This is a genomic window from Streptomyces sp. I05A-00742 (assembly GCF_013055795.1).
GTDB lineage: Bacteria > Actinomycetota > Actinomycetes > Streptomycetales > Streptomycetaceae > Streptomyces.
On record NZ_JABETO010000005.1, the window covers coordinates 169,325 to 281,886 of the forward strand.

The following is a 112,562-nucleotide window of genomic DNA, read 5'->3' on the forward strand; positions in this document are numbered from 1 at the left end:
TGCAACAGCGGGCGGGGCCTCCGGAACGGGCCCGGGGGCGGGGGCGGCGGCCGGGCGGCGGCGGGCCGCGGGAGCGGAAGTCGAACTACCGCCCTGACGTAGGCCAGAATGACCACTGTGCCTTTCCTGTTGCTGATCGAGGACGACGAAGCCATCCGTACGGCCCTTGAGTTCTCCCTGTCCCGCCAGGGTCACCGCGTGGTGACCGCGGCGACGGGCGAGGACGGCCTGAAGATGCTGCGCGAGCAGCGGCCGGACCTGATCGTGCTGGACGTGATGCTGCCGGGGATCGACGGCTTCGAGGTGTGCCGCCGCATCCGCCGCACCGATCAGCTGCCGATCATCCTGCTCACCGCCCGCAACGACGACATCGACGTGGTGGTCGGCCTGGAGTCGGGCGCGGACGACTATGTGGTCAAGCCGGTGCAGGGCCGGGTGCTGGACGCCCGGATCCGCGCGGTGCTGCGCCGCGGCGAGCGGGAGTCGAACGACTCGGCGACGTTCGGGTCGCTGGTGATCGACCGCTCGGCGATGACGGTCACCAAGAACGGGGAGGACCTCCAGCTGACCCCGACCGAGCTGCGGCTGCTGCTGGAGCTGAGCCGCCGCCCGGGTCAGGCGCTGTCCCGCCAGCAGCTGCTGCGGCTGGTCTGGGAGCACGACTACCTGGGCGACTCACGGCTGGTGGACGCGTGCGTGCAGCGGCTGCGGGCCAAGGTCGAGGACGTGCCGTCCTCCCCCACCCTGATCCGTACCGTCCGCGGGGTCGGCTACCGCCTTGACTCGCCGCAGTGATCCGGCGGGGCCCGGCGGCTCGGGAACCCGGCACCCCAGGGACATGGACAGAGAGAGCGCAGTGACGGAAGAGCCCGGTCGGGCCGGAGGCCGGCCCGCGGCCGGGAACCTCATGAAGGTCAGCATGCGGTGGATCAGCCTGCGGCTGCGGCTGATGCTCGTCTTCGCCCTGGTGGCGCTGGCGGCGGCCGTGTCCGCGTCGGCGATCGCCTACTGGCTGAACCGCGACGCGGTCCTCACGCGGACCCAGAACGCGGCGCTGGACGACTTCCGCAAGTCGCTCCAGGACAACACGGGCTCGCTCCCGCTGTCGCCGACCTGCCCCGAACTCCAGGACGCCGCCGACCGGATGGCGGGGACCTCGCAGAAGTACGCGGTCCTGCTGATCGGGAAGGTCAAGGGCGGCGGCAACTGCGCGGCGCCCTCCGACCGTGACCTGTTCACGCTGGACACGGTGCCGAAGACGCTGGTCACCGCGGTGAACCGGGAGCGCAGGGTCGACGAGTCGAACCCGTACCCGTACCACCTGTACTGGCAGCGGATCACCCTGGACGGCAAGCCGTACCTGGTGGGCGGCGCCAAGGTGATCGGCGGCGGCCCCACGGGCTATCTGCTGAAGTCGCTGGAGAACGAGCGCGCGGACCTCAACTCGCTGGCCTGGTCGCTGGGGATCGCCACCGGTCTGGCCCTGATCGGCTCGGCCCTGCTGGCGCAGGCGGCGGCCTCGACGGTGCTGCGGCCCGTGCAGCGGCTCGGCGAGGCGGCGAGCCGGCTGGGCGAGGGCAAGCTGGACACCCGGCTCCAGGTCTCGGGCACGGACGAGCTGGCGGAGCTGTCGCGGACGTTCAACCGGGCCGCGGCGTCGCTGGAGCAGCGGGTGGAGGAGCTGAGCACGCGGGAGGCGGCGAGCCGGCGGTTCGTCGCCGACATGTCGCATGAACTGCGCACCCCGCTGACCGCGATCACGGCGGTGACGGAGGTGCTGGAGGACGAGGCGGACTCCCTCGACCCGATGATCGCGCCCGCGGTGCAGCTCGTGGTGAGCGAGACCCGGCGGCTGAACGACCTGGTGGAGAATCTGATGGAGGTCACCCGCTTCGACGCGGGCACGGCCCGGCTCGTCCTGGACGACGTGGACGTCGCCGATCAGGTCACCGCCTGCATCGATGCCCGCGCCTGGCTGGACGCCGTCGAGCTGGACGCCGAGCGCGGCATCATGGCGCGGCTCGACCCGCGCCGTCTGGACGTCATCCTGGCGAACCTGATCGGCAACGCGCTCAAGCACGGCGGTTCGCCGGTGCGGGTGCGGGTGCGGCCGGTCGACGACGAGCTGATCATCGAGGTCCGTGACCACGGCCCGGGCATCCCCGAGGACGTGCTGCCGCACGTCTTCGACCGCTTCTACAAGGCCAGCGCCTCGCGCCCGCGCTCCGAGGGCAGCGGTCTGGGCCTGTCGATCGCACTGGAGAACGCCCACATCCACGGCGGGGAGATCACGGCCGCCAACTCGCCCGAGGGCGGGGCGGTCTTCACGCTGACCCTGCCGCGAGACGTGTCCGCGCCGGGCGCCGGGGACGGTGAGACCGACGGGGATGATGTGACGGACGGGCCGGAGGAGAGCGGCACGGACGGCAAGAGCAGCAGGTTCGGCAAGGCGAGCAGGGCAGGCAAGTCCGCCAAGCCCGCCAAGAGTGACGGCAAGGGCAGGAAGCGGGACGGCAAGGGCGACCAGGACGGCAAGGACGGCCGCGGCACGGCTCAAGGGGGCGCGAAGTGAGGCGCACCGCGCGGAAGGCCGCGCTCACCGCCGTACTGTGCGCTCTGGCAGCCGGCTGCGGGATCCGGGGCACCGCCGTCCCCGTCGACGCGGGCAGCGCGCCCTCGCGGGCCTCGTGCCTGTCGCGCCCGGGCACGGCGGCCACGCCCCCGGCGGGCGGCAACGCCGTGACCGTCCAACTGGTCTGCGCCTCCCAGCTGATCCCGGTGGTCCGGCAGCGTCCGGCCTCCGGCCCCGAGCGGGCGGTGGACGCGGCCCGCGCGCTCCTCGACGAGCTGCGCCGTCAGCCCTCGTCGGCCGAGGAGTCCGCGGGGTTCTCCACCGAGGTGCCCCAGCGGCTGACCATCGCGGGACCGCGCAGGGACGACCCGGCCGGGACCCTCCGGCTGAGCACCCCGCCGGACGAGCTCCCCCAACTCGGCCTGGCCCAGCTCGTCTGCACCCTCGCGGGCACCGCGGCGGCCGACGGCCGGCGCGCGGTGCTGCTCGGCGGACCCGGCGGGGAGCCGCCCCGGAGCTATCCGTGCACGGACGACACCCGGGCCCACCCCGAGAACCTCCGCGGCAGCTGACGCTCCCCCTCCCGAGCCCGCGCCGGGGCCGCACGTCCACGGTCGGAACCGCGCGCCCCGCGCACCGCGTCCTGTGGGGCGTGCAGCGTCATGGTTCCGGCGGTACGCCCGCCCTCCGACACCGCTACCGCGTCGCGGGCTGCGTGCTCCTCGCCGCCCACCTGGTCGTGGTGGGCTGGCTGGCCATGCGCCCCCTGACCGCCCCCTGGGTCTCCGCCGCGCACCTGGAGCCGTTCGCCACGCTCCGCGCCGACCTGGCGCTCGGCCCCTGGGACGCGACGCGGGCGATCGGCGCGGGGGTGCTCCCCTTCGCGCCGCTGGGGGTGCTGCTGCCGTGGGCGGGGGGACGGCTGGACGCGTCGCCCCTGGGGTCCCTGGCCCGGACGGTCTTCACCAGCGCCATGCTCTCCCTGGTCCTCCAGGTGGTCCGCGGCGGTGTGGTCGGCCAGGTCCTTGATCTGGACGCGCTGCTGCTCAACGTCTCGGGGGTGACCGTCACGCACCTGGCCGTGGTCCCCGCGGCGCGGGCCCGGCTGCGCCGCCGGGCCGGGCGGACGGCCCCGGTCCGCCCTTCCTCGGCCCGCCGTGACGAGGTCTCCCCTCAGGGTCAGACCCCGACGATCCCCAGGGTCGGAGTCGCCCCCTGGAGTGACGCCCTGCCGGGCGCCCGGTCCTAGCGTGGAGTCATCGGGAATCGCTCCCGGCCCCGGGCCCTCCGCCCGGAGCGCCCTCTGACGCGAGGAGTCGCCGCCATGTCCGCTGCCCTGGTCCGTCCCCGTGACCACAGGATGATCGCCGGAGTCTGCGCCGGGCTGGCGCGGCGGTTCGGCACGTCGCGCACCACGATGCGCGTGATCTTCCTGGTGTCGTGCCTGCTGCCCGGCCCCCAGTTCCTGCTCTACCTGGCGCTGTGGCTGCTGCTGCCCTCCGAGGGCGGCCGTCGTCCGGCCGAGTCCTGGTGAACCCGGTCCTGGTGATCCGCGTCCTGATGAGCCGAGTCCTGGTGATCCTGATCCGCGCCGGGACGACGGCGGCCGCGCACCCCTGACGCGGGGTGCGCGGCCGGTGCCGTGACGAGGGGTGCGGGCTCAGCGCCCGGCCAGGTTGGGGGTCGAGAGGCCCTTCGGCAGGGCGCCGGCCGGGACGAGGCCGAGGAGGCCGCCGTTGCCCTTGTTGTCCGCCGGGGTGGCCTGCGCGGTCGCGGCGGCCTTCGTGGCCGGGGACTTGGGGGCCGGGGTGGGGAACAGCGCCTTGTCGACGGCCGCGGTCGTGGCCTTCATGGCGGTCGAGCCCAGCGCGCGGTTGGCGGCACTGATCAGCGGTCCGCCCGGGAGCAGCGGGGCGGCCTCCTCGATGGGAAGGCTGTGGCTGGTGCCGGCGGCCAGGTTGGTGACCCTCTCCAGCGGGCCGGCGGGAGCCGCGGCCGACGCGGTGCCCGCCGTGGAGACGGCGATGGCAGCGCCGAGGACGGCGGCACCGATGGTCTTGATGGTTCCCTGCTTCATCTGAAATCTGTCCTCGTGACGGTGGAGGGTAATTTCCGGGAGGCTTTGCAACCTGTCACGAGAACGACGGGCCCGCAATGAATGACACGGCCGGGGCATTTGAATTCCCGGCCGTGCCAGTCGTATTCAGGGACGATTGACCGTCAGTCGTACCGCCCGGGGGATGCGCAGGTCAGACCGGGGTCGGACCGGCCGCGTCGGTCCTAGCGGAACAGCCACTCGGACTTCAGCTCGGCATAGCCCGGCTTGATGACGTCGTTGATCATGGCAAGTCGTTCGTCAAATGGAATGAAGGCGGACTTCATCGCGTTGACGGTGAACCACTGCATGTCGTCGAGTGTGTAGCCGAAAGCCTTGACCAGGTGCTCGAATTCGCGGCTCATGCTCGTTCCGCTCATCAGACGATTGTCGGTGTTCACCGTCGCCCGGAAATGCAGTTTGCGGAGCAGGCCGATCGGGTGCTCCTCGTAGGAGGTGGCCGCGGCGGTCTGGAGGTTCGAGGTGGGGCACATCTCCAGGGGGATGCGCTTGTCCCGGACGTACGAGGCGAGGCGGCCGAGCTTGACACTGCCGTCCTCGGCGACCTCGATGTCGTCGATGATGCGCACGCCGTGGCCGAGCCGGTCGGCGCCGCACCACTGGAGCGCCTGCCAGATGGAGGGGAGGCCGAACGCCTCACCGGCGTGGATGGTGAAGTGGTTGTTCTCGCGCTTGAGGTACTCGAAGGCGTCGAGGTGGCGGGTGGGAGGGAAGCCGGCCTCGGCGCCCGCGATGTCGAAGCCGACGACGCCGGAGTCGCGGTAGCGGTTGGCGAGTTCGGCGATCTCCAGGGCGCGGGCGGCGTGCCGCATGGCGGTCAGCAGGGCGCCGACGCGGATGCGGTGACCGGCCTCCTTGGCCCGTCGCTCGCCCTCGCGGAAGCCCTCGTTGACGGCCTCGACGACCTCTTCGAGGGAGAGTCCGGCCTCCAGGTGCTGCTCGGGGGCGTAGCGGATCTCGGCGTAGACGACGCCGTCGGCGGCGAGGTCCTCGGCGCACTCGGCGGCGACCCGGACCAGGGCCTCGCGGGTCTGCATGACGGCGCAGGTGTGGGCGAAGGTCTCCAGGTAGCGCTCCAGCGACCCGGAGTCGGCGGCCTCGCGGAACCAGACGCCCAGCTTGTCGGGGTCGGTCTCGGGGAGGCGGTCGTATCCGGCCTCCCGGGCCAGGTCGACGACCGTACCGGGGCGCAGGCCGCCGTCCAGGTGGTCGTGGAGCAGCACCTTGGGGGCGCGCCGGATCTGTTCGGGGGTCGGGAGGGTGGTGGTCTCGCTCGTCATTTCGGCACTCTAGCCCCTACGCGCGTAGATGCACCCGAACGATACGGAACGGTGACCCGTCGGCGGGGTGGACACCACGCGTCGTTCTGCCATCGTTGTCTGCCATGGTTCAGCAAGCGCTGCCGCAACCGGATCCCTTGGGGTCAAAGGGGTCAGACGAACTGCGTGGATCAGTGAGGCCTGTGAGGCTCAAGGGGCCACGGCGCCGGAAACCCTCCGTGCCCGAGCTCGGCAAGCCGTTCGGCGCGGGCCGCCCCGGGGAGCCCGTCAACGGGGTGGCGCTCCTGCTGCCCGGCGGCCCGGCCGCCGGACACCGCCGCCCGCCGCCCCGCACCCCGGCCGTCCAGGGGCGGCTGGCCCGCCGGCTGACGCGCGCGGGGGGCGCCGACGGGCTGGCCACCCATGTGGTGCGCTACCGCCACCGGGGCTGGAACGGCACGGCGGCCCACCCGGTGGACGACGCGCTGTGGGCGGCGGACGAGGTGGTGCGGCGCTACGGCGATGTGCCGGTCTGCCTGGTCGGTACGGACATGGGCGGCCGGGCCGCCCTGCGGGCCGCGGGCCATCCGGCCGTGACCTGCGTGGTGGCGATCGCCCCATGGCTCCCCGACCCCGAGTCCGTCCTCGACCCCGACCCGGTGCGGCAGCTGGCCGGCCGCCGGGTCCTGCTGGTGCACGGCACCAATGACGAGCACACCGACCCCGACCTCTCCTACCGGCTGGCCGAACGGGCCAAGAAGATCAACCGGGATGTGTGCCGGTTCGAAGTCCACTCCGACGGGCACGGGTTGCGCCAGCACCGGACGGAAGTCCTCGCGCTGACCGCCGACTTCGTCCGCGGCTCGCTCTTCGGGCACCCCTGCGCCCGGCCGCTGGCCGATGCCCTCGCCGCGCCTCCCCCGCTGGGCCTGCGGATGCCGCTGGCCTGCGGTTTCGGCGAGACGCTGGGCCACTGAGCGGGTGCCGGGGCCGTCAGCGGTGCAGCAGCAACTGGCCCCGGCGGGAGAGCAGGAAGCGCTTGAACGCCGCCACGGGCGGGGTGTCGGGGTGGCCGTCCAGCCAGGCCACGCCGATCTCGCGGACCGCGCGCGGCGCCGTGACGGTCAGCTCCACGACGCCCGGGCGCGGCACCGCGGGCGGCGGGAGCAGGGCCACGCCGAGGCCGGCGGCCACCAGGCCGCGCAGCGTCTCGGGGTCCTCACCCTCGAAGGCGATCTTCGGGCTGAACCCGGCCTCGGCGCACAGGGCGTCGGTGATCCGGCGGAGTCCGTAGCCCGGTTCGAGGGTGACGAACAGCTCGGTCGCGGCCTCGGCGAGGCGGATCCGCTTCCGGACGGCGAGCGGGTGGTCGTCGGGGACGACCAGCCGCAGCTTCTGCTCGTCGAGGCGGCGGGCGACGAGGTCGGGCGCGTCCGGCACCGGTGAGGTGAGGCAGAGGTCGAGGTCGCCGTCGCGGAGCCGCTCGATCATGGCCTCGCCGTAGTTCTGGACGAGTTGGAAGCGGACGCGGGGGTGGTCGGCCCGGAAGGCACGGATGAGTTCGGGTACGGTCTCGGAGCCCATGGTGTGCAGGAAGCCGAACGCCACCTTGCCGGCGGCGGGGTCGGCGTCCGCCCGTACGGACTCGGCGGCGCGGTCCACCTCGCCGAGCGCCCGCTCGACCGTGGCGAGGAACGTGCGGCCCGCGGCGGTGAGCGAGACCGTGCGGCCGTGCCGGGCGAACAGGGCGACGCCGAGGTCGTGTTCGAGCCGGGCCATGGAGCGGCTGAGCGTGGACTGCGGCATCCCCAGCCGCTGGGCGGCGCGGGTGACGTGCTCGTACCGGGCGACGGCGACGAACTGGGCGAGGCGCGGAGTGAGCGTCACCGCCCAGGAGTCGGCCTCGACGTCCGCGCTCGGAGCGGGCCCCGCGGCTGTCGCCTGGGTGACGGGCGTCAAGGACGCGCCAGTAACGGCGATGTCTTTTCTGTTGCGTGCCGGTGACAGAGGCGGCCCTGACCTGCGTTCATGCATCACGGGATGGATTATGGCAAGTCTGTGCATTGGACGCATCAAATGCAGCGTGCATACGGTTTGTGCATGCCTCCTGCCGATACCGGGGCATCCGCCGTCATCGTGCGCGCGGGTGCCTCTCCCTCGTCGTCTCCCGTCTCCCTCTCCTCCTCCTCCGACGACTCCCGGATCGCGCCCGGTGACCCCGGCTACCGCCGGATGAGCTTCGCCCTCTTCGCGGCGGGCGTCGCCACCTTCGCGCTCCTCTACTCCACCCAGGCCCTGCTTCCCGCGATCTCCGACGGCCTCGGGGTGACGGCGGACCAGGCCAGTTGGACGGTCTCCGGCGCGACCGGCGGTCTCGCCCTCGCCGTCGTCCCGCTCAGCGCCCTCTCCGAACGGTTCGGACGGCGGGCCATGATGACCGCCGCCCTGTGTGTCGCGGCGCTGCTGGGTCTGCTGGTGCCCTTCGCCCCGGACCTCGGCTGGCTGACCGGGCTGCGCGTGGCCCAGGGTGTCGCACTGGCGGGCGTGCCGGCCTCGGCCATGGCCTATCTGGCGGAGGAGGTCCGTCCGAAGGCCCTGGTGGGCGCGGTCGGGCTGTTCGTGGCGGGCAACGCGATCGGCGGTATGACCGGGCGCATCCTCGCCGGCTGGGTGGCCCAGGCATGGGACTGGCGCGCGGGGCTGGCCTCCGTCGGCGTCCTCGCGGTCGTGTGCGCGGTGGTGTTCCGGCTGCTGATCCCCAAGGCCCGGCACTTCTCCCCCGGTTCGGTCGCCCCGCGCGACCTCGCCCGTACGGTCGGCCGCCATCTGTCCGACCCGCTGCTCGTCCGGCTGTACCTGATCGGTGCGCTGTTCATGACCGTCTTCGGCGCGGTCTACACCGTCATCGGCTACCGCCTCGCCGCCGCCCCCTTCTCCCTGCCCCAGGGGCTCGTCGGCTCCGTCTTCCTCGTCTACCTCGTCGGCACCCTCTCCTCCGCCGCCGCGGGCAGGCTCGTCGGCCGCCTCGGCCGGCGCGGCGCCCTCTACCTGGCGATGAGCACCACGACGCTCGGCCTGCTCCTCACCCTCGCCTCGTCGCTGACCGCCGTCCTCCTCGGTCTCGTCCTCATCACCGCCGGCTTCTTCGCCGGCCACGCCGTCGCCTCGTCCTCCGTCAGCCGCGCGGCCACGACGGGCCGGGCGCAGGCGTCCGCGCTGTACCAGACCGCGTACTACCTCGGCAGTTCGGTGGGCGGCACGGTGGGGGCGCTCGCGTTCCGGGCGGGGGGCTGGGACGGGGTGATCGTCCTCGGGCTCGTGGCCATGGTGGGGGCGGCGTCGATCACGCTGTACGCGACGCGCAAGGCGCTCGTGGAGCGCCGGGTGTCCGTGCGGGCTTGAGCCCGCTGGGGCGGGGGCGAGCCCCCGCACCCCCAGAGCCGCCTGCGGCGCGCGTCCTCAATCGCCGGACGGGCTGACTTCAGCCCGTCCGGCGATTGAGGACAAGCGGCGAAGCCGCTTTCACGGGGTCCGGGGCAGAGCCCCGGGAAACGGTGAAAGGGCGGGACCGGGGCACCCCCACCCCCGCAAGACTCAGGCGATGCGATCCAGCACGATCGGATTCGGCGTGAAGTCCGTCCCGGCCGGGGAGATCTCGACGCCCCCGTCGAGAGCCGCGAGGGCGTAGTCGAACTTCTCCGGGGTGTCGGTGTGCAGCGTGAGCAGCGGCTGACCAGCCGTCACCGTGTCACCGGGCTTGGCGTGCATCTCGATGCCGGCCCCGGCCTGCACGGGGTCCTCCTTGCGGGCGCGCCCGGCGCCGAGGCGCCAGGCCGAGACGCCGACGGCGTAGGCGTCGAGCGCCGTCAGGACGCCGGACGAGGCAGCGGTGACGACGTGCTGCTCGCGGGCGACCGGGAGGGTCGCGTCCGGGTCGCCGCCCTGGGCGAGGATCATGCGGCGCCAGTGGTCCATGGCGGAGCCGTCGGCCAGCGCCTTGGCCGGGTCCGCGTCGGGCAGGCCGGCGGCGGCGAGCATCTCGCGGGCGAGGGCGAGGGTGAGCTCGACGACGTCCGCGGGGCCGCCGCCGGCCAGGACCTCGACGGACTCGCGGACTTCGAGGGCGTTGCCGGCGGTGAGACCGAGCGGGGTGGACATGTCGGTGAGGAGGGCGACGGTCCTGACGCCGTGGTCGGTGCCGAGGCCGACCATCGTGGAGGCCAGCTCGCGGGCGTCCTCGATGTTCTTCATAAAGGCGCCGGAGCCGACCTTGACGTCGAGGACGAGCGAGCCGGTGCCCTCGGCGATCTTCTTGGACATGATCGAGGAGGCGATCAGCGGGATGGCCTCGACGGTGCCGGTGACGTCGCGCAGCGCGTAGAGCTTCTTGTCGGCGGGGGCCAGGCCGTCACCGGCGGCGCAGATGACGGAGCCGACGTTCCGCAGGACGTCCATCATCTCGTCGTTGGAGAGCAGCGCCCGCCAGCCGGGGATGGACTCCAGCTTGTCGAGGGTGCCACCGGTGTGGCCGAGGCCGCGGCCGGACAGCTGCGGGACGGCCGCGCCGCAGGCGGCGACCAGCGGGGCGAGCGGCAGCGTGATCTTGTCGCCGACGCCGCCGGTGGAGTGCTTGTCCGCGGTGGGAACGGGCAGGGAGGAGAAGTCCATGCGCTCACCGCTCGCGATCATCGCGGCCGTCCAGCGGGCGATCTCCGCACGGTCCATGCCGTTGAGCAGGATCGCCATGGCGAGCGAGGACATCTGCTCGTCGGCGACGGCGCCCCGGGTGTAGGCGTCGATGATCCAGTCGATCTGCTCGTCGGTCAGGCGGCCGCGGTCGCGCTTGGTGCGGATGACGGAGATGGCGTCCAAGAGACTTGCCTTTCTTATCGTTCGAGGTCGGCGGGGCCGAAGGCGTCGGGGAGGAGCTCGGCGAGCGGGCGGATGCCCGCGGCCGTGTCCACTGCCAGCTCCGGTCCGCCGTGCTCCCACAGCAGCTGACGGCAGCGCCCGCACGGCATGAGGATGTCGCCGTTGCGGTCGCAGCACGTGAAGGCGGTCAGCCTGCCGCCGCCGGAGGAGAACAAGGCGGAGATCAGGCCGCACTCGGCGCACAGGGCGACGCCGTAGGCGGCGTTCTCCACATTGCAGCCGGTGACCACGCGGCCGTCGTCGACGACGGCCGCGGCACCGACGGGAAAGCCGGAGTACGGGGCGTAGGCCCGGGACATGGCGTCCCGGGCCTGCGCGCGCAGATCCTCCCAGTGAACGGGAGAGGTCACTTTCCTTGACCCTTTCGGTAGGGTTTGCCGTCAGCTTTCGGCATTCGCAGCCGTTGTGCAAACAGGGACAGCACAAGCAGCGTGACCACGTACGGAGTGGCGTCCACGAACTCCAGCGGCACGACGTCCGTCAGCAGGAACCAGACGAACAGGGCCACGGCCACGACCGCGGCGACGACCGACGCCTTGAGCTGTCCGCCCCGGAGCCGCCAGACCGCGAAGCCCGCCAGCAGCACCGCGATCAGCAGCAGCAGCGCGTGGACGGTCGGACCGCCGGAGCGCAGCTGGAGGCTGTCCATGAAGCCGAACAGTCCGGCGCTCATCGCGACGCCGCCCGGCCGCCAGTTGCCGGAGATCATCGTGGCGAGACCGATGTAGCCGCGGCCGCCGGTCTGGCCGTCGGAGTACATATGGGTGCCGATGGCCAGGAACGCGCCGCCGAGGCCGGCGAGGGCGCCGGAGACGACCACCGCCGCGTACTTGTACGTGTAGACGTTGACGCCGAGCGACTCGGCGGCCACCGGGCTCTCGCCGCAGGAGCGCAGACGCAGGCCGAAGGCGGAGCGCCACAGCACGAAGAACGTGCCGATGAAGAGCACCACCGTGACGAGCGTCAGCCAGGACACGTTGGTGACCACGCCGCGCAGCATGCCGGCGACGTCGGAGACGAAGAACCAGTGGTGCTTCTCGACCGAGTGCAGCCAGTCGCCCACGCCCGGGACGGAGAAGTTGCCCATGTTCTCCATGACGGGCGACTGCTTGTCGTTGCCGCCCTTCTGCTGGGCCTCGCTGCCCTCCGCGCCGAACCACAGCTTGGCGAAGTACTGGGTGATGCCCAGGGCCAGGATGTTCATGGCCACACCGGAGATGATGTGGTCGACGTTGAAGGTGACGGTGGCGATCGCGTGCAGCAGGCCGCCGAGCGCGCCGCCGACGATGCCGGCGGCGGCCGCGGCCCAGGGGCCGTACTGCCAGCCCATCCAGCCGGCGGAGAAGGCGCCCAGCATCATCATGCCTTCGAGGCCGATGTTGACGACGCCCGCCCGCTCGGACCAGAGGCCGCCGAGGCCGGCGAGGCCGATCGGCACCGCGGCGGCGAGGGCCGCGCTGAACTGGCCCGAGCCGGTCAGGTCGTCGGCGCCGGTGATCGCCCGCAGGGCGGAGACCAGGATCAGCGCGCCGGCGACGATCAGCATGATGACGGGGTAGGAGAGCTTCCGCTTCCCGCCGTCGCCCTTGTTCCTGCCGCTCAGCCGTTCGGCGAGCCCGGAGGTGAAGGTGGTACTCACGCGGAAACCTCCGCCTTGTCGCTCTTGCGGGCCTGGGCGGCGAGCTCCTCGCCGACCTTGCGCTGCTGGGTCTTGAGGCCGTAGCGCCGCACGATCTCGTAGGCGATGACGACGCAGAGGACGATGACGCCCTGGATCACGCCGACGATCTCCTGGGCGTAGCCCTCGAACTCGAGCTGGGTGCCGGTGCGGTCCAGGAAGCCCCAGAGCAGGGCGCCGAGCGCCATGCCGATGGGGTGGTTGCGGCCGAGCAGGGCGATCGCGATACCGGTGAAGCCGATGCCCGTGGGGAAGTCGGTGCCGTAGTTGTACGAGACGCCGAGCAGGGTCGGCATACCGACGAGGCCGGCCACCGCGCCGGAGAGCAGCATCGAGGTGACGATCATGCGCTTGACGCTGACGCCGCTGGCCTGCGCGGCCGACTCCGACCGGCCGACGGTGCGCAGATCGAAGCCGAAGCGGGTGCGGCCCAGGATGAACCAGTAGGCCAGGCCCGCGACGGCCGCGACGATCACGAAGCCGTAGATCGGCTTGGGCGTGGTCGGGATCTCGAAGAAGTGCGCCGAGTCCGGCAGGTAGGGCGTGTGGAGCAGGTTGCCCTCCTTCTTCGCCAGCCGGCCGTCCTGGAGGAAGTAGCCGATCACCGAGGCGCCGATGGCGTTCAGCATGATGGTGCTGATCACCTCGTTGACACCGCGGGTGGTCTTCAGCAGACCCGCGATGCCCGCCCAGATCGCGCCGACCGCCATCGCCACGATGATGATGATCGGGATCTGGATGATGCCCGGCAGGGTGAGCGCACCGCCGACCGCGGCGGCGAAGAAGGCCGCGATGCGGTACTGGCCGTCGACGCCGATGTTGAAGAGGTTCATCCGGAAGCCGATGGCGACGGCCAGCGCGGACAGGTAGTACGGGGTGGCCTTGTTGATGATCCAGACCTGGCTGTCGCTCTTCGAGCCGAAGTCGACCATCACCTGGTAGGCGTGGAACGGGTCCTTGCCGGTGGCCGCGATGATGATCGAGGTGATCGCGATGGCCGCCAGGATCGCCAGCACGGGGGCGGCGACGGCCAGGATGACCTTGTCCTTGTCGAACTTCTTCACTTGGTGTCGCCTCCTTCCGCGCCGTCGCCGTCGCTGTCGTTCGTGCCGTCCGCCGGGGCGGGCGGCTCTTCGGGGGTCTCGGGGTTCTCGGCGTGTTCGAGGTGCCCGGTCGCGGCGCCGGTCATGGCCGAGCCCAACTCCTCCGGGGTGATGGTGGCGGGGTCGGCGTCGGCGACCAGGCGGCCGCGGAACATCACCCGCAGGGTGTCGGAGAGCCCGATGAGCTCGTCCAGGTCGGCAGAGATCAGCAGCACCGCGAGTCCCTCGCGGCGCGCCTCACGGATCTGGTCCCAGATCTGCGCCTGCGCGCCGACGTCCACACCGCGGGTGGGGTGGGCGGCGATGAGCAGCTTCGGCTTGTGGCTCATCTCGCGGCCGACGATCAGCTTCTGCTGGTTGCCGCCGGAGAGCGAGGCCGCGGTGACCTCGATGCCGGGGGTACGGACGTCGAACTCGCGGACGATGCGCTCGGTGTCGGCGCGCGCAGCCTTGTTGTCGAGGAAGGCGCCCTTGCTGTTGGGCTTCTCCGTGACGTGGCCCAGGATGCGGTTCTCCCACAGCGGGGCTTCCAGCAGCAGGCCGTGGCGGTGCCGGTCCTCGGGGATGTAGCCCATGCCGCTCTCACGCCGCTTGCGGGTCGGCGTGTGGGTGATCTCGGTGCCGTCGAGGGTGACGGTGCCCCGGTCCGGGTCGCGCATGCCCATGACGGCCTCGACCAGCTCGGCCTGGCCGTTGCCCTCCACGCCCGCGAGGCCCAGGACCTCGCCCTTGTGGATGGTGAACGCGATGCCGTCGAGCACGGTCCGGACCACGCCGTCGGAGTCGGTGGCCGACAGGTGCAGGCCGTCGACGGTGAGCATCGGCGTGTCGGTGACCGTGGACTCGCGGGTCTCCGGCGAGGGCAGCTCCTCGCCGACCATCAGCTCGGCGAGCTGCTTGGGCGTGGTCTCGCTGGGGACCGCGGTGCCGACGGTGGTGCCGCGGCGGATGACGGTGATGTCGTCCGCGACGGAGAGCACCTCGCCGAGCTTGTGCGAGATGAAGATGACGGTCAGACCCTCGGACTTGAGCTCGCGCAGGTTGTCGAAGAGCGCGTCGACCTCCTGCGGGACCAGGACGGCCGTCGGCTCGTCCAGGATGAGCGTGCGCGCACCCCGGTAGAGGACCTTGAGGATCTCCACGCGCTGCCGGTCGGCGACGCCGAGGTCCTCGACGAGGACGTCGGGGCGGACGCCGAGGCCGTACGCGTCGGAGATCTCCTTGATCTTCGCCCGGGCCCTGCCTCCGATGCCGTACAGCTTCTCGGCGCCCAGGACGACGTTCTCCAGGACGGTGAGGTTGTCGGCGAGCATGAAGTGCTGGTGCACCATGCCGATGCCGCGCGCGATGGCGTCGGCGGGGCTGTGCAGGGTGACCTGCTCGCCGTCGAGGGTGATCGTGCCCTCGTCCGGCTTCTGCATGCCGTAGAGGATCTTCATCAGGGTGGACTTGCCGGCGCCGTTCTCGCCGCAGAGGGCGTGGACGGTGCCGCGGCGGACCGTGAGGCAGATGTCGTGGTTGGCCACGACGCCGGGGAACCGCTTGGTGATGCCTTGCAGTTCCACGGCAGGGACGGTGCCGCTGCTGGACTCTTTGCTGGACGCTTTGATGGCGCACTCTCCTCGGGGAAAGGGAGCGGGGGTGACACCGGGGTGTCCACCGGGTGGGGGCACGGTGGCGTTCCGGCCGGGCGGGGGCGACGCTACACGCGTCAACGGGACGCTACGCGCGTAGCGTTGGCGCGTATGTGCGGGCCCGGCGAGGGTGTTCCCCCGCCGGGCCCGCACAGCCGGACGGCCGACCGGAGCCGGCCGTCAGGTCACGGCTGGGACTTGACCTTGATCTGACCGTCCGCGATCTTCTTCTTCGCGGCGTCGACCTTGTCCTTGATGTCGTCGATGAAACCGCCCGAGGTCACCAGCGAGACGCCGCCGTCCTTGAGCAGGTAGGTCTTCTTGCCGGTGAGCGGCTTGCCGTCCTTGACGCTCTTGGCCAGGTCGAAGACGGCCACGTCCACGTTCTTCACCACCGAGGTGAGGATGTGGTCCTTGTACTGCGCCAGACCCGGGAGCTGGTACTGGTCGGAGTCCACACCGATCGCCCAGGCGCCCTTCTGGCCCGCGACGGACTCGATGGAGCCGTTGCCGGAGAGGCCGGCCGCCGTGTAGATCACGTCGATGCCGCTGTCGAGCATGCCCTTGGCCGCGACCTTGGCCGCGGCCGGGTCGTTGAAGCCCTTGTCGTTGTTCGGGTACAGGTACCGCGACTCGACCGTGGCCTTGGGGTCGGTCTCCTTGACGCCCTGCTCGAAGCCCGCCTGGAACTTCTGGATGAGGGCGTTGTTCACACCGCCGATGAAGCCGACCTTGTGGGACTTGGACTTCAGGGCGGCGGCGACGCCCGCGAGGTAGGAGCCCTCGTGCTCGCCGAAGGTGATGCTCGCGACATTCTTGCCCTGGGCATCCGAGTCCACCACGGCGAAGGTGGTGTCGGGGTGGTCCTTGGCAACCTTCTCGATGGACTTCTGGTAGTTGAAGCCAACGCCGATGACAGGGTTGTACCCGGCCTCGGCCAGCGAGTTCAGCCGCTGCTCGCGCTCGGCCTCCGTCTCGCCGTTCTTGGCCGTCATGAGGCGGGGCTCGAGACCCAGCTCCTCCTTGGCCTTGTCGGCGCCGCGCGCGGCGGACTCGTTGAAGGAGTGGTCGTCACGGCCGCCGACGTCGAAGGCGAGACCGAGACCCTTGTCCTTCTTGTTGCCCGACTCGGTCGAGGACTCGCCACAGGCGGTGAGGGTGAATGCGAGAGCCGCGGTGGCAATGCCCGCGACAGTGATCGTGGATACCCGGCGCACGAGGGCCCCTTCACTCGAAGCGCCTCCATTGGCGCTGGTTCGAGGGGATCGTAACGCGCGTAGATGGCCTGAAAAGGGCTGGTCCCAAGCCGTTATCGGATCGTCGCGTACCGAACTCGACCACCAAACCTACATTTGGTTGCGATCAAGCAAAGCGGCGGCGGTGAACAGCTCCACTCCCACCTGGATGGCCCCCTCGTCCACGTCGAAATCGCCGCGGTGCAGGTCACGGCGTGTCGTGTCCCCCACCGGGTGAACGCCGAGCCGGGCCATCGCGCCCGGGACCCGCTCCAGATACCAGGAGAAATCCTCCCCGCCGAGGCTCTGCTCGGTGTCCTCCACGGCCCCCGCCCCGCACCGCGCCGTCATGGCCCGGCCCAGCAGCCCGGCGATCTCCCGGTCGTTGACGACCGGAGGCACCCCCCGGATGTAGTTGATCTGCGACTTGGCGCGGTGCATCGTCGCCACCTCGTCGACGGCGGCGTGCACCAGGTCCGGGGCGTCCCGCCAGGCGTCGATGTCCAGGCAGCGGACCGTGCCGGAGAGCTCCGCGTGCTGCGGGATGACGTTGGCCGTGTGCCCGGCCTCCAGCCGCCCCCAGGTGACGGCCAGGCCCGCCCGGGTGTCCACCCGCCGGGAGAGCAGCGCGGGGACCTCCGTGGCCACCTTGGCCGCGGCGGTCACCAGGTCCGTGCTGAGGTGCGGGCGGGCGGTGTGGCCGCCTGGGCCGTCCAGCGCGATCTCCAGCTTGTCGCAGGCGGAGGTGATGGCTCCGGTCCGCAGGCCGATCCGGCCGACCTCGACCTTGGGGTCGCAGTGCACCGCGACGATCCGCCCGACGCCGTCCAGGGCGCCGCTCTCGATCGCGTCGAGGGCACCGCCGGGCAGCACCTCCTCGGCGGCCTGGAAGATCAGCCGGACCGGGTGCGGCAGCAGCCCCTCCTCGGCCAGCGCCGCGAGGACCAGACCGGTGCCGAGGACGACGGTGGTGTGCACGTCGTGGCCGCAGGCGTGGGCGGTACTGGGGACCGTCGAGCGGTACGGGACCTGCTTGGTGTCCGGGATGGGGAGCGCGTCGAGGTCGGCGCGGAACGCCAGGACCGGCCGGCGCGCGGCCCCCGGGCGGGACCGCCCGATGTCACAGATCAACCCGGTGCCGGAGTCGAGCGTACGGGGGCGGAGCCCGGCCTTCTCCAGTCTGGCCCTGACCGCCGCGGTGGTACGGAACTCGCGGTGCCCCAGCTCGGGGTGCATGTGCAAGTCCCGGCGGAAGGCGATGAGTTCGGCGCGGAGCTCGGGGGTCATACGGCCCGGCAGCTCTCCGGCCAGATCGCCTTCAAGATCGTCAACAGGGGTTTCGGGTGCGGCTTCGCAGGGCATCAGTTGATTCACCCTTTGAAGAGTAGAGCCCTGCACGGGGCAACTGCCCTCCGATCAAGAAAAGTTCAGCCGCATGGATGGGTTGCCAGGGGGGTATGACCCGTATTTACGGCGTACCTTTGCGAGACACTGTCATGTCGTACGCGCCGGGGCGGACATTCGCGGTAGGCGGCGTACGTCGCGTGCGCTCCCGGTCACCCGGGAGAGGAAGCCCTGCGCCCGGGGCGAGGCGCGTTCGGTGAGCCAGGAGGGGTCGATGTCGCAGACGGCGACGGTGACGCCGGTGCCGGCGAGCGCGAGCGGGAGGGTGTGCACGACGGTGGACGGGAAGCTCAGCACCGTACGCCCTATGGGGCCGCGCCGGGCGATCAGCTCCAGGGGCAGCTCGGGGCGGACGACTTCCAGGCCGAGCCGTCCGGCTATGAGGCGCAGCTTGTCGGTGTCCTCGCGGCGGTGGGCGAAGTACCGGGTGGCGCCGTGGGCGTCCGCCAGCGCCGCGACGGCCTCCAGGTAGCGCTCCGGTTCCACGACGCCCGTCTCGACCAGGGAGGTTCCGACGAGGTCCGCGCTCCGGGTGATGCGGGGCGGGCCGAACGCGGCGCGGGTCCAGGCGAAGGCGTTGGCGGTGACGGTCACTCCTGGGGGCGGTTCGACCGGCATCGCGGTGAACAACTCCACACTCCGGCGGTTGTTCGGTGTGAGCATCCGGCGCGCCGAAGCGGACACCGGCGCGAAGACGATGTCACGCGCCCCCAAACCACCCCGCCCGCCCCGCTGTCGGTGCCAGCGCACGAACCGTTCGCCGCGCGCGAGTTGGACGGCGAACTCCATGGTGGCCGTCCCGTCGTCCACGACGACCAGCTCCCTGGCCCGGGTGAGGGTGAGCAGGAGCTGCACGTAGCGCGAGAAGGGGTCCCCGATGACGACGCGGCGCGCGGCCCGCAGCGGCCCGGCGAGGCCGCCGACGGTCTGCACCGGAGCCCCGGCCCCGCCGCGCGCCTCCTCCCAGCGCAGCCGGTACCCCTGGTCGCGGGCCAGCTCGGCCATGCGGCGCAGCTGACCGCGGGTCATGGGGTCGTGCGGGGCGAGCACGACGATCACCGTGTCGGAGGGATCGGTGCGCGGGGTGGCGGCGAGGTCCGCGGCGCGGCGGTCCGTCTGGCGGGGCAGGCCGTCGCGCAGCGGGGCGGGCGCGGCGGCCGGGGGCGCGTCCCGGCCGGCGTGCGCCCACTCCAGGACGTTGAGGAGCTGGACGGGGCTCTCGACGAAGGCCAGGGTGTCGGCCGGGCCCATGGCGGGCTCGGGCCCGGGCCCGGGTGCGCCGGGGTCGCCGGCGGGTTCGCTCATCGGCCGGTGCCCGTCAGACCGCGGCCGGTTCGCGGTCGCCGCCCCGGGCGACGACACCGGTGACCCGGCGGAGTTTGCGCATGGGGGCCAGCTCGCTCTCGTAGACCCGCTTCACCCCGTCACCCAGGGCCTCCTCGACCACCCGGATGTCGCGCACCAGCCGCTGGAGGCCGCCGGGTTCGACGGAGGCGGCCTGGTCGGAGCCCCACATGGCGCGGTCGAGGGTGATGTGCCGCTCGACGAAGGCGGCGCCGAGGGCGACGGCGGCCAGGGTGGTCTGGAGGCCGGTCTCGTGGCCGGAGTAGCCGATGGGGATGTTGGGGTACTCGGCCTGGAGGGTGTGGATGACCCGGAGGTTGAGTTCGGCGGCCCGGGCCGGATAGGTGGAAGTGGCGTGGCAGAGCACGATGTTCTCGCTGCCCAGCACCTCCACGGCGTGCCGGATCTGCTTCGGGGTGGACATCCCGGTGGAGAGCACGACCGTGCGGCCGGTGGCGCGCAGGGTGCGCAGGAGTTCGTCGTCGGTGAGCGAGGCGGAGGCGACCTTGTGGGCCGGCAGGTCGAACTTCTCCAGGAAGGCCACGGACTCGACGTCCCAGGGCGAGGCGAACCAGGCGATGCCGCGCTCCCGGCAGTGTTCGTCGATCCTGCGGTATTCGTCCTCCCCGAACTCCACCCGGTGGCGGTAGTCGATGTACGTCATCCGGCCCCAGGGGGTGTCCCGTTCGAGTTCCCATTGACTGCGCGGAGTGCAGACCTCCGGGGTGCGCTTCTGGAACTTCACCGCATCGCACCCCGCGTCCGCGGCGGCGTCGACGAGGGCGAGGGCCTTGTCGAGGTCGCCATTGTGGTTGATGCCGATCTCGCCGGTGATGTAGACGGGGTGGCCGGGACCTACGGGGCGGTCGCCGAGGTGACGGGTGCGGGCGGCAGCGCCGGTGGGCGTCATGGGAGCGGTTTCCTTCGTGTGGGGACAGTGGGTGCGGAATCGGGGAGGACGGTGGGTGCGGGAGCGGGGAGTCAGAGCTCGGGGCCCAGGAGCCGGCCCGCGATCTCGCGGACGGCGCCCGCGCCGCCGGGCGCCCGGGTCACGGCGCGCGCGGCGGCCCGTACGGCGGCGTGGGCGTCCGCGACGGCCACGGGCCAGCCGACGAGCCGGAGGCAGGGGAGGTCGTTGACGTCGTTCCCGGCGTAGAGCACGCGCTCGGGGGCGATGCCCTGTTCGGCGCACCATTCCTTGAGCGCGGCGTCCTTGTGGTCGGTCCCGTGGACGACGGGCACCCGCAGCTTGCGGGCGCGGGCGGCGACGACCCCGTTGACCTCCGTGGAGAGGATCAGCACCGCCAGCCCGGCGCGGCGCAGGGCGGCGACGCCGAGGCCGTCGCCCCGGTGGACGGCCACGAACTCGCGGCCGTCGGCGTCGACGAGGACGCGGTCGTCGGTCTGTGTGCCGTCGAAGTCGAGGACGACGGCGTCGATGTCGTCCCGCCCGGGGAAGGCGTCCGGTCCGGAGGGGTCCAGGGGCGCATCGGCGTCGAGCAGGGGCGCGAGGGAGCGGGCGCGCGCCAGGTCGGCCGGGTCGTCGATCTCCAGGACCCGGGCGGGGTCGGTGCGGACGGGCTCGACGCGGCCGAAGAAGCGGTGCCGTGCGGTCCGGAAGCCGTCGGCGCGCATGGCGTAGGCGGCGCCGGTCTCCAGGAGGTCCTGGGGCCGGTCCTGGCGGCGCGGCCGGTGGGACGCGTCGTGGTTGACGCCGTGGGCGGCGGACGCGGGCGACGGCGCGTCCCGCCAGAGGAAGCCGTGGAAGGGGGCCACGGTCAGCGCGCTGTCCGCGCCCCGGGTCACGGCGGCGGCGACGCCGTCGATGTCCCCGGCGGTCACGAACGGGCTGGTGCACTGCACGAGCAGGACGGTGTCCACCGTCCGTCCTGACGTCGTCTCGTACGCGTCCAGGGCGTGCAGCACCGCCGATTCGCTGGTCGCCGCGTCCCCGGCGAGGGCCGGGGGTCGTTCGACGACGCCGGCGCCCGCCGCGCGGGCCGCGGCGGCGACGGCGGGGTCGTCGGTCGAGACGACCACGTCGGTGACGAGCGCGGCGGCCCGGCAGGCACGGACCGCGCGGGCGACGAGCGGTATGCCGCCGACGGGGGCCAGGTTCTTGCCGGGCACCCCCTTGGACCCGCCGCGGGCGGGGACGACGGCGAGGACGGAGGGCATGGGGTACTCCTCGGGTTCGGGTGCTCCGGCCGCGGTGTGCGGCGCGGTGCGCCGGCGGCGGTCCGTCGGGCTCACAGCTCCCCCATCCGCCGGATGACGGGCGCCACCCGCTGGACGCCGTGCCGGTAGGCGCCGCGGGCCGCCCCCCGCAGGGCGTCGCGTCCCGCGCGGCGCAGGGGACCGGCCTCGCGCGGTGGCGCGGCGCGGCCGGGCAGCGGGCGGCCGTGCGGGTCGAAGCCGTACCGGGCGAGGACGGCGGGCAGATAACCGGGCGCCGTCCGGGGGGTGTAGTACGGGCTCAGGGGCGGCAGTCCGGCATGCGCGACGAGGTCCGCGATCCGCCGCCGCGCCGGGGCGAACGCCTCCTCGTACGGCCGGTCGGCGGCCCCTCCCCCGACACCCTGGCGGGCCAGCCACTCCGGCTCGGCCTTCGGCAGGTGCCCGGCATCGAGCTGGTCCCAGGAGGCGAGGCAGCCGGATCCCAGGAAGTGGTGGTTGCCGAGCTGTTCGCGGACGCCGAGGTCGGTGAGGACGGCGGTGGGGACCGCCCGGTGCAGCGCCTCCAGGGCGGCCGTCGAGCTGACGGTGACCAGGAGGTCGGTGCGGTCGAGGACCGCGCCCATGTTGCCGTACACCAGGCGGCAGTTGGCGGGCAGACCGCCGGGCAGGCGGGTGGCCAGCCGCTGGTACGGGAGTTCCTCGATGTGCGTGGTGTGCTCACCGGGCCTGCTGCGCAGCTTGACCAGGACGTCGCGGCCGGGGTGCAGCCGGGCGTGGCGTGCGGCCCGTCCGAGCAGGTACAGCCGGTCCGCGCGGCTCCCCGGCACGGAGGGCTGGGCCGCGAACACCACGGTGTACGGGCGCGCTTCGCGTTCGGCGGGTGCGTACGGACGTCCGCCGAGGAAGGGCAGGGCGCACTCGGTGACGCTGCCGGCCGGGGCGCCGACCCCCTCGTACACCGCCCGGAACCGGTCGGCGTCGTGGCGGGAGTTGGCGAGGACGACGTCCGCGCCGTGGCGCAACAGCAGCCCGTCGGCGAGCTTTTCGTAGACGACGCCGACGTAGCCGGTGACGACGACCGGGCGCGCGGCGGTGTCCGCCCAGGCGTGGGCGAGTCCGTGCAGCAGGGCCTGGACGGCACCGCCGACGCAGGCGAGCAGGACGACGTCGTACGGAGGACGTCCGGCCGTAGCGGTGAACTCGGCGGCCGTCACCTCGCGCAACGCGTCGGCCCGCACCCCGACTTCGGTGAGCTGGCGGGGGGTGGGAGTGGCCCGCCCGCGGAGCAGGAAGCCGTCCAGGCGGGCGCCGGGCGCGAGCCGGTGCGCGGTGAGCGCTCCCCATTTCCACCGGGTGTCGGAGTCCGCGAGCACGGCGACGCGCGGCGGGGATTCGGTACGTGAAGGCGCTGAGGGCACGGCACCGACGATAGGAATTGATTCGGTTTGGCTGACCAACGCGAGTTCAACACTCGGTAAACAGCGCGCCGACGCCCGGCGAAGCGGTTGACGCGCGCACCCGGTTCATCATTCCGCCGCACTTCGTTCATCTTCGCTTATGGCCCCGGCAAGAACGAATGCCGGGCCGTCACCTAACGTGACGCGGGTGGTCAAGCTCTCCGTCATCGTGCCGTTCTTCAATGTGCAGACCTATGCCCCTGACACGCTGCGCAGTCTGAATGCGAACACCCGCGAGGATTTCGAATTCATTCTCGTCGACGATTGTTCGACCGATGGGACACCGGCCCTCCTGGACCGTGCGGAACGCGAGATTCCGGGGGTGGTGGTGGCGCGTCACGAGCGGAACGGCGGCCTGGCCACCGCCCGCAACACCGGGCTGGACGCCGCGCGCGGCGAATACCTCACCTTCCTCGACGGCGACGACTGGCTGGCACCGGGCTACTACACGCGATTGGTGCAGGTCATCGAGGAGCTGGGGGTGGACTTCGTCCGGACCGACCATGTGCGGTGCACGGGCCGGAACCGCACCCTCCACCGGGTGCCGGACGGGCGGCGCGGGGTGGTCCTCGACCCGCGCGACGCCATACTTCCCGCGGACCGCTCCACCTCCGTCGACTACCCGTACGCCTGGGCCGGCGTCTACCACCGGCGGCTGCTGGACGACGGGCTGCTGCATTTCCGGCACGGGCTGCGCACCGCCGAGGACCGGCCCTGGATCTGGCGGCTGCACCGCGAGGCCCGGAGTTTCGCGATCTCCGGCCTGCTCGGCGTCTTCTACCGGCGGGGAGTCGCCTCGTCGCTCACCCAGATCGGCGACGTACGGCAGCTCGATTTCATCCGGGCATTCGACCAGGTACTCGAAGAAACACGCCGGGACCGCGATGCCGACGCCCTGCTCCCGAAAGCCGTGCGCACCTATTGCGCGATCATTTCCCACCACCTCGGTTCCCTCGAACGCTTTGAACCCGACGTCGCCCGCGCCCTGCGTTCGATGAGTGCCGCCGCCATGAAACGGATGCCCCCCGGATTGCTGAACGACGCCCTGAACGCGATGGACGCCGACCGGGCGACCCGGCTGCGCAGGCTGCGCCGCCGGCCCGTCCGCGCGGCCCGGACGGGGGTGCCGGTCTGATGCCCGGCCACCCGCGCACCGTCCAGATCTTCCTCGCCTCGACCCTCTACGGCGCCGCGACGCTCGCCGCCGCCCTCGACGCCGGCCTCTTCCCCCCGGCCGGCCGCCGGCTGCTGCTCGTCACCAACAACGCGGCCGTCCCCGAGACCACCCCCGGCCCCGACCTGGCCCCCGGCTTCGACCGGCTGCGCACCCGCTTCGACGGCGTGCTCTCCTGGAACGGGACGATCAGCCCGCACCACCCCGGCGGCTGGTCCCCGCGCCCCGACGACGTCCCGCTGTGGGAGCGGCACCTGAGGCTGCTGTGGGACCTGGGCACCGACGACGTGACGCTCGTCCTCGAATCCCTCCAGGTCGACCCCGCCCTCGCGGTGGCCCGGACCTTCCCCGACGCGCCCCTGGACGTCTACGCGGACGGGCTGATGAGCTACGGCCCCACCCGCAGCAAGCTCGATCCGCTGGTCGGCACCCGGGTGCGCCGGCTGCTCCACCTCGACCTCGTCCCGGGCCTGCGGCCGCTCCTGCTGCGGGAGTTCGGCGTCCGCACCGAGACCGTCCCCGGCGAGGTCTTCACCAAGGTGCTGGCCGAACTGGCCGACGCCACCCCGCTGCCGCCCGCCCCCGAGGAGGCGGCGCTGCTGCTCGGCCAGTACCTCGCGGCGCTGGACATCCTCACGCCCGAGGAGGAGGAGCGGCTGCACGTCCGCATGCTGCGGGGCGCTGCCGCGCGCGGCCACCGCGAGGTCGTCTTCAAGCCCCACCCGACGGCCCCCGCCCGCTGGTCGCGGATGCTGGAGGACGAGGCCGACCGGCTCGGCGTCCACCTCACCGTCCTCGACACCCCCGCCCTCGCGGAGGTGGTCTACCAGCGGCTGCGGCCCGCCCTGGTGGCCGGCTGCTTCTCGACCGCCCTGATCACCGCCGGCGCCTTCTACGGCCTCCCCGCCGCCCGCACCGGCACGGACCTGCTGCTGGACCGGCTCTCCCCGTACCAGAACAGCAACCGCGTCCCCGTCACGATCGTCGACGCACTGCTGCCCTCCCTGGAGGACGGCGGCGCGCCCGGCGACCCGGCGGAACTCACCGGGCTCGTCCAGGCCGTGGGCTATGCGATGCAGCCGCAGCTCCACCCCGATCTGCGCCCGGCGGCCGAGCGGTATCTGACGCGACGTCTCAACTCCCGTACGCGCCGGTACTTCAAGCGCCGTCGGCTGACCGTCCTCGGCCTGCCGGGCGCCCTCCCGGCCCGGCTTGGCTTCCTGCCGCGCAACCCCGCCGTGCGCCGGATGGCCCGCAGGGCGCGGGCGGTGCAGCGACGGCTGAGGAGGAGGGCGGGGTGACCCAGCCCGTCCGGCGTTTGAGGACAACCGCGCGGAGCGCGGTTTCGGGGGTGCGGGGGCCGACCCCCGCAAGAAACGGTGAAATGGGGGTACCCCCTCTGGGGGAGGGGCAGGGGCACCCCTCACCCCGTCCCCGTGGACGCCTCCCCGCCCTCGACGCCCTCCGCCTGATCGCCGCCCTGATGGTCGCCCTCTACCACTACGGCGGCCGCGGCGGCGAGATAACCAAGGCGTGGGGATCGTCCCCACGCCACCAGTTCCCCCACCTCTCCACCGCGTTCGCCTATGGCTGCCTCGGCGTCCAACTCTTCTTCGTCATCAGCGGATTCGTCATCTGCATGAGCGGCTGGGGCCGCTCCCTGCGCGCCTTCACCGCCTCCCGCGCCGCCCGCCTCTACCCGGCCTACTGGGTGGCGGTCCTGCTGGTCACCGCCGTCTTCGCGCTGCCGTGGGTGCGGTACGCGCCGGTCTCCACCAGCGACGCCCTGGTCAACCTGACCATGCTCCAGCAACCGGTGGGCGCCGAGCGGGTGCTCGGGGTGTGCTGGACGCTCTGGGTGGAGCTGCGGTTCTACGCCCTCTTCGCACTCTTCGTCGTCCTGCCGGGGGCGACGCGGCACCGGGTGGTCCTCTTCTGCGCGGTGTGGACGCTCGCGTCGGTGCTCACCACGGCCGCGCACGCGGAGGCACTGGGCGTGCTGGTGATGCCGGAGCACTCGTCGTTCTTCATCGGCGGCATCGGTTTGTACCTCGTCCACCGGTACGGGCACTCACTGACGGCCTGGGGCATCGTCGCGATCAGCTTCCTGATCGGCCAGCACTACGCGGTGGCGGGACTGTGGCACCCGCCGGGGCCGCAGCACTTCTCGTACCGCTCCCAGGCCGTCATCATCGCCGTGCTCGCCGTCGGTTACGCGGCGGTCGCGGTGATCGCGACGGGCGGTGCCCGGCGGCTGTCCTGGCGGTGGCTGTCGTTCGCGGGCGCGCTGACGTACCCCTTCTACCTGGTCCACGAACACCTGGGGTGGGTCGTGGTGGAGGTGTTGCACCGGAGGCTGGGGATTCCGTCCTACGCCGTGCTCGGACTGACGGTGCTGCTGATGCTGGGCCTGGCGTGGCTGCTGCACGTGGGGGTGGAGCGGCGGTTGACGCCCCTGCTGCGGAGAGGACTCGACCCCGGCCCTACGGGCGACCGGCCGCCCGCCACGTCGCCTCGATCCCCGTGATGATCGCGGCCAGCCCCGCCTCGAACCCGGCGTCCGGGTCGCCGAAGAGCTCCGCCCCGGCGGCGGCGGTGACGGGGAAGTCCGCCAGGCGCTCGGTGCGTTCGTCGAGGTCGATCCCCTTGACGCCCTGGTCGGGATACCCGGCCGCCGACTGCTCCTCGATGACGTAGCCGATCGTGAAGCAGTACGAGGTGTAGAACGCGCGGGCCGCGGCGCGGGGCGTGAAGCCGGCCCGCACGAGGGAGGCGAGGTACCGCTCCATCGGGACGGCGTACGAGGTGTCGGTGAAGCGGGTGCCGCTGTAGACCTTCGCCCCGTCGCGGTAGGAGAGCAGCACGCGGCGCAGTGCGCGGTGGCTGCCGGCCAGCGTCTCCTGCCACGTCGCGTCTTCGGTCTTCCCCGCCTCCTCCATGGCGGTCATCCGGCGCAGCATCTCCGTGGCCATGGCGTCGAGCAGGTCCTGCTTGTTCTTGAAGTGCCAGTAGAGCGCCGGCGCCTGGACGTCGAGCTCCTTGCCGATGCGGCGCAGCGTCAGCCCGTCCAGGCCGACGTCGTTCAGCACCTCCAGGGCGGTGCTCACCACTTGCTCACGATCCAGTCGACTTCCCACCTTGACAGCTTAACGCCGTTCAGCTGATCCTTAACACTGTTAAATTGAACGCCGTTAAGGGAGGAAGTTCCCTATGTCCGTCATGCCTTCTTCCGGCTCGGCCCTCGAAGCCGGGGTGCTCGTCGTCGGAGCCGGACCGACCGGCCTGGTCCTGGCCTGCGACCTCGCCCGGCAGGGCGTTCCGTTCCGGCTGGTCGACGCGGCGCCGCAGGGCTTCGCCGGGTCACGCGGCAAGGGCCTCCAGCCGCGCACGCTGGAGATCCTCGAAGACCTCGGCGTCGCCGGCCGCGCCCTGGCGTCCGGCGCGCCCCTGCCGCTCATGAGCTCCTGGCGGGACGGGGAGATGACCGCCGAGTGGGACATGATCACCCGCACCGGGCCGACGCCCGACGCGCCCTACGGCGAGCCGCTGATGCTGCCGCAGTGGCGCACCCAGGAGATCCTGCGGGAACGGCTCCGGGAGCTGGGCGGCCGGGTCGAGTTCGGCACCCGGCTGACCGCCGTGACGCAGGACGCCGACGGGGTGACGGCCCGGCTGGAGACCGCGGACGGCCCGGCGGCCGAGGTGCGGGCCGCCTGGCTCGTCGCCTCCGACGGCGGGCGCAGCACCGTGCGGTCCCTGCTGGGCACCCCGTTCACCGGCCACACCGTCGACCCCGATCCGATGCTGGTCGCCGATGTGCGGCTGGAGGGCCTGCCGCGCACGCACTGGCACACCTGGCGCGACCACCCGTCGGGCATGCTGGCGCTGTGCCCGCTCTCCGCGACGGACGCCTTCCAGCTCATCGCCGGCTTCGCGGCCGGGGAGCCCGACCCGTCGCCGGACGCCGTACGGGCGCTGATCGCGGAACGGACCGGGCTGACGGCCGGGGCGGTGGACTGGTCCTCGGTCTTCCGGGCCCGGGCGGCCATGGCCGAGCGGTTCCGCGAGGGCCGGGTGTTCCTCGCCGGGGACGCGGCGCACGTGCACTCCCCCGCCGGCGCCCAGGGGCTCAACACCGGCGTCCAGGACGCGTACAACCTCGGCTGGAAGCTGGGCCACGTCCTGCGGCACGGCGCGCCGGACGCGCTCCTCGACTCGTACCAGGCCGAGCGGCTGCCCGTCGCGGCCGAGGTGCTGGGGTTCAGCACCCGCATCCACCGGGGCACCGGCCAGGCGGGGTCGAAGCTGATGGGCCACCGGGGCCGGGAGGCCCACCAGCTCGACCTGCACTACCGGACCGGCCCCCTCAGCCGCGAGACCCGCACCGGCCTGCCCGAGGGCGCGCTGCGGGCGGGCGACCGGGCGCCGGACGCCCCTTGCGCGACGGACGGCGGGCAGCCGGTCCGCCTGTTCGACCTCTTCCGCGGGACGCACTTCACGCTGCTCGCGACGGGGTCCGCGGCGGACGCCCTGGAGGACGCGGCGGAGACGGCCGGGCCGCCGGTGCGGGCGCCGCGGGTGACCGACACCGAGGGGCACGTGGAACGCGCTTACGGCGACGGGCTGTTCGTGGTCCGGCCGGACGGGTACGTGGGGCTGGCGACGGAGGACGTCGCGGAGGTGCGGGAGTACGTGGCGGGGTTCGGGAAGGGGTGAACGGGGGCGCCCTTTGCCCTCCCGGCTCCGCCGCTCCTAGACCACCAGCGACAGCAGCATCACAAACCCCAGCCCCACCACTGAGATGATCGTCTCCATCACCGACCAGGTCTTGATCGTCTGCCCGACGTCCAGGCCGAAGTACTCCTTCACCATCCAGAAGCCCGCGTCGTTCACATGGCTGAAGAACAGCGAGCCGGCGCCGACGGACAGGACGAGGAGGGCGGTGTGCCCGGTGCTCATATCGGCGGCGAGGGGGGCCACCAGCCCGGCGGCCGAGATGGTCGCCACGGTGGCGGACCCGGTCGCGAGCCGGATGCCGACCGCGATCAGCCAGGCCAGGAGCAGGGCGGAGACCGACCAGTCCTTGGAGAAGTCGAGGATCATCCGGCCGACGCCGACGTCGATCAGCGTCTGCTTGAACCCGCCGCCCGCGCCGACGATCAGCAGGATCCCGGCGATCGGCACGAGGGACTTCTCGACGGTCCCGGCCAGCCGGTCGCGGCCGAAGCCCGCGGCCCGGCCGAGGGTCACCATGCCGACGAGGACGGCGGCGAGCAGCGCGATCAGCGGCGAGCCGATGACGTCCGCGACCCGCTGGACATGGTCCTTCGGGTCGTCCACGACGACGTCGACGAGCGCCTTGACCAGCATCAGCACCACCGGCAGCAGGACGGTGGCCACGGTGACGCCGAAGCCGGGACGGCGTTCCAGGTCCTCGGACGGACGCTGGGGCACCAGCTTCTCGGGCGGCGCGACGTCGACCCAGCGGGCGGCGAAGCGGGAGAACAGCGGCCCGGCGATCACGGCGGTCGGCACGGCGATCAGCACACCGAGCGCCAGGGTCACCCCGAGGTCGGCCCCGATGGCGTCGATCGCGGCCAGCGGCCCGGGGTGCGGCGGGACGAGACCGTGCATCACGGAGAGCCCGGCCAGGGCGGGGATGCCGATGCGCATCAGTGAGTGCCCGCCGCGCTTGGCCACCAGCAGCACCACGGGGATCAGCAGCACGATCCCCACCTCGAAGAACAGCGGCAGACCGATGACGCCCGCGATGAGGACGACGGCCCAGGGCATCCCCCGGCCGCCCGCGCGGGCCAGGATCGTGTCCACGATCTGGTCGGCGCCGCCGGAGTCGGCCAGCAGCTTGCCGAGTATCGCGCCGAGGGCGATGAGGACGCCGACCCCGGCGACCGTCGACCCCAGACCGGTGCTGAAACTCGCGATCGCCTTGTCCAGCGGGGCTCCCGCGGCGGCGCCCAGGACCAGCGACCCGATCGTCAGGGCCAGGAAGGCGTGCAGCTTGAGGCGGGTGATGAGGAGGACGATGACGGCGATGCCGGCGAGGACGGCGATGCCCAGCTGTGCGTGGCCCGCCGAGGTGATCGGTTCGGCGGGGGCCGCGGCCAGCATCTCGACGCTGAGAGTGCTCACGGGGCTTCCTTGGGGTGGGTCGGGGCGCGGCGGGGCCGCGGAAGGGGGAAGAGCGGGGGGGCGCGCCGGGTCAGAGCCGGAGCAGTGCGGCGGTGGCCCGGTCGGCGATGACAGCCGCCTCGGGCGCGACGTCCACGGCGACGCCCGCCTCGTCCGCGTCGAGCGGTTCGAGGGTCGCGAACTGCGAGTCGAGGAGCCTGGTCGTCATGAAGTGCCCCTTGCGGGCGGCCATCCGGCCGGCGATCAGCTCGCGGTCCCCGGTGAGGTGCAGGAAGACGACGCCGGGCGCGGCGGCCCGGAGCCGGTCGCGGTACGCGCGCTTGAGCGCGGAGCAGCTGACCACCCCGCCGCGGCCGGACCGGTCGCGCGCCCACTCGCCGATCGCGTCGAGCCAGGGGGCCCGGTCGGCGTCGTCCAGCGGTACGCCGGACGACATCTTCGCGATGTTGGCGGGCGGGTGGAAGTCGTCGCCCTCGGCGTAGGGGACGCCGAGCGCGGCCGCCACCAGGGGGCCCACCGTGGTCTTGCCCGTACCGGCGACGCCCATCACCACGACGACCGGGGGGACGGCCGGGGGCGTGGGGGCGTCGGACGCCCCGTCACCGGGGACGGCTCCGCTGTCGGCGGCGGTCATGTGCACCTCACTGTCTCCCGGCGTCTTCCTCGGCGCCGGGCTGCCGTCCACTGAAACCCATGAAGTACGACGTATTCAAGCCTCTGTGACCCAAACGTCATACTTAATCTCCCTCGCCCCGGCCCCGTACGCTGATCCCATGGCAAACCAGGGGCAGGGACTGCACGCGCGTGTGCTGGAGTCCCTTGGGCCCGCGATCACGGCGGGCGCATACCCGCCGGGGAGCGTGCTGCGCACGGACGAGCTGGAGGAGCGCTTCGAGGTCTCGCGCACGGTGATCCGCGAGGTGATACGCGTCCTGGAGTCCATGCACCTGGTCAGCTCGCGGCGCCGCGTCGGCGTGACCGTGCTGCCGACGGAGGAGTGGAACGTCTACGACCCGCAGGTCATCCGCTGGCGGCTGGCCGGCCCGGACCGCCCCCGCCAGCTGCGGTCGCTGACCGTCCTGCGCTCGGCGGTGGAACCCGTCGCGGCGGGCCTCGCCGCCCGCCTGGCGACCCCGGAGCAGTGCGCCGAACTCACCGAGCACGCGCTCGGTATGGTCGCCACCTCACGGGGCCAGCAACTGGACGCCTACCTGCTGCACGACATCGCGTTCCACCGCGTGGTCCTGCGCGCCTCGGGCAACGAGATGTTCGCCCGCCTCGGCGACGTCGTCGCCGAGGTCCTCAGCGGCCGCACCCGGCACCAGGTGATGTTCACCGATCCCGACCCGGCGGCGGTGACGCTCCATGTGCAGGTCGCCGAGGCCGTCCGGCTCCACGACGCGGAGCGCGCGGAGGCCCTGACGCGGGAGATCGCGACGGGGGCGATGGCCGAACTGGACATCCTGGTGCCCTAGAACGGTCGTCGAGGCGGCGGCGCGAACGGTCGTCGAAGCGGCGGCGCGGGGCCCCGGCACTGCCGGGCAGCGGCGCCGCCGCCGACGTCACCCTCCGTCCGCGCCGCTCCACCCCGCCTTGCGGCCGACGAACCGGACGAGGGAGCGCGCGGCCCCCCACAGGATGAGCACCAGGCCGGCGACGGGGAGGGCGAGCAACAGGATCTGGAGGCAGGCCGACGTCATGCCGAGGACCTGGTTGCCGGACGCGCCCGCGTTCTCGATCAGCAGCCGGGCCTGCTGCCAGTCGGACACCAGCAGTTGCGGCAGATTGAGGACAAGGATGCCGAGCTGGAGCAGGAGGACGGGAATCAGGAACAGCACCCAGAACGCCACCACGATCTGGGGCCACCGCTTGAGGGCCTTGAGCCGGTCGTCCTTCGGGCGTCGGAGCACGACGCGCCGGAGAATGGGCCCGATGTATTTGAAGAGATCGGGAATGCCGATCAGGTCGGCGACGATGTAATAGCCGTCGAACCGCAGTGTGGGAAGCAGCTGTTGGACGATTTCCAGGTTGACGGAGAGGATCGCCACCAGGAGGGGCTGGAATCCCGTCGCGACGTACAGCCCCAGCAGACCGAGGACGAACAGCGCGTTGAAGTAGACGCCGCCCAGGTCGGCCCGGATGCGTCCGGCCCGGCCCAGCCGGTAGGAATTGGTGATGTCGGTGTAGAAGGCCGGCCAGACGAGATAGATGCCGCATCCCATGGCTCCGGGCCGCACACCTCCGTACCGGCATGCCGCGCCGTGGCCCCATTCATGGAAGACGCACGAGGCGATGGCCAGGAAGACCACGAACAGAATGCTGCCCGGGGAGGAAAGCACCGCCTGCAGCGCGATTCCGGTCTCCTGGGTCGTCCACAGCCATGCCTCGCCCACGACGAAGGCGCAGACCGAGAAAAGAATCAGAAGCGGGTGGAACAGCCACGCGAAGAGTCCGGAGACGAACCAGGTGATGTGCTCCGGCAGCACCGCGAGCCGGAACCGGAAGGCGAGGAAAGGGTCGTTCCTGCGGGCCGGCGGGGGCGGGGAGCCGTCGCTGTAGGTGGTGAGGGAGAGGGGGGCGAGTTTCTGGTCGATGAGGTAGGCGATGTGCTCCTCGGTGAACTGCCGTCCCGTTTCCCGGCTCAGCTCGGCGGCGACCCGCGCCATGACGGGTTCGTCCTTCCGCACGCTCTTCGGCGCGCCGTCCGGCCGGGGCCCGTCCCGGCGTTCCCCGCTCGGCCCGTTCGCCCCGTCCAGAGCCCGCACGACCTGGTACAGCAGGCCGGGGAGCCGCACCAGCTGTCCGTCGGGGCGGCAGACCAGCTGGGGCGGGTCGCGGTAGCCGGACCCCTCGAACTCGCCGACGAGCTCGATGCCGGTCACCAGCCGGGGCTGCCCGACCGCCCGGGCGTCCGGGGCCGGTCCCTGTCCCGGCGTCGGACGCTCTCCTGGCGTCGGACGCTGTCCCGGTGTCGTTCCCTGTCCCGGTGTCGGCCCGGCCTCGCCGGCGCCCGGAGCGAAGGGCAGGGTCATGGACGCTCTCCGTGAAGTGGCGGGCCTTCGGGGGCGGACGGGCTGTGGTGGCGGGTGGCGCGGCACAGCGGGGAAGGACCGAGGGCTCGCGGCCCTTCCCCACCGAGCGGGTGCGGTGTTCCGCTACCGGGTCGGTGACGCGTACCGGTACCGGATCAGTGGCGCGTGCGGGTCAGTGGCTCGAAATGGCCGCGGGGGTGCAGGTCAGGCTGCTGGTCGGGTTCTGGGAACCCAGTCCGAGCGAGCCGAAGAGGCCCGGGGTCCCCGGCCGGTCGATGGACTGGCAGGCCGAGAGGGCCGTGGTGCCGTGGTCGCCCGGGGCGACGACGTTCCCGCCCGCGTTCGCCGCCGAGCTGCTGGCGGCGCTGCCGGCACCGGCACCGCCGTCGCCGGGGCCGAACGGGGTGGCCATGATGCCCATGACGGTGCGCTCGGGCAGCACTTCGCCCGTGACCCCGGCGAGTTCCTCGAAGCTGATGACGTTGTCCATTCCATTCCCTTTCTCTGGACGTGCTGCGGACGTGCTGCGACGTTCTGGGATGTGCTGGATGCCCTCGGACGTTCCGGGCGCCCTGAATACGCCCTGGAATATCCGCACTCGCTGGGCTTCCGCACCCGGCCGCCGACCGACGGAGCCGGGCGCGCCATCCCCGGCCGGACGTCCACCGGGGATGAGTCCTTGGATTTCTCTGCGTGGCCGCGGTCATGGCAGGGAAAATGGGCACACCGGATCGCCGCACCGCGTGCCATGACGCTGCCGACGGCAGGGGAAAGAGCCTTCTCTTCGCTACGTGGTCGCTACGCAGTCGCTACGTGATCAGATACGCGGTCGGTGAGGAGGAACGGCAATCAATGAGTGGTCATTCCGGCGGGAATACACGTAATGGTGTGGCCAGGAGTACTGGGCGCCAGCCCCAGCGCCGCCAGGAGACCGGGGCTTCCGGCGTCCTGTCTGTATTGGCAGGCGTACATGACGGTCGTCCCGTGATCCGACCGCACCAGCATGGGATACAACGACTGATCCGGGTTCGCCGCGGCAAGGGTGGACAGCACGGTCCGCGGCGGGAGTTCCTCACCGCGGAGTCCGGCGAGCTCTTGTATGGTCACGGCGGTTCTCATCGTCATTCCCTCCCTCTGGACGGCACCCTCACGTCCGGCACCGCCACGGACCGCCCGGCACGCGTGGCCCACTTCGGACTCGCCATCCCCCAGGAGGCTAGCGCCGGATACGTGTCCAGGGCAGGGCATCACTCGACGTCTCACTCGTACGGGGAATCGCGGCATGTCGGGCGAAATCCTGGGCAATAATGGTGACTTGCGGGGGTAGCTCCCTCTTGTCATTGCCTGTACCAAGTGCAAAAACCTTCCGCCACAACAGCGTTCGGGCTCACACTCGGAACGGGCCAGGTGAACGCCCGCTACGCCGCGGCCTCGTCGACGTTCCCGATCCCCTCGGGCCGGCGTTCGAACCACCGTTCGGCGTCCTCCAGTTGCGCCGCGAGGGAGACGAGCAGCGGCTCGCCGTCCGACGGGCCCAGCAGCTGCGAGCCGAGCGGCAGCCCGTCCGCAGTGAACCCCGCGGGCACGTTCATGGCGGGCCAGCCCAGGACGTTCCACGGCCAGGCGTACGGGCACGCCGTGATCATCACCGAGTTCGTCTCCCGGCCGGAGAGCCCGTCCAGCGCGCCGACGGGCAGCGGCGGCGCGGCCGTGGTGGGCGTGAGCAGCACGTCGTACCGGCCGAACAGCTCGCCCATCCTGCTCCTCAGCGGGCCTTCCGCCGCGCGCGCCGCACGCAGCACCGCGCCCCCGAACAGCAGTCCGCCGCGCGCGTTGAGATGCGTCCGCCCGTCCAGCAGCCGGCGCTCGGGGACCCGGCGGGCCCACTCGCGCACCCCGGACATCGACCGCGGCACGAAGGTCAGGCCCACCGGGCCGAACCGGGGCTCCTCGGCGACCACTTCGTGGCCCAGTGCCTCCAGCCGCCGGGCCGTCCGGAGGGTCGCCGCCCGCACCTCCGGATGGAGGCGGTGGTGGACCGCCGCGAACGCCGGCCGCAGCGACAGGGCGATCCGCAGCCGCCGCGGGGGCCGCGCCAGGGCGGCCACGAGGTCGACCGCGGCCGGCCGGTGCAGGTCGCCGGTGTGCGAACCGCTCACGGCGGCCAGCAGCAGCGCCGCGTCCGTGACCGTGCGCGCCAGCACCCCGCCGCACGTCAGCCCCCGGAACGCCTCGCGCTCCGGCCACGCGGAGATCCGTCCCCGCTGGGGCTTGATGCCCACCAGGTGCGTCCAGGCGGCCGGGATGCGCACCGACCCGGCGCCGTCCGAGCCCAGCGCCGCCGGCACGATCCCGGCGGCGACGGCCGCCGCCGAGCCGCCGGACGAGCCGCCGGGCGTACGGGCCGTGTTCCACGGGTTCCGGGTCACGCCGAACGCCGGTCCCTCGGTCACCGGCCACTGCCCCAGCTCGGGCGTGTTGGTCTTCCCGACGATCACCGCCCCGGCGGCGCGGAGCCTGCGCACGGCCTCGCTGTCGGTCCGTTTCGCCGGGAAGTCACCGGGGCATCCGAAGGCGGTCGGCAGTCCGGCCACGTCCATGTCGTCCTTGACCGCCAGGGGCACTCCGAGCAGCGTTCCCCGCTCCCCCGCCCGCAGCCGCCGGTCGGCCTCGTCGGCGTCCCGCAGGGCGTCCCCGTCCCGTACCCACCGGAAGGCGTTCAGCGTCCCCTGCGTCGCGTCGATCCGCCGCAGGGCCTCCTGGGCCAGCCCCCGCGCGGAGACCCGGCCTTCGCCCAGCTCCCGTGCCATCCGGACGAGCTCGCTCGCCCGCTCCCCGGTCATGGACTCCACCATCGGAACCCCCTTCACCACACGGCCGCACTCACGGTAGGCACGGACCCGGCCGGAGCACGAGCCCGCGGGGGCGGAGAGATGCGCCACATCGGGCCCCGGCGGCTCCCCTGGTGACCGCGCCTTCCAAAATCCCTCGCCCCGTCGCCCACTTCACCGATACGTTGCATAGCCCACCTACCACTCCTTCCCCTCGGACCACCACCATGACCAGCCGCCCCGACCTCCCCACCACGACCCTCTGGCGCCCCACCGGGCCCCAAGAGCTCGCCCTGGTCGAGGAGCTGGAGTGGCGCGCCTGGCCTCCCCGTCTCCCCGAGCAGCCGATCTTCTACCCGGTGCTCAACGAGGACTACGCGATCAGGATCGCCCGCGACTGGAACGTCCGGTTCGACGGCGTCGGCCACGTCACCCGCTTCGAGGTCGACACGGAATTCCTCACCCGCTATCCGGTCCGGCAAGCGGGCGGCAGCACCATCCTCGAACTGTGGGTACCGGCCGGGGAACTCGACGAACTCAACGCCCACATCGTCGGTCCCATCGAAGTCGTCCACACCTTTCGCGGCGCATGACGCGCATTCACCGCGCCGAGGGCGCCGTCGTCGGGTCGGCCGTGGGTGACGCGCTGGGCGCCCCCTTCGAATTCGGCCCGGCCGGGATGTTCTCCGCCCGCTTTCCCGGGGGCTCCCGGACGGCGGACCTGTGCGCGGGCGGAGGCTGGGACGCCGGGGAGGCCACCGACGACACGCAAATGGCCGTTCTGGTCGCCGAATCGCTTCTCGAACGGGGCCGGCTCGACCTCCCCGACGTCTTCGGCCGATTTCAGCGCTGGGCCCGCTCCGAGCCCAAGGACATCGGGCTCCAGACCGAGGACGTTCTCACCAACGGCAAGCCGTGGGACGAGGCCGCCGCCGCTCATCGCGCCGTGAACCTCCGGGCCGCGGGAAACGGTGCGCTGATGCGTGCCACACCGTCCGCCGTGTGGTTCGCGCGCTCGGGGCGGGCGGCCACCATGGACGGCGCCCGGCGCATCGCCGCTCTCACGCACGGTGATCCCGCCGCGGGTGAAGGCACGGCAGTCTTCCATGAATTGATACGGGTCGCGCTCTCGGGAGGCGACCCTCTCGGCGCCCTTCCCGGCATTCTGGAGGCCGTCGACCCGATGCACCGGCCACGTTATGCCGCCGTACTCGCACCCGGCTGGCAGCCCGGTGACGCGACCGAGTTCAACGGTGCCGTGTGGCCCTGCCTCGGCTCCGCTGTCTGGGCCCTGCGGACCACTTCGTCCTTCGCCGACGCCGTGTGCGCGGCCGTCGACCTGGGCGGGGACACGGACACCGTCGCGGCGGTGACCGGCGGGCTCGCCGGGGCCGTGTACGGGGTCGGTGCGATACCCGCGCGCTGGACCGAACGCCTGCACGTCCCGCTGCCGGGTTCCGGCGGCCGGATCCTGGATGCGGACGACCTTCTCGCGCTGGCACGGTGTCTCGACGACGGCCCGAACGGGGTTCGTCCGTAAGGGGAACAGAGCCGCGCTGACGTGCTCTTCCGCACTGTTGTCCCCCACAAGTGCGGGGCCGGGTCGAACAGTTACCCGAGGGGTACCCCCCTCTCGATTCGGGGGGTTTCCCCGATGTCCCCGCGGGCGCCGATCGACAACTCTGGTCCGTATGACACCTCGTGCCCGCTCGGGCCTCCTCGTCGCCCTGTCCGTCTCCGCCGTCGCCGCCACCCTTTCCGCCGCGCCCGCCCAGGCCGCCGCGTCATCCGTTCCGGAACTCCGCTGGAAACCCTGCGCCCAGGAGGGCGGGCCGGCCGGGCAGGAGTGTGCCGAGCTCTCCGTGCCGCTCGACTACCGGGATCCGGACGGGCCGCGGACGCGGCTCGGGGTGTCGCGGGTGCTCAGTGACCGGCCCGAGGCCAGGCGGGGCACGCTGATCGTCATCGCCGGGGGGCCCGGCAGCTCGGGGGTGCAGCGGCTCGCGTCGAAGGGGAAGGCGCTGCAGAGGGAGATGCGGGGTGCGTACGACCTCGTCACGCTGGACCCGCGGGGTCTCGGCGCGGGCGAGCGCACCGGGTGCGGGCTGAGCGACGAGGACCGGGACCTCGTCAACCTCCGGCCGTGGCCAGGGGCCGACGGTGACATCTCGGACAGCGTGCGCCGCGCCCGGCGCATCGCCGACGCCTGCGCCCGCAACGGCGGTCCACTGCTGCGCAGCATGAGCACGGCCAACGAGGTGCGCGACATCGACAGCTTCCGGAAGGCGCTGGGCGAGGAGAAGCTGTCCGCCTGGGGCATGTCGTACGGCACCTACGTCGCCGCGCAGTACGCGCAGAAGTTCCCCGGCCGCACCGACCGTTGGGTGCTCGACAGCAGCGGCGACCCCGATCCGAAGCGGGTGGCGCGCGGCTGGTCGGCGAACATGGCGCGCGGCATGGAGGAGCGGTTCCCCGACTTCGCCCGGTGGGCCGCCGACCCCGCCCGGGAGAAGGACGGCCCGGAGGGCGAGGGCGGGATCCGTCTGGCGCGGCGCCCCGAGGACGTACGGCCGATGGTCCTCGCCCTGGCGGAGCGGCTGGACCGTCACCCGAAGCCGACCACCACGCCGGGCAAGCCGCTGACCGGCAACCGGCTGCGGCAGGCGCTGCAGATGGCGATGTGGGGCGACGCGGCCTTCCCCGACACCGCGCGGCTGGTCAAGACGGCCCGTGCGCCGCGCTCGACGCCGGTCCTGCCGCCCGCGCTGGCCAATCCCGTGCCCGAGCACGAGGCGGCCGTGACAGTCGGCACCGTGTGCAACGACGTCCGGTGGCCGCGTTCCATACCGGCGGTCGCCCGCGCCGTGGCGGCCGACCGGGCCCGGTACCCGCTGACCGCGGGCATGCCGGTCGGTGTCTTCCCCTGCGCCTTCTGGAAGTCGGCCCCCGCCGACGAGCCCGCCCGGATCACCTCCGACGGGCCGTCGAACATCCTGATGATCCAGAACCGGCGGGATCCCTCGACACCGTACTTCGGCGGGCTGAAGATGAGGGAGGCGCTGGGGCAGCGGGCCCGGCTGATATCGGTGGACCGCGGCGGCCACGGTGTGTACCTGGGCAACGGGAACGCGTGCGGGGACCGGAAGGTCACCGACTTCCTCGTCACCGGACAGCGGCCCGGAGAGGATGTGGCCTGCCCCCGGTAGTCACGCCGGGGCCGGCGCGGGCAGTCGTCCGGTCCGCTCCCGCCCTGACCCGCCCCGCCCGCCCCGGGGGTCAGAACAGCTGCCCCTGACCCTCCATCGGTGGCTCCTCCGGGTCGAACAGCCGGGGCTCGGTCGCCAGGAGGGGCGCCGAGCGGCGTGAGCCGGGACAGGAGATGAACTCGAAGGAGATCCGCCGGCCGGGCGGGTCGTGGCGGGCGTAGCGGCCGCCCACGACGGCGATCTCGCGGGAGCAGACGGGGCAGGTGCGGCGGGGTGCGGACATCGGTCCAGTGTCGCAAATCCACCGGTCGGGGAGGGGGCGGTCAGAAACTCTCGGTGGGCACGTGGGAGCCCCAGACCTCGCGGAGCGCCCCGCAGACCTCGCCCACCGTGGCGCGGGCGCGCAGGGCCTCCTTCATCGGGGGGAGGACGTTCTCCGTCGTCCCGGAGGCGGCCTTCCGCAGCCGGGCGAGGGCGGTGTCCACCGCTCGCGGGTCGCGGGCCGCGCGCAGTGCGGCGAGGCGTTCGCACTGGCGGGCCTCGATGGCGGGGTCGACGCGGAGGGGTTCGTACGGCTCCTCCTCGTCGAGCCGGAAGCGGTTGACGCCGACGACCACGCGCTCGCCGTCGTCCGTCTCCCGGGCGATGCGGTAGGCGTTGCGCTCGATCTCCTCCTTCTGGAAGCCGCGCTCGATGGCGGCCACCGCGCCGCCCATGTCCTCGACGCGGTCCATGAGGTCGAGGGCGGCCCGTTCCAGGTCGTCGGTGAGGGATTCCACGGCGTACGAGCCGGCGAACGGGTCGACGGTCGCGGTCACGTCCGTCTCGTGGGCCAGGACCTGTTGGGTGCGCAGGGCGAGGCGGGCGGCCTTGTCGGTGGGGAGGGCGATGGCCTCGTCGTAGGAGTTGGTGTGCAGGGACTGGGTGCCGCCGAGCACGGCGGCGAGGGCCTGCACGGTCACCCGCACCAGGTTGATCTCGGGCTGTTGCGCGGTGAGTTGGACTCCGGCCGTCTGGGTGTGGAAGCGCAGCGTCTGCGACCGGGGGTTGCGGGCGCCGAACCGGTCGCGCATCACTCCGGCCCAGATCCGGCGGGCGGCACGGAATTTGGCGATCTCTTCGAGGAGGGTGGTCCGGGAGACGAAGAAGAAGGAGAGCCGGGGGGCGAAGTCGTCGACCTCCATCCCCGCGGCGACGGCGGTGCGGACGTACTCGATGCCGTTCGTGAGTGTGAAGGCGATCTCCTGCGCGGGTGAGGCCCCGGCCTCGGCCATGTGGTAGCCGGAGATGGAGATGGTGTTCCACTTGGGGATCTCGGTACTGCAGTAGCGGAAGATGTCGGAGGTGAGGCGGAGGGTCGGGGCGGGCGGGAAGATATACGTGCCCCGCGCGATGTACTCCTTGAGGACGTCGTTCTGGACGGTGCCGGTCAGCCGGGCGGCGGGGATGCCCTGTTCCTCGCCGACGATCTGGTACATGAGCAGCAGCAGGGCGGCCGGCGCGTTGATGGTCATCGAGGTGGAGACCTGGTCCAGGGGGATGCCGTCGAAGAGGACGCGCATGTCCTCGACGGAGTCCACCGCGACGCCCACCTTGCCGACCTCGCCGTGGGCGGCGGGCGCGTCCGAGTCGTGGCCCATCTGGGTGGGCAGGTCGAAGGCGACGGAGAGGCCGTGGCCGCCGTGGACGATGAGCTGCCGGTAGCGGGCGTTGGACTCGGTGGCGGTGCCGAAGCCGGCGTACTGCCGCATGGTCCAGGGCCGCCCGGTGTACATGGTCGGGTGGGCGCCGCGGGTGAAGGGGTACGCGCCGGGCTCGCCGAGCCTGGCGCCGGGGTCCCAGCCGTCGAGGGCCGCGGGCCCGTAGACCGGCTGGACGCCGAGGCCCGACTCGGTGGTCCTGGTGGCTTCCGGCTGCTGCTCCTGCTCCTGTGCCATGGGCTGACGCCTCCCGCTGCCCTCGTTCCGGGAACCGGACTGTAGCGACGGCCGGGCGGCACTGTCAGGGGACGCGCAGGCCCGGTCGCGCACCGGGGGCACGGTGGGAAGCGCGGGCAGGGCCGGGGGGACGTACCCCGCCCGCGCTGTGCGCGGAGCCTGCGGCATGGGGGGAACTGCGGCTCCCGCGCGGCCGATGACCAGTCGGCCCACTTCCTACAGCGTCACGGTGCCGGAAAGCGTCACACCCGCTGTCGCACCGGGCGTTCCGGCCGAGGCCGGGCCCGGTGTCGTACCCGGACCTCCCGGATGCCGGCGGCCCACGACCGGTGGGGTCGACGCGGGGCGTCCGTGCGCCCGGTCGTCCCTGCCCCGCCCGTCGTCCTCGTCCTCGTCGCGGTCACCGTCCTCGCCCCGGCCGCCTCCGTCGCCATGACCGTCGCCTCCGCCGTGGCCGCCGGGCCGCCCGCCCCCGCCGTGGCCGCCGGGCCGCCCGTGCCCGCCGTCGTCGTCCTCGCTGCCGTCGTCCCCGTCCTCGTCCTCGCCGCTCTCGTCCTCGTCCTCGTCACTCTCGCCACCGTCACCGCCCCCGCCCCCGTGCTCGTGGTCACGCACGAGCCGGGTGCAGAGGGCACGCACGCCGGACGGGCCGCCGGCGTGGCGTTCGAGGGTGCGTACGGCGTCCTCGTCGGCCTGCTCCCGCCACTTCCCCTGTGCGAGGTAGTCGCGGCACATCCCGACGGCCCACACGAGGTCCCCGTCGGACTCCCCGTGGTACGGGGACGCCGTCTCCTCCCCGGAGTCGTCACCGGCGCCGGACGAGGCCGAAGGGCCGCCGCCCGGGCGGGACTTACCGGCGCCGGGCGGCGTACCGGGGCCGGTGGTGGCGGGCGGGGACGGGTGCGCGCCCGGGCCGTCCCCGGTGCGGCCGTCGCCCGTGCGCCCGTCGCGGGGGCGGCCGGACGGGCCGCCGAAGGGGCTGGGGCCGTTGGCGCCCGGGCCGCTGCCGCTGACCGTTCCCGCCCGGTCGCCGACCGCCGCCGGTTCATGGCCCGCGCCGTCGAAGGGGGCGGGCAGGACGACGACGCCGGAGGCGACGGCGACGCCGCTCAGCGCGCACGCGGCCAGGGCCGCCACCAGGGCGGCTCTGACAGGGCGGCGCGGCAGGGACCGCGGCCCGGACCGTCCACGCCGTCCGTCCTTTCCCCCCGGTCCGCCCCGCACGTCTCCCCCGCCAGGGGTGCCAGGACGACCGGGCACCCGCTCCTCCGCCGTCCCGGCGGCGGCCGGGCCGTCCACCACGGACCCCTGCGGCACCTCCCCCGGCGGCCCGGCGGACGGGGACGGGACGACGTCCGCCGCCTTCAATTCCTCGCCCGCCGAAGCCCGTTCGCCCGCCCGGGAGCCGGCGGTGCGCGCCGCGCGGAAGGCGGCGAGGGCCGCGTCCTCGCCCGGAAGGGGGCGGTCGGGCGCCGGCGAGGGGGCGGCGAGGCCGTGCAGCACGGCCAGCACGGCGTCCACCCGCCGGGGGTCGGGGCCCCGGCCGGTGCCGGGCCGCGCGGCGCCGGTTTCCGGTGCGCAGGCGGCGCAGGAGGCGAGCGCCGTGCCGTCCAACCGGTCGTCGTGGTCCAACCAGTCGTGCTCGTGGTCGTCCGCCATCACATGTCCTTCTGCGTCCGCGCACGCAATCGCGTCACACCGCGAGAAGTACCCGTGCCGGTGGGTGACCTGCGCTGTCCGGGGATGCTGTCCAGCCCCGGCTGCCCGTTCACCCCGGTCCCTCCGGTCGTGCCCGTTCCTGTCATCAGTTCGGCGAGCCTGCGCAGCCCGCGGTGTGCCGCCGTGCGCACGGCGCCGGGGCGTTTGCCCAGGACGTCCGCGGCGGTCGCGGCGTCGAGGCCGACGACCACGCGGAGGACGACGGCCTCGGCCTGGTCCTGCGGGAGCCGGGCGATGAGCGCGAGCGCGCGCCCCGTGCCCAGCGCCTCCAGGGCCTCCCCCGCGGTGTCCGCGTCCCCGGCGCGCCCGGCCAGTTCGCTGTCGTCGCCGCCGATCACCGGGCGGCGGCCGCGCATCCGTATGTGGTCGAGCGCACGGTTGCGGGCGATGCGCGCCGCCCAGCCGCGGAAGCGGTCCGCGTCCCCCGTGAACCGGTCGATGTCGCGCGCTATCTGGAGCCATGCCTCGGACGCCACGTCCTCCGCGTCGGTGTCGCCGACGAGCGTCCGTACATACCCCAGCAGCCGGGGCTGGACGGACCGGTAGACGGCGCGGAAGGCCGTCTCGTCCCCGCCCTGCGCCGCGCGCACCGCGACGGTCAGCTCAGCGTCATCCCCCTGCACACCCACATCCTGCACCACTTGCAGAACTCTTGAATCAGTAACTCGCAGGTCCACCGTTGTAAGGGTTCGGCGCGGGACCCCCGGCACCGTGTTGCGGACCGTACGGCGCCCCGTACGAAGGACCGTACGGCCCGGCCGGCGGTACGGGCAACGGGCCCTGCCCGGAAGGCGGATACGGCGCGTACGGCCCCGGGGCCTGATACCCTCCGGGCGCCGCGAAGGGACCAGGAGCCGCGTAGGGTCCGGGCGCCGCGTAAGGACCGGGGTACGGCGCGGCATACGGGCCGGGGGCCGGAGGAGCGTCGTACACCAGGCCGTCCAGGGCACGTTCTTCCTGCATCCTTGTCAACTGCCGTACCACCAGCAGCGCGAGGGCACCCGCGGCAGCACACATCAGATAACCGAAGGCGCTCATTCCGGCGAACAGTTTCAACTGCCGGACATCGTCCTCCCAGTCGCCGAACCGCCCCTGCCGGAGGTGGCGGCGCATCATCGCCTCCGCCGTCGCGTAGCCGAACGCGCCCATGGCACTGAGGGCGCCGGCCACCAGCCCGCACACCCACCACGCGTTCAACAGCCCCTTGCGCACGCCCTGCGGACCGGCGGGCGCGGAGGCGCGGTAGATGTCGTTGGCGATCTGCTTGGGGAACCAGAGGTTGGCCACGGGCGTGAACCACGCGCCCGCCGCCCAGCCGCTCCCGAAGCGGTGCGTGCCGGGCGCGAGCACCTCGGCGTTGAGCCGCGCCCGCCGGAACCAGACCGCCCACAACACGAGCGTGCCCAGCCCCAGCACGGCCGCCACCAGCGAGACGGAGGCGTAGAACGTGTCCGCGTCGTTCGCCCGGTCCGCCGTCGCGTCCGAGAGGTCGGCCGCCCCCTCGTCCAGGACGTCGCCGAGTACGCCGCGCTGCTGGAACCGGGCCGCCGCGAGCAGCAGCACGGCCAGCAGGCTCAGCGTCAGGAGGGCGGTGAGCGAGACCCGCACCCCGCGCCGCAGATCCATGCCGGCGAGCGGGACGGCCCCGGACGGCGGCCCCGACGGCGGCCCGGAGGCGCCCGGGTACGCAGGACCGCCCGTGAACGGCGGCGCGCCCGGCTGCCAGGCCCCGGGCGGCGCCGCGGGCATGGGCGGCACCGGCGGCGGCCCCTGCGGCGGGCGAGGAGGCGCGGCCGGAGCCGCCGCCGCTTCCTGCTGCCGGTCCCCGCACGCCGCGCAACGGCCGTCCGGGCCCACGGCGTTGGCGCGGCATCGACCGCACGGATACATCTCTTCGGACCCCCACAGAACGCCGGACGGACACCGGCCGGAACAGTCCGGAACCGGTCNCGCACGCCGCGCAACGGCCGTCCGGGCCCACGGCGTTGGCGCGGCATCGACCGCACGGATACATCTCTTCGGACCCCCACAGAACGCCGGACGGACACCGGCCGGAACAGTCCGGAACCGGTCGGAACACTGTCTCAGGACACCGGTCCGGCCGGCGGGCCGACCCCGGCGGACCGTCAGGTACGCACCGGGCGGCGCGGCCCCCGCACGTTACGGGCACGGAACCGGTCCCGTCCAGAAGTACGCCCGCCGGCGGCCCTCGCGCGCGGTGTGACGAATTCCCGCCCTCCGGCGCTGAAGGAAGTGCGTGCCTCACCAGGGTTCGCAGCGGATGGCGGCCGTGGCCTCTCCTGTGGGGGGTGGCGGCCCCGGCCGTCGTCCGTCCTCCGGGCCGGGACCGGTCCCGCCCTCGATGCCGAGGCGGGCGAGCAGGTCACGGAAGAGGTTCTCCACCCGCGGCACCGGCTCCGCGGCCAGTACGGCGGCGAGTTCGGCCGCGTCGGCCGCGTACCCGGCCTCGGCGGCCCACGCGGAGCAGTGGGCGGCGGCGGAGCGGGGATCGGGGAAGAGTTCGTCGAGGGCCAGACCGGTCTCGGCCATGTAGGCCGCGAGCGCCCTGCGCCCCAGACACGCCGACCAGGGGGCTCCTCCGGGCCCGGCGCCGCTGACGACCGCGCAGTCGCTCTCCATCACCGACGCGGCCAGGGCCGGGGCGCCCGTCTCGTCCGCGAGGGCGCGGACCAGCGCGTCGAGGTCGCCGAGTTCGGGCTGGTGCGGGTGGAGCCACAGCTGCCACCCGCCGTGGAAGGCCCGGGCGGGCCGCAGGTGGCAACGGCTCCCCCGCAGGACCGGGCACTCGGCGAGTGCCCGGTCACGACGGCCGACGAGTAAGTAACCCCAATAGCCCATCGCGCACTCCTCTTCTCGCCCCGGCCCGTACGGCCCGGCTTCGGGAGGTACAGCGCGACGGCCGCCCGGAGTGTCACACCACGGGCGCGGTCACTCGTCCTCGGTGATGTCCTTGACCGAGATCGTGAGGTCGTTGGTCACCGTGAAGAACGGCCGCAGCCGCACCCCGTCCCGGTCCGCCGCCGGGAAGGTGTCGATGCCCTTGCGGTCCGCGAAGTCCCCGGTCAGCCGGCCGAGGCGGATCGGCGCGGCCCCGGCGCCGGGACGCACCGACAGGTCCCACAGGTCCTGCTCGGCCCCCCGGCGCCGCCACAGGGGCCCGTGCGGGATCCGGCCCGTGCCGCCCTCCAGGGGCGCGCGGACGTCACCGGCCTCGCCGTCGCCGCCGCGCAGCCGGGCGATGAGCTCGGCGCCGTCGCGGAGTTCGGTGCCGTGGGCGGCCACGGTGAGGGTGACGGCGTCGTCGTCCATCCGGACCTCGGTGGCCTCGGCGTGCTCGGCCCGCAGCCAGGTGCGGACGGCGAGGAAGCCGTCGCTGGTCCCGTACGGGACCCAGGAGACGACCCCGGCCGGGCCTGCCGCGAGCTCCAGCCCGAGCAGCGCCTTCTGCTCGACGAGGACGGCGGTCAGCCGGCGGCGGGACTTGTCGCCCTTGCGCTCGGCGTACGTGTCCCAGCGGCCCTCCGGCAGCGTGTGCCCCGCGCGCTCGACCCGCGCCTCGGCCCAGGCGGCACCGGCGCGCCGCTGGAGGGGGACGCGGACGGACTCCTTGCCCTTGCTGCCGCGGTGGCGGAGCAGCAGGTGGGTGTCGTCGGCGGTGAGCTGGTCGGCACGCAGCCGGAAGAGGAGGGAGCCGTCGGCCCCGACGGCGCAGCGCGCCTCGGGGTGGGCGGCCTCGGCGGACGAGGAGGCCGCGGGGGCGCTCTGCTGCTTGCGGCCGCCGCCGAAGAGGCCGCGGAGGAGGCCGCCCTTCTTCTTCTCGGCCGTGGAGCCGGGGCGCAGCTCCTCGAAGAGCTCTTCGTAGCGCCGGGCGATGGCCTCGGGCTCGTACCGGTGGGCGGCGGCGCGGGCCGCCGCGCCCAGCCGGGAGCGGAGTCCGGCGTCGCCGGTGATCTTGAGGAGGGCTTCGGCGTAGGCGTCGACGCTGCCCGCCTCGTCCTGGGGGGCGAGCGGGACGAGGACGCCGTCGGTGCCGTCGGTGAGGATCTCGCGCGGCCCGTAGGGGCAGTCGGTGGCGATGACGGGCAGGCCGGCGTGCATGGCCTCGACGATCGTCATGCCGAAGGACTCGGCGTCGGAGGCGACGGCGGCCACGGCGCCCTTGGCCCACTCGGTCTCGATGGGCGAGCGGGCTCCCATGAGGGTGATCCGCTCGTAGAGGCCGAGTTCCTCGATCTGGCGGCGCAGCTTGGCCTTGGACGTGCCGCGTCCGTAGATGCGCAGCTGCCAGTCGGGGCGCTCGTCGGCGATCTTCGCGAAGGCGTTGATGAGCCGGTCGTAGCGTTTGACGCCGACGAGCCGGCCGGCCGAGACGATGATCTTCGAGGTGCCGTCGGAGGGTTCGGCGTCCGGGGCCGGGACCGCGTTGGGGACGGACAGCACCTGGGCGCGGCGGTCGGCGGGCAGGGCCTCGCGGTAGTGCCCGGCGTCGGCCTCGGAGACGGTGACGAAGGCGTCGAGCGCGGCGATCGCCGGGTCCATGACGGCGTGCAGCTCGGGGACATGGGCCTCGTGGGTGAGGTGTTCCTGGCCCAGCCGCAGATAGCGGTCGCCGCCGTACCGCGCGAGGTAGCCGATGAGCTTGGGGCGGGTGGCGATGACGACGTCCGCGTCGGTGGCCGCGAGGTGGGCGGCGACGCGCTGGTCGGTGAGGGCCGTGGCGGCCATCCGGCCGTTGTCGATCCGCTCGTCCCGGAAGATCTCGCTGGGCCGGCCGTTGAGCGGCGTCCCGTACTCGTCGCCCTCGGTGCCCTCGCGCAGGTCGACCAGCGGGGTCAGGCGCACGCGCGGGTCGATCGTGAGCTCGGGTTCGTCCACGGGGCGGTTGACGCTGATGATGCGGACCTCGTGCCGGTCGGCGAGGGCCGTGGCGAGGTTGACGGTAGAACGGATGGTTCCGCCGATGCCGTACGCATTGTGCAGCAGGAATTCGATCTTCATCGGGCCCTCGTTCAGGTGCGATGGGCGCGCGGGCGCGCACTTCCGCCGTGGACAGCTGCGCCGCGCACCGGCCGGTGCCTTCCGGATGGACAACGACCGGGCGCCGCGCATGGTTCAACCCCGGAGGCTAGCCCGCTTTGGGGACGCGTGGGGAGCGCCGGTTCCCATGGCCCGGCAAACCGGTCAAAAGGCTGTTCGGTACGGGCGTTCAGCCGCCGCGCACCTTGCTGTGCAGCGCGGTGAACTCCTGCCACGGAAGCTGCGGCGGGCGGGGGTCCCACAGCCGCTGCGACACGGCGGCCAGCGGCAGCCGGATTCCGTTTGCCACCTGGTCGGGGGTCTGGGCGTCGGGGTGGTCGCACCAGACGGCGAACCGGCCGCCCGGCACCCGGTCGGGCCCGGCCGAGCCCGCCGCCACCGGGGTGGTCCCGCGCAGCACGGAGGGTGACCAGTCGCGGTAGATGAGCTCGCCGGTGGGGTAGCGGAACTCGTTCGGTTCCCCCAGCACGTAGTAGAGGTACTGGTCGTTGAGGTTGACGACCGTACGTCCCTCGTTCAGGTATTCCTGCGGCTCCCTGGCCCCGAGCTCGCGGCCCGTCCAGTATTCGACCTCGATGCCCTGGTCCGCGGCGACGAGACCGCCGCGGAAGAAGCCGTCGTTCCACGCCTTCGGCTTCTTGCCGAGGGAGCGCACGACCGCGGCCCGGTCGTTGAGCCAGGCGGCGGCCAGGTCCTGCACCCGGCCCTGCGAACCGTAGCGCTGCCGGGCCAGCTGGGCGAGGTGGGGGTAGGAGCCCTGCGGGTCCCTGGCCATCAGGGCCCGGTACTCGTCGCTGCCGAGGTGCCAGTACGGGCCGGGGAAGAGGGGGGTGAACTCGCGCAGCAGGTCGTCCACGATGCGGGCCGCGCCCGGCAGGGAGACGTCGACGGCGCCCCGGGACGCGACGCCGGTGGCGTCCCTCAGCTGGAGGTCGGGGTGGGCCTTGAGGACGGCGCCGAGGTGGCCCGGCGAGTCGATCTCGGGGATCACGGTGATGTGCAGCGACCCGGCGAGGGCGACGATGCGCCGGACCTCGTCCTTGGTGAGGTGCTCCGGCGAGACGATCTCCGGGTGGGTGGAGCTCTCGATGCGGAAGCCCTGGTCGTCGGAGAAGTGCAGGCCGAGCTGGTTGAGCTTGAGGTCGGCCATCTCGCGCAGCCGGGCCTCGATCCACTCGGCGGTGAAGTGCTTGCGGGCGATGTCGAGGTGCAGCCCGCGCTGGGACCGGTCGGGCGCGTCGGACACGACGCCCTCCGGGAGCCCGCCGCCGGAGCGGACGGCCTGGACGACGGTGCGGGTCCCGTAGAAGGCGCCGGCCTCGGCGGGCGCGGTGACCAGCACCCTGCCCTCCCGGGTGGTCAGCTCGTAGCTCTCGGGGCCGCCGCGCTGGCCGGGGCGGAGGGCCAGTTCGATGTCGCCGGCGCGGGCGGGCCCGGGGGCGATGGTGATCCTCAGCTCACCGGCCAGCAGCCGCGCCTCGTCGGCGAGCGGTCCCGCCGGGTCGGTGACGACGCGTGCGCCGGGCGTCGGCCGCCAGCCCGGGCCGCCGCGGGCGGTGAAGGAGCGGACGGCCGGTACGGTGCGCGGAATCCCGGTGACGGGAGACGCCGGGGTGACGGCGGGAGGCGCCGGCGCCTGGGTGGAGCGCGCGTCGTCCCGGGCGCTGCTCGGGTCGGACGGCGCGGATCCGCCGTCGTGGGCGCAGCCGGCCACCGTCAGGGCGGCGAGAAGCGCGAGGGGGACGGCGACCGCGACACCGACGGCGCCGACCGGGCCCCTCCGTCGGGCGGAACGGGTGATTCTGACAGGCAGTCCCATGGAGCAAAACCTCCCAATTGCGGAAAAGATAGTTCTTTCCACTACCGACACCCTCGAATGCCCGCCCGAAAACTCTCCCTTATGGGTGAATTTCCGACCGTCAACCGGGGCCATTCGGCTATCACTCGGCCCCCATGCGGCTCACGCGCGCCGCCACCGACCCGTACATGCCAGTTTGATCACACCTGCCTGACCCCGCGCGACCGAACCGACAAGGCGTCGCTACGATGGCCAGGGCCGGTGGACCGTACCCGGCCGGGCCCGACCGACAGTGCAGTCTTCCTTGGGTAGAAGCTGGCGGCAGCCCCCGATCCCCGCTCCCGGAGGGTTTTCCGTGCCGGCTGGAACGCTGTACCGCGGCCGGGAAGGCATGTGGTCGTGGGTGGCTCACCGAGTCACCGGCGTCCTCATTTTCTTCTTCCTGTTCGTGCACGTCCTGGACACCGCTCTCGTCCGCGTCTCCCCGGAGGCGTACGACGACGTCGTCGCGACGTACAAGACACCCGTCGTCAACGTGATGGAGTACGGCCTCGTCGCCGCCATCCTCTTCCACGCGCTCAACGGCCTCCGCGTCATCGCGGTGGACTTCTGGTCCAAGGGCCCGCGGTACCAGAAGCAGATGCTGTGGACCGTCGTCGGCGTCTGGGTCGTACTGATGGCCGGCGCCTTCTACCCCGTGCTCAGCCACACGCTGCACACGCTGTTCGGGAGCTGACGCTAGACATGTCCGCTGAAACCACCCCCGCGTCCGCCGAGGGCGTCTCGCTCTACGACGTCGACAACCCGGCCCCGGTCATCGAGGCGCCGCGCAAGCGCACCAAGAAGACGCCGAAGTCGACGCGCACCAACTTCGAGCTGTACGGCTGGCTGTTCATGCGGCTGTCCGGCATCGTGCTGGTCGTCCTGGTCCTGGGCCACCTCCTGATCCAGCTGGTGCTGGACGGCGGTGTCACCAAGATCGGCTTCGCCTTCGTGGCCGGCCGCTGGGCCTCGCCGTTCTGGCAGGCGTGGGACCTGATCATGCTGTGGCTCGCGATGCTGCACGGCGCCAACGGCCTGCGCACGGTCATCAACGACTACGCGGAGCGGGACAACACCCGCTTCTGGCTGAAGATGCTGCTGTACACCGCCACGGTGTTCACCGTCCTGCTGGGCACGCTGGTGATCTTCACCTTCGACCCGAACATCCGCTAGAGCCGGGGCTGACGCGACCATGAAGATCCACAAGTACGACACCGTCATCGTCGGCGCCGGTGGCGCCGGCATGCGCGCGGCCATCGAGTCGACGAAGCGCAGCCGCACCGCGGTGCTCACCAAGCTGTACCCCACCCGCTCCCACACCGGCGCCGCCCAGGGCGGCATGGCCGCCGCCCTCGCGAACGTCGAGGAGGACAACTGGGAGTGGCACACCTTCGACACGGTCAAGGGCGGTGACTACCTGGTCGACCAGGACGCCGCGGAGATCCTGGCGAAGGAGGCCATCGACGCGGTCCTCGACCTGGAGAAGATGGGCCTGCCGTTCAACCGCACCCCGGACGGCACCATCGACCAGCGCCGCTTCGGCGGTCACTCGCGCAACCACGGCGAGGCCCCGGTCCGCCGGTCCTGCTACGCCGCGGACCGCACCGGCCACATGATCCTCCAGACGCTGTACCAGAACTGCGTCAAGGAGGGCGTGGAGTTCTTCAACGAGTTCTACGTCCTCGACCAGCTGATCGCCGAGGTGGACGGCGTCAAGAAGTCCGCCGGTGTGGTCGCCTACGAGCTGGCCACCGGCGAGATCCACGTCTTCCAGGCCAAGTCGGTCATCTACGCCTCCGGCGGCACCGGCAAGTTCTTCAAGGTGACCTCCAACGCGCACACCCTGACCGGTGACGGCCAGGCCGCCTGCTACCGGCGCGGTCTGCCGCTGGAGGACATGGAGTTCTTCCAGTTCCACCCGACCGGCATCTGGCGCATGGGCATCCTGCTGACGGAGGGCGCCCGCGGTGAGGGCGGCATCCTCCGCAACAAGGACGGCGAGCGCTTCATGGAGAAGTACGCGCCGGTCATGAAGGACCTCGCGTCCCGTGACGTCGTCTCCCGCTCCATCTACACGGAGATCCGCGAGGGCCGCGGCTGCGGCCCCGAGGGCGACCACGTCTACCTGGACCTCACCCACCTGCCGCCGGAGCAGCTGGACGCCAAGCTGCCGGACATCACCGAGTTCGCGCGCACCTACCTCGGCATCGAGCCCTACACGGACCCGATCCCGATCCAGCCCACCGCGCACTACGCCATGGGCGGCATCCCGACCAACGTCGAGGGCGAGGTGCTGGCCGACAACGACACCGTCGTGCCGGGCCTGTACGCCGCCGGCGAGGTCGCCTGCGTCTCCGTGCACGGCGCCAACCGCCTGGGCACCAACTCGCTGCTGGACATCAACGTCTTCGGCCGCCGCGCGGGCATCGCCGCCGCGGAGTACGCGCAGAAGGCGGACTACGTCGAGCTGCCGGAGAACCCGGCCGAGCTGGTCCGGGAGCAGGTCGAGCGGCTGCGGAACTCCACGGGCAGCGAGCGGGTCGCCGAGATCCGCAAGGAGCTGCAGGAGACCATGGACGCCAACGTCATGGTCTTCCGCACCGAGCAGACCATCAAGACGGCCGTCGAGAAGATCGCCGAACTCCGCAAGCGCTACAGGAACGTGTCCGTCCAGGACAAGGGCAAGCGCTTCAACACCGACCTGCTGGAGGCCATCGAGCTGGGCAACCTGCTCGACCTGGCCGAGGTCATGGCGGTCTCCGCGCTCGCGCGCAAGGAGTCCCGCGGCGGTCACTACCGCGAGGACTACCCCAACCGCGACGACGTCAACTTCATGCGCCACACCATGGCGTACCGCGAGGTCGACGCGGACGGAAGGGACTCGATCCGCCTCGACTACAAGCCGGTCGTGCAGACCCGCTACCAGCCCATGGAGCGTAAGTACTGATGAGCACCGCGATCGAAGACAAGGTGGAGGCGGCGAGCAAGGCCTCCCCCTACATCACGGTCACCTTCCGCGTCCGCCGGTTCAACCCGGAGGTCTCCGCCGAGGCGACCTGGCAGGACTTCGAGGTCGAGATCGACCCGAAGGAGCGTGTGCTCGACGCCCTGCACAAGATCAAGTGGGATCTGGACGGTTCGCTGACCTTCCGCCGGTCCTGCGCGCACGGCATCTGCGGCTCCGACGCGATGCGCATCAACGGCCGTAACCGGCTGGCGTGCAAGACCCTGATCAAGGACATCAACCCGGCCAAGCCGATCACTGTGGAGCCCATCAAGGGCCTCACGGTCCTCAAGGACCTCGTGGTCGACATGGAGCCGTTCTTCCAGGCGTACCGGGACGTCATGCCGTTCCTGATCACCAAGGGCAACGAGCCGACGCGCGAGCGCCTGCAGTCCGCCGAGGACCGCGAGCGCTTCGACGACACCACCAAGTGCATCCTGTGCGCCGCGTGCACGTCCTCGTGCCCGGTGTTCTGGAACGACGGCCAGTACTTCGGCCCGGCGGCGATCGTCAACGCGCACCGCTTCATCTTCGACTCGCGCGACGAGGCGGGTGAGCAGCGTCTGGAGATCCTCAACGACAAGGACGGCGTCTGGCGCTGCCGGACGACCTTCAACTGCACCGATGCCTGCCCGCGCGGCATCGAGGTGACGAAGGCGATCCAGGAGGTCAAGCGGGCGCTGATCACGCGCCGCTTCTGATCCCACGCGATCACCGAAGGGCCCCGCTCCTCGTGGAGCGGGGCCCTTCCGCGTTCATCCCGGCTGTTCCAGCTCCGCGATCGTCTCCTTCAGCCAGGCGAGTTCGGTCCGGGAGGTGGCCCGGGCGATGGTGAGGACGCCCCGCCGGAACGGGTCGTCCACGTCGTCGGCGCCGAGCGGCCGGTCCCCGTCGTAGAAGAAGCTGCTGGGCTCGCTGAGGAACGTGAGCCGTCTGCGGAGGACCTGGGCCTGGGCGTGCCGGTCGGGCAGGTGGCGCAGGAAGGCGAGCAGGGTGAACCAGCGGTTCTCGTCGGTGATGAACGGGTCCTCGGGCCGGCGCAGCCGTTCCAGGAACTCCCGCCGGCCGGTCCCGGTCAGGCTCAGCACATGGCGTGGCGCCGCCGCCGCGCCCGGCTGCGACTCGCGGACGAGCAGCCCGGCGCCCTCCATGCGTTTGATCGCCGGGTACAGCGTGCCGTGGCTGATCGCCTTGACGTGCCCGGTGAGACGGGCGATGCGGGTGCGCAGCTCATAGCCGTGGAGGGGCTCCTCGTGGAGAAACCCCAGGACGGCGAGATCCAACAGGCTTGACATGAACAGACAGCATAAGCCTAGACTCCGAGATAGGTCGGATCGACACATGTCGTTCCGACTCAATCAAGAGAGGGAGTCAGCCGTTGTCCGCCTCGTCCACCACCCCGCTCCACCGGGCCGCCGCACCACCGGCCTCAGCACCCCCGGCGGGCGCCCCCGTCGCGGCCCTCGCCGCCCTCGCGCTCTCGGTCTTCGCGCTCTGCTCGGCCGAGTTCGCCCTCGTCGGCCTGTTGCTCGACGTCGCGGGGGACCTGCATGTCTCCGTGGCGAGCGCCGGGCAGCTGCTCAGCGCGTACGCCGTCGCGGTCGCCGTCGGCGGTCCGGTCGTCACGGTCCTGACCGCGCGCGTGGCGCCGAGGACGCTGGCACTGGCCCTGCTGGCCGTCTTCGCCGCCGCCAATGTCCTCGGCGCCCTCGCCCCCTCGTTCCCGCTGCTCATGGCCGCGCGGACGCTGGGGGCCCTGACGCACAGCACCTTCGCGGCGATCTGCGTCGTCATCGCCGTCCGGCTCGCCCCGCCCGGGCGCCGGGCGTCCGCCATCGCCTGGGTCTCCGGCGGTCTTGGCCTGGCCACCGTGCTCGGCGGGCCGATCGGCACCGCGATCGGCCAGCAGTGGGGCTGGCGGGCGACGTTCTGGTGCGTGACGGGCGCGGCGGTGCTGGGATTCCTGGCCCTGCTCGTCCTCGTGCCGCGCACGGTCACCCGGGAGGCGGGCGGCTCGCTGCGCGCCGAGGCCGGTGTCCTGAAGCGCCCCCAGGTGCTCTGCGCGCTGGCCGTCACCGCCGTCTCCCAGGCGGGCTGGTTCCTGCTCTACAGCTATGTCTCACCGCTGCTGCGGGAGGCGACGGGGTTCGGCGCGACCGCCACGACCGCGCTGCTGTTCGTCTTCGGCCTGGGCGGTTTCGCGGGCAACGCCGTCGGCGGGCGGTTCGCGGACCGGTCGCTGCGCGGCACGCTGGTGACGGCGCTGGCGCTGCTCGCCGGGGCACTGGTCCTGATCGGCGTGGTGGCCCACAGCAAGGCGCTGGTCCCGGTGGCGATCCTGCTGATCGGCTTCGCCTCCGGCGCCCTGGTCCCGCCGCTCCAGTCCTGGGTGCTCGGCGCGGCGGGCGGCGGCTCGGCGCTGGCCGTCGCCGCGAACACCTCGGCCTTCAACCTGGGCAACGCGGCCGGTTCGTGGGGCGGTTCGCGGCTGCTGGACTCCGGCACCGACGTCACGGCGCTGGGCTGGGCCGGTGCCGTCGTGGTGGCGGTGGCCCTCGCCGGGACGGCGGTCGCGCTCCGGCGGGGCGGGCGGCGGAGCGGCTGACCGCCGCCCGCCGGGCGGTCAGCCGTTGACGAAGGTCAGGCTGGTCTCGTCGTACCGCGCCCCGGCGACCCCGTCCGCCGGGGCGGCCGCGTCGATCGCCGCGAGCTCGTCGGCGGACAGCTCCAGGACCGCGGCGGCGACGTTCTCCTCCAGGTACTTCTCGCGCCGGGTGCCGGGGATCGGCACCACGTCGTCGCCGCGGTGCTGGACCCAGGCCAGCGCCAGCTGGCCGGCGGTGACGCCCTTCTCCGCGGCCAGCGCCTCCAGCCGCCCGACGATCGCCAGGTTCTGCTCCAGGTTGCCGTCGGCGAAGCGCGGCTGGGTGCGCCGCATGTCCGTCTGCTCCAGCCCGTCCACCGAGGTGTAGCGGCCGGTGAGGAACCCGCGGCCGAGCGGCGAGAACGGCACGACGCCGATGCCGAGTTCACGGCAGACGGGCAGCACCTCCGTCTCCAGGTCCCGGGTCCACAGCGACCACTCGCTCTGCAGTGCGGCGATCGGGTGGACGGCGTGCGCCCGCCGGATGGTCTCGGGGTTGGCCTCGGAGAGTCCGAGGTGGCGGATCTTGCCCTCCGCCACCAGCTCGGCCATGGCCCCGACGGTCTCCTCGATGGGGACGTTCCGGTCGACCCGGTGCGCGTAGTAGAGGTCGATGTGGTCGACGCCCAGCCGGCGGAGGGACGCCTCGCACGCCTGCCGTACGTACGCCGCGTCACCCCGGATGACCGTCGGCTCGCCCAGCCCGTTGGCGAAGCCGAACTTGGTGGCGACGACCGCCTGTTCGCGCCGCCCCGGGGAGGCGAGGGCCCGGCCGATCAGCTCCTCGTTGCGGCCCCCGCCGTAGAAGTCCGAGGTGTCGAGCAGGGTGACACCCAGGTCGAGGGCGCGGTGCAGGGTGGCGATCGACTGGTCGTCGTCCGAGGCGCCGTAGGCGTGGCTCATGCCCATGCAGCCGAGGCCCTGGGCTCCTACCGTGAGTCCGCCGAGCCGTCGGGTGGGAAGGGTGGTCATGCCGGGCCTCCTGTGCATGGTGGTACGGGAACACCTCGGACGTTAGGAGTTGGAGCGCACTCCAAGTCAAGCGGAGGTACGGGAACCGGTGCCGGGACGGAGCGCGTCCCCGCCGGTGACCAGCCACGGCGAACGCCCGGGAGACCGCCCATGCCGTCGCACGCCACCCGCTACCTCTACCTGGCCCGGCACGGCGAGGCCGTCGGGGACGGCACCGCGCTGACCGAGGCCGGCCGGCGCCAGGCGGTCCTCCTCGGCGACCGGCTGCGCGGAGCGCCCCTGTCGGTGGCCCACCACAGCCCGCTCGGCCGGGCCGCCGAGACCGCGCGGCTGGTCGCCGGCCGCCTCGACGGGGTGCCCCTGGAGCTCGCGGAGGAGGCGGACGACGGTGTTCCGTACGTCCCCCGCCGGGAGGAACTGCCGGACGCGCACGCGGATTTCCTCCTGGAGTACGTCGACCGCTTCCCCGCCGTGTACCGGGAGCGGGGGCCGGTCCTCGCCCGGCGGGCGCTGGAGCGCTTCACCGGCCCGGTGGAGGGTACCGAGGACCGGCACGAGCTGGTCGTCACCCACAACTTCCTGGTCGGCTGGCTGATCCGCGCCGCACTCGACGCCCCGCCGTGGCGCTGGCTGATGCTCAACCAGGGCAACGCGGCGCTGACCGTCATCCGCTACGCACCCGACCGCCCGTCCTCGGTCATGCTCGCCAACGACATGGGCCATCTGCCGGAGGAGCTGCGCTGGACGGGCTTCCCGCCCGAACTGCGCGTCTGACGGACGTCAGCGGCCCTTCTCCGGACCGCTGGCCTTCTCCGGACCGCTGGCCTTCTCCGGACCGCCGCCCTTCCCCGGACCGCCGCCCTCCACATGGAGCAGCATCCTCCTCAGGAGGCCGATCAGCACGTCCTGTTCGGCCGCGTCGAGGGGGGCGACCATGTCCCCCTCCGCGACGCCCCACACCCGCATGGCGGCGGCCCACCTGCTGTGCCCCAGCTCGGTGAGCTCCACGTCGACCCGCCGCCGGTCCTCGGCGCTGCGCAGCCGTCTGACCAGGCCCGCGCCCTCCAGGGCGTCCAGCCGGCCGGTGGTGCCCGCGGGCGAGAGCATCAGTTCGGCGGAGAGCTCGGAGGGCGTGGCCCGCCAGGGCCTCCCGCGCGCGGCGAGCCGGTGCAGCGTGTCGAACTCGAAGTTCTGCAGCCCGACTTCGGCGAGGGCGCGTTCCTTGGCCAGGACGTTGTGCCGGGTCAGCGTCTTCAGCCGGGAGACGATCGCCTCCGTCCGCTCGTCGAAGGACGATTTGTCGCGCCAGCGCGCGATATGCCGATCGACGGAATCCTCCACCCGGCCAGTATGCACGGCTCCAAGTATTTCGTTGACGAATGATTCGCTGGCGAATTAATCTCCCGCCATGTCCCTCCTCGACACCCCTGCACCACCCTCCCCGCTCCGCCGGCTCCTCGTCGGCCGGACCGTCGCGGCCCTGGCGACGGCGCTCATCCCGCTCACCCTGACGCTCGCGGTGGTCCGCACGGGCTCGGCGGCGGACCTCGGGCTCGTCATGGCCTGCGAGACGCTGCCGATGCTGCTCCTGCTCCCCGTCGCGGGCGTGGCCGCCGACCGGTACCCGCCGCACCGCGTCGTGCTCGCCGCCGACCTCCTGCGCGGCGCCGCCCAGCTCGGCACCGGCGCCGAACTGGCCGCGGGCGTCGTCCGGATCCCCGACCTCTGCGTCCTGGCGGCCCTGACCGGCGCGGCCGTCGCCTTCGGCACCCCGGCCGTACGGACGCTGGTGGCCTCGGTCGTGGCCGGCACCGACCGGCTGCGGGCCAACGCGCGACTGGCCGTGTGGCAGGGGCTGGCCGGGACGGCGGCCCCCGCCGTGGCCGGCGGGCTGCTGCTGGCCGTCGGACCGGGCTGGTCCGCGATCCTCACGGGCGTGCTGTTCCTGGGGTCCGCGCTCACCCTGGGCGGAATGCGCCGGGACCCGCTCCCCAGGGACCCCGCCGCGGGCCGGAGTTCCTTCCGGAGCGAGCTGCGGGAGGGCTGGACGGAGACCCGTCGCCACCCCTGGTTCCTGGCCGGCCTGATCGGCCACGGCGTGTGGCACCTGTCGGCCGGGTTCCTGCTGACGCTCGGACCGCTGATCGCCGTACGCCACCTCGGCGGCGAGACCGCCTGGGTGATCGTCACCCAGGTGGGCACCGTGGGCCTGGTCACCGGTCTCTGGGCCGCTCCCCGGCTGCCCGTCCGCCGTCCCCTCGCCGTCTCCGCCGTGAGCACCGCCGTCTACGCGCTCCCCCTGCTGACCCTGGCCCTCACCCTGCCGGTCGCCGCGGTCACGGCCGCCTACTTCGCGGCGATGTTCGCCCTGGGGGTGCTGACCCCGCTGTGGGAAACGGTCCTCCAGCAGCGCATCCCGGCGGAGGCCCTGGGCCGCGTCGGCTCGTTCGACACCCTGATCTCCCTGGCGGCACGGCCCCTGGGGCTCGCCGCCGCGGCCCCGCTGGCGGCGGCGGTGGGCACCGCGACGCCCCTGCTCACCGCGGCGGCGCTGGTGGCCGCGGCGAACCTGGGGGTGCTCCTGCTGCCGGACGTACGACGGGACGAGCGGGCCGCCGCTCCCCTGAGCCACGACCCGCTCCCCGACACCCCGCCGCACCCCGACGCGGCCGTCCCGGCCGGAACCGCCCCGGGCCCCGCGCCGGTCGGCCCGCCGACGGATCTCAGCCCGCCTACGGACCTCAGTTCGCCGGCGGACCGCCGAGGAAGCCGTTCATCCCGGCGATGATCTTCCAGCCGTCCTCTTCCTTCGAGATGACGTACAGGGGGGCGCCCTGGGCGCCCTCGACGGGCTCGCCGTCCCCGTCCACGGGCGTCTGGACGACGTTGACGGCGATGACGTCGGGCCGGATGGCGAACATCCGGACGACGTCGTAGCGGACCGGCTGGTCCGGCAGGACGGGGAGCACCTTCCGCGCGGCCTCGGCGATCCCCTCGCGCCCGTCGGCGCGCATCCCCATGGCGTTGGTCCAGGTGGCGTTCAGGGCGTACTGCTCCCCGAGGACGTCGGCGTCCTTGGCGTTGTAGGCGTCCTGGAGGGCGCGCACGACGTCGCGGACGGCGGCCTCGACATCGGCGGGCACAACGTCGTGGATCTCATGGGTCGTTGCCATGATGAAATCACTTTCCCTTTGCGAGTGCAGAGTGTCGGTCCTCGTCCGGTCCGACGCCGTTCACTCAACTACCTCAACAGCGCTTGAGGTCAAGGGCGCGCCCGCCGGAGTCACCGGATCACCCGCCGCGCCACTCCCGCGGGCGGTCCGGAACGAGCCACTCCGGCAAGCGTGTTCACCGGCACGGGCCGGGCGCGGACGAAACCTCGGAGCCGGAGGACTCGTCCGCACTGTGTCAGGTCGGCCGCTCGGCGACGCTCTTCCGAGCGGTTCAGATCCGCCCCAGCCGCCACAGTCGCCACAGGCCCGTGCCGTCCGTCAGATACTGGGCGCCCGAGATGGAGCTCTTGCTGATCGCGATCTCCTTCTTCTGCCACAGCGGCACCAGCGGCACGTCCTCGGCGACGATCTTCTGGACGGTCCGGTAGGCATCGGTGGCACTGTCGCGGCGGCCGCTCTGCTGGGCGTTGCGGATCAGCTTGTTGACCCGGTCGTTGGAGTACCCCGAGTAGAGGGTGTTGTCGCTGCCCACGAGCGGGCTGGTGAAGTTGTCCGCGTCCGGGTAGTCGGCGACCCAGCCCATGAGGTAGGCGTCGTAGGCGCCGCGGGAGCGCCCCTTCTGGAACTCGCTCCACTCCACATGCATGGCGTTCACCTGGAACAGCCCCGTCGACTCCAGTTGCTTCTTGACCAGGGCCGCCTCCTCGTCGGTGGCGGCGCCCTTGGAGTAGGCCATGGTGAAGCGGACGGGCGTCGAGACGCCGGCCGAGCGGAGCATGCCGCGCGCGGCCTCCGGGTCGGGCTTCGGGTAGCGGTCGAAGAAGGACGTGGTGTGCCCGAAGACGCCTTGCGGGATCAGGGAGTAGAGCGATTCGACCGTACGTTGGTGGACGTCGCGGGTGATCGCGTCGCGGTCCACCGTCGCCGCGACGGCGCGCCGGATGGCCACGTCCTTGACGGGCGACTTGTCCCGCACGTTGAAGACCAGGAAGCGGGTGTTGGCGGAGGCGTTCTCGGTGACCCGGAAATCGCTCTGCCGGATGGAGAGTTCCGCGATGTCGGCCGGCGGCATGTCACGGGAGGCGACATCGACGGACTGATCCTTCCAGGCCGCGCTCAGCGCCTTCGGATCGGCGAAGTAGCGGACGGTAACGCGGTTGCCCGTCTTGTTGATGGCGCCCTTGTAGTGCGAGTTGGGGACCAGTTCGGCGGTGCCCTTGGCCTCGTAGCGCTTGAGCCTGTACGGCCCGGACCCGTCGACCGCGTTCCCCTCCCGCAGCCGGTTCGCCGGGTAGACGGAGCTGTCGACGATCGACCCCGCCCCCGAAGCGATCTTGGAGGGGAAGGTGGCGTCCGGCCTGCGGAGCCGGAAGGTCACCTTGGAGTCGCCCTCGGTCTCGACCGACTGGAGGGTGTCCAGCAGAACCGCAGGACCCTCGTCCGCCTTGATGCCGAGGATCCTGTCGAAGGAGAACTTGACGTCCTTGGCCGTCATGCTGTGCCCGTTGGCGAACTTCATCCCGGACCGCAGGGTGCAGTTGTACGTCCGCCGGCTCTCGTCCGTGAAACCGCAGGTCTTGGCCGCGTCGGGCGTCGGCTTGTCGGTGCCCGGGGCGAAGGTCAGCAGCGACTGGTAAATATTGCCGAAAAGTGAGAACGATCCGGAGTCGTAGACCCCCGCCGGATCGAGTCCGATGACCGGATCCGTCGTTCCCACGATGATCGGTTCCTTGCCGCCACTGCTCCCCGAATCCTCCGAGCAACCGCTCAAACCCACTGCCAGCAGCGCCAATGCCGCCAGCACCGCCCCGTTCCGGCTTTGCCTCCGGATCCCACGCATAGCTGCGCCCCCTTTCCGTGACGCGGCTCACCTAAACACACGAACGCGCGCACGTCCTGAGAATCGGCCAAGTGATCGACTTCTGTGGCCGACAGGCTGTCCGGGGGCCCGGACGGGGAACCGCTATGAGGTGCGACGCAACGCCCTGACCCCACGCAACCCGATGAGGCCCACGACCGTCCCCAGAAGGAAAGAGGTGACCGCCAGCAGCAGATGGACCCAGAAGTACGCGGTCGGCTCGCCCGCGTCGTCGAAGGCCAGCCCGCTCCCGTCCTTCCAGAGATTCTTTGCGAAAGTGATCCAGATGAACCAGCTCCACACGCCGAAGGCGAGCAGGAACCAGGAGACGGGGCGGGAGAGGGAAGCGGGGGTCCGAGGGGCTGTCGAGCCGGAGGAATTCACCATGGGTTTCAGTATGCGATCCGGGGGACGCACTGGTCCTATCGGGTCCTCGGCGGGTTCCCGTACCCCCGGCTCGGCTCCGGGAGCCGGGCGGAAGGGTACGTTCACCGGCGTGCCGATGACGACATCACCGACCGTGACGATCTCAGCGACAGCGCGCCGCCGCGGCGCGGCCCTGGTGGCCGCCTCGGCCGCGCTGGCGCTCCCCCTGGCCACCGCGGCCCCGGCGCTCGCGGCCCCGCCCGCCCCGCACGCCTCTCACACGCCGGGCGCCTCGCAGAGCCCCGGCGGCACGCAGAGCCCGGGCGCTTCACAGAGCCCGGGTGGCAGGCCGAGCCCCGGTGGCAAGCCCGGCGGAACGCCCGACGACGCCAAGGGCCGGCCGCCCAAGCAGCCGCCCGCGAAGATGTCCGAGGTCGGCGGCGAGCTGCTCGGCAGGCCGGGCGTCCAGGTACGGCCGGAGGCGGGCGCGCCCGAGCTGCCGAAGGACCTGAGCGGTGACGCGTGGCTGGTCGCGGACGCCGAGTCGGGCGAGGTGCTGGCCGCCAAGAACGCCCACTGGCGGCTGGCTCCGGCCTCCACCCTGAAGATGCTCTTCGCGGACACCGTGCTGCCGAAGTTCCCCAGGACGCAGCAGCACAAGGTCGTCCCCTCCGACCTGGAGGGCATGGGCGAGGGCAGCAGCCAGGTGGGGCTCAAGGAGGATTCGACCTACTCGGTCCACGACCTCTGGCTCGGGGTCTTCCTCCGCTCGGGCAACGACGCCGTGCATGTGCTGTCCGCCATGAACGGCGGTGTCGGACAGACCGTCAAGGACATGCAGGCGCACGCCGAACAGCTCCAGGCGAACGACACGCACGTGGTCACGCCCGACGGCTACGACGCGGACGGCCAGGTCTCCAGCGCCTACGACCTCACGCTGTTCGCCCGCTCCGGCCTTCAGAAGGCGGACTTCCGCGAGTACTGCGCGACGGCCACCGCGCAGTTCCCCGGCGAGGAGCGGAAGGGCAAGAAGCGCGAGACCTTCGGCATCCAGAACACCAACCGCCTGCTGACCGGCCAGGGGGTGCCGTTCTACAAGGGCATCGCCGGGGTGAAGAACGGCTCCACGACCAACGCGGGGAACACCTTCACCGGCGTCGCCCAGCACGGGGACCGCAAGCTGCTGGTCACCGTGATGAATCCGGAGACCAAGGAGCCCAACGAGGTCTACAAGGAAGCGGCACACCTGCTGGACTGGGGCTTCGAGGCGACCGGCCACGTCAAGCCCGTCGGGGTGCTCGTCCCGCCGCTGGAGGGGGCGGGCAAGGACGCCGGGAAGTCCGGGGGCAAGGGCGGGGACAAGGCGCAGGCGTCGGTCACCGGTTCGTCGTCCGGCTCGGGCGGCGGCGGGCTGTGGACGGCGATGGGGATCAGCGGTGCCTCCGTGGTGGCGCTGGCGGCGGCCGCGTACGTGGTGCACCGCCGGTGGCCGCTGCCCGATCTGGCCAAGCGCCGGGGCCGCTCCTGAGGGGTACGGCCGCGGGTGGGTGACTGCTCGCAGTCACTCGCCCGAGCCGTTCCCCAGCAGGTCCGCGTCGTTCTTGTCGTGCCGCGTGGTGGCCGTCCAGGCGGAGCAGTACAGCACCAGCTTGGCGATGAAGTTGATCCACAGCAGCAGGGCGACCGGGGTGCCGAACGCCCCGTACATGCTCTTGGCCGCCACCCCGCTGAGATAGCCGCCGATCACCAGCTTCAGCGCCTCCAGGCCGACCGCGCCGATCAGCGCCGCGGCCAGCAGGGAACGGGGGGAGGGCTGGACGCGGGGCAGCCGGGTGAGGACGTAGAGCAGCAGGAGGAAGTCCGCGAGCACGGCGGCGCAGAATCCGGCGGCCGTCAGCAGCACGCCGCCGGCGCCGCCGGTGGGCAGTCCGGTCTTGTCCGCCGACCAGGTGACGGCCGTCGAGGCGAACGTCGAGCATCCGAGGGACAGCAGGGCGGCGACCCCGAGACCCAGCAGCACCCCGGCGTCCCTCAGCCGCAGCAGGAACGGGTTGCCCGGGCTCTCCTCCAGCTCCCACACGGCGCGCAGGCACTCGCGCAGCGTCCCGACCCAGCCGACGCCGGTGACCAGCAGCAGGGCGCCGGCGACGATGCCGACCGTGCCGGCGTTGTCCACGAGCGAGCTGAGGTCGAGGGCGCCGGAGATACCGGGTACCTGCTCGGCCAGCCTGTGCTCCAGCTCCTTCACCTGTTTCCCGCTGAGCGTCGCCGCGGCGACGGCCGCCCCCAGGGTGAGCAGCGGAAACAGGGCGACGAAACTGGTGAAGGTGATCGCGGCCGCGAGCCGCGTCCACTTCACGCGGTCGAGGGTCTCGTACGAGCGCCACGCGTGCGTCCGCATCATCCGGGCCGCGGCGGGCCCGATCACCGGCAGCCGGGTCAACCAGTCCATGATCCACGTCTACCCCGGACGGGCGGTGCCCACCGCTCGGGAAGCGGCGTGCACCGGGGGCTCACCGGCGCTCAGCGGGAGGCGGCAGGTGGGCGGGAAGCCCCCGTCTGGCGGGGCATGGCGGCCGGGACGGGGCCCTCCTCGCCGAAGGGGTACTCGCGGTCCAGCCGCCAGACGCCGTCGGCGCCCTGCTCGTAGAGCGCGAAGCCGTCGACGGTCCAGGCGGCGGCGTAGTCCGCCAGCTCCTCGTAGGCCCGGTCCATGGCCTCCTCGGGGATGCCATGGGCGACGGTCACATGCGGGTGGTACGGGAACTGGAGCTCCCGGGCGAGCGGCCCGGCCGCGTCCCGGATCCGCTTCTGCAGCCAGGAGCAGGCGGAGGAGCCCTCCACCACGTTGACGAAGACCACCGGCGACAGCGGGCGGAAGGTGCCCGTCCCCGCCAGCCGCATGGGGAACGGCCGGCCCGCCGCGGCGACCTCGGCGAGGTACGCCTCGATCACCGGCAGCGACGAGGCGTCGGCCTCGGTGGGCGGCAGCAGGGTGACATGGGTGGGGATGCCGTGCGCGTGGGGGTCACCGAAGCCCTCGCGGCGCTTCTGGAGGAAGCTGCCGTACGGCTCCGGGACCGCGATCGAAACGCCGAGCGTTACGGTCCCCATCGAGTTCTCCCTCCTGTGCGCCTGTAGGTCCCCGTGGTCAGTGTGGCGGCTGCGCCGCGTCCCCTGCCAGGTCTCCTGGTCCCCGGCGCAGGGGAACAGCGGTCCTCCCTGCGCCTTCGGGCCGTCCGGACTTGTCCGGTGTGACGGACTTCTCACGCCCGGTGTGCGGTCCCGCTCCGGTGCGGCTCAGTGCTTGGCGGGCAGGAAGCCCACCTTGTCGTACGCCTGGGCGAGGGTCTCGGCCGCGACGGCACGGGCCTTCTCGGCGCCCTTGGCCAGGACAGAGTCCAGCGTCTCCGGGTCGTCCAGATATTCCTGCGTACGGGCACGGAAGGGTGTCACCCACTCCACCATCACCTCGGCGAGGTCGGTCTTGAGCGCACCGTAGCCCTTGCCCTCGTACTTCTGCTCAAGTTCCGCGATTCCCGTCCCGGTGAGCGTGGAGTAGATGGTGAGCAGATTGCTGACGCCCGGCTTCTCCTCCGGGTCGAAGCGGATCACCGTGTCGGTGTCGGTGACGGCGCTCTTGATCTTCTTCGCCGAGGCCTTGGGCTCGTCGAGCAGGTTGATCAGGCCCTTGGTGGTGGACGCCGACTTGCTCATCTTCGCGGTCGGGTCCTGGAGGTCGTAGATCTTCGACGTCTCGCGGACGATGTGCGCGGCGGGCAGCGTGAAGGTCTCGCCGAACCGGCCGTTGAAGCGCTCGGCGAGGTCGCGGGTCAGCTCGATGTGCTGGCGCTGGTCCTCGCCGACCGGGACGGCGTTCGCCTGGTACAGCAGGATGTCGGCGACCTGGAGGACCGGGTACGTGAAGAGGCCGACCGTGGTCCGGTCGGCGCCCTGCTTGGCCGACTTGTCCTTGAACTGCGTCATGCGGGACGCCTCGCCGAAGCCGGTGAGGCAGTTCATCACCCAGCCGAGCTGCGCGTGCTCGGGGACATGGCTCTGGATGAACAGCGTGCAGCGGTCCGGGTCGAGGCCCGCGGCCAGCAGCTGGGCGGCGGCGACACGGGTGTTGGCGCGCAGCTCCGCGGGGTCCTGCGGGACGGTGATCGCGTGCAGGTCGACGACCATGTAGAACGCGTCGTGCGTCTCCTGCAGCGCCACGTACTGCCGGATGGCACCGAGGTAGTTGCCGAGGTGGAAGGAGTCGGCGGTGGGCTGGATACCGGACAGTGCGCGCGGACGATCAAGGGCCATGCGCACATTCTCTCAGGTGCTGCCGCCGACTCGGTCCGGCGGTGGCTGCGTCGGTGTTAGAAAGACCAACAACCGCATGCCCCGACCCGAACGGAGCACACGTTGACCGCCACGGAACGCAGCATCGCCGCCGCCGAGGCCCACAGCGCGCACAATTACCACCCCCTCCCGGTCGTGGTGGCGACCGCCGAGGGCGCGTGGATGACCGATGTCGAGGGACGGCGCTACCTCGACATGCTCGCCGGCTACTCGGCGCTCAATTTCGGCCACGGCAACCGCCGCCTCATCGATGCCGCCAAGGCCCAGCTGGAACGGGTGACCCTCACCTCCCGGGCCTTCCACCACGACCGGTTCGCGGAGTTCTGTACCGAGCTCGCCGCCCTGTGCGGCAAGGACATGGTGCTCCCCATGAACACCGGCGCCGAGGCCATCGAGACGGCCGTCAAGACCGCCCGCAAGTGGGGCTACCGGGTCAAGGGCGTACCCGACGGCCAGGCGAAGATCATCGTCGCCGACAACAACTTCCACGGCCGCACCACCACCATCGTCAGCTTCTCGACCGACCCCGAGGCCCGGGCCGACTACGGCCCCTACACCCCCGGCTTCGAGATCGTGCCGTACGGGGACCTGGCCGCCCTGGAGGCGGCCCTGGACGACAACACCGTCGCCGTGCTCCTGGAGCCGATCCAGGGCGAGGCCGGCGTCCTCGTCCCGCCCCCGGGCTACCTCCCCGGCGTGCGGCGGCTGACCGCCGAGCGGAACGTGCTGTTCATCGCCGACGAGATCCAGTCCGCCCTCGGCCGCACCGGCCGGACCTTCGCCTGCGACCACGAGGACGTCGTCCCCGACATGTACGTCCTGGGCAAGGCCCTCGGCGGCGGCGTCGTCCCCGTCTCCGCCGTCGCCGCCTCCCGCGACATCCTCGGCGTCCACCGCCCCGGCGAGCACGGCTCCACCTTCGGCGGCAACCCGCTCGCCTGCGCCGTCGCCCTCGAAGTGATCGCCATCCTCAAGACGGGTGAATACCAGGAACGCGCCACCCGCCTCGGCGACCACCTCCACCACGAACTCAACCTCCTCGCCGGCACCGGCGCCGTCGAGGCCGTCCGCGGCCGCGGGCTCTGGGCCGGCGTCGACATCGCGCCGTCGCGCGGGACGGCTCGGGAGGTGTCCGAGCAGTTGATGGAGCGGGGGGTGCTGGTGAAGGACACACATGGGTCGACGATCCGGATCGCTCCGCCGCTGGTGATCTCGAAGGAGGATCTGGACTGGGGCCTGGAGCAACTGCGAGCGGTGCTCGCGGGGTAGGGGATTGCTCCGGACCCCCGCCCGCGCGGTCGTCCTCGCGCGCCGGCCGGGCTGACATCCAGCCCGGCCGGCGATGAGGCCATACAGCGCGGTCTCCGACGGGAGCACGGCTGTGGGCGTGAGCGTGATGGACCAGGCGCGGTGGTCACGCGGCCAACTGGCCATGGCGGTCCACCGCTTCGGGACTCGTCCGATTACGCAGAGACGTTCGAGGTCTTCGCCGGAGTCGGCAGGCGCCAACTCGGGCCGTCCGGTGCTCCGAGCCACACCCGCTGACTCTCTGCTGTGACAGTGACCCCGAACTCCGTCGGCACCGGGGAGCCGGCCGAACACCAGGTGCCGAGCGCGTTCTCAAAGGCGTCCCAAAGGGCGACCGGACCGCCCTGGCGGACGTTCCATGTGTCGTCCGCCCTGGGCGTGAGGACGGCGAAGGACTCGTTCGTGCCGTCGAGCACGTACGTGCAGGGCGTACCGTCGTCGGCCGGCATGGAGAAGAAGCGGGCGCCGGGCATGGCGAGCTGTGCCACGAACCCGCTGCCGGCCGCGGTCAGCCCGTCGGGCCCGTAGGGAGTGCGGCGAGAGGCGCCGTCATCCGGTGCGGGGATCGTGCCGAGGCTCGCGGGGGCGTCCTGCTGCCGGGCAATCATGAAACTCGGATCGCTGTCGATGAACCGGCCCTCGGCACGGCCGTCGCGGCCGACGGTGAGGCGGACCAGGCCGAGTGAGCGCATCCAGCCGCGGAGGGTGGCGAGGACGAGCCCGCCGGGACGGGTCTGCCGCACCCACGCGTAGGGGACGTGGCGAACGCCGCACGTGGCGATGGTGCGGTCGTACGGAGCGCCCTCGGGGGCTCCGGCGAGGCCGTCGCCGGTGAGAAGGCGCGGGGCGTATCCGCAGCGGCCGAGTCCGTCCCGTGCCCGAGCGGCGACGTCGGGATCCGTCTCGATGGAGGTGACCCGGTCGGGGCTGAGACGGTGGCACATGAGGGCGGTCGAGTACCCGGTGCCGGTACCGATCTCCATGACGGTCATTCCGTCGTCCACCTGGAGTTCTTCCAGCATGTGCACGACGAGGGCCGGCAGGGTGGAGGACGACGTCGGATGCGCGCCGCTGATGGGCTTCGGGTCGGTCCAGTCGGTCTCTTGGCCGTCGAACTGTGTGACGAGGGTTTCGTCGGCGTACGCCTGCCGCAGCCATTCCCCGACGCCGACGAGGTCGGCCGTGACGGGGGCCCACGTCGTCAGGCCGGGGGCGTCGGTCTCGCGGTGGAAGCACCGGACGAATTCATGACGGGGGACGGCTTCTACGGCGGCGCGCCACGCCGGGCTGCGCAGCCGACCGTCGTCGGCGAGGTGGGCCGCGAGCCGGTGCCGCAGCTCGGTTGCGGTGGGGGTGACGTCAGGTGCCATGGGTGCCTCGTTCCAGTAGGCCGGCGAGGGCGGCGGTCATGGGCAGGCCCGTGGGGGGCTCCATCCACGCCCATTGCCCGGAGGGGTTGCACTCGATGAACACCCACGCGCCGGAGGAGGTGTGGGCGAAGTCGAATGCTCCGAAGACGAGTCCGAAGTGCCGGAGACAGGCGAAGATCGCGCGCTCTGCTTCCGGCGGCGGGGTGACGGGGGTGTACGTGTGGGTGCTGTAGTCGGTGCGCCAGTCGAGCAGTCCGGAGTCGATGCGCACCGCGAACACTCGGTCCCCCATCACGGTCACGCGGACGTCCGCGGTCTTGTCCACCTGCGCTTGGAAGAGGTGCATGGTGCCGGCGAGGGCGTCGTCGATCTCGTCGGCCCCGACCGTGGTGACGGGCACGGTCTGCGCCTTGCCGTCGACGAGGTAGAGCGGTACGGAGAGGGGTTTGAAGATGACGGGCCCGTGCCGCTTGATGAAGGCGCGGGCATCGTCGGGCCGGTTGGTGATCAGCGTGGGCGGGACGGTGAAGCCGCACGCTGCGGCGGTGGCGAGGCCGGCGGGTTTGTACTCCGCGTCGCCGATGCGGCCGGGGCGATTGACGTAGAGGCAGTCGGGGAGCGAGGCGAGGACACCGCCGAGCCCGTATCGGGCTTGAGCGGCGGCGAACCTGGCGTCCTGTGAGTCGAGGTGGGGGAAGGCAAACCCGGAGGGGCGCCGGTAGTACAGGGAGCGGACGGCGCCCAGTTCGGCGGTGCGGGTCGGGGTCTGCACGCTTCCGCGCCACCGCTCCGCGTCGCCGCCGATGAAGGCGGAGCACGTGAGGGTGGCGGGGAAGTCACCGGAGTCGAACCGCACGACCGGGACACCCCGGTCGTGCAGCTCGGCAATCACCAGATCGGCGGTCGGATCGTCGAGGTTGGTGACGACCGCGACCGGGCGGGGATCCGTCACTGGTCGGTGTCGTTCCCGGTGTCGCTGTCGGGAGAGTCGCTGTTGCGGTCGCCCTGACCCGTGGTGCCGGTGGGCGGGTTGGTGCCGGACGAGGTCCCGTGCCCCGGCGCCATCACGACCGCGCCGGCGGCGTCGAGGTAGCGGGCGGTCTGCGTGGTGGCGTCGAGCTCGACGCGGGCGTACTGGTGCCCGTCGAACGGCGGATACGGAGCGATGCGGCGCAGCGCCCAGGGGGTGGGGGTCCGGTGTCCCTGGGGGAGCGGTGTCCCGGTGGGGAACCGGTCGGAGTGGTTGAACATCGCGGGCCTTTCCATCGGGAGACGGACAGAACTGTGGCCGGGTAGGGCGAGCGGCGAACGGTCGGCCCGGGATGTATCAGGCTCCGGGGCGGCTCGTTCGTACGTCGAGGCGGGAGCGGGGGCGCGCGCGGGTGGTGCCCCATCGGACCGTGCCGGCCTGAATACCGGCTTCGATGAACCGGGAAAGGTCCTCTTGAGTGCGGCCGACGGGTGTCGGTTCGAACGAGAGAGTCAGGCGCACAGGGCCGCCGGCGGCGACGTGCTCCTGCCACTCCTTCCCGGTGCCGGGGATACGGAGTTCCCACCAGGCGTCGCCGTAGTCGAGACGGGCGATGCCGTGGTGCAGGGATATCCGCGATCCGATGTAGCGGGGTTCTTCCTCGATGGGGCTCAGGCCCCAGCAGAAGGACAGGGCGCGCATGCCGGCCTCGATCCACTCCACGGTTTCGCCGGCCCGCCGGGGCGGTTCGTGGGTCAGCAGAAGCCGGGCGACGGGGCCGGTGTCGGCGTGGTGGATCCCGTGACTGTAGGTGAGGCCGGAGAGGAACCCGAGGCTGGGCGAGACTTGTGTCGTCACTGCGGCCTCACCTCGGCCCATACGGCCTTGCCGAACGGTCTGAGGGTGATCCCCCACGTGGCAAGGGCGTCGACGATGTAGAGGCCACGGCCCCGGCACCGCTCGCCGCTCTCGGGCCTCAACCGGGGCTCGCGGCGCACGGGGTCATGCACCTGGATACGGGTGCGGGCGTCGGTGGCGTCGACGATGACGCGCAGGCGATCGCCGGGCTCGCTGCCGTAGCGAACCGAGTTGGTCACCAGCTCGGACACGACGAGCGTGACGGCGAACAGGTATGCGTCATCCGGGTCGGTCACGGCGTGCTTGACGACTTCCCGAGCGTAGGCGCGGGCCATGGCGGGAGCCTGCTCGGTGGCGGGCAAGGTGAGATGCGGCGGCAGGCCGGCGGAAGCCGGAGCGCTGAGCGCCGGCGTGGAGGCGCTCACCGCTCATGCCCCCGCGCCCGTTCGCGCTGCTGAATCAACCGCTCGAACTGGATCTGGGACATCAGCAACTCGGACGGCGTCAGGAGTAGCGTCGATTCCACGTTGCTGCCGTCCTCGAAGTGCACTTGGACGCGCATGACCGCTCGTTGGGCGCGGTGGTCGTACAGGGCATCGCGTTTCAGCAGCGTGACGTGTGTGACCGGGACGGGCACGGTGCGGAGGGTGGAGCCGTCGGAAGGCGCGGACCATTCTCTGCCGCCGCCCGGCGGGCGCAGCTTGTACGTCTTCGCGCCCTCACGGGGGAGGGCCACGACGACGCCGATTCGTCCGCCCGCGCCGAGGTCGAAGGCGAGGTCACCCAAACGAGGGTGGTACGGCTCGCCTGTCCCGATCTCCGCGTCCCCAGAAGGGAGTTGCTCCGAAGTCGTGTCGGTCATGACCCCGAAGTTAAGAGGACGCCAGCCGCCGAATATGAACCGAGGGAATACCGTCCTCATCCATCGAGGTGAAACCGGTCCGACATGCGGCGCAGCTTCTCGCGGGTGGACGCTCGTTCCGCGTACACGATGCTGCGCAGGGTTGACCGGGCAATGGGGTGGTTGCGGATGAGCTGGGGTGCGATGCGCTCAGCCTTTTCCAGCTCGGCCAACGCGGTGTCCCTGTTGCCGTCCCATAGCCAGGCGCGCGCGAGTTCCATGTGGTGGTGCCCCTGACGGGAGCTGGGGAGTGAGGCGATCATCTCCGGGCTCGTGCGTCGGTGTATGGCCAGCGCCCGTCGCTGCTCCCGCATCTCAAGGGCGACGCTGATGGCATGAATCTGCACGTTGCCGGGTGAGAACGTCAGAGAGTGCCGGTCGTACACGGGTGGACCGGCGTACTCGGCCAGCCGGTCGGCTGCGGCTTTTGCGTGCGCGATGCGGTCCTCGGCCTCTGATCGGAGGTTGCCGCGCGCGGCAGAGACGGCGGCCCGGAGCTGGAGTGCCCCCCATGCGCGAACAGCGAGTGGTTCGGCTTGGTCGTAGCCTTCCTGAACACTGCGGATGGCCTTGTCCGACAGGGTGATCGCGTCTTCCCAGTCAGCAGTTGCCCACATGTCCCATACACGCATCCAGTCGGCCACGGCAGGCATGACCGGGTCACCGGAGAGGCGGGCGGACCAAGCTGCCCGTTCACACGACATGGTGACCAGCTCGGGGTGGCCGAGGGCGTGGGCTGCGGTGTGAGCGAACTTGCAGCACACCGCGTAGATGGAGAACGCCTCTTCCCGCTCGTGACCCGTGCAGACTTCCGCGAGGGCCCTGGCTTCTCGTAGGAGGTCGGGCAGCACCTCCATGATCGCTACGTTGGCCGCAGCGTCCCTCAGACGGTGAAGACGGGTGGTCTCCTGCCAGAGCTGCCGGGCCGGCCGCGGGGTCCCGGCAAAGACCGGGGTCAAGTCGTAGCGGCGGAGTTCCCTCAGGATCGACGAGGCAGCGACTTGCCATTGGTTCTCGCCAGGGCTGCTGTTGTAGGGCCGCCCGATCAGGTCGTTCGGGTGGATGTGCAACTCACTGGCCAGCAGGTTCAGCAGACCCACGCGATCGATTTCGATCAGGCCGCGCTCCATCTTCGACACCCACCCCTGAGACTTTCCCAAGGCGACCGCGAGGTCGGCCTGGGCCATTCCCAGGCGGAGTCGCGCGCGACGTGCTCGACGCCCGATCTCCTCGGCTTCTTCCAACATCAACGCACCTCATTCGGCGTGAGGCGCCGGCGGCGCTCAGGCGGGCGACGGGGCATCGGTGCTCCATCCGTCGGGCTCGTACCCTTGCACCGTACCCACAGCCTGAGAGGCGTGTGGAGGGCCGCAGAACAGGAGTTCCGCCCGCACATCAAGTGGCGAGCGTAAAAATACGAAAGCCCGCAGGATCCGGGCACACGCGTCGGCCCGGTCCGTCAAGCCGCTCATGGAGCGCGCCCGGGAGGTCGCCCGGGGCAAGGCGGGGCACATGGGCGGCCGGTGATCCACCGGTCCGGGCATCAAAGAATCACGTGCGGCAGGAACCGCGCGTACCCGTCCGTCACCAGCCCTTCCGACTCGCGGATGCCCAGCCCCGCCGGCTCGTCCTCCACGACCCATGCCCCCAACACCACGTGGTTCCCGTCGAACGACGGCAGGGGAGCCAGCTCCTGGTAGCAGCAGCGCTCGTCCCGGAGCGCCGGGGCACCGTCCCCGGCCGGGTGGACCGTCACCCCCGCCCCCTCCCGCCCGAGCAGCGGCTTGGCGACGTACCCCGTCGTACGGGCCAGCTCCCGAGGGCCGTCGAGATAGGCGGGAAGCAGGTTCGGATGGCCGGGAAAGAGCTCCCAGAGCACGGCGAGGAGCGCCTTGTTGGAGAGGAGCATCTTCCAGGCGGGCTCGATCCAGAGGGTGGACCCGGTGCCACCACCGTTGTCGAGCGTGTCGAGGACGTGCGGACCGAAGTCGTCCGCGACCAGCCACTCCCAGGGGTAGAGCTTGAAGCAGGCGCGGAGGAAGCCGTAGCGCTCGTCGACGAAGCGGCCGGATATCCGGTCCCAGCCGATGTTCTCCATGGAGATCGCTCGGGTGTCGAGCCCGGCCTGGGCGGCGGTCTCGCGGAGGTAGGCGACGGTCATCAGGTCCTCGCCGAGCTCGTCGCCGGCGGAGTGGGCGAAGTGCAGGGGGGCGCCGGGCGGGAGCAGGGCGGCCTGGCGCTTCCAGGCGTCGACGAGGCGTTCGTGCAGGGAGTTCCACTGGTCGGCGCCGGCGACGCCGGCGAAGCGCTCCTCCATCCAGAACCACTGCGGGCTCGCGGCCTCCACCAGGGAGGTGGGGGTGTCGGCGTTGTACTCCAGCAGCCGGGCCGGGCCGTTCCCGTCGTAGTGGAGGTCGAAGCGGCCGTAGAGCGAGGGCAGTTCGGCCCGCCGGTGCCAGGACTCGGCGACGAGCCCGGCCAGCCGGGGGTCGGTGATCCCGAGGTCGGCGAAGCGGCCGGTGTCGACGATGTTCGCGGCGGCGGCCAGGCACATGCCGTGCAGCTCCTCGACGGTCTCCTCCAGGGCCTCGACCTCGGGCAGGGTGAAGGAGTAGTAGGCGCTCTCGTCCCAGTACGGGCGCAGTTCGCCGTCCGGGTGGCGGGTGAGCGGGTAGATCAGGCCCTGCTCCTCGACGGTCTCCTGCCAGCCGGGGCGCGGGGTGGTGCGGTGGCGGCGCACGGCTCTCACCCGCCGCCGGAGCCGGAGGAGGAGCAGCCGAAGCCGCCGCGGTCGACGGCCTGGCTCTTGCTGAAGGTGCCGCTGTCGGCGTAGCCGCCGGACTTCCGGTCGGGGCCGTAGTACCAGCGGGCGGACGAGCCCGAGGATCCCGACGACCCTGTCGAGCCTGACGACCCCGAGGACGATGTGCTCTTGCACGCCTTGGAGTCGAGGACGCGGTAGCCGCGCGTCACGTCGTAACTGTTCGGATCGACACAGCGTTTGTCCGGCTCGGACCCGCAGGAGGTCAGGGCGGTGGCGAGCACGCCCATACCGCCGAGGACCACCGTGCTGGACCGGAGTCTGCGCCGTGAGGCTGTCTGTCCCATCTCACTCCCCCGTCGTACATGTGTCCGCACACGATAGACCCGCGCACTGACAACGCCCGGGGCGGGCTCAGCCGGCCGGTGGAAGGGCCCGCAGCAGGGCCTCCAGGACGCCGCCGAAGGCGTGCTCGGCCGGGGTGCCGTAGGCGACGATCACGCCGTCGGGGCTGCCGGGCGCGGGGGCGGGCACGTCGGCGTGCCGGTAGCGGCTGATGCCCTCCAGGGCGAGCCCCTGCCAGTGGGCCGCCTGGAGGGTGGACTGCTCGGTGCCGGGCGGGAGTTCGAGGACGACGTGCAGTCCCGCGGCGATGCCGGTGACACCGATGTGCGGCGCCCGCTCGGCGAGCGCGGCCACGATCCGGTCGCGGCGCCGGCGGTAGCGCAGCCGCATCGACCGCACGTGCCGGTCGTAGGCGCCGGAGGTGATGAACTCCGCGAGCGCCAGCTGGTCGAGCGCGCCCGTGCCCCACTCCCCCGTGTTCTTGGTCTCCGCGACCTCGGCGGCAAGGTTCTCCGGCAGCACCATCCAGGCCAGCCGCAGGGCCGGGGCGAGGGACTTGCTGCTGGTGCCGAGGTAGACGACGTGGTCGGGCGCGAGGCTCTGGAGGGCGCCGACCTGCCGTCCGTCGTAGCGGAACTCGCCGTCGTAGTCGTCCTCCAGGACCAGCCCGCCGGTGCGCGCGGCCCAGTCGACGACGGCGGCGCGGCGGTCCCGGTGCAGCGGAACGCCGGTGGGGAACTGGTGGGCGGGGGTGAGGAGGACGGCGCCCACGTCCTTGAGGCGCGCCAGCTCGCGGACGTCCGCCCCCAGCCCGTCGACGGGCAGCGGTACCCGGCGCAGTCCGGCGCGGGCCATGGGCTCGTGGTGGCCCCAGTACCCGTACGACTCGACCGCCACGCCGCGGACCCCGCGTGCGTACAGGACGCGGGACAGCAGGGCGATCCCCTGGACGAAGCCCGAGCAGACGACGATGCGTTCGGGGTCGGTCCGTACGCCCCGCGCCCGGGCCAGGTAGCCGGCGAGCGCGGCGCGCAGCTCGGGGCGGCCGTGGCCGTCGGGGTAGCCGAACGCCTCGTTGGGCGCGGCGGCGAGGGCGCGGCGGGCGGCGGCGGACCAGGCCGAGCGCGGGAACGCGGAGACGTCCGCGGTGCCGGTGCGCAGGTCGTGCAGGGGGCGCGCGGAGGGCCGGAGGGGGCGCCCGCGGACGGCGGTCCGGGGCGCGGGGCTCTGGGCCACCCGGGTGCCCGAGCCCTGCCGGGCGGTCAGCCAGCCCTCGGCGACGAGCTGGCCGTAGGCGTCGGCGACGGTGTTGCGGGCCAGGCCGAGGTCGACGGCCAGGGTGCGGGAGGAGGGGAGCCGGGTGCCCGGGGCCAGCCGCCCGGACCGTACGGCCTCGCGCAGGGCCCGGATCAGCGCGGCGCGCACGCCGCCGGGGCCGGTCAGGTCGAGGTGCAGATCGGTTCCGGCCACGGCCGGGCCCGCCGTCGGAATGGCCCACGATTCGTCCATGGAAATGGACCATACCCGTGGGCTACCGCGGCCGTAGTGTCGTAGCCATGACGGAGAACACGACACAGCGGACCACCCACCACCACGGCCCCCGGATGAACTACGCGGAGGTCGCCCCCCACGTCTACAAGGCGATGTACGGCCTGGAGCGGGCGGCCAAGCAGGACCTCGACCCGACGCTGGTCGAGCTGGTCAAGATCCGCGCCTCGCAGGTCAACCACTGCGCGTTCTGCCTCGACATGCACACCAAGGACGCCCGCAAGGCCGGCGAGACCGAGGACCGGATCTACCTCCTCAACGCCTGGGAGGAGGCCGTCGGTTACTACACGGAGAAGGAGCAGGCGGCGCTCGCCCTGACCGAGGCCGTCACCGTCCTGACCGACGGTTTCGTGCCGGACGCGGTCTGGGAGCGGGCCGCGGCGGTCTTCGAGGAGAAGGAGCTGGCCCAGCTCCTGGCCATGATCGTCGCGATCAACGCCTGGAACCGGTTCGGCGTGTCCACCCGGTCCACCCCCGGCGCCTACCAGGCGCGCTGATGCCGGTGGCGGACTTCCGGGCGCTGCACCACGGCCGGCGCCCGGGGGACCCCCTCGTCCTGCCGGGCCCGTGGGACGCGGCGAGCGCCCGGGCCTTCGCCGACGCCGGCTTCCCCGCGCTGGCGACGCCCAGCGCCGCGGTCGCCGAGTCCCTGGGCCTGGCGGACGGCGACGTACCGGCGGCGGAGATGTTCGCGGCGGTCGCCCGCGTCGCGCGGGCGGTCGACGTGCCCGTCTCCGCCGACATCGAGGACGGCTACGGACTCCCGCCCGGCGAGCTCGTCGCCCGCCTCCTGGAGGCCGGCGCCGTGGGCTGCAACCTGGAGGACACCGACCGGTCCTCGGGCCGCCTCCTGGGCCCCCGCGAGCAGGCCGACCGGCTCGCGGCGGTACGGGCGGAGGCGGGCGACGCCCTCTTCCTCAACGCCCGGATCGACACATACCTGCGCGGTGCCTCCGACGAGGACGCCCTGGAGCGGGCCCGGCTGTACGCCGCGGCGGGCGCGGACTGCGTGTACCCGATCCTCGCCCCGGAGAGCGCGCTGGCCGCGATCGCCGCCGCCTCCGGCCTGCTGGTCAACGCCATGGCCCCGCCGGAGGCTTCGGCTCCGCACCGGCTGGGCCTCCTGGGCGCGACCCGGATCACCTTCGGCAAGGGCATGTTCCTGCGGTCCATGGCGGCGGCGGGGGCGATCGCCGCGGAACTCCGGTCCGCGTGAGCCCTGTTCACGACACGGCCGGCGGGGTGGCGGCACCCGCCGGCCGTGGGGGCGCACTACCTGAGCGCGGCCCGACTGCGCAGGACGACGGACTGGTTGTGCTGCTTGGCCCGCTCCAGTACGGCCTTCTTCGCCGTGATCTTCTGCTCCTGAATGCGTGATTCAGTGGCGAACCAGACATCGAGCAAGCCGGTGGACTGCTTGCACTCCACCTCGTCGACGGCGACCTTCTTGGCCTCGGGACTGCTGCCCCAGTCCTCCTCCTTCGGCCCCTGGGTGATCTCGAACGGCGTCTTGTACTCGTAGCCCCTGGTCTTCATGCACGCGGACCAGTCGCCGAGGGACTTCTGCACGGCGGGCTCGTCCAACGCCTCTTTGAAACTCTCGGCGTTGACGTCGCTGACGGCTTCCTCGTCCTGCCGGCCGACCTCCCCAGCCGCCTCGGCGCTGCAACCGCCCTTGGGCACGGGCAGACCGTTGATGGTCTCCAGCACCTTGCCCTCGGCGTCCTTCCCGTACAGGGCGTCCATCTGGGCGGGGGTCCGCTCCCACGCCGGCAGTTCCTGGCGGCCGCCCGGCAGCTCGTAACCCCACTGCTCGGCCGACGCCTTGTCCGCCAGCCCGTAACGCCGTTCCAGGTTGGCCGAGTTGTCCGACGGCGGGGGGATCGCGCCGTCCGTGGACGGCGGCTCGTAGGTGAGCCCGTAGCGCGCCATGCAGGCCTGCACGGACTTCAGCAGGGCGGCCTTCTCCGTGGAGGCGTCCGCGTAGGAGACCAGGTACCGCTCCACCGGCAGTTCCCGGTTCTTGAGCAGACCGCTGCGGAGCGTGGGGTCCGGCGCCTTGGGCTTCACCGGCGCGGGTGCCGCGACACCGGCCGGCGCCGCGCCGCCCGGCCGTTCCCCCGACGCGTACCAGCCGATACCGGCCACGGCGCCGACGGCCAGCATCGCGGAGACGATTCTCGTGGACGTACGGCCGGCCGCGTTCATCGGTTCTCCCGGAAGCTCGACGCGTTGTTGTTCCGCAGCAGTTGGTGGAGGTTGCCGGAGAAATCCTGCGGAAAAGCGCGGCCGAACCCCTCGTAGTAGGAGTTGTAGTAGATGGCGTGCGTCACCCAGTCCTGGTTCGCCGCCGACGCGGCGGCGTTCTTCAATTCATGTCCGGATCCCCAACCCTCGGGCATGCACTTGGTCTCCACGCCGAGCCGGAAAGAGATATATTTGCGGTCCTTCTGGTTCCAGAATTCATAGCGCGTGATCCTGCCGCGCTCGGTCCGGCCCCAGTGATCCTTGTGCGACCGGTTGGTCATGAAGCAGGCGCTGATCGTCACACCGTTCTTCTTCGCGCCGTAGAAGAGGCCGAGGCAGGCGCCGACATTGGATCCGCATTCGTCCCACGAATACGATTTGGAAGCTGCCGCGGCCGGCGATGCGGAGGAAAAGGCCATGACTCCCGCGAAGGCCGTGACGGCGGCCATCGCACCGGCGGATCTGCGCCACCGGTGTACCGGGCGTTCCGATTTTCTCTTTCCGAGGAGATCAATCATGCGAGGGATTCTTCAGCCGCCGGAGGTCCCCGGCCAGGCTCGAACCGGTCGCCCGGAACGGGGAATGGATCCCTCGGGATGCGCCTGGAACGGACGCCCGCCCCCGCCGGGGCCCCTTGCGGAAACAGCGCGTATTCCCCTTGCGTCCCGGATTTCTGCCCGGGATTGGACGCATCCCCGTACCGAAGGGTCTCCTCCAACCGATCATGGCCGGAAACCACCCCTACAGGATCCGGGCTACTGTTACCGAATGAGCCTGATACCAGAGGGGTTTGCCGATCTCACCGCCGCCCGCGAGGGCGACGCCGGCCGTGCCTGGATCACACAACTGCCCGGTATGGTCGAGGAGTTGCTCGGGAGGTGGCGCTGTGTCCAGGATGGGCCCGCGACCCACGGCCAGGTCGGCCTCGTCGTCCCCGTCCGCCGGGGTGATGGCACTCCCGCCGTGCTGAAGGTCTCGTTCCCGCACCCGGGCAACGTCCATGAGCCGGACGCCTTCGCCGTCTGGGAGGGCCGGGGCGCCGTCCGCCTGTACGAGCGTGACGACGAGCGGTTCGCCCTGCTGCTGGAGCGCGCCGGGGACGGTTCGCTCGCGGATACCGAGGACGGTGACGAGGCCATGGCCGTCGCCGGGCGGCTCGCGCGGCGGCTCGCCGTGCCCGCGCCGGCCGGCCTGCCACGGCTGCGCGAGCGGGCCGGGGAGTGGGAGGAGGAACTGCGCAAGGACGACGTGCGGCTGGGGCACCCGCTGCCTGGAAGGGTGCTCGACGCGGCGCTCGCCACCGTGCGCGAGCTGGCCCCCGACCAGCCGGACACGCTCGTCCACGGCGATCTGCACGCCGCCAATGTGCTGCGCGCCGAGCGGGAGCCGTGGCTGGCGATCGACCCCAAGGGGTTCGTCGGCGACCCCGCCTACGACGCGTTCACGATCCTGCGGAGCCGGGCGGCGGACCTGCTCACCGCGCCCGACCTGGGCGCGGCGCTGCTCCGCCGCCTCGACGTGTTCGCCGGGGCGGCGGAGCTGGACCGCGAACGGACGGTCCGGTGGGCGCAGTTGCGGTGTGTCCGGGCCGCGTACTGGGGGCGCGACAACGGTGACCCGGAGTGGCTGGTGGGGATGTACGACCACGTCTCAGGGCTACTCACCCGTTGACGGTTACAGCCACTTCTTCCACACGTCCGGGTGGGCCTTCACCCACTTCGCGGCGGCCTTGTCGGCCGGCAGCTTGTCCTCGGCCATCAGCTGCGCGACCTCGTTCTGGTCCTGCTTGCTCCAGCGGAACTTCTTCAGGAAGGCCGCCGCGTCCCCGCCCTTGCGGGCGAAGTCGGCGTTGAGGAACTTCTTCAGCCCGGACGTGGGATAGGCGCAGTTGACGGACTCCGGGTCCTCCTCGCCCTTCGTCCCGCAGGCGTCCGAGTACGGCGGGAGCTTCACCTCCACCATCGGCACCTCGTTGAACAGCCACTGCGGCTCGTACCAGTACGTCAGGAAGGGCTTCCGGTCCTTGGCGAACTGCTTGATCTGGGTGATCTGAGCGGCCTCGGAACCGGCGAAGACGACCTGGTAGTCCAGCTTCAGGTTGTTCACCAGCGCCTTGTCGTGCGTGACGTACGACGGCGAGCCGTCGAGGAGCTGGCCCTTGCCTCGGCTCTCCGGGGTCCGGAGCTGTGCGGCGTACTTGTTGAGGTTGCGCCAGTCGGTCACGTCGGGGTGGGCGTCGGCGAAGTACTTCGGCACCCACCAGCCGATGTGTCCGGTGACCCCGAGGTCGCCGCCGTCGGTGACGGTCTTCTTGTCACGGACGTAGCGCTGTTCCTGCTCGGGGTGGCCCCAGTCCTCCATGATGGCGTCCACGCGGCCCTGGCTGAGCGCGTCCCAGGCGGGGACCTCGTCGACCTGGACGGTGTCGACGCGGTAGCCGAGTTCGTGCTCCAGCAGGTACTGGGCGACGGCCGCGTTGGCGCGGGCGCCGACCCAGGACTGGACGGAGAGCGTCACGGTCTTCGCGCCTGCCGCGTTGGCGTACGGGGACCCCTGCTTGGTCATGTCGGCCGCGCCGCAGCCGGTGAGGGCGAGCAGGCCCACGGAGCCGAGGGCCGCCGCGCCGGCGAGCCATTTACCGCGCATCACGCGCTCCCTTCGTCGGCTGGGTGACCCGGTCGAGCATCAGTCCCAGGCAGGCGATCGAGGCGCCGGCGACGAGGCCGGTGGCGAGGTCGCCGCGGGCGAGGCCGAAGACCACCTCGTAGCCGAGGCCGCCCCCGCCGACCAGGGCGCCGATGATGACGACGGAGAGGACGAGCACCACGGCCTGGTTGACGGCGAGCAGCAACTCGGCGCGGGCCAGCGGGAACTGGACCTGGAGCAGCTGCTGGCGGCCGGTCGCGCCCATGGACGTCGAGGACTCCATGGCGCCCGGGTCGGCCTGCCGCAGCCCCTCGCCCGCGATGCGGATGACGGCCGGCAGCGCGTAGACGACGGCCGCCGCGGCGGCGGGTGCCCGGCCCACGCCGAACAGGGCGACGACCGGAATGAGGTAGACGAACTGCGGCATGGTCTGGCACACGTCCAGCACCGGCCGGAGCAGCCGCTCGGTGCGGCGGCTGCGGGCCACCGCGACGGCGACGGCGAAGCCGATGACGAGCGTCACGGCGACGGCGGCGATCACCTGCGAGAGGGTGTCCATGGCGCTGTCCCAGCGGCCCAGCACACCGATCGCGGAGAGCGACAGGACGGCGGTCAGGGCGGTGCGCCAGGTGCCGATGGCCCAGGCGAGGGCGGAGACCAGCAGGACGGCGCCCCACCAGGGCAGCCCCTGGAGGCCGTCGCGCAGCGGGTCGATCACCCAGCCCGTGTAGTGGGCCGCCCAGTCGGCGGTGCCGCCGATGCCGGGGATGCCGGAGTAGAGGTGGTCGACCATCCAGTCCTTGGCCCGGTTGACGGGCTCCGCGATCGCGACGGTCCAGCCGTCCGGCCAGGCGTGCGAGCGGGCCAGGACGAACCCGGCGACGGTCGCCGCGGCGAGCGCCCAGCCGACGGCCGGGTGGCCGCGGCGGACGGGCGTGCCGTCGGCGCCGCCGGAGGTGGTGCGGTCCAGGACGATCGCCAGCAGCACGATCGGCACGCCGGCCGCCAGCGCGGCACCGACGTCGACGGTGGAGAGCGCCTGGTAGACCCGGTCGCCGAGGCCGTCCGCGCCGATCACGGAGGCGATGACGGCCATGGAGAGCGCCATCATGATCGTCTGGTTGAGGCCCAGGAGGAGCTGCTTGCGGGCCATCGGCAGCCGCGCGGTCAGCAGCCGCTGCCGCCCGGTGGCGCCGAGGGATTCCACGGCCTCCAGCACGCCCGGGTCGGTGGACCGCAGTCCGAGCGCGGTGAGCCGGGCCATCGGCGGGGCCGCGTAGATGACGGTGGCGAGCACCGCGGGGGCCACGCCGATGCCGAAGACGAGGGCGATCGGCAGCAGGTAGGCGAAGGCGGGCAGGGACTGCATCGTGTCCAGGACGGGCCGCAGGGCGCGGAACGTCCGGTCCGACAGCCCGGCCGCGAGGCCGAGGAGCGCGCCGACGAGGACGGACGCGGCGACGGCGACGGCCATCAGCGCGAGCGTGCGCATCGTCGGCACCCACATGTCGAGCAGCCCGCAGACGGCGAACGAGGCCACGGCGGTGACGGCGGCCCGCACACCCGCGGCGCGCCAGGCCACCAGGGCCGCGCCGGCCGTCACTCCGGCCCAGCCGAGGGCCAGCAGGACGACGTACACGGCGTGCACGGCGCCGATGATGGCGTTGCTGATGTGGCCGAAGAAGTACAGGAACAGCCAGTGGCTGTCGCGGTTGTCCACGATCCAGTCGCCGGCCGAGCGCAGCGGCTCGTCGACCGAGACCGTCAGCGCGTCGGGCCAGCCGCCGCTCCCCCACACGGCGTGCGCGAACGGGGCGAGGACCAGCCCGGCCACGGCCAGGGCCAGGACCTTGCGGGCGGCCGGGCGCCGCAGGAGCGCCCGGAGCCGTGCGGTGTCCGGGGCCCCGGTGAGGGTGGCGGGGGTGGTGGTGCTGGTGGTGCTCATGCCGCCGCTTTCTCCAGGCGTCCGGCGCCGTCCAGCCCGGCCACGACGCGCAGGAGGCACTTGAAGTCGACGATCCCCACGCAGCGGCCCTTGTCGAGGACGCGGGCGGGGCTGCCGCCGCGGGCGACGACGTCGATGGCGTCCGCGACGGTTGTCCCGGCGGTCACGGTGGGTCCGGAGCCGCCCCGGGCCTCGCCGAGCGTGGCGGGGCGCATGGCGCGCCGGACGGTGAGGACCTGTTCGCGGGGGACGTCCCGGACGAAGTCGCGGACGTAGTCGTCGGCCGGGGAGCCGACGATCTCCTCGGGGGTGCCGCACTGGACGACCCGGCCGTCGCGCATCAGCGCGATGCGGTCGCCGATGCGCAGCGCCTCGGTGAGGTCGTGGGTGATGAAGACCATGGTGCGGCCCTCGTCCCGGTGCAGCCGGACGACCTCTTCCTGCATATCGCGGCGGATCAGCGGGTCGAGGGCGCTGAACGGCTCGTCGAACAGGAGGACTTCGGGGTCGGCGGCGAGGGCGCGGGCCAGGCCGACGCGCTGCTGCTGGCCGCCGGAGAGCTGGCCGGGACGGCGTCCCTCCATGCCCGCCAGGCCGACCTTGTCGACCATCTCGGCCGCGCGGGCCCGGCGTTGGGCCTTGGCGACGCCCTGGATCTCCAGGCCGTAGGCGACGTTGTCGAGCACCGTGCGGTGCGGCAGCAGGCCGAAGTGCTGGAAGACCATGGCCGCGCGGTGCCGGCGCAGCTCGCGCAGCGCGTTCTTGTCCATCGCGCAGACGTCCTCGCCGTCAATGGCGATGGTGCCGCTGGTGGGCTCGATGAGGCGGGTGAGACACCGGACGAGGGTGGACTTGCCCGAGCCGGAGAGACCCATGACGACGAAGACCTCACCCGGCCGGACGTCGAAGGACACGTCCCGGACGGCGACCGTGCAGCCGGTTCTCTCCCGCAGTTCGTCGGGGGCGAGGTCGGCGAGTTCGCTGCCCGGCACCCGCTCGGGGCGGTTGCCGAAGACCTTCCACAGGTTGCGGACGGAGAAGACGGGATCGGGCGCCTGGGCGGCGCTCCCGGTGGACTGGCCGGAGTCGGGCGCCTGGGCGGCGCTCCCGGGAGGCCGGGTGGGCTCGGTGTCGGGCGTCCGGCTGACGGTGTCGGTTCCGGTCACTGGCCGTCACCCCTCTCGGTCGGTTCGGACACAAGCAGTTCCGCGCACTTCTCCCCCACCATCAGCACTCCGATCATCGGGTTGACGGCCGTCATCGTCGGGAAGACCGAGGCGTCGGCGATCCGCACCCGCTCCAGACCGCGGACGCGCAGCTCGGGGTCGACGACGGCGAGGTCGTCGGTCGCGGCGCCCATACGGCAGGTGCCGGCCGGGTGGTAGACGGTGTGGGCGACCTTGCGGGCGTACTCGCTGATCTCCTCGTCGGAGGTGACCTCCGGGCCGGGGCAGACCTCGCGCTTCAGCCAGCCGGCCAGCGGCTCGGTCTTGGCTATCTCCCGGGCGAGGCGGATGCCGTCGACGAGCGTCCGCGCGTCGTAGTCCTCCTCGTCGGTGAAGTACCGGAAGTCCAGGGCGGGCTTGACCTCGGGGTCCGCGCTGGTGAGGTAGAGCCGGCCGCGGCTGCGGGGCTTGGGGATGTTGGGGGTCATCGACACGCCGTGCGCGGGCTTTTCGTAGCCCAGGCGCTCGGGGTTGTCGGTGAAGGGGATCTGGTAGAAGTGGAACATCAGGTCGGGCCCGTCGGCGTCCTGGTCCCGGCGGACGAACAGACCCGCGTCGGAGTCCATCGCCGAGTTCTCGGGGATCGGCCCGTGCGTCTCCCAGACGATCACCGACTCGGGGTGGTCGAGCAGGTTCTCGCCGACGCCCGGCAGGTCGTGGACGGCGGGGATGCCCAGTGCGTCCAGGTCGGCCTTGGGGCCGATGCCGGAGTGCAGCAGCAGCCGCGGGGTGTCGACGGCACCCGCGCAGAGGATCACCTCGCGGCCGGCCTCGACCAGCAGCTCCTGCCCGTCCTTGGTGCGGGCGCGGACGCCGGTCGCCCGGGTGCCGTCCAGCTCCAGCCGGTGCACCCAGGTCTCCAGCAGGATGCGGAGGTTGGGGCGGTCACCGGCCTCGATGTGCGGGTGCAGGTAGGCGACCGACGCCGAGGAGCGCTTGTTGTTCTCCGGGTGGTACGCGAGGTCGAAGAAGCCGGCGCCCTCGTGGAACGGCTGTGCGTTGAAGCTCCCGACGCGCGGCACGCCGGCGGCCTCGGTCGCGGCCTCCACGAAGTCCCGGGCGATGGAGTTCCGGTCCTTCTCGTCCACCGGGACGATGTTGTTCCGCAGCTTGCCGAAGTACGGGTCCATGGACGCCGCGTCCCAGCCCTCAGCACCGGCGGCGGCCCACTCGTCCCAGTCGCCGGGCAGCGGCTTGAAGGAGATCAGGGTGTTGTGCGAGGAGCACCCGCCGAGGACCCGCGCCCGGCTGTGCCGGATGTGCGAGTTGCCGCGCGGCTGCTCGGTCGTCGGGTAGTCGTAGTCGAGGTCGCCGCCGAGCAGGCCGAGCCAGCGGCGCAGGGTGAGCACGTCGGGGCGGTCCATGTCGGTGGGGCCGCCCTCGATGACGACGACGCTGGTGCCCGGGTCCTCGACGAGGCGGGAGGCGATGACCGAACCGGCGGTTCCACCGCCGACGACGACGTAGTCAGCCGTGATCTTCTCAACTGCGGGGGGCATTCGGGGGTGCTCCTCTTTCCCTGAGGGTTTCGCGGAAGGTGCTTCGCTGTCGCTTGTCCGTGGGTGACCGTGCGCTTGTCCGTGGATGACCGCGCTCAGCCGGCGAACCAGCGCACGGGCGCGGGCGCGAGGTTCTGGTAGATGTGCTTGGCCTCGCGGTACTCGGCGAGCCCCGAGGGGCCCAGCTCCCGGCCGGTGCCGGACTTGCCGAAACCGCCCCACTCCGCCTGCGGCAGGTAGGGGTGGTAGTCGTTGATCCAGACCGTGCCGTGCCGCAGCCGCCCGGCCACCCGGCGAGCGCGGCCCGCGTCCCGGGTCCAGACGGCGCCGGCGAGCCCGTACTCCGTGTCGTTGGCGAGCGCGACGGCCTCGTCCTCGGTGCGGAAGGTCTCGACGGTGAGGATGGGGCCGAAGGTCTCCTCACGGACGACCTTCATCCCGCGGGTGCAGCGGTCGAGCACGGTCGGCTCGTAGAAGTACCCGGTGGCGGGCCGGACCTCGCTCGGCTCCGGGCGGGCGCCGCCGCAGCGCAGCACCGCCCCCTCGGCGAGCGCCGACGCCACGTACGCCTCGGTCTTCTCCAACTGCGCGGCCGACACCAGCGGTCCGCACTCGACGCCCGGCTCGGTGCCCCGGCCCAGCCGGATCCGCTCGGCGCGGCGGGCGAGTTCGGCGACGAAGCGCTCGCGCACCGACGCCTCGACGATCAGCCGGGAACCGGCCGAGCAGACCTGGCCGCTGTGGATGAACGCCGCGTTGAGCGCCTGGTCGACGGCCGTGTCGAAGCCCTCGTCGGTGGCGCAGGCGTCGGCGAAGACCACATTGGGGTTCTTGCCGCCGAGTTCGAGCGCGACCTTCTTCACGGTGGGGGCGGCGGCGCGCATCACGCGGGTGCCGCTGGCCAGGCCGCCGGTGAAGGAGACCAGGTCCACGTCGGGGTGCTCGGACAGCCGGGCGCCGACCGGGTCGCCCGCGCCGGTGACGATGTTGGCCGCCCCGACGGGCAGCCCGGCCTCCACCAGGAGGCGTATCAGGTGCACGGTCGACAGCGGGGTGACCTCGCTGGGCTTGATCACGAAGGTGTTGCCCGCGGCGAGCGCCGGAGCGATCTTCCAACTGGCCTGGAGCAGCGGGTAGTTCCACGGGGTGATCAGCGCACAGACGCCGACCGGCTCGTGCACGACCACGCTGTGCACGTCCGGGCTGCCGGCGTCCACGACGCGGCCGCCGCTCTCGTTGACCACCAGGTCGGCGAAGTAACGGAAGGCGCTGGTGACGTCGTCGACGTCGACGCGGCCCTCCTCCAGGGTCTTCCCGGTGTCGCGGCTCTCGACGAGCGCGATCTCCTCGCGGTCCCGCTGGAGCAGGTCCGCCACGCGGCGCAGCAGCGCGGCGCGCTCGGCGACGGGCGTACGCGGCCAGGGGCCGTCGTCGAACGCGGCGCGGGCCGCCGCGACGGCGGCGTCCGTGTCCTCCGTACCCCCTTCGGAGACCACGGCGAGGACCTTGGCGTCGGCAGGGTCGAGCACCTCCCGCTGAGCGCCGGAGGCGGCGGCGCGCCACCTGCCGTTCACGTGGATGGTCTCGACTGACGACATGTTCTTCCTCTGCTTCCGGTGTCCATGGTCTTCATGTGGGCGGCCTGAGCACAGGACCCGGCCGCCAACGGAGCGCGCCTAACCGAAAGCGCGCGATCCATGCCCGCTTTTACGCATTGAGTGATCTAAATCACTAGAACCACTGTCGTGTCCGTGTCGCCGCTAGCCTCGGCCCATGCCGCAGTTCCCGCTGGTCCCGGAAGATTTCGACGTTCCGCTGACCTTCTCCGGCCCGGGGTTCCGCCTGATACCTCTCGGTCCCGAGCACAATGCGTCCGACCACGCCGCCTGGACATCCAGCATCGATCACATCCGGAACACCCCGGGCTTCCGTGACGGCGCCTGGCCCCCGGCCGCCGGGATGTCCCTCGACGAGAACCTGAAGGACCTGGTCCGGCACGCGGACCAGTTCCGGGCGCGGGAGGTCTTCACGTACACGGTCCTCGAGGACGCGGGACGCGGCGAGGACGCGGGGCACGCCGAGGTGATCGGCTGCCTCTACATCCACGCCTCCCGCTCGGGCGACGGCACCGTCCAGGCCACCTCCTGGGTACGGGCCGACCGGGCCGCGCTGGACAGGCCGCTGTACGAGGCGGTGTCGGCCTGGCTGACGACGGAGTGGCCGCTGCTGGGCGAGCTCCGGTACGAAGCACGCTGAGGGCCGACGGGCCAACGGTTCGGCGAACCGTCCTCAGAAGTCCTCAGAAGTCAGAAGTCCGGGCGGACCACCAGCCGGGCCAGCGCCTCGGGTGCCGGGCCCGGGGCGAACTCCCAGCCGGGGAAGCCGCCCCAGGATATGGACGTCCTCAAGTACTCGACGAGCGTGATGCCTTTGCGGCCGATGACGCCGTGGATCTCCGGGTCGGCGGACGCGTCGGGGAGGACGACGTCGTGGGTGCCGCCGCTGATGTTCGCCTTGTGGTACTCGTCGGGCGCGAGGGAGAAGAGGAATTCGCCGTCCGGGTCGTCCAGATCGTCCGGGCCATCAGGATCGTCCGGGTCATCCGGGTCATCCGGGTCGTCCGGGTCGTCCAGGTAGGCCTCCCACTCGTACCGCAGGTGCTCGGCGCCCGCGACGTCCAGCGGGTCGGGGTACGCGGCGCCGGGCGGACCGGACTCGGGCAGGGGACCCTGGTGGTAGTACAGGCCGATCGCCGCGCAGTCACCGAGGAACGAGACGTCCCCCACGGTCAGGAAGCTCGCCTTGAGCGCGGCGGGCAGGACGCCGATCGCCGCCTCCGTCTCGCGCACGACGGCCGCCGTGCCCGCGGTGGGCGGCTGGTGCGGCGGAAGGCCGTCCGCCGCCCGGACGAACCCCAGCTCGGGAAGCGCCTCGGCGAGCCGCGTCACATGCCGGGCCACCCGCTCCATGGTGGCCGTGGCCACGGCTTCGACATCCTCGCGGAGGCCGCCCGGCACCGGACCCAACCCCCGTACCTCGTTCCAGACCTGCTCGTGCTCACCCTGCGTGTACCGCCGGAAGTAGGACGTCATAAACGCAGGTTACGGTCACCCACTGACATCGCCCGGTCCGCCAGGAAAAACAGCAGGTCACCTGTCCGGTGACCGTGCGCCGAGGGGAAGTTGAACGGGAATCAGACCACCCGTTCAGCGATTGAACAAATCATGACTCTCGACGCAAGAACCACACTCGTCACCGGTGGCACCGGCAAAACCGGGCGCCGGGTCGCCGAACGGCTGCGCTCGCGCGGCCTTCCGGTCCGGATCGGATCGCGCTCCGCCACCCCCGCCTTCGACTGGGAGAACCCGGAGACCTGGGTCCCCGCGCTCGCCGGCGTGCGCGCCGTCTACGTCACGTACTACCCCGACCTCGGCTTCCCCGGCGCCGCCGGGACCATCGGCGCCTTCGCCCGCACGGCCGTGGAACAGGGCGCCCGGCGCCTGGTCCTGCTCTCCGCGCGCGGCGACGAGGGCGCGCGGGTCACCGAGCGCGCCCTCCAGGAGTCGGGAGCCGACTGGACGGTCGTCCGGGCCGCCTGGTTCGACCAGAACTTCAGCGAGGACTTCTTCCTCGAACCCGTCCTGTCCGGCCAACTCCTCCTGCCCACCGGCGACTCCGCCGAGCCCTTCGTCGACGCCGACGACATCGCCGACGTCGTCGTCACCACCCTCACGGACGACGGGCACACCGGGCACACCTACGAACTCACCGGCCCCCGCCTGCTCACCTTCCACGACGTGGCCACCGAACTCTCCCGCGCCACCGGCCGCGACATCGGCTACGTCCCCGTATCCATGGACCGGTTCCGCGCCTCCCTTGCCGGGAACGGCCTCCCCGACGAGTTCGCCGACCTCTTCGGCCTCATCACCGACGGACGCAACGCCCACCTCTCGGACGACGTGCGGCGGGTACTGGGGCGCGCTCCCCGCGACTTCGCGGACTACGCCCGGGAGACGGCGGCGTCGGGGGTCTGGGCGACCGCCTGACGGGACGGGCGGCCTGAGGCGCCGGGGGCGCCTGGGAGCCGGCCACGTACCCGGCGCTCCGCAAGCCATCAGGCGATCATTTACCTGACGCGGTCCATCAGGTGCAGTCGGCCAGACGCCGTCGGCACTCGTCGAGCGCCTGCGTCACGGCCCCGTGCTCATCGCCGTCCGCAGGGCCGAGGAGTTCGCCGGCGGCCACCAGGGCCGCCCAGAAATCCGCCGGCCGGCTGTGAGCGGCACGGGGCCCGACACGCGTGAGCAAGCGGAACGCACTCGCCACCTCGCCCGTGGCGAAGCTGCGCGAGAGGCCGAGGCCAACCCTGCTCGCCACACCACCCATGGCGCGCGTAGCGGCCCACAGGTGTTCCACGATCGCCGTCTCCCGCCCATCGAGCCGCTTCGGGACGTCGAACACGCCGGTCGTCTCCAGGAGTTCGCCGTACAGCTCCTCCTCGCCCGGGCGGAACCCCCCGTGCACCCGCTCCCGCTCATCGCGGAGCCGCCGCGACATCTCCGGCTCCGCTATCCCCAGCGCCAGGCCGACGGCCAGCGCGGCGTCCCCCCACCGCGGCGTCCGCGCGGCGAGCTCGCCGCATACCCCGGCCGGCGCCGCCCCCGCCCGCAGCCGCTCCCTGGCGGCCGCGACCAATGCCTCATGGACGTCGTTCCCGCCGCTCACCGTCCCGCCGCCCATCTCTGCCCCCGGCCGGGAGCCGCACCCTGGCGGCAAACGCCGGACAGGCTTCAGGGTGCCAGCGGCAGCTGACGCTTGTGGTCGGTGAGGCGGTAGCGGTTGACGATCGTCTCGAAGACCCGCTCGTCCACCGGCTTGCCTTCCAGGAAGTCATCGATGTCGTCGTAGGTGACCCCGAGGGCGTCCTCGTCGGCCTTGCCCGGGTCCAGGGTCTCCAGGTCGGCCGTCGGCGTCTTCCACACCAGCTCGGCGGGCGCGCCCAGCGCGTCCGCGACGGCGCGCACCCGGCGCTTGGTCAGTCCGGTCAGCGGCACCAGGTCGGCGGCGCCGTCACCGAACTTGGTGAAGAAGCCGGAGACGGCCTCGGCCGCGTGGTCCGTGCCGACGACCAGGCCACCGTGCGCACCGGCCACCGCGTACTGGGCGATCATGCGCTGCCGGGCTTTGATGTTGCCGTGCACGAAGTCCTGGTGGTGGGCGTCACGGAAGTCCACACCGGCGGCCAGCGCCGCGTCGAGCGCGGCGTCGCTCGCCGGCTTGATGTCCACGGTCAGCACGTGATCGGCCCGGATGAAGGACAGTGCGAGCTGCGCGTCGCGCTCGTCGGCCTGGACCCCGTAGGGCAGCCTCATCGCGTAGAACCGCGCCTCGTGCCCCGCGGCCCGGGCCCGCTCGACCGCGAGCTGGCACAGCCGGCCGGCGGTCGTGGAGTCGACGCCACCGCTGATGCCGAGCACGAGGGACCGCAGACCGGTCGAGACCAGCCGCTCGGCGAGGAACGCCACCCGGCGCTCGATCTCCCGCTCCGCCTCGAAGATCTCGGCGACCTCAAGTTCCCGCGCGATCTCCTGCTGCAGGGCCATGGACGCCGGCTCGCTCACGTCTGTTCCTCGTTCCCGTTCACCGTGTGCTATCGCGCTCAGCCTACCTGCCGCTCTCTCGCGACTTTCGCCGCAGTGAGCGGCCTCCGGCCCCCGGCGCGGGCGGCACGGCCCACCGGTTGTCGTACCCCCTCGCTACGGTCGTACATGCGTCTCCCTGAGCCGACTCGTCCATGGTCCGGCGGGGGCGGGCCGCTGGGATCAGCCGTGGAGTTCGTAGAGGTGGAAGGCCAAGTTGGCGCCGTGGGGCAGGGTCGGCGGCGGAGTGATGCTCCGGAGGCGATGGCTCTTCGCGAAGGCCAGGCGGAGGGAGTCGTGGGCGATCCGGTCGCTCGCCTTGATGGCGATCAGGCAGGGCAGGCCGTCGCGGGAGCGGCGGATGTCGTCGAGGATGTCCGGGACCGGCGGTGAGGTGCGGGTCAGGTCCAGTCCGGCGGGGGTGGAGGCGGGCCAGGGAGGGTCGATGAAGTAGGTGTCGCGCATGCTGCGGGCGGGGAGCCTGCCGAGCAGGTCCCGGTAGTCGCCGAGGTGCAGACGGACGTCGGCGCCGACGCGGCCGAGGTTGTGGGACGTGGCGGCGTGGACGGCGGGGTCGAGTTCGGCCGCGTCCACGGTGATGCCGAGGCGGACGCCGAGGTGATGGCTGAAGTTCCCCGAACCGCAGAACAGGTCCACAAGCAGCGGATCTTCGCCTCCGGGCGGGGAGAAGGCATGCAATGCGGCGAGGACGTCGGCGACTTCGGCGGCGTGGGCGTCGGCACAGCATTCGACCGCTGTACGTCCCAGCAGCCGGATGCCCTCCGACTGCATCTCCGTCGCGGGAATCCCGTACAGGGAGAGCCCTTCGGGGCGGCCGTGGACGAGCCGTCCGGCCTCGCACAGTTGCTCGCCGGTCAGGACGGTGGTGCGCAGATCGCCCAGGAGCCGGTCGCGGAGTGCGAAGTAGGGGGCATGGCCGTTGGAGACAGAACTGGTCATGCGGGGCTCGCTCCCGGGAAGAGAAGGGGATCACCACGGATTGACAACTGTGTGTGGTGGATCTGACCCTCAGTGTAGTGACGGCGCCTCGGTGTGGGTGCCCGCCTTGCCCGGAAGAGGAGCCGCACGATGACCATGGACCAGCCTGCCCCGCAGCCCGCCCCGCAGCCCGCCTTCCCCGCCCGGCCTCCCGGCACGGCGGAGGCCGCTCGCCTCTTCGACGCACTCGGCAAGACGTACGAGGACACCTACTCCGGAAATCCCGCGCAGCTGGCGGCGATCGACTGGCTGCTGGCCCGTCTGCCGGAACGGGCACGGGTGATGGACATCGGGTCCGGCACCGGCAGACCGACCGCCGCCCTGATCACGGCGGCCGGGCACGACGTGACCGGCTACGACGTGTCGAAGACGATGACCGAGCTGGCCCGCGCACAGGTCCCGCGCGCCCGGTTCGAGCAGGCCGACGTGCGGACCCTGCCGGAGACCCCCGGGCAGTGGGACGCCATCACCGCGTTCTTCCCCCTCCTCCAGATGCCCCGCGCCGACCTGGACGCCACCCTCGCCAGGATCGCCCGCTGGCTGGCCCCGGGCGGACTCCTCGCCTTCGCCACCGTGCCCTCCGACATCGAGGACCAGGAGATCCGGTGGATGGGCCGGACCCTCCGCTGCACCAGCTACCCGGCCGAGACCTACGGGCGGCTCCTGCGCGAGGCCGGCCTGGACGTCGTCCACGAACACCTCGACACCTTCCACCCCGACTTCCCCGGCGCGCCCCCCGAGGAGCACCTCTTCATCCACGCGCGCAAGCCCGGCGGCCCGGCCGTCACCCCGCACGCCCTGGCCGGTCCGTACCCGCTGCCCGCCGTCTACCGGGGGCCGCACGAGCTCAGCGAGCAGGGCTGGCTGAACATGGAGGCCCGCTTCGAGCGCCACGACATCGCCCTCGTCGTGGACGCGCTCGCCCGCAACACCCGTGTCCTGGACGTCGGCGGCGGCACCGGCGCGGTCGTCCGCGAGATCGCCGCCCGCCTCGGGTCCGTGACCACCGTCGAGCCGCACGCGGCACGCGAGGAAAGCATGCGGCACCTGGCCGTGGACGGCGTGACCGTGCTGCCCGGACGCGCCGAGCGGCTTCCGCTGCGGGACGCGCGGTTCGACGCCGCCGTGGCCACCTGGGTGCTGCACTACACCGACGACCCCGAGGCCGCCGTCGCCGAGATGGCCCGCACCGTCGACCGCGCCCACCCCGAAGCGAGGATCGTTCTCGTCCAGGGCGCCCCCGACAACGAACTCGTCGACCTGTGGAACCGCACCTGCGCCCCGCTCGTCGGCGAACCCCGCGATCACCAGGGCCACCTGCTCACCCTCGCCGCCCGAACCCTCGCCGGGCACGGCTTCGACGACATCTCCTTCACCCGCGCCCGCGTCGACGTGGTCTTCCCCGAGGTCGGCGCCGAAGCCAAGGCCCAGGCGGCGGCCGAAGTCCTGGCAGGCTTCTGGAACACCGGTCACCCCCGGCTCGACCGGCTCCACGAGGCCCTGCTGCCCACCCTGCGCGACCACTTCGCCACCGGCACCGACCGCTTCAACGACGACGCCGTCATGCTCGTCGCCCGCCCTTCAGCATCCGCCACCGCAGGTCGCCGATAGCGTGGATCCGAAACCCGAGTGACGAGGAGGCCGCGTGCGATTCGCGCTGGACGCCCTGTTCGCCGATGTGCCCGCGGAGCAGGTCGATGAAGCCCGCGACTTCTACAGGTCGAGGATGCCGGGCCGTGGACCCGGCACCCTGGAGGAGCTCAAGGAGGCACGAGCGAAGAGGCCCACTCCTCCCGCCGCCGATCCGCCTGCCATCGAAGAGACGATCGAAGCCCCGGAAGCGCCTGTCCCCGTACGGATCTTCACCCCTGCCGACGGTCCGCCGCGGGGCGTCTACCTGGACATCCACGGCGGCGGCTTCTACATGGACTCCGCGGCCCGAGGCGACATACGCAACCGCGAGCTCGCGGACGCCCTGCACCTCGCCGTCGTCAGCGTCGACTACCGCCTGGCACCCGAACACCCCTGGCCCGCAGCACCCGACGACTGCGAAGCAGCGGCACTCTGGCTCGTCGAGGAATCCGCTGCCCGCTTCGGTACGTCCCGCCTCGCGATCGGCGGAAGCTCCGCCGGAGCCACCCTCGCCCTGGCGACCCTGCTCCGCCTGAGAGACCGAGGCACCGTCGGCCAATTCACCGGCGCTGCCCTCCAATTCGGCACCTACGACCTGAGCGCCCAGACCCCGGCCGGCCGCCGCATCGCCGACGAATACTTCCTCCAGGCGTACGCTGGCCATGTGGAAGACCGCACCGTTCCCGACATCTCCCCCCTCTACGGCGCCCTCGGCGGGCTTCCCCCCACGCTGCTGATCGTCGGAAGTGAAGACGTGGTGCTGGAGGACAGCCTGGCACTGGCAGGCCGCCTGTCAGCAGCCGGCAACGACGTCGACATCCGCGTCTACCCCGAATCACCCCACGGCTTCACGGGCCACCCCACGGCAATGGCCCGGACAGCGCTCGGCGACATCAACTCCTGGCTGCGGGAGCGGATTGCGCAGCCGTAGGAGGTCTGTCGCGAACTTGACCCTGGAGCCCGAACGCCGCGTCAAGCACAGCATGTTGTGCGGATGAGCGCCCCGCCGCAATGTCAGTGGCGTCTGGGAGGCTGCCTCGCAGGGCGGCATGCGCCGCTCGGCCGACGTGGAGGGGCAGCATGGCAGAGCAAGTGGGCAGCGCGGGCAGGCGGAACCACGATGAACCCGACGACGCGGAACCGGTCGCCCACCTCACGTACGAGGATATTCCGGACGACGACACGACCCCCCTGTGGGAAGCACTGATGGACAACCGGCCCGAGCTCGTCAAAAGTCTCGTCGCCGCCGGAGCAGACCCCTGGCTCCCCGTGCTCTGCGGATGGTCGCCGGGACGGCTCAGCCTCGCCGGGCCCACACCGGGACTGTTCGCGGTCCCGGAGGGCGAACGAGGACTGAACGCCGCAGAGCATGCGGCAGTACTCGAGGCCAAACGCCTCCGCGCCGTCCTGGGCGACCCCGACCGCACTTGCCTGGGCCTGGCATGCGTGCGCGGCATCGACGCCGCGGAGGCGATACGCCGCCTGGAGGCCACTCCCATGCACGGCAGCAGACTGCAAGCCCTGCCGGAGGATCTCTGGGCCGGACACAGCACCGAGGACCAGGCGTGGATGGTCGGCGTGACCACCGTGCCCGGCGGTTGCATCGTCACCCAGCCGTGGGGCGTCGCACCGCAAGCACCCGGGGTGCAAGAGCGGCTGTCCGCAGGCACCGTCTGCTACGGCCTGTTCGTCAACCCGAAGAGCGGTGAGCAGGGAACCATCACCCGTGACGGTGACCTCGTGGCATGGGGCCTCTACCCCGGCGGCGGCCCCACCCCCCACGACACACGGACACCCGACGACGTCCTGCTCGCCTACCTCCACCGGGGCAACGCCGTGGCCCACGCCTGCGCCTGGGCAGGGCTGCGCCCGACCGACGCACGCGCCGTCGACGGTCCCCCCGAGGTCTGGGTGGAACTCCCCAGGCGCGACTACTGGGAGCACTGAAGGAGCAATTCATCCGACGGTTCGTGGGTCAGGCCCGCAGGTAGGTGAGGACGGCCAGGACCCTGCGGTGGGTCCTGTCCGTCGGAGGCAGGTCCAGCTTGGTGAGGATGTTGCCGATGTGCTTTCCGATCGCCGCTTCGGAAACCACCAGCTCCTTGGCGATGGCGGAGTTGGACTTGCCTTCGGCGATCAGTGCCAGCACCTCGCGTTCGCGCGGGGTGAGCTGTTCCAGCGGATCGCGGCGGCGGCGCAGCAACTGCCGCACCACCTCGGGATCGACCACCGTCCCGCCGTCCGCCACCTTGTGCAGCGCTTCCACGAACTCCTCGACTTGGCCGACCCGGTCCTTGAGCAGATAGCCGACGCCTGTTCCGTCGCCGGAGTCCAGGAGTTCGGCGGCGTACATCCGTTGCACGTACTGGCTGAGGACCAGGACCGGGAGTGTGGGGCGCTTCTCGCGCAGCCGCACTGCCGCGTGCAGGCCCTCGTCCTGGAAGGCAGGCGGCATGCGCACGTCCGTCACCACGATGTCGGGGGCATGCTCCTCGACTGCGGCGACCAGTGCCCGCGCGTCCCCGACGGCCGACACCACCTTGTGGCCGCAGCGACTGAGCAGGCCGATGAGCCCTTCCCGCAGCAGCACGCTGTCTTCGGCCAGCACTACGCGAAGCGATCGGCCCCCTTGGTCAACTCGCAAGGAATCTCCACACGCAACAGAGTCGGTCCACCCGGCGGACTGGTCAGGGCAAGTCTGCCATCCAGGACCGATACCCGGTCCGCGAGACCGGTGAGGCCGCTGCCCACCGAGGGGTCCGCGCCGCCGCAGCCGTCGTCGCGCACCTCGAGGAAGAGACGTCCGCCGCGATGACCACCGCTCACCTGCGCGCTGTCGGCCCCGCTGTGCCTGGCGACGTTGGCCAGTGCCTCGCAGACCACGAAGTACGCCGCGGCCTCGACCGCCTGGGCCGGCCGGCCAGGCAGTTCGAGCTCGACGTCGACGGGGACCACGCAGCGGTCGGCGGCGTCGCTGACCGCGGCTTGAAGGCCGTAGTCCGTGAGGACCTTGGGGTGGATGCCGTAGATGAGCTCGCGCAGCTCCGCGAGCGCCTTGCCCGCCTCCTCGTGGGCCTTGGTGAGCTGGTCGGCGAGCGGGCCGGGCGGGGCGTCGAGGCGGGCCAGCCCGAGGGCCATCGTCATGGCCACGAGGCGCTGTTGGGCGCCGTCGTGCAGATCGCGCTCGATACGGCGCCGCTCGGCCTCGAAGGCATCGACCAGCCGGACGCGGGAGCGGGCCAGTTCGACCACCTTGGCGCCGAGCTCGCCCTCACGGGAGGCGATCAGCAGCCGGGCCAGCTCGGCACGAGCGCCCGCCGTGACACCGAGCACGTAGGCGCACAGGCCCATCAGGAACAGGCCCAGTACGGCGACGCCGAAAGCGGTCGGCCATGTGGTGACCGTCCACTGTTTGAGCACCTTCACCTCCTGGCCGTCGCCGACCGTGGCCATCAGCAGCGGGGTGGCGACCACGGACAGGGGGAAGAGCAGGGCGACCGTGATGACCAGGGCGTCGACCGGCCACAGCAGTCCGGCGAACAGCAGCGCGTACCCGAGCTCCCGCCAGGTCGTCTGTTCGCGCAGCCGGGTGGTCAGCCAGGCCCCCAGTCCCGGCGCGGCCGGCACCTGGTGCCGGCCGGACACCGGGTCGCGGTCGATCAGGCGCATCCTGCGCCGCTCCACCCAGGCCACCGGGATCCCGCCGAGGGCGACCACGACGAGCAGGGGCAGCCCCACCAGGACGATGGCGAGCGCACCGCAGACCACTGCCACCGTCACGACCCCCACCAAGGTGGCTGCGCCGGTCACCGCACCGGTGAGCAGATACGCGGCGGAGCGCCAGGGCCAGGCCGACAGCAGGAAGCCCGGCCGGGACATGGCCTGCCACACATTTCGAGGGTGCATGTGCATGACCGTAAGTGGCCCCACCGTGCCGGTGCCATCGGTCCAGGGTGCGGATCGGGGGTAGGCCTGGCACTACCCCAAGTCTCGTTCGGGCCGTACTGCGCCGCGAGGGGCTTCCGCGGTTTCGTGGAGGCACCAACGAGCCAAGGAAAAGGTACTGGTGGGGGAACACATGAACAACGACGCGATCCGATTGCACTCCGTGACCCGGCGGTACGGCTCGCGCGGCACGTCCGTCACCGCCTTCGACCAGGTGTCGCTCGCCTTCCCCAGAGGGACCTTCACCGCCGTGATGGGCCCCTCCGGGTCCGGCAAGTCGACCCTGCTGCAGTGCGCCGCGGGCCTGGACCGGCCCACGTCGGGCTCGGTCACCGTGGGCGACACGGAGCTGACCGGGCTGAGCGAGACCGAGCTGACCCTGCTGCGCCGCGAGCGCATCGGCTTTGTGTTCCAGGCGTTCAACCTGCTGCCCTCGCTGACCGCCGAGCAGAATGTGGCCCTGCCGCTGCGGCTGGCCGGCCGCCGCCCGAAGAAGGCCCAGGTCCGCGAGGTGCTCCAACAGGTCGGACTCGGCGACCGGGCGCGGCACCGGCCGACGGAGATGTCCGGCGGCCAGCAGCAGCGGGTCGCTCTGGCCCGCGCCCTGATCACCCGCCCCGAAGTGCTGTTCGGCGATGAGCCGACCGGCGCGCTCGACTCGCAGACCGGCCGCGAGGTGCTGACCCTGCTGCGCGGCATGGTCGACCGGGACGGCCAGACGATCATCATGGTCACCCACGACCCCGTCGCCGCCTCCTACGCCGACCGCGTCGTCTTCCTGGTCGACGGCCGTGTCAACGGCGAGCTGACCGGCACCTCCGCCGCGGTCATCGCGGCGCACATGACCAAGCTCGAGGCGGCGCCGTGCTGAGCACCACGCTGCATACCCTGCGCACCCGCTGGGTCACCTTCGTCGGCAGTTTCATCGCCCTCTCCCTGGGGGTGGCGCTGATCGCCGTCATGGGGCTGGCCCTGGCGTCCTCGCTGGACGCACCTGACCGCGGGCCGGAGCGGTTCGCCGCCGCGCCGGTCGTCGTCAAGGGCCAGGACACCCTTGAGGTGCCCACTTCGACCGGCGACCGCACCCAGAGGCTCGCGCAGCCGCGTGCCGTACCCGAGGCAGCGGTCGCGAAGCTGCGCGGCCTCGGGACCGTCGTCGAGGACCGGTCGTTCGCCGTACGGGCCGAGGGCGGGCCCGCCGGTCTGGTGGGCCATCCCTGGTCCACCGCGGCCTTCGCGCCGTACGAGCTCAACGCGGGACGCGCGCCCGAGGCCGCTGACGAGGTCGTCGTCAGCGGTGACTGGGCCCGTCCGGGCACCCGGGTTCGGACCGACGGCGGCACCGTGCGCGTCGTCGGCACCGTGGCCGGGCTCGGCTTCGAGAACGCCGTCTTCCACACCGACGCCCGCGCCGCCGTCCTGTCGCCGCGCAGTCTCCAGATCGTGGTCGACGCCGATGCCGCAGCCGTCCGCGAGGCGCTGCGTGGCTACGAGGGCGTCCAGGTCCTCACCGGGGACGCGCGCCGGTACGCCGACGCCGATCCCGACCGGGACAGCAGGGCCCTCACCGCGATGAACGCCATGTTCGGCACGGCCGGCGGCGTCACCGGGTTCGTGTCGGTGTTCGTGGTGGCCTCGACCTTCGCGTTCGCGGTGGCCCAGCGGCGCCGTGAGTTCGGGCTGCTGCGCACCGCCGGGGCGACCCCGGGGCAGATCCGCCGCATGGTCGTCCATGAGGCGCTCGTGGTGGGTGTGCTCGCCTCGGCCGCCGGCTGTGTGCTCGGTTTCTACGGGGCTCCGCAGCTCGCCGAGTGGGCAGTCGACGAGAGCCTCGCGCCCCGCTGGTTCACCATCGGCGACCACACCTGGCCGTACCACATGGCTTTCTGGACGGGCCTGTTGGTGGCCCTGTCCGGAGTGGTGGCCGCCTCCTGGCGGGCGGGGCGCACCGGTCCCACCGAGGTGCTGCGCGAGGCGTCCGTGGACACCCGGGTGTTGACATGGGGCCGTTGGCTGTTCGGCACGGCCCTGCTGATCACCGCCGCCGTGACGCCGGCCCTGGCCCTGGTGACGAACCCGAGCGAGCTGCTGCAGCGCAAGACCTATATGAGCCGGCCGATGCTGCTGATCACCGCGGTCGCGCTGCTCTCGCCGGTGCTGGTGCGGCCACTGGCCCGGCTGATCACCTGGCTGCCGGCCCGGCTGCCCGGGGCAGGCGGGATGCTGGTGCGGGAGAACGCCGCCACCGGGGTCCGCCGCACCGCCGCCGTCGCGGCGCCCGTTCTGGTCACGGTCGCGCTGGCGGGCTCGCTGCTCGGCGCCACCGCCACCCTCGACGAGGCGAAGTCCACCGAGGTGCGCGACCGGACGGCCGCCGACTTCGTGGTCACCCCTGCGGGCGACGCCGGCTTCGGCGACGCGACGCTGAAGCGGCTTCGGGCCGTGCCCGGCGCCGAGCTCTCGGCGAGCTCGTCGAGCGCCGTGTACGTCCGGGAGGACGGCGGAGCGCTCATCAGGTCCGATGCCAGGGCCGTCGAGCCGGAACCGCTCGCGGCAACGGCCCGTCTCCCGCTCGCCGCGGGGAAGGTGGGCGATCTGGACGACGGCTCGATCATCGTCAACGAGGAGTGGGAGAAGCACACGGTGGGCGAGCGGGTGGACGTGTGGCTAGGCGACGGCACGAGCAAGTCCCTGAAGATCGCCGCGGTCATGCCCACCGGCACCGGCAACAACGGCGTCTACGTCACCCCCGGCAACGCCCCCGCGGCGCCCGTCGACCGGGTCGACGTACGCCTCGCCGACGGTGCCGACGCGGCCACCGTGGCCGCCCGTCTGCGTCAGGCGGTGCGCGCGTCGGGCGGGGCCGTCCTCACCAAGGACGCCTGGGTGCGCGCGACGCACCCCAAGACCAACCGGACGACCCGGATGGGCTTCCTCATGGTCCTCGGAATCGCCCTCCTCTACACCGGCATCTCGCTGGCCAACACGATGGTCATGGCGACCTCCGACCGGGTCCGCGAGCTGGCTGTGCTGCGGCTGGCCGGCGCCACCAAGTGGCAGGTGTTGCGACTGGTGGGTGCCGAGGCGCTGATGGTGGTCATGGTCGGCGGGCTGCTGGGAGCGCTGGTCGCCGGTCTCAACCTGGTGGGCATGTGGGGCGCGCTGGGTCTGCTCTCCGTACAGGCGTCCATCGAGATCCCTTGGGCGACGCTCACTGCGGTCGTGGGCGCCTGCGCGGTGCTCGCCGTGATCTCGGCGGTCGCTCCGGCCGGCCTCTCCCTGCGCCGCAGGGCGGTGGAGCTGGCGCGCACACCGGAGTGACCCTTCCGCCCCGGGCGCGCCGGCCTGCCCGGACGCAGGCCGGCGCCCGGGCGCAGACCTCGTGGCTCACAGGCCGAGGGGCTCTCGACGCCGGCTGTGGGTGTGCTCTTGACCTGAGGCGCGGGAAACGACATCTGTCTCCTCGTGCGGCACGGCACGTCTCCACACTTCCTCGAACGCGGAGGCGCACAGTTCCACCACGGCGGGGTCGCGGCTGAATCGGGGTTCCGCGGCGACTCCGTCCCCCGTGAAGAGGTTGAACCGGACGGCCTGATCGTCGATCGACCAGAAGTCGTTGCCTGGAAGCGCAATGTCCGAGGCCGCCGATCTCGGCAGCCGGCGCACCTGTTCGCCGGCGCCCAGGTTCACGGGCGTACCCGCGTACTCGTACCGGATGTATTCGCTGACCGGCTCGGACACGATGCGCGCCCGGCGCATCACCACTCCACGCCCGACCGTACCCCTGACGAGCGTCACCCAGTCCCGTCAGTGCGGTGCCTCGGGATCGCCGGCGCGTGCGCCCCGCTTCCAGGCGTCGCAGTGCTCGCGTTCCTCGTCCACGGCGTAGACATCACGCATCTCCAAGTGGACGGCGGAACGGCGGGCCGAGTCGAGCAACTTCTCGAAGATCAGGGCGCCTTGGGACATCGCATGCCTATTTCCAGCACAGCGGACATCTGCACACGACCCATGAACCCCGCAGTCCGCCCAGTTCTTGAATCGGCACCTGTTTCGTCCGGGCCTTGTCGGGGGTGACGCCCGGCTCGCGCTTGTAGACGGTGACCATGCGCGTGCCGTCGCTGGTGATGACACTCTTCACGGCCGCTCCCCCCAGGGGAATGGGGTGCCGCTGAGCACACCGTCGATGTGGTACCTGAACGGCTCTGCTTCGGACGGTCGCAGGCGCAGGGCCGTGTCGGCCACGTGTTCGCCGTCCCTGCACAGCCACAACGGGATGCAGACGTTGCCGTCGGCGTCCAGGTAGGGACGACGGAAGGGGGTCAGTTCCACGCGCCAGTCCGGGCGGCTGCGGTTTCGCGCATTCGGCTCCATGTCCGGGAGGCTAGGAATGCGGCGGGCGACCGGTCCAGCGGGTTGCGGGCGGTTGCACGATCAGCCGAGCAGGTCGATCGCTTGTGTGACGCGAGCCCGAGCAGACGCCCCGTATACCGCGATCGTGGACAGCTCTGCGAACGCGCGGAGGTAGGTACGGATCTCCCCCGGAGCCGTCACATTGATTTCCGCCGTCAGCGTCTCGACCGCAACTCGGCGCTCGTCGAAGGCATAGAACGCTTCCAACGGCCACACCGGGCGCCGGGCCTCGAACGGAATCACGCCCAGGGAGACGTTCGGCTGAGCCATCACCGCAAGGAGGTGGCCCAGTTGGCCGGCCATGGCGTCGTCGTCACAGACGCGGTAGCGGAGGACCGCTTCCTCGACCAACAAGGCGAAGCGGTGATCGCCTTCGCGGATTACGCGGGAGCGGTCGAGCCGCGCCTGGACAGCCTGGTCCACGTCGTCGGGCGTGCCCCGGAAATCCGTGATGGAGCGGAGCAGGCCCCGGGCGTATTCAGCGGTTTGCAGCATCCCGGGGACGACATTGGAAGCGTAGACCCGGAAGCTCCGTGTGCTCTGGTAGAGCGGAACCGCCTTTTCTTGGATCCGCCGCATTCCGTCACGGTTGATGTGCCTCCACTGCACGTACATCGACTCGGCGGTGCGGGAAGCGGCGATGATATCCGCGGCCTGCTCCGGGACCCCGCAGGCCTCGCACCAGGCCCGGATGTCAGCATCGGACGGAAGTGTCTTCCCGCGCGCTATACGGGATGACTTCGACTTGTGCCAGCCACAGCGTGCGGCCAACTCCAGTCCGTTGAGCCCCGCGTCCCGTCGGATCTCGTCCAGACGGGCAGCCACAGATGCCCGGGCCGCCTGGGCGCTGGAAAGTGGTGAGCTTGACACGTGCCAGGTTCGCTTTGGTCACACGGTGTACTTCTCGTGCGGGATGGCCCGTTCCCAGACGGCTTCGAACGCGGCCGCGCAGAGGGTTACCACCTCCGAGGCTTCGGTCTGATCCGTATGCACCCACCGTCCGTCACCATCGAAGATGTTGAACTGGACGATGCGGTTGTCGAACAGCCAGAAGTCGCTTCCTGGAAGTGCGATGTCGGAGGCGCTGCGCCGGGGTAGCCAGCGGACATCCTCTCCTGCCGCGATGTTCGTGAAGGTGCCGGAATGCTCGTAGCGGATGTACTCACTGGCCGGCTCGGAGACGATGCGGGCGCGGCGCACGACAACACCTTTGCCGGTTACTTCCTGGACCAGGTCGTGCCAAGGCCGCCACCAGGTGTCGCGATCCGCTGGATCTAGGCGGTGGCCTCTTTTCCAGGCCGCGATACGCTCAGTCTCGTTCTCCACCGCATAGACATCGCGCATCTCCAGGTGCACGGCCGACCGCTCGGCGGAGTGGAGCAGATCCGCGAAGTTACTCAAGCTCTGCGACATCAAGCGCCTTTCGGAGAAGGGGAATCATGTGCCTCGGCACTCGCACCACTGTCTCGTGGCGGGGCATGGCTACATCCTCTGTACACGCTCGCTTCGTGGCCGTGTCCACCCTAGCGCCCTGAAACAAGAGGTCCTTGGTTTCGCTGTCCACCCAGACAGCGGGCGACCCATGTTCGTCTGACTCGGGGTCCTTGCCGACGAACCAAAGCTTCATGACTGCCTCCAACGCTCGCCAGGTGCAACCGGTTGCATGAGCATTTCCTCTGCTGGTCAAGGCGTCAATGGCGCACTGCGCGCCAGGGGGCTCACGGCAACAGGATTACGCCCCAGCGCGCTCCATGCGCTACCAACCCGGCCTGACTCAGGCTCAGTTGCGTGTAATCTCGCCCCCATCGAGCTCCGGAAACGGAGCAGCCCCCGCATGTCTGGCAGGACATCGCGAGGGCCTACACCGCCGAGGTCTGAAACGGAGACCCACGGGATGATGCGCCATGTTAGCGCGCCCCAGCGCCGATTCACCCAAGTGTCGAACGACATCATTCGCCACCCGAACCTTTCTTCGGACGCCGTGCGCCTCCTCATCTGGCTGCTGTCGCTCGCCGACACCGCCGGCGTCTCGTTCTCCGAGGCCGCGCGGCGGGCCGGGATCAAGAATGGGGCGTTCCAGCGGGCCAAGGCGCAGCTGAAGGAGGCGGGTTACGCGCACGAGTGGCGGCGGCAGGGGGCTGACGGGCGGTGGGTGACGACGCAGTTGGTGGCCGGGGTGCCGTTGAGTGCGGAGGAGGCGCGGGGGGTGCGGGACGGCGAGGGGCCGGGGGGCGTACCGAGTGCCGGGGAACCGGCGGTCGGTGAGCCGGGGGGTCGGGCGGTCGGTGGTCACCCACAGGGAAAGACGGAGAGCAACACGTCCCCTCCGCCCTCCCCGTCACCTCCCAATCCATCGGGCACTCCGCGGGAGTTCCTGCCGGAGGAGCTCGTCGAGCACGGCGCGCTGATCCTCGCGTCCGTCTCGCACGGGGAGCGGCGCCTGCGGCTGACCGGCAGGGAGGTCAAGGAGCTGGCGCCGCTGGCGGCGGACTGGCTGTTGCGCGGGGTGAGCGGGCGGGAGCTGCGGGAGGAGCTGGTGTCCGGGCTGCCGAAGCCGGTCCAACACGCGGCGGCGCTCGTGCGCAACCGGCTCGTCCGGAAGCTGCCGGAGGCGCCCCCGGCCGGGGCGCGGCGCCCGGAACCCCCGGAACCGAGGGTCGCGGCGCTGCGGGAATGCCAGGGCGGCGACCATCTGCAGCCGTTCCTCTTCCGGCCGGTGGGTGACGAACTCCTGTGCCGCGAGTGCCGGGTGGAGCAGGCGGCGCTCGGAGGGGAGAGCGTCACCGCGCGCGGCGCGGCGGCCGTCCGGGCGGCGCTGCGCGGCACGTAGCCGCCCCCATGGACCGTCCCTACGGCAACAGCCGCTGCTCCTTCGCCACCGCGACCGCGCCCGCCCGCGTCTCGACCCCGAGCTTCGCGTAGATGCGGCCCAGATGGGTCTTCACCGTCGCCTCGCTGATGAAGAGGACCCGGGCGATCTCCCGGTTGCCCAGGCCCCGGGACAGCTGCCCGAGGATGTCGCGCTCGCGCGGGGTGAGCGAGGTGCGCGGTTCGCGCAGCCGGGCCATGACGCGGCCCGCGACGGGCGGGGAGAGGACCGTACGGCCGGCGGCAGCGGCGTGGACGGCGGTGAAGAGCTCGTCCGGGGGTTCGGCCTTGAGGAGGTAGCCGATGGCTCCGGCCTCGATGGCGCGGGTGATGTCGGTGTCGGTGTCGTAGGTGGTGAGGACGAGGACGCGGGGTCCGTCCGGGAGGGCGACGAGCCGGCGGGTGGCCTCGGTACCGTCCATGCCGGGGCCGAGTTGGAGGTCCATGAGGACGACGTCGAGGCCGCCGGGGCCGAGCCGTTCCGCCAGGGCGAGGGCTTCCTCGCCGCTCCCGGCCTCGCCGACGACGTCGATGCCGGGCGCGCTGGTGAGGAGGGCGCGCAGGCCGCCGCGGACGACGGCGTGGTCGTCGCAGAGCAGGATGCGCACGGGGGCGGCGGCGTTCACCGGGGGTCCTCCTCGGGGATTCATCGGGGCCCTCCTCCGGGATTCATCGGGGGGTGCTCCTCCGGGCCCAGGGGAACGGCCACGGAGACGACGGTGCCGTCGCCGGGCGCGGACTCGACGGTCAGGGTGCCGCCGAGGCTCCGGGCCCGGGCCCGCATCGCGGGCAGCCCGTGGCCCCGCTCGTGGGCGGGCCCGGGGGTGCGGGCGGGGTCGAAACCGCGCCCGTCGTCGGCGATGTCCAGGAGCACCTGGTCACCCAGATAGGTGAGGGTGAGGGCGGCCGTCCGCGCCTGGGCGTGTTCGCGGACGTTCGCCAGGGCACCCTGCGCGATGCGCAGCAGCGCCGACCGCACGGGCCGCGGCAGCTCGGTGGGGGTGCCCTCGATGTGGCAGCGGGTGGTGAAGGCGGTCTCGCGCCCGGCGACGGCCCGCAGCGCCTCCGGGAGGCCGCCGCCGGTGGCGAGGTCGACGGGCGCCAGGTCGTGGACGAAGCGGCGGGCCTCGGCGAGGTTGGCCTCGGCGATGCCGGACGCGGTGCGGACGTGGGTGCGGGCCGCCTCGGGGTCGGCGGTCCAGACCCGGTCGGCGGCCTGGAGCAGCATCCGCTGGCTGGAGAGCCCCTGGGCGAGGGTGTCGTGGATCTCCATGGACAGCCGGTGGCGTTCGGCGAGCGTCCCCTCGCGCCGCTCGGTGGCGGCCAGTTCGCGGCGGGTGCGCAACAGGTCGTCGATCAGCGCGTGCTGCCGGGCGGCCTGGCGGCGCAGGTGGAGGAAGACGGCGGTGGCGATCGCGGCGACGGCGGGCGGGGCGAGGACGAGGTTGGGGTCGAAGGCGCCCGCCAGCCGGAGTTGGGCGGCGACCACCCAGGCCGTCAGCAGTCCCACCAGGACCAGCGCGGGCCGGGCGGCCAGCAGGTTCAGCCCCGTGAAGAGGAGCGGCACCGCGCACCACGCGAAGCTCGGCGCGAGAAAGACCAGGACGAGCCAGGTGGCGACGACGCCGCCGAGCCACACCAGGCGCGCCCTGCCCGCCCGGCCGGGGCCGCCCTCGTCGCCGTCGCCGTCGTCCTCGTCCGCCCGTACGGAACCGCCGGCCCGTACGGAACGGCCAGCCCGCACGGGACCGCCGGTGCCGGGACCGGGTCCGAGCATGTACAGCAGGGTCAGCACGAGCGTCAGGGCGATGATCCACGGAGTGCGCGGCTCGCCCGGGTGACGGGTCAGGAAGCGGGCCAGGGAGGCGCCCAGGAGCAGCAGGAACGCCACGTACATGACCGCGTTGACGCGGCGTTCGTCCCTGTCGGCGGCTGTCCGCGGCCCTTGTCGATCGTGCTGCACATGGACCTGTCTACACGGGTGGGGCGGAGTCGCCATCAACCGATCGGATGACGGCGTCGTCGTTCATCATGCCCCGGATCGGCAGCCGGTGCGGCGATCCGTACGGGCCACCGTCGCGCGGAGGATCGGAACGCGGCGAACGGTTCGGTTCGCCGGTCGATCCCCCGAGGAGCCCCCATGTCGATGAACTCGCTCTCCCTGCGCGCCCGTGCCGCGACCGCCGCGGTGATCGGTGCGGGCACCCTCGCCGTCGTCGCCGTGACGTCCGGCGCGTCCGCCGCCCAGCCCCACCGGAACGTGACCCAGTCCTCCCGCCTCACCGTCGAGAGCGCCACGCGCGCAGCGCAGGCCGCCCTGGACGCCGCCGGGAAGGCGGGCCAGAAGGTGTCCGTCGCCGTCGTGGACCGCGACGGCAACACGGTGGTGACGCTGCGCGGCAACGGAGCGGGCCCGCAGAGCTACGAGTCCGCGCAGCGCAAGGCGTTCACGGCGGTCTCGTGGAACGCCCCCACGTCCGACCTCGTCAAGCGACTGGCGCAGACGCCGAACCTCAAGGACATCCCCGGCACCCTCTTCCTGCCGGGCGGTGCGCCGGTGGCGGTCGAGGGCGCTCCGGTCGCCGCCGTCGGGGTGGCGGGGGCACCGAGCGGCGACCTGGACGAGAAGTTCGCCGCGGCGGGTGCCGCCGCCGCGCTCGGTCGCTGAAGGCTCAGTCACTGAAAAAGCGGCCCTGCCGCCATGGGCAGCAGGGCCGCTTCGCGAACCGGTCAGCCGGATCGGAGAAGGCAGCTCAGAGAAGGCCGAGCTCACGCACCGCGGTGCGCTCCTCCTCCAGCTCCTTGACGGAGGCGTCGATGCGGGAGCGCGAGAAGTCGTTGATCTCCAGGCCCTGGACGATCTCGTACTTGCCGTCCTGGCAGGTGACGGGGAAGGACGAGATGAGGCCCTCGGGGACGCCGTAGGAGCCGTCCGAGGGGATGCCCATGGAGGTCCAGTCGCCGGCGGCGGTGCCGTTGACCCACGTGTGGACGTGGTCGATGGCCGCGTTGGCGGCGGAGGCGGCCGAGGAGGCGCCGCGGGCCTCGATGATGGCGGCGCCGCGCTTGGCGACGGTGGGGATGAAGGTGTCGCCCAGCCAGGCCTCGTCGTTGACGACCTCGGCGGCGTTCTTGCCCGCGACCTCGGCGTGGAAGATGTCCGGGTACTGGGTGGCGGAGTGGTTGCCCCAGATCGTCAGCTTCTTGATGTCGGACACGGCGACGCCGGTCTTCTTCGCGAGCTGCGAGATCGCGCGGTTGTGGTCGAGGCGGGTCATCGCCGTGAAGCGCTCGGCCGGCACGTCCGGGGCCGCGGCCTGGGCGATGAGGGCGTTGGTGTTGGCCGGGTTGCCGACGACGAGGACCTTGATGTCGTCCGCGGCGTGGTCGTTGATGGCCTTGCCCTGCGGCTTGAAGATGCCGCCGTTGGCCTCCAGGAGGTCACCGCGCTCCATGCCCTTGGTGCGGGGACGGGCGCCCACGAGCAGGGCGACGTTGGCACCGTCGAAGGCCACGTTCGGGTCGTCGGTGATCTCGATGCCGCGGAGCAGCGGGAAGGCGCAGTCGTCGAGCTCCATGGCGGTGCCCTCGGCGGCCTTGAGACCCTGCGGGATCTCCAGGAGTCGCAGCTTGACCGGCACGTCGGCGCCGAGGAGGTGACCGGAGGCGATGCGGAAGAGCAGCGCGTAGCCGATCTGACCGGCCGCGCCGGTAATGGTGACATTGACGGGAGTGCGGGTCATGGCGATCTCCTGCTGCGAAGCTGGCGGTGGGTGTCCCTGCCCATGTTGTACGGACCTCTCTCGGTATCAAGAGATCCGGCGTCAGGCTATCCGACGGCGCCGACCGGGAACCCACGAACCCATGTGGGACGCCTCACCCGGGTCTACGGCGCCTCCTGTGGCGCTTCCGCAGCCCCTGTGGCCCCTGGCGTCCCCTGTACCCCGGAAGCCCCGGACCTCCCGGACGCCCCCGAGGCCGCCGGCCTCCTCGGCACCGTGCAGCCCTGCCGCCCCGAACTGAGCACCGCGCAGGCCCTGGCCTCACCCGGGGCCGCGGCCGCGACCATGGTGCTGTGGCCGTCCGTGCCGTGCTCTATGCGGCCCCGCCCGGTGCGGGAGGCGGCGCTGACCCGCAGGGTGTCGCCCGGTCCGCCCTGCGTCATACGGGCCCAGGCCGCCTTGCAGGTCGCGCTGTAGCGCACCTCCAGGTACGTGGTGCCGACGGTCGCCGAGCCCGCCGTGGTCGCCCGCTGCCCGCCGCAGCCCATGGTCTCCGGGTCCTTCCCGGTGCAGTCGCTCCCCGCGCACTTGACGCCCGCGGGCCGGGCGGCCGGGGAGCCGGTGTCCGTGACGGCGGCCAGCGGCGCGGGCTTCCGGGCGCCGCCCGTCCCGTCGCCGAGCAGCAGCACGGCCGCGACGACCACGAGCAGGGCGCCGACGGCACCCACCGTGAACAGCAGCGCCGCCCGGCGCCGGGGGCGCGGACGGGCCCCGCCCGCCAGCGGGATCGCCTGCGCGCGGGCGTCCACCCCGGCCGCCCGCGCCGACGGGAGGTGCTCCTGGAATTGCCGGGGCTCGGCAGGCTTGCGAGGCTCGTGGGACTCGGGGGGCTGCGCCGTACGCCCGACGCCACCAACTTCCCCGGCACCCCCCACTTCCCTGGCGTTCCCGGTGCCCCTGGCGTCCCCGGCATCCCCGGCGTCCACTTCGTCCCCGCCGCCAACACCGCCACCGCCGCCACCCGCACCCGACGCCGTGGCCACGGCCTTCCGCCGCGCCCGCCCCCGCTTCCCCTGCGGGGCGGGCGGGGCGTACTCCGCCAGCGCCGCTCGGGCCTCGGCGACCCTGACCCCCTCCATCGTCACGTCGTGCCGCAGCTCGGACCGGCTCCAGGCGCGTTCGGCCAGCTCCCAGATGGTGCAGAGATGCCCCGCGTCCGCGCCCGTCGCCTCCGCGAGCGCCTCCGTGGCGCCGCGCGGCGGCAGCAGCCGGCCGTTGAGGTAGCGCTCCCACGACGTCTTGCTGTACCCGGTGCGGTCCGCGACCGCGCCGATGCCCATACCGCTGCGTTCGACGATCCGCCGCAACTGCTCCGCGAATTCGCGCACTTGCGGGTCGAGTTCGTCCGACAGTGCTCTCCAACGAGGCATGGCCCTCCCCCTGCTCCCCCTGCGTACCGCGGTGCTACCCAGGGGATGCCACGACACTGCATCCCAGTTCCCCCCGGACGGGCGCATAGGGGCGTTCAGGGTTGATCAACGCTCCCGGGCGCACGCCCCCTCGGCCGTCATGCGGCGCCCGCGCCTGCATACAGCAGCGGAGACAGCCACGGAGACAGCCGCGGAGACAGCCGTAAAAACAGCCGTAAAAACAGCCGCTTCCGGTACGAAATAGTGACCTCGTACCGGAATGATCTCCTCCGCGTCACAAGACCCAGCCCCGGCTTGAACCGGAATGCCGCCGTCTGGATGCTCGGTGTGGGCGTTCGGCCGGTCCTCCCACGGGGGTGGAGGACCGGCCGCCCGCCAACAGGGCCGGCCCTCACCCGCACACCTCGGCGACCGGCCCCCACCAGGGCATCCCGGGAGCTCACCCCGCCCCGGACGGCCCGAAGCACTCCTCCGCTCCCTCGGCCGTATGCAGGCAGAGCCGTGACCGGCGCGGATCGTCGGTCGGCGTCATCGCCGTCGTCAGGTACAGCTCCGTGTCGCGGAGGCTGGCGACGGTGACCTTCTTGGTACCGGCGCCCGGCACGGCCAGTTCCATCCGGTCGCCCAGCCGCAGGTCGGTGCCCTTGGCCCAGACGGCTCCGCACTTCTCGCCGTACCGGATCTCGACCCGCTGCCCGCCGGCCGCCCGCCGGGAGGCCAGGGTGACCGCCAGCCCCTGGGCGCCGCACCCCATCTTCAACGCGTCGGCCCCGTCGCACTCCTGACCGCGGCACCCCGGTTCGTAGTACTGGGCGTAGGACGAACTCGCCGCGAGCGGCCCCGGAGCCGCGCCGTCCGACGCGTCCCCGCCGGTCAGCAGCGCCAGGGCCACCAGCACGGCCACCGCGAGGGCGGCCGCGGCCGAGACGACGTACCGGCCGGGCAGCCGCCGGCCCCCTCCGGCAGGAGCGGGAGCCGACACGGAATCAGAGGCAGGCACGGAATCAGAGGCAGGCGTGGAACCAGGAGCGGGCGCGGAATCGGGAGCAGGCGCGGAACCAGGAGCAGGCGCGCCCCGCCCCGTCCACTGCTGTTCCGCCAGCTCCCAGAGGGCCAGCGGCCGCCCGGCCGGTTCGCCGGCCAGGCGGCAGAGCGCCTCGACCGCCTCGCGGGGCGGCAGCTTCTTGCCGTTGAGGTAGCGCTCCCAGGAGGACTTGCTGAACGGGGTGCGTCCACCGAGCGCGGCCAGGCTCAGCCCCGTCCGCTCCTTCAGTTCCCGCAGCACGGCGGCCAGTCGGGCGCACTCCGCCGGCAACGGGCGTTCACTGGTCACCGGCGCAACTCCCCCCAGGTGTCCGGCCCCACGATGCCGTCGACGACCAGGCCCTTCGCCTTCTGGAAGTTCCGGGCGGCCTCTTTGCTCCGCTCGCCGTAGGAGCCGTCGATCAGGCCCGGGTCGAAGCCGTGGTGCCGCAGGAGGCACTGCGCCTCCAGCACTTCCCAGCCGCTGCTCTTGAGGTCCATCAGCACCGTGCGGGTCGGGCTGTAACCGGCCACCAGCGCGCCGTCCCGGCGTTCGACGTGGCAGGGGCGGGAACGTCCCTGCACGAAGACGAAGGGGGACGGAGTGCCCGCGGCCGGCGGGCCGTCGCTCCTCGGCTCGTCGTCCTCCCACGGCCGCGCGGCCAGCAGCCCGGCCGCCAGGGCGACCACCAGCACGGTCACCGCCGCGACGAACAGCCACATGCGCCGCCGCGTCTCGCGCAGCTCCTCCTCGCCCGGTGCCGGAACGGCCGGGGCGGCACCGGCGTCCCGGCCCTCGCGGTCAGCCGCGGCGGCCGCCTCGGTCCATGCCTCCGCCGCGAGTTCGTGCAGCACCAGGAGGCGGGCCGGGTCGGTCCCGCAGACCCGGGCCAGCTCCTCCACGGCCTCCCGCGGCGGCAGCTGCCGGGCGTTGAGGTACCGCTCCCAGGAGGAGCGGCTGTACGAGGTCTTGGCCGCCAGCGCGGCGAGGCTCAGCCCGCTGCGGTCCTTGAATCTGCGGAGCTGTACGACGAACTG

At 72.1% G+C, this 112,562-nt stretch carries 106 protein-coding genes and 1 pseudogene (1 of these 107 cut by a window edge); 36 read left to right on the plus strand and 71 right to left on the minus strand.

The features are described from left to right. Positions 1-117 precede the first annotated feature (117 nt). The 5 genes from afsQ1 to HN013_RS07000 all read left to right on the plus strand — a co-directional run bounded on the left by afsQ1 (position 118) and on the right by HN013_RS07000 (position 4,106). The gene (gene afsQ1, locus HN013_RS06980) at positions 118-795 is read left to right on the plus strand and encodes a two-component system response regulator AfsQ1 (RefSeq protein ID WP_171164367.1); all 678 of its coding nucleotides are present in this window, start codon (positions 118-120) and stop codon (positions 793-795) included. A gap of 124 nt (positions 796-919) precedes the next feature. After that, entirely contained in the window at positions 920-2,572 is a 1,653-nt protein-coding gene (locus HN013_RS06985; protein ID WP_171164113.1) for a HAMP domain-containing sensor histidine kinase, read from the plus strand. Further along, positions 2,569-3,144 (plus strand): hypothetical protein, encoded by a 576-nt coding sequence (locus tag HN013_RS06990; RefSeq protein WP_171164115.1) that lies wholly within the window; start codon positions 2,569-2,571, stop codon positions 3,142-3,144. The genes HN013_RS06985 and HN013_RS06990 overlap by 4 nt, the downstream gene beginning before the upstream one ends. Before the next feature lie 80 nt (positions 3,145-3,224). Then, on the plus strand, positions 3,225-3,821 hold the full coding sequence (locus HN013_RS06995) for a VanZ family protein (RefSeq protein WP_171164117.1): 597 nt from the start codon (positions 3,225-3,227) through the stop codon (positions 3,819-3,821). A 75-nt stretch (positions 3,822-3,896) separates the two neighbouring features. After that, positions 3,897-4,106: a PspC domain-containing protein gene (locus HN013_RS07000; protein WP_171164119.1), complete on the plus strand. Its 210-nt coding sequence runs from the start codon at positions 3,897-3,899 to the stop codon at positions 4,104-4,106. A gap of 126 nt (positions 4,107-4,232) precedes the next feature. Here HN013_RS07000 and HN013_RS07005 read toward each other — a convergent pair whose 3' ends face one another. Next, positions 4,233-4,649, minus strand: a complete 417-nt coding sequence (locus tag HN013_RS07005; RefSeq protein ID WP_171163836.1) for a hypothetical protein — start codon at positions 4,647-4,649, stop codon at positions 4,233-4,235. A gap of 203 nt (positions 4,650-4,852) precedes the next feature. Beyond that, positions 4,853-5,968 (minus strand): adenosine deaminase, encoded by a 1,116-nt coding sequence (locus tag HN013_RS07010; RefSeq protein WP_171164121.1) that lies wholly within the window; start codon positions 5,966-5,968, stop codon positions 4,853-4,855. A gap of 275 nt (positions 5,969-6,243) precedes the next feature. Between HN013_RS07010 and HN013_RS07015 the strand changes: the two genes are divergently transcribed. Beyond that, a complete protein-coding gene (locus HN013_RS07015) occupies positions 6,244-6,924 on the plus strand; it encodes a S9 family peptidase (RefSeq protein ID WP_171164369.1) in 681 nt (226 codons plus the stop codon). A 16-nt stretch (positions 6,925-6,940) separates the two neighbouring features. On the opposite strand, the gene HN013_RS07020 is transcribed toward HN013_RS07015, so the two are convergent. Next, on the minus strand, positions 6,941-7,906 hold the full coding sequence (locus HN013_RS07020) for a LysR substrate-binding domain-containing protein (RefSeq protein WP_398978699.1): 966 nt from the start codon (positions 7,904-7,906) through the stop codon (positions 6,941-6,943). Between the two features lie 141 nt (positions 7,907-8,047). Here HN013_RS07020 and HN013_RS07025 point away from each other — a divergent pair, with 141 nt between their 5' ends. Beyond that, positions 8,048-9,349, plus strand: a complete 1,302-nt coding sequence (locus HN013_RS07025) for an MFS transporter (RefSeq protein WP_171164125.1) — start codon at positions 8,048-8,050, stop codon at positions 9,347-9,349. 192 nt (positions 9,350-9,541) lie between these two features. Here the strand turns inward: HN013_RS07025 and HN013_RS07030 are convergent, their stop codons facing one another. The 11 genes from HN013_RS07030 to HN013_RS07080 form a co-directional block, all read right to left on the minus strand. Continuing rightward, the gene (locus HN013_RS07030; RefSeq protein ID WP_171164127.1) at positions 9,542-10,819 is read right to left on the minus strand and encodes a thymidine phosphorylase; all 1,278 of its coding nucleotides are present in this window, start codon (positions 10,817-10,819) and stop codon (positions 9,542-9,544) included. A 14-nt stretch (positions 10,820-10,833) separates the two neighbouring features. After that, entirely contained in the window at positions 10,834-11,229 is a 396-nt protein-coding gene (locus tag HN013_RS07035; RefSeq protein ID WP_171164129.1) for a cytidine deaminase, read from the minus strand. Further along, positions 11,226-12,518: an ABC transporter permease gene (locus tag HN013_RS07040; RefSeq protein WP_171164130.1), complete on the minus strand. Its 1,293-nt coding sequence runs from the start codon at positions 12,516-12,518 to the stop codon at positions 11,226-11,228. The genes HN013_RS07035 and HN013_RS07040 overlap by 4 nt, the downstream gene beginning before the upstream one ends. Then, positions 12,515-13,621 (minus strand): ABC transporter permease, encoded by a 1,107-nt coding sequence (locus HN013_RS07045; protein WP_171164133.1) that lies wholly within the window; start codon positions 13,619-13,621, stop codon positions 12,515-12,517. Before HN013_RS07045 ends, HN013_RS07040 begins: the two co-directional genes overlap by 4 nt. Continuing rightward, positions 13,618-15,225, minus strand: a complete 1,608-nt coding sequence (locus HN013_RS07050; protein WP_171164134.1) for an ABC transporter ATP-binding protein — start codon at positions 15,223-15,225, stop codon at positions 13,618-13,620. The genes HN013_RS07045 and HN013_RS07050 overlap by 4 nt, the downstream gene beginning before the upstream one ends. A 254-nt stretch (positions 15,226-15,479) precedes the next feature. After that, positions 15,480-16,511, minus strand: a complete 1,032-nt coding sequence (locus tag HN013_RS07055) for a BMP family protein (RefSeq protein ID WP_171164136.1) — start codon at positions 16,509-16,511, stop codon at positions 15,480-15,482. Between the two features lie 129 nt (positions 16,512-16,640). After that, positions 16,641-17,891, minus strand: a complete 1,251-nt coding sequence (locus HN013_RS07060; protein ID WP_171164372.1) for an amidohydrolase — start codon at positions 17,889-17,891, stop codon at positions 16,641-16,643. 132 nt (positions 17,892-18,023) lie between these two features. Further along, positions 18,024-19,184 carry a hypothetical protein gene (locus HN013_RS07065; protein ID WP_171164374.1) on the minus strand — a complete coding sequence of 387 codons (1,161 nt, stop codon included), beginning with the start codon at positions 19,182-19,184 and terminating at the stop codon, positions 18,024-18,026. Between the two features lie 67 nt (positions 19,185-19,251). Then, positions 19,252-20,187 carry an N-acetylneuraminate synthase family protein gene (locus HN013_RS07070; protein WP_171164137.1) on the minus strand — a complete coding sequence of 312 codons (936 nt, stop codon included), beginning with the start codon at positions 20,185-20,187 and terminating at the stop codon, positions 19,252-19,254. A 71-nt stretch (positions 20,188-20,258) separates the two neighbouring features. After that, entirely contained in the window at positions 20,259-21,455 is a 1,197-nt protein-coding gene (locus tag HN013_RS07075) for an acylneuraminate cytidylyltransferase (protein ID WP_171164376.1), read from the minus strand. 71 nt (positions 21,456-21,526) lie between these two features. Continuing rightward, positions 21,527-22,828 carry a DUF6716 putative glycosyltransferase gene (locus HN013_RS07080; RefSeq protein ID WP_171164378.1) on the minus strand — a complete coding sequence of 434 codons (1,302 nt, stop codon included), beginning with the start codon at positions 22,826-22,828 and terminating at the stop codon, positions 21,527-21,529. Between the two features lie 232 nt (positions 22,829-23,060). On the opposite strand from HN013_RS07080, the gene HN013_RS07085 reads away from it, so the two are divergent. From HN013_RS07085 to HN013_RS07095, 3 genes are all read left to right on the plus strand, one after another. Then, complete coding sequence (locus HN013_RS07085) at positions 23,061-24,047, plus strand: glycosyltransferase family 2 protein (RefSeq protein WP_171164140.1); 987 nt, start codon at positions 23,061-23,063, stop codon at positions 24,045-24,047. Then, positions 24,047-25,387 (plus strand): polysialyltransferase family glycosyltransferase, encoded by a 1,341-nt coding sequence (locus tag HN013_RS07090; protein ID WP_171164142.1) that lies wholly within the window; start codon positions 24,047-24,049, stop codon positions 25,385-25,387. The genes HN013_RS07085 and HN013_RS07090 overlap by 1 nt, the downstream gene beginning before the upstream one ends. Before the next feature lie 83 nt (positions 25,388-25,470). Continuing rightward, positions 25,471-26,613 (plus strand): acyltransferase, encoded by a 1,143-nt coding sequence (locus HN013_RS07095; RefSeq protein WP_171164143.1) that lies wholly within the window; start codon positions 25,471-25,473, stop codon positions 26,611-26,613. Here the strand turns inward: HN013_RS07095 and HN013_RS07100 are convergent. Further along, complete coding sequence (locus tag HN013_RS07100) at positions 26,570-27,196, minus strand: TetR/AcrR family transcriptional regulator C-terminal domain-containing protein (protein WP_171164145.1); 627 nt, start codon at positions 27,194-27,196, stop codon at positions 26,570-26,572. The genes HN013_RS07095 and HN013_RS07100 overlap by 44 nt on opposite strands. Positions 27,197-27,296: 100 nt before the next feature. On the opposite strand from HN013_RS07100, the gene HN013_RS07105 reads away from it, so the two are divergent. Continuing rightward, on the plus strand, positions 27,297-28,802 hold the full coding sequence (locus tag HN013_RS07105; protein WP_249374799.1) for an FAD-dependent monooxygenase: 1,506 nt from the start codon (positions 27,297-27,299) through the stop codon (positions 28,800-28,802). Between the two features lie 36 nt (positions 28,803-28,838). On the opposite strand, the gene HN013_RS07110 is transcribed toward HN013_RS07105, so the two are convergent. Further along, positions 28,839-30,236: a GntP family permease gene (locus HN013_RS07110; RefSeq protein WP_171164147.1), complete on the minus strand. Its 1,398-nt coding sequence runs from the start codon at positions 30,234-30,236 to the stop codon at positions 28,839-28,841. Between the two features lie 70 nt (positions 30,237-30,306). Further along, on the minus strand, positions 30,307-30,783 hold the full coding sequence (locus HN013_RS07115) for a gluconokinase (RefSeq protein WP_171164382.1): 477 nt from the start codon (positions 30,781-30,783) through the stop codon (positions 30,307-30,309). A gap of 226 nt (positions 30,784-31,009) precedes the next feature. Between HN013_RS07115 and HN013_RS07120 the strand changes: the two genes are divergently transcribed. Then, entirely contained in the window at positions 31,010-31,711 is a 702-nt protein-coding gene (locus tag HN013_RS07120; RefSeq protein ID WP_171164149.1) for a FadR/GntR family transcriptional regulator, read from the plus strand. 87 nt (positions 31,712-31,798) lie between these two features. Here the strand turns inward: HN013_RS07120 and HN013_RS07125 are convergent, their stop codons facing one another. The 3 genes from HN013_RS07125 to HN013_RS07135 all read right to left on the minus strand — a co-directional run bounded on the left by HN013_RS07125 (position 31,799) and on the right by HN013_RS07135 (position 36,111). Beyond that, entirely contained in the window at positions 31,799-33,268 is a 1,470-nt protein-coding gene (locus HN013_RS07125) for a hypothetical protein (RefSeq protein WP_171164151.1), read from the minus strand. 172 nt (positions 33,269-33,440) lie between these two features. Then, the gene (locus tag HN013_RS07130; RefSeq protein ID WP_171164153.1) at positions 33,441-33,758 is read right to left on the minus strand and encodes a hypothetical protein; all 318 of its coding nucleotides are present in this window, start codon (positions 33,756-33,758) and stop codon (positions 33,441-33,443) included. Positions 33,759-34,686: 928 nt separating this feature from the next. Next, complete coding sequence (locus tag HN013_RS07135; protein ID WP_171164384.1) at positions 34,687-36,111, minus strand: amidase; 1,425 nt, start codon at positions 36,109-36,111, stop codon at positions 34,687-34,689. Positions 36,112-36,326: 215 nt separating this feature from the next. On the opposite strand from HN013_RS07135, the gene HN013_RS07140 reads away from it, so the two are divergent. From HN013_RS07140 to HN013_RS07150, 3 genes are all read left to right on the plus strand, one after another. After that, positions 36,327-36,692 (plus strand): ADP-ribosylation/crystallin J1, encoded by a 366-nt coding sequence (locus HN013_RS07140; RefSeq protein WP_171164155.1) that lies wholly within the window; start codon positions 36,327-36,329, stop codon positions 36,690-36,692. Next, positions 36,689-37,639, plus strand: coding sequence for an ADP-ribosylglycohydrolase family protein (locus HN013_RS07145; protein ID WP_171164157.1), 951 nt, complete (start codon positions 36,689-36,691; stop codon positions 37,637-37,639). The genes HN013_RS07140 and HN013_RS07145 overlap by 4 nt, the downstream gene beginning before the upstream one ends. Before the next feature lie 151 nt (positions 37,640-37,790). Beyond that, entirely contained in the window at positions 37,791-39,305 is a 1,515-nt protein-coding gene (locus HN013_RS07150) for an alpha/beta hydrolase (protein ID WP_171164159.1), read from the plus strand. Between the two features lie 70 nt (positions 39,306-39,375). Here HN013_RS07150 and HN013_RS07155 read toward each other — a convergent pair whose 3' ends face one another. From HN013_RS07155 to HN013_RS07190, 8 genes are all read right to left on the minus strand, one after another. Next, the gene (locus tag HN013_RS07155; protein WP_171164161.1) at positions 39,376-39,588 is read right to left on the minus strand and encodes a hypothetical protein; all 213 of its coding nucleotides are present in this window, start codon (positions 39,586-39,588) and stop codon (positions 39,376-39,378) included. 40 nt (positions 39,589-39,628) lie between these two features. Beyond that, entirely contained in the window at positions 39,629-41,242 is a 1,614-nt protein-coding gene (locus tag HN013_RS07160; protein ID WP_171164163.1) for a methylmalonyl-CoA mutase, read from the minus strand. Between the two features lie 216 nt (positions 41,243-41,458). Beyond that, the gene (locus tag HN013_RS07165; protein WP_171164165.1) at positions 41,459-42,901 is read right to left on the minus strand and encodes a hypothetical protein; all 1,443 of its coding nucleotides are present in this window, start codon (positions 42,899-42,901) and stop codon (positions 41,459-41,461) included. Beyond that, entirely contained in the window at positions 42,901-43,584 is a 684-nt protein-coding gene (locus tag HN013_RS07170; protein ID WP_171164386.1) for an RNA polymerase sigma factor, read from the minus strand. The genes HN013_RS07165 and HN013_RS07170 overlap by 1 nt, the downstream gene beginning before the upstream one ends. Before the next feature lie 34 nt (positions 43,585-43,618). Next, positions 43,619-44,710 carry a DUF4328 domain-containing protein gene (locus HN013_RS07175; protein WP_171164167.1) on the minus strand — a complete coding sequence of 364 codons (1,092 nt, stop codon included), beginning with the start codon at positions 44,708-44,710 and terminating at the stop codon, positions 43,619-43,621. 513 nt (positions 44,711-45,223) lie between these two features. Further along, positions 45,224-45,820, minus strand: a complete 597-nt coding sequence (locus HN013_RS07180; protein ID WP_212764047.1) for a hypothetical protein — start codon at positions 45,818-45,820, stop codon at positions 45,224-45,226. 90 nt (positions 45,821-45,910) lie between these two features. Then, positions 45,911-47,980, minus strand: coding sequence for a glycosyltransferase (locus HN013_RS07185; RefSeq protein ID WP_171164169.1), 2,070 nt, complete (start codon positions 47,978-47,980; stop codon positions 45,911-45,913). 208 nt (positions 47,981-48,188) lie between these two features. After that, on the minus strand, positions 48,189-49,838 hold the full coding sequence (locus HN013_RS07190) for a glycoside hydrolase family 20 protein (protein ID WP_171164171.1): 1,650 nt from the start codon (positions 49,836-49,838) through the stop codon (positions 48,189-48,191). Positions 49,839-50,172: 334 nt separating this feature from the next. On the opposite strand from HN013_RS07190, the gene sdhC reads away from it, so the two are divergent. The 4 genes from sdhC to HN013_RS07210 are packed head-to-tail and all read left to right on the plus strand — an operon-like array spanning position 50,173 to position 53,564. Further along, the gene (gene sdhC / locus HN013_RS07195; protein ID WP_171164173.1) at positions 50,173-50,553 is read left to right on the plus strand and encodes a succinate dehydrogenase, cytochrome b556 subunit; all 381 of its coding nucleotides are present in this window, start codon (positions 50,173-50,175) and stop codon (positions 50,551-50,553) included. Positions 50,554-50,561: 8 nt separating this feature from the next. After that, entirely contained in the window at positions 50,562-51,032 is a 471-nt protein-coding gene (locus tag HN013_RS07200) for a succinate dehydrogenase hydrophobic membrane anchor subunit (RefSeq protein WP_171164175.1), read from the plus strand. 19 nt (positions 51,033-51,051) lie between these two features. Next, positions 51,052-52,806, plus strand: a complete 1,755-nt coding sequence (gene sdhA, locus HN013_RS07205; RefSeq protein WP_171164177.1) for a succinate dehydrogenase flavoprotein subunit — start codon at positions 51,052-51,054, stop codon at positions 52,804-52,806. Next, positions 52,806-53,564 (plus strand): succinate dehydrogenase iron-sulfur subunit, encoded by a 759-nt coding sequence (locus tag HN013_RS07210; RefSeq protein WP_171164179.1) that lies wholly within the window; start codon positions 52,806-52,808, stop codon positions 53,562-53,564. The genes sdhA and HN013_RS07210 overlap by 1 nt, the downstream gene beginning before the upstream one ends. Positions 53,565-53,618: 54 nt before the next feature. Here HN013_RS07210 and HN013_RS07215 read toward each other — a convergent pair whose 3' ends face one another. Beyond that, positions 53,619-54,149, minus strand: a complete 531-nt coding sequence (locus tag HN013_RS07215) for a PadR family transcriptional regulator (RefSeq protein ID WP_171164388.1) — start codon at positions 54,147-54,149, stop codon at positions 53,619-53,621. A gap of 92 nt (positions 54,150-54,241) precedes the next feature. Between HN013_RS07215 and HN013_RS07220 the strand changes: the two genes are divergently transcribed. Beyond that, complete coding sequence (locus HN013_RS07220; protein WP_171164181.1) at positions 54,242-55,468, plus strand: MFS transporter; 1,227 nt, start codon at positions 54,242-54,244, stop codon at positions 55,466-55,468. Positions 55,469-55,486: 18 nt separating this feature from the next. Here the strand turns inward: HN013_RS07220 and HN013_RS07225 are convergent, their stop codons facing one another. Beyond that, entirely contained in the window at positions 55,487-56,479 is a 993-nt protein-coding gene (locus HN013_RS07225) for an aldo/keto reductase (RefSeq protein ID WP_171164182.1), read from the minus strand. Positions 56,480-56,629: 150 nt separating this feature from the next. On the opposite strand from HN013_RS07225, the gene HN013_RS07230 reads away from it, so the two are divergent. Further along, positions 56,630-57,253 (plus strand): histidine phosphatase family protein, encoded by a 624-nt coding sequence (locus tag HN013_RS07230; RefSeq protein WP_171164184.1) that lies wholly within the window; start codon positions 56,630-56,632, stop codon positions 57,251-57,253. A 6-nt stretch (positions 57,254-57,259) separates the two neighbouring features. On the opposite strand, the gene HN013_RS07235 is transcribed toward HN013_RS07230, so the two are convergent. After that, a complete protein-coding gene (locus HN013_RS07235) occupies positions 57,260-57,820 on the minus strand; it encodes a MarR family transcriptional regulator (RefSeq protein ID WP_312018527.1) in 561 nt (186 codons plus the stop codon). 67 nt (positions 57,821-57,887) lie between these two features. On the opposite strand from HN013_RS07235, the gene HN013_RS07240 reads away from it, so the two are divergent. After that, positions 57,888-59,267: an MFS transporter gene (locus HN013_RS07240; protein WP_171164186.1), complete on the plus strand. Its 1,380-nt coding sequence runs from the start codon at positions 57,888-57,890 to the stop codon at positions 59,265-59,267. Here the strand turns inward: HN013_RS07240 and HN013_RS07245 are convergent. The 3 genes from HN013_RS07245 to HN013_RS07255 form a co-directional block, all read right to left on the minus strand. Beyond that, positions 59,221-59,652, minus strand: coding sequence for an SgcJ/EcaC family oxidoreductase (locus tag HN013_RS07245; protein ID WP_171164194.1), 432 nt, complete (start codon positions 59,650-59,652; stop codon positions 59,221-59,223). The genes HN013_RS07240 and HN013_RS07245 overlap by 47 nt on opposite strands. A gap of 271 nt (positions 59,653-59,923) precedes the next feature. Beyond that, entirely contained in the window at positions 59,924-61,492 is a 1,569-nt protein-coding gene (locus HN013_RS07250; protein WP_171164196.1) for an ABC transporter substrate-binding protein, read from the minus strand. A 123-nt stretch (positions 61,493-61,615) separates the two neighbouring features. Then, positions 61,616-61,897, minus strand: a complete 282-nt coding sequence (locus tag HN013_RS07255) for an SCO4848 family membrane protein (protein ID WP_171164198.1) — start codon at positions 61,895-61,897, stop codon at positions 61,616-61,618. A 139-nt stretch (positions 61,898-62,036) separates the two neighbouring features. Here HN013_RS07255 and HN013_RS07260 point away from each other — a divergent pair, with 139 nt between their 5' ends. Further along, complete coding sequence (locus HN013_RS07260; RefSeq protein WP_398978764.1) at positions 62,037-63,404, plus strand: D-alanyl-D-alanine carboxypeptidase family protein; 1,368 nt, start codon at positions 62,037-62,039, stop codon at positions 63,402-63,404. A gap of 33 nt (positions 63,405-63,437) precedes the next feature. Here HN013_RS07260 and HN013_RS07265 read toward each other — a convergent pair whose 3' ends face one another. From HN013_RS07265 to trpS, 3 genes are all read right to left on the minus strand, one after another. Next, on the minus strand, positions 63,438-64,328 hold the full coding sequence (locus HN013_RS07265; protein ID WP_171164200.1) for a YihY/virulence factor BrkB family protein: 891 nt from the start codon (positions 64,326-64,328) through the stop codon (positions 63,438-63,440). 71 nt (positions 64,329-64,399) lie between these two features. Beyond that, positions 64,400-64,990, minus strand: coding sequence for a 2'-5' RNA ligase family protein (locus tag HN013_RS07270; RefSeq protein ID WP_171164201.1), 591 nt, complete (start codon positions 64,988-64,990; stop codon positions 64,400-64,402). A 186-nt stretch (positions 64,991-65,176) separates the two neighbouring features. Continuing rightward, on the minus strand, positions 65,177-66,190 hold the full coding sequence (gene trpS / locus HN013_RS07275; RefSeq protein WP_171164203.1) for a tryptophan--tRNA ligase: 1,014 nt from the start codon (positions 66,188-66,190) through the stop codon (positions 65,177-65,179). A 102-nt stretch (positions 66,191-66,292) separates the two neighbouring features. Here trpS and rocD point away from each other — a divergent pair, with 102 nt between their 5' ends. After that, entirely contained in the window at positions 66,293-67,498 is a 1,206-nt protein-coding gene (rocD, locus tag HN013_RS07280) for an ornithine--oxo-acid transaminase (protein ID WP_171164205.1), read from the plus strand. 194 nt (positions 67,499-67,692) lie between these two features. On the opposite strand, the gene tgmC is transcribed toward rocD, so the two are convergent. The 10 genes from tgmC to HN013_RS07330 all read right to left on the minus strand — a co-directional run bounded on the left by tgmC (position 67,693) and on the right by HN013_RS07330 (position 76,251). After that, complete coding sequence (gene tgmC, locus HN013_RS07285) at positions 67,693-68,907, minus strand: ATP-grasp peptide maturase system methyltransferase (RefSeq protein ID WP_171164207.1); 1,215 nt, start codon at positions 68,905-68,907, stop codon at positions 67,693-67,695. Beyond that, positions 68,897-69,859, minus strand: coding sequence for an ATP-grasp ribosomal peptide maturase (gene tgmB / locus HN013_RS07290; protein WP_171164209.1), 963 nt, complete (start codon positions 69,857-69,859; stop codon positions 68,897-68,899). The genes tgmC and tgmB overlap by 11 nt, the downstream gene beginning before the upstream one ends. After that, positions 69,856-70,158 carry a putative ATP-grasp-modified RiPP gene (gene tgmA, locus HN013_RS07295; protein WP_171164211.1) on the minus strand — a complete coding sequence of 101 codons (303 nt, stop codon included), beginning with the start codon at positions 70,156-70,158 and terminating at the stop codon, positions 69,856-69,858. Before tgmA ends, tgmB begins: the two co-directional genes overlap by 4 nt. A gap of 76 nt (positions 70,159-70,234) precedes the next feature. After that, a complete protein-coding gene (locus HN013_RS07300; RefSeq protein WP_171164213.1) occupies positions 70,235-70,735 on the minus strand; it encodes a hypothetical protein in 501 nt (166 codons plus the stop codon). After that, complete coding sequence (locus HN013_RS07305) at positions 70,732-71,160, minus strand: ATP-binding protein (RefSeq protein ID WP_312018529.1); 429 nt, start codon at positions 71,158-71,160, stop codon at positions 70,732-70,734. The genes HN013_RS07300 and HN013_RS07305 overlap by 4 nt, the downstream gene beginning before the upstream one ends. Continuing rightward, the gene (locus tag HN013_RS07310) at positions 71,157-71,597 is read right to left on the minus strand and encodes a hypothetical protein (protein ID WP_171164215.1); all 441 of its coding nucleotides are present in this window, start codon (positions 71,595-71,597) and stop codon (positions 71,157-71,159) included. Before HN013_RS07310 ends, HN013_RS07305 begins: the two co-directional genes overlap by 4 nt. Positions 71,598-71,653: 56 nt before the next feature. After that, positions 71,654-72,883, minus strand: coding sequence for a helix-turn-helix transcriptional regulator (locus HN013_RS07315; RefSeq protein ID WP_171164217.1), 1,230 nt, complete (start codon positions 72,881-72,883; stop codon positions 71,654-71,656). 296 nt (positions 72,884-73,179) lie between these two features. Further along, positions 73,180-74,376, minus strand: coding sequence for a glutathionylspermidine synthase family protein (locus tag HN013_RS07320; RefSeq protein WP_171164219.1), 1,197 nt, complete (start codon positions 74,374-74,376; stop codon positions 73,180-73,182). Between the two features lie 5 nt (positions 74,377-74,381). Next, complete coding sequence (locus HN013_RS07325; protein ID WP_171164221.1) at positions 74,382-74,744, minus strand: hypothetical protein; 363 nt, start codon at positions 74,742-74,744, stop codon at positions 74,382-74,384. Positions 74,745-74,811: 67 nt separating this feature from the next. Further along, positions 74,812-76,251, minus strand: coding sequence for a PLP-dependent aminotransferase family protein (locus tag HN013_RS07330; RefSeq protein ID WP_171164223.1), 1,440 nt, complete (start codon positions 76,249-76,251; stop codon positions 74,812-74,814). Positions 76,252-76,298: 47 nt separating this feature from the next. On the opposite strand from HN013_RS07330, the gene HN013_RS07335 reads away from it, so the two are divergent. Continuing rightward, positions 76,299-76,787 carry a carboxymuconolactone decarboxylase family protein gene (locus HN013_RS07335; protein WP_171164225.1) on the plus strand — a complete coding sequence of 163 codons (489 nt, stop codon included), beginning with the start codon at positions 76,299-76,301 and terminating at the stop codon, positions 76,785-76,787. Further along, positions 76,787-77,506 (plus strand): isocitrate lyase/phosphoenolpyruvate mutase family protein, encoded by a 720-nt coding sequence (locus HN013_RS07340; protein WP_171164227.1) that lies wholly within the window; start codon positions 76,787-76,789, stop codon positions 77,504-77,506. The genes HN013_RS07335 and HN013_RS07340 overlap by 1 nt, the downstream gene beginning before the upstream one ends. A gap of 56 nt (positions 77,507-77,562) precedes the next feature. Here HN013_RS07340 and HN013_RS07345 read toward each other — a convergent pair whose 3' ends face one another. Together HN013_RS07345 and HN013_RS07350 are read right to left on the minus strand one after the other, a co-directional pair. Continuing rightward, complete coding sequence (locus tag HN013_RS07345; protein ID WP_171164229.1) at positions 77,563-78,498, minus strand: hypothetical protein; 936 nt, start codon at positions 78,496-78,498, stop codon at positions 77,563-77,565. After that, positions 78,495-79,055 carry a hypothetical protein gene (locus HN013_RS07350; protein WP_171164231.1) on the minus strand — a complete coding sequence of 187 codons (561 nt, stop codon included), beginning with the start codon at positions 79,053-79,055 and terminating at the stop codon, positions 78,495-78,497. Before HN013_RS07350 ends, HN013_RS07345 begins: the two co-directional genes overlap by 4 nt. Positions 79,056-79,305: 250 nt before the next feature. On the opposite strand from HN013_RS07350, the gene HN013_RS07355 reads away from it, so the two are divergent. Next, a complete protein-coding gene (locus HN013_RS07355) occupies positions 79,306-80,208 on the plus strand; it encodes an aminoglycoside phosphotransferase family protein (protein ID WP_171164238.1) in 903 nt (300 codons plus the stop codon). 3 nt (positions 80,209-80,211) lie between these two features. Here the strand turns inward: HN013_RS07355 and HN013_RS07360 are convergent, their stop codons facing one another. From HN013_RS07360 to HN013_RS07380, 5 genes are all read right to left on the minus strand, one after another. Next, on the minus strand, positions 80,212-81,183 hold the full coding sequence (locus HN013_RS07360) for an ABC transporter substrate-binding protein (protein ID WP_171164240.1): 972 nt from the start codon (positions 81,181-81,183) through the stop codon (positions 80,212-80,214). Beyond that, positions 81,173-83,128: a proline/glycine betaine ABC transporter permease gene (locus HN013_RS07365; protein ID WP_171164242.1), complete on the minus strand. Its 1,956-nt coding sequence runs from the start codon at positions 83,126-83,128 to the stop codon at positions 81,173-81,175. Before HN013_RS07365 ends, HN013_RS07360 begins: the two co-directional genes overlap by 11 nt. Further along, positions 83,125-84,294 (minus strand): glycine betaine/L-proline ABC transporter ATP-binding protein, encoded by a 1,170-nt coding sequence (locus HN013_RS07370; RefSeq protein WP_171164244.1) that lies wholly within the window; start codon positions 84,292-84,294, stop codon positions 83,125-83,127. Before HN013_RS07370 ends, HN013_RS07365 begins: the two co-directional genes overlap by 4 nt. After that, positions 84,291-85,853, minus strand: coding sequence for a GMC family oxidoreductase (locus tag HN013_RS07375; protein ID WP_171164247.1), 1,563 nt, complete (start codon positions 85,851-85,853; stop codon positions 84,291-84,293). The genes HN013_RS07370 and HN013_RS07375 overlap by 4 nt, the downstream gene beginning before the upstream one ends. Before the next feature lie 95 nt (positions 85,854-85,948). Next, positions 85,949-87,451 carry an aldehyde dehydrogenase family protein gene (locus HN013_RS07380; RefSeq protein ID WP_171164249.1) on the minus strand — a complete coding sequence of 501 codons (1,503 nt, stop codon included), beginning with the start codon at positions 87,449-87,451 and terminating at the stop codon, positions 85,949-85,951. Positions 87,452-87,626: 175 nt separating this feature from the next. Between HN013_RS07380 and HN013_RS07385 the strand changes: the two genes are divergently transcribed. Continuing rightward, entirely contained in the window at positions 87,627-88,109 is a 483-nt protein-coding gene (locus HN013_RS07385; RefSeq protein ID WP_171164251.1) for an N-acetyltransferase, read from the plus strand. A 50-nt stretch (positions 88,110-88,159) separates the two neighbouring features. Here HN013_RS07385 and HN013_RS07390 read toward each other — a convergent pair whose 3' ends face one another. Beyond that, positions 88,160-88,945: a hypothetical protein gene (locus HN013_RS07390; RefSeq protein ID WP_171164253.1), complete on the minus strand. Its 786-nt coding sequence runs from the start codon at positions 88,943-88,945 to the stop codon at positions 88,160-88,162. Between the two features lie 132 nt (positions 88,946-89,077). Here HN013_RS07390 and HN013_RS07395 point away from each other — a divergent pair, with 132 nt between their 5' ends. Further along, positions 89,078-89,899 (plus strand): NAD(P)H-binding protein, encoded by an 822-nt coding sequence (locus tag HN013_RS07395; RefSeq protein WP_171164255.1) that lies wholly within the window; start codon positions 89,078-89,080, stop codon positions 89,897-89,899. Positions 89,900-89,996: 97 nt separating this feature from the next. Here the strand turns inward: HN013_RS07395 and HN013_RS07400 are convergent, their stop codons facing one another. From HN013_RS07400 to HN013_RS07410, 3 genes are all read right to left on the minus strand, one after another. Then, positions 89,997-90,593, minus strand: coding sequence for a hypothetical protein (locus HN013_RS07400; RefSeq protein ID WP_171164258.1), 597 nt, complete (start codon positions 90,591-90,593; stop codon positions 89,997-89,999). Positions 90,594-90,643: 50 nt separating this feature from the next. After that, positions 90,644-91,474 carry an ammonia-dependent NAD(+) synthetase gene (gene nadE, locus HN013_RS07405; RefSeq protein ID WP_312018530.1) on the minus strand — a complete coding sequence of 277 codons (831 nt, stop codon included), beginning with the start codon at positions 91,472-91,474 and terminating at the stop codon, positions 90,644-90,646. Between the two features lie 201 nt (positions 91,475-91,675). Next, on the minus strand, positions 91,676-92,452 hold the full coding sequence (locus HN013_RS07410) for a hypothetical protein (RefSeq protein WP_171164259.1): 777 nt from the start codon (positions 92,450-92,452) through the stop codon (positions 91,676-91,678). A gap of 129 nt (positions 92,453-92,581) precedes the next feature. Here HN013_RS07410 and HN013_RS33875 point away from each other — a divergent pair, with 129 nt between their 5' ends. The 3 genes from HN013_RS33875 to HN013_RS07425 all read left to right on the plus strand — a co-directional run bounded on the left by HN013_RS33875 (position 92,582) and on the right by HN013_RS07425 (position 96,070). Then, positions 92,582-94,102, plus strand: a complete 1,521-nt coding sequence (locus tag HN013_RS33875) for a methyltransferase domain-containing protein (protein WP_171164261.1) — start codon at positions 92,582-92,584, stop codon at positions 94,100-94,102. A gap of 34 nt (positions 94,103-94,136) precedes the next feature. After that, positions 94,137-95,054: an alpha/beta hydrolase fold domain-containing protein gene (locus HN013_RS07420; RefSeq protein ID WP_171164263.1), complete on the plus strand. Its 918-nt coding sequence runs from the start codon at positions 94,137-94,139 to the stop codon at positions 95,052-95,054. Positions 95,055-95,203: 149 nt separating this feature from the next. Beyond that, the gene (locus HN013_RS07425) at positions 95,204-96,070 is read left to right on the plus strand and encodes a DUF6461 domain-containing protein (RefSeq protein ID WP_249374800.1); all 867 of its coding nucleotides are present in this window, start codon (positions 95,204-95,206) and stop codon (positions 96,068-96,070) included. Positions 96,071-96,098: 28 nt separating this feature from the next. Here the strand turns inward: HN013_RS07425 and HN013_RS07430 are convergent, their stop codons facing one another. Together HN013_RS07430 and HN013_RS07435 are read right to left on the minus strand one after the other, a co-directional pair. After that, the gene (locus HN013_RS07430) at positions 96,099-96,731 is read right to left on the minus strand and encodes a response regulator transcription factor (protein WP_171164265.1); all 633 of its coding nucleotides are present in this window, start codon (positions 96,729-96,731) and stop codon (positions 96,099-96,101) included. Next, the gene (locus HN013_RS07435) at positions 96,731-98,002 is read right to left on the minus strand and encodes a sensor histidine kinase (RefSeq protein ID WP_171164404.1); all 1,272 of its coding nucleotides are present in this window, start codon (positions 98,000-98,002) and stop codon (positions 96,731-96,733) included. Before HN013_RS07435 ends, HN013_RS07430 begins: the two co-directional genes overlap by 1 nt. A 199-nt stretch (positions 98,003-98,201) precedes the next feature. On the opposite strand from HN013_RS07435, the gene HN013_RS07440 reads away from it, so the two are divergent. Both HN013_RS07440 and HN013_RS07445 read left to right on the plus strand, forming a co-directional pair. Continuing rightward, positions 98,202-98,939, plus strand: coding sequence for an ABC transporter ATP-binding protein (locus HN013_RS07440; RefSeq protein ID WP_171164406.1), 738 nt, complete (start codon positions 98,202-98,204; stop codon positions 98,937-98,939). Beyond that, the gene (locus HN013_RS07445) at positions 98,933-101,389 is read left to right on the plus strand and encodes an FtsX-like permease family protein (protein ID WP_171164267.1); all 2,457 of its coding nucleotides are present in this window, start codon (positions 98,933-98,935) and stop codon (positions 101,387-101,389) included. Before HN013_RS07440 ends, HN013_RS07445 begins: the two co-directional genes overlap by 7 nt. 129 nt (positions 101,390-101,518) lie before the next feature. On the opposite strand, the pseudogene HN013_RS07450 reads toward HN013_RS07445, so the two are convergent. The 5 genes and pseudogenes from HN013_RS07450 to HN013_RS07470 form a co-directional block, all read right to left on the minus strand. Continuing rightward, positions 101,519-102,037, minus strand: a pseudogene (locus tag HN013_RS07450) (DUF6879 family protein); the annotation flags it as partial. 7 nt (positions 102,038-102,044) lie between these two features. Then, positions 102,045-102,209 (minus strand): hypothetical protein, encoded by a 165-nt coding sequence (locus HN013_RS07455; RefSeq protein ID WP_171164269.1) that lies wholly within the window; start codon positions 102,207-102,209, stop codon positions 102,045-102,047. Then, a complete protein-coding gene (locus tag HN013_RS07460) occupies positions 102,206-102,442 on the minus strand; it encodes a hypothetical protein (RefSeq protein WP_171164271.1) in 237 nt (78 codons plus the stop codon). The genes HN013_RS07455 and HN013_RS07460 overlap by 4 nt, the downstream gene beginning before the upstream one ends. A 60-nt stretch (positions 102,443-102,502) precedes the next feature. After that, complete coding sequence (locus tag HN013_RS07465) at positions 102,503-103,351, minus strand: helix-turn-helix transcriptional regulator (RefSeq protein WP_171164274.1); 849 nt, start codon at positions 103,349-103,351, stop codon at positions 102,503-102,505. 18 nt (positions 103,352-103,369) lie between these two features. After that, positions 103,370-103,894, minus strand: coding sequence for a DUF6879 family protein (locus HN013_RS07470; RefSeq protein ID WP_171164276.1), 525 nt, complete (start codon positions 103,892-103,894; stop codon positions 103,370-103,372). A gap of 568 nt (positions 103,895-104,462) precedes the next feature. On the opposite strand from HN013_RS07470, the gene HN013_RS07475 reads away from it, so the two are divergent. Then, entirely contained in the window at positions 104,463-105,311 is an 849-nt protein-coding gene (locus HN013_RS07475; protein ID WP_171164279.1) for a hypothetical protein, read from the plus strand. Positions 105,312-105,330: 19 nt separating this feature from the next. Here HN013_RS07475 and HN013_RS07480 read toward each other — a convergent pair whose 3' ends face one another. Both HN013_RS07480 and HN013_RS07485 read right to left on the minus strand, forming a co-directional pair. Then, positions 105,331-105,999, minus strand: a complete 669-nt coding sequence (locus HN013_RS07480) for a response regulator transcription factor (RefSeq protein WP_171164281.1) — start codon at positions 105,997-105,999, stop codon at positions 105,331-105,333. Then, a complete protein-coding gene (locus HN013_RS07485) occupies positions 105,996-107,246 on the minus strand; it encodes a sensor histidine kinase (protein ID WP_249374822.1) in 1,251 nt (416 codons plus the stop codon). Before HN013_RS07485 ends, HN013_RS07480 begins: the two co-directional genes overlap by 4 nt. A gap of 249 nt (positions 107,247-107,495) precedes the next feature. Here HN013_RS07485 and HN013_RS07490 point away from each other — a divergent pair, with 249 nt between their 5' ends. Next, complete coding sequence (locus HN013_RS07490) at positions 107,496-108,017, plus strand: heme-binding protein (protein ID WP_171164408.1); 522 nt, start codon at positions 107,496-107,498, stop codon at positions 108,015-108,017. A gap of 85 nt (positions 108,018-108,102) precedes the next feature. Here the strand turns inward: HN013_RS07490 and HN013_RS07495 are convergent, their stop codons facing one another. The 4 genes from HN013_RS07495 to HN013_RS07510 all read right to left on the minus strand — a co-directional run. Next, positions 108,103-109,092, minus strand: a complete 990-nt coding sequence (locus HN013_RS07495) for a malate dehydrogenase (protein WP_171164285.1) — start codon at positions 109,090-109,092, stop codon at positions 108,103-108,105. Positions 109,093-109,235: 143 nt separating this feature from the next. Then, positions 109,236-110,501: an XRE family transcriptional regulator gene (locus tag HN013_RS07500; protein WP_171164286.1), complete on the minus strand. Its 1,266-nt coding sequence runs from the start codon at positions 110,499-110,501 to the stop codon at positions 109,236-109,238. Between the two features lie 439 nt (positions 110,502-110,940). Next, on the minus strand, positions 110,941-111,834 hold the full coding sequence (locus HN013_RS07505) for an XRE family transcriptional regulator (protein WP_171164288.1): 894 nt from the start codon (positions 111,832-111,834) through the stop codon (positions 110,941-110,943). Beyond that, positions 111,831-112,562 carry the 3' portion of a helix-turn-helix domain-containing protein gene (locus tag HN013_RS07510; protein WP_171164290.1) on the minus strand. It continues 48 nt past the right edge of the window, so 732 of the gene's 780 nt are visible here — the last part of the coding sequence; its start codon lies beyond the right edge, outside the window — the gene reads right to left on this strand; the stop codon is at positions 111,831-111,833. The genes HN013_RS07505 and HN013_RS07510 overlap by 4 nt, the downstream gene beginning before the upstream one ends.

Excerpts from the sequence above, each read along its gene's own strand:
- HN013_RS07335 (WP_171164225.1), top strand. The coding sequence starts at position 76,299 with ATGACGGAGAACACGACACAGCGGACCACCCACCACCACGGCCCCCGG.
- HN013_RS07190 (WP_171164171.1), bottom strand. The coding sequence starts at position 49,838 with ATGGGACTGCCTGTCAGAATCACCCGTTCCGCCCGACGGAGGGGCCCG.
- HN013_RS07125 (WP_171164151.1), bottom strand. The coding sequence starts at position 33,268 with ATGACCCTGCCCTTCGCTCCGGGCGCCGGCGAGGCCGGGCCGACACCG.
- HN013_RS07255 (WP_171164198.1), bottom strand. The coding sequence starts at position 61,897 with ATGGTGAATTCCTCCGGCTCGACAGCCCCTCGGACCCCCGCTTCCCTC.
- HN013_RS07140 (WP_171164155.1), top strand. The coding sequence starts at position 36,327 with ATGACCAGCCGCCCCGACCTCCCCACCACGACCCTCTGGCGCCCCACC.
- HN013_RS07210 (WP_171164179.1), top strand. The coding sequence starts at position 52,806 with ATGAGCACCGCGATCGAAGACAAGGTGGAGGCGGCGAGCAAGGCCTCC.
- HN013_RS07250 (WP_171164196.1), bottom strand. The coding sequence starts at position 61,492 with ATGCGTGGGATCCGGAGGCAAAGCCGGAACGGGGCGGTGCTGGCGGCA.
- HN013_RS07310 (WP_171164215.1), bottom strand. The coding sequence starts at position 71,597 with ATGACCGACACGACTTCGGAGCAACTCCCTTCTGGGGACGCGGAGATC.
- HN013_RS07065 (WP_171164374.1), bottom strand. The coding sequence starts at position 19,184 with ATGGGCCCGGCCGACACCCTGGCCTTCGTCGAGAGCCCCGTCCAGCTC.
- HN013_RS07375 (WP_171164247.1), bottom strand. The coding sequence starts at position 85,853 with ATGCCCCCCGCAGTTGAGAAGATCACGGCTGACTACGTCGTCGTCGGC.
- HN013_RS07350 (WP_171164231.1), bottom strand. The coding sequence starts at position 79,055 with ATGATTGATCTCCTCGGAAAGAGAAAATCGGAACGCCCGGTACACCGG.
- HN013_RS07000 (WP_171164119.1), top strand. The coding sequence starts at position 3,897 with ATGTCCGCTGCCCTGGTCCGTCCCCGTGACCACAGGATGATCGCCGGA.
- HN013_RS07340 (WP_171164227.1), top strand. The coding sequence starts at position 76,787 with ATGCCGGTGGCGGACTTCCGGGCGCTGCACCACGGCCGGCGCCCGGGG.
- HN013_RS07115 (WP_171164382.1), bottom strand. The coding sequence starts at position 30,783 with ATGGGCGTCGCCGGTACGGGCAAGACCACGGTGGGCCCCCTGGTGGCG.
- HN013_RS06985 (WP_171164113.1), top strand. The coding sequence starts at position 920 with ATGCGGTGGATCAGCCTGCGGCTGCGGCTGATGCTCGTCTTCGCCCTG.
- HN013_RS07355 (WP_171164238.1), top strand. The coding sequence starts at position 79,306 with ATGAGCCTGATACCAGAGGGGTTTGCCGATCTCACCGCCGCCCGCGAG.
- HN013_RS07485 (WP_249374822.1), bottom strand. The coding sequence starts at position 107,246 with ATGTACGTGGCGTTCCTGCTGCTCCTGGGCGCCTCCCTGGCCCGCTTC.
- trpS (WP_171164203.1), bottom strand. The coding sequence starts at position 66,190 with ATGGCCCTTGATCGTCCGCGCGCACTGTCCGGTATCCAGCCCACCGCC.
- HN013_RS07325 (WP_171164221.1), bottom strand. The coding sequence starts at position 74,744 with ATGGGACAGACAGCCTCACGGCGCAGACTCCGGTCCAGCACGGTGGTC.
- tgmA (WP_171164211.1), bottom strand. The coding sequence starts at position 70,158 with ATGTTCAACCACTCCGACCGGTTCCCCACCGGGACACCGCTCCCCCAG.
- HN013_RS07315 (WP_171164217.1), bottom strand. The coding sequence starts at position 72,883 with ATGTTGGAAGAAGCCGAGGAGATCGGGCGTCGAGCACGTCGCGCGCGA.
- HN013_RS07165 (WP_171164165.1), bottom strand. The coding sequence starts at position 42,901 with ATGGCGGACGACCACGAGCACGACTGGTTGGACCACGACGACCGGTTG.
- HN013_RS07225 (WP_171164182.1), bottom strand. The coding sequence starts at position 56,479 with ATGACCACCCTTCCCACCCGACGGCTCGGCGGACTCACGGTAGGAGCC.
- HN013_RS07120 (WP_171164149.1), top strand. The coding sequence starts at position 31,010 with ATGGCAAACCAGGGGCAGGGACTGCACGCGCGTGTGCTGGAGTCCCTT.
- HN013_RS07105 (WP_249374799.1), top strand. The coding sequence starts at position 27,297 with ATGTCCGTCATGCCTTCTTCCGGCTCGGCCCTCGAAGCCGGGGTGCTC.
- HN013_RS07480 (WP_171164281.1), bottom strand. The coding sequence starts at position 105,999 with ATGAATCCCCGAGGAGGACCCCCGGTGAACGCCGCCGCCCCCGTGCGC.
- HN013_RS07490 (WP_171164408.1), top strand. The coding sequence starts at position 107,496 with ATGAACTCGCTCTCCCTGCGCGCCCGTGCCGCGACCGCCGCGGTGATC.
- HN013_RS07090 (WP_171164142.1), top strand. The coding sequence starts at position 24,047 with ATGCCCGGCCACCCGCGCACCGTCCAGATCTTCCTCGCCTCGACCCTC.
- HN013_RS07360 (WP_171164240.1), bottom strand. The coding sequence starts at position 81,183 with ATGCGCGGTAAATGGCTCGCCGGCGCGGCGGCCCTCGGCTCCGTGGGC.
- sdhA (WP_171164177.1), top strand. The coding sequence starts at position 51,052 with ATGAAGATCCACAAGTACGACACCGTCATCGTCGGCGCCGGTGGCGCC.
- HN013_RS07265 (WP_171164200.1), bottom strand. The coding sequence starts at position 64,328 with ATGGACTGGTTGACCCGGCTGCCGGTGATCGGGCCCGCCGCGGCCCGG.
- HN013_RS07440 (WP_171164406.1), top strand. The coding sequence starts at position 98,202 with ATGAACAACGACGCGATCCGATTGCACTCCGTGACCCGGCGGTACGGC.
- HN013_RS07400 (WP_171164258.1), bottom strand. The coding sequence starts at position 90,593 with ATGGGCGGCGGGACGGTGAGCGGCGGGAACGACGTCCATGAGGCATTG.
- HN013_RS07060 (WP_171164372.1), bottom strand. The coding sequence starts at position 17,891 with ATGCCCTGCGAAGCCGCACCCGAAACCCCTGTTGACGATCTTGAAGGC.
- HN013_RS07095 (WP_171164143.1), top strand. The coding sequence starts at position 25,471 with ATGGGGGTACCCCCTCTGGGGGAGGGGCAGGGGCACCCCTCACCCCGT.
- HN013_RS07145 (WP_171164157.1), top strand. The coding sequence starts at position 36,689 with ATGACGCGCATTCACCGCGCCGAGGGCGCCGTCGTCGGGTCGGCCGTG.
- HN013_RS07185 (WP_171164169.1), bottom strand. The coding sequence starts at position 47,980 with ATGAAGATCGAATTCCTGCTGCACAATGCGTACGGCATCGGCGGAACC.
- HN013_RS07130 (WP_171164153.1), bottom strand. The coding sequence starts at position 33,758 with ATGGACAACGTCATCAGCTTCGAGGAACTCGCCGGGGTCACGGGCGAA.
- tgmC (WP_171164207.1), bottom strand. The coding sequence starts at position 68,907 with ATGGCACCTGACGTCACCCCCACCGCAACCGAGCTGCGGCACCGGCTC.
- HN013_RS07010 (WP_171164121.1), bottom strand. The coding sequence starts at position 5,968 with ATGACGAGCGAGACCACCACCCTCCCGACCCCCGAACAGATCCGGCGC.
- HN013_RS07155 (WP_171164161.1), bottom strand. The coding sequence starts at position 39,588 with ATGTCCGCACCCCGCCGCACCTGCCCCGTCTGCTCCCGCGAGATCGCC.
- HN013_RS07365 (WP_171164242.1), bottom strand. The coding sequence starts at position 83,128 with ATGAGCACCACCAGCACCACCACCCCCGCCACCCTCACCGGGGCCCCG.
- HN013_RS33875 (WP_171164261.1), top strand. The coding sequence starts at position 92,582 with ATGACCATGGACCAGCCTGCCCCGCAGCCCGCCCCGCAGCCCGCCTTC.
- HN013_RS07200 (WP_171164175.1), top strand. The coding sequence starts at position 50,562 with ATGTCCGCTGAAACCACCCCCGCGTCCGCCGAGGGCGTCTCGCTCTAC.
- HN013_RS07160 (WP_171164163.1), bottom strand. The coding sequence starts at position 41,242 with ATGGCACAGGAGCAGGAGCAGCAGCCGGAAGCCACCAGGACCACCGAG.
- HN013_RS07070 (WP_171164137.1), bottom strand. The coding sequence starts at position 20,187 with ATGACGCCCACCGGCGCTGCCGCCCGCACCCGTCACCTCGGCGACCGC.
- HN013_RS07410 (WP_171164259.1), bottom strand. The coding sequence starts at position 92,452 with ATGACCAGTTCTGTCTCCAACGGCCATGCCCCCTACTTCGCACTCCGC.
- HN013_RS07025 (WP_171164125.1), top strand. The coding sequence starts at position 8,048 with ATGCCTCCTGCCGATACCGGGGCATCCGCCGTCATCGTGCGCGCGGGT.
- HN013_RS07435 (WP_171164404.1), bottom strand. The coding sequence starts at position 98,002 with ATGTCCCGGCCGGGCTTCCTGCTGTCGGCCTGGCCCTGGCGCTCCGCC.
- HN013_RS07135 (WP_171164384.1), bottom strand. The coding sequence starts at position 36,111 with ATGACCGGGGAGCGGGCGAGCGAGCTCGTCCGGATGGCACGGGAGCTG.
- HN013_RS07270 (WP_171164201.1), bottom strand. The coding sequence starts at position 64,990 with ATGGGGACCGTAACGCTCGGCGTTTCGATCGCGGTCCCGGAGCCGTAC.
- HN013_RS07150 (WP_171164159.1), top strand. The coding sequence starts at position 37,791 with ATGACACCTCGTGCCCGCTCGGGCCTCCTCGTCGCCCTGTCCGTCTCC.
- HN013_RS07230 (WP_171164184.1), top strand. The coding sequence starts at position 56,630 with ATGCCGTCGCACGCCACCCGCTACCTCTACCTGGCCCGGCACGGCGAG.
- HN013_RS07385 (WP_171164251.1), top strand. The coding sequence starts at position 87,627 with ATGCCGCAGTTCCCGCTGGTCCCGGAAGATTTCGACGTTCCGCTGACC.
- HN013_RS07425 (WP_249374800.1), top strand. The coding sequence starts at position 95,204 with ATGGCAGAGCAAGTGGGCAGCGCGGGCAGGCGGAACCACGATGAACCC.
- HN013_RS07330 (WP_171164223.1), bottom strand. The coding sequence starts at position 76,251 with ATGGACGAATCGTGGGCCATTCCGACGGCGGGCCCGGCCGTGGCCGGA.
- HN013_RS07470 (WP_171164276.1), bottom strand. The coding sequence starts at position 103,894 with ATGTCGCAGAGCTTGAGTAACTTCGCGGATCTGCTCCACTCCGCCGAG.
- HN013_RS07345 (WP_171164229.1), bottom strand. The coding sequence starts at position 78,498 with ATGAACGCGGCCGGCCGTACGTCCACGAGAATCGTCTCCGCGATGCTG.
- HN013_RS07240 (WP_171164186.1), top strand. The coding sequence starts at position 57,888 with ATGTCCCTCCTCGACACCCCTGCACCACCCTCCCCGCTCCGCCGGCTC.
- HN013_RS07180 (WP_212764047.1), bottom strand. The coding sequence starts at position 45,820 with ATGGGCTATTGGGGTTACTTACTCGTCGGCCGTCGTGACCGGGCACTC.
- HN013_RS07005 (WP_171163836.1), bottom strand. The coding sequence starts at position 4,649 with ATGAAGCAGGGAACCATCAAGACCATCGGTGCCGCCGTCCTCGGCGCT.
- HN013_RS07395 (WP_171164255.1), top strand. The coding sequence starts at position 89,078 with ATGACTCTCGACGCAAGAACCACACTCGTCACCGGTGGCACCGGCAAA.
- HN013_RS07495 (WP_171164285.1), bottom strand. The coding sequence starts at position 109,092 with ATGACCCGCACTCCCGTCAATGTCACCATTACCGGCGCGGCCGGTCAG.
- HN013_RS07245 (WP_171164194.1), bottom strand. The coding sequence starts at position 59,652 with ATGGCAACGACCCATGAGATCCACGACGTTGTGCCCGCCGATGTCGAG.
- HN013_RS07460 (WP_171164271.1), bottom strand. The coding sequence starts at position 102,442 with ATGGAGCCGAATGCGCGAAACCGCAGCCGCCCGGACTGGCGCGTGGAA.
- HN013_RS07380 (WP_171164249.1), bottom strand. The coding sequence starts at position 87,451 with ATGTCGTCAGTCGAGACCATCCACGTGAACGGCAGGTGGCGCGCCGCC.
- HN013_RS07175 (WP_171164167.1), bottom strand. The coding sequence starts at position 44,710 with ATGCCCGCGGCGCCGCCCGGGGCCTGGCAGCCGGGCGCGCCGCCGTTC.
- HN013_RS07075 (WP_171164376.1), bottom strand. The coding sequence starts at position 21,455 with ATGCCCTCCGTCCTCGCCGTCGTCCCCGCCCGCGGCGGGTCCAAGGGG.
- HN013_RS07500 (WP_171164286.1), bottom strand. The coding sequence starts at position 110,501 with ATGCCTCGTTGGAGAGCACTGTCGGACGAACTCGACCCGCAAGTGCGC.
- HN013_RS07390 (WP_171164253.1), bottom strand. The coding sequence starts at position 88,945 with ATGACGTCCTACTTCCGGCGGTACACGCAGGGTGAGCACGAGCAGGTC.